Origin of the sequence: Pseudomonas sp. CCI1.1 (assembly GCF_034348165.1) — a bacterium.
GTDB classification, from domain to species: Bacteria; Pseudomonadota; Gammaproteobacteria; order Pseudomonadales; family Pseudomonadaceae; genus Aquipseudomonas; species Aquipseudomonas paracarnis.
This window is the reverse complement of record NZ_CP133780.1, coordinates 4,069,471-4,183,967: the sequence shown is the minus strand read 5'-3', so window position 1 is coordinate 4,183,967 and position 114,497 is coordinate 4,069,471. Positions and strand designations below refer to the sequence as shown.

General features: G+C 60.9%; 104 protein-coding genes (2 of these 104 only partly in view). 50 read left to right on the top strand and 54 right to left on the bottom strand.

The window, feature by feature from the left end; all coding sequences use genetic code 11:
• On the bottom strand, window positions 1-275 hold the start of the coding sequence (locus RHM69_RS18965; protein ID WP_234452099.1) for a cation:dicarboxylate symporter family transporter. 1,015 nt of this gene lie to the left of the window's left edge; only the first 275 of its 1,290 coding nucleotides appear in the window; it begins with the start codon at window positions 273-275; the stop codon falls past the left edge of the window.
• A 34-nt stretch (window positions 276-309) separates the two neighbouring features.
• Window positions 310-723 (bottom strand): VOC family protein, encoded by a 414-nt coding sequence (locus RHM69_RS18960; RefSeq protein WP_014720290.1) that lies wholly within the window; start codon window positions 721-723, stop codon window positions 310-312.
• A 92-nt stretch (window positions 724-815) separates the two neighbouring features.
• Between RHM69_RS18960 and RHM69_RS18955 the strand changes: the two genes are divergently transcribed.
• The gene (locus RHM69_RS18955) at window positions 816-1,691 is read left to right on the top strand and encodes a LysR substrate-binding domain-containing protein (protein WP_020301866.1); all 876 of its coding nucleotides are present in this window, start codon (window positions 816-818) and stop codon (window positions 1,689-1,691) included.
• Here the strand turns inward: RHM69_RS18955 and RHM69_RS18950 are convergent.
• Window positions 1,675-2,910 carry a cation:proton antiporter gene (locus RHM69_RS18950; RefSeq protein ID WP_014720288.1) on the bottom strand — a complete coding sequence of 412 codons (1,236 nt, stop codon included), beginning with the start codon at window positions 2,908-2,910 and terminating at the stop codon, window positions 1,675-1,677. The genes RHM69_RS18955 and RHM69_RS18950 overlap by 17 nt on opposite strands.
• Before the next feature lie 103 nt (window positions 2,911-3,013).
• On the opposite strand from RHM69_RS18950, the gene RHM69_RS18945 reads away from it, so the two are divergent.
• On the top strand, window positions 3,014-3,847 hold the full coding sequence (locus RHM69_RS18945; protein WP_019817441.1) for an EamA family transporter: 834 nt from the start codon (window positions 3,014-3,016) through the stop codon (window positions 3,845-3,847).
• Window positions 3,848-3,876: 29 nt separating this feature from the next.
• Window positions 3,877-4,263, top strand: coding sequence for an MAPEG family protein (locus tag RHM69_RS18940; RefSeq protein WP_014720286.1), 387 nt, complete (start codon window positions 3,877-3,879; stop codon window positions 4,261-4,263).
• A gap of 208 nt (window positions 4,264-4,471) precedes the next feature.
• On the opposite strand, the gene RHM69_RS18935 is transcribed toward RHM69_RS18940, so the two are convergent.
• Window positions 4,472-5,665 (bottom strand): murein transglycosylase A, encoded by a 1,194-nt coding sequence (locus RHM69_RS18935; protein ID WP_133633518.1) that lies wholly within the window; start codon window positions 5,663-5,665, stop codon window positions 4,472-4,474.
• A gap of 129 nt (window positions 5,666-5,794) precedes the next feature.
• On the opposite strand from RHM69_RS18935, the gene RHM69_RS18930 reads away from it, so the two are divergent.
• Entirely contained in the window at window positions 5,795-6,244 is a 450-nt protein-coding gene (locus RHM69_RS18930) for a c-type cytochrome (RefSeq protein WP_019817443.1), read from the top strand.
• A gap of 6 nt (window positions 6,245-6,250) precedes the next feature.
• Here the strand turns inward: RHM69_RS18930 and RHM69_RS18925 are convergent, their stop codons facing one another.
• The 5 genes from RHM69_RS18925 to RHM69_RS18905 all read right to left on the bottom strand — a co-directional run bounded on the left by RHM69_RS18925 (window position 6,251) and on the right by RHM69_RS18905 (window position 11,213).
• Window positions 6,251-6,646, bottom strand: a complete 396-nt coding sequence (locus RHM69_RS18925) for a DUF1090 domain-containing protein (protein ID WP_014720283.1) — start codon at window positions 6,644-6,646, stop codon at window positions 6,251-6,253.
• 38 nt (window positions 6,647-6,684) lie between these two features.
• Window positions 6,685-8,346 carry an NAD-dependent DNA ligase LigB gene (gene ligB, locus RHM69_RS18920; RefSeq protein WP_122300967.1) on the bottom strand — a complete coding sequence of 554 codons (1,662 nt, stop codon included), beginning with the start codon at window positions 8,344-8,346 and terminating at the stop codon, window positions 6,685-6,687.
• A gap of 98 nt (window positions 8,347-8,444) precedes the next feature.
• Window positions 8,445-8,795 carry a DUF1090 family protein gene (locus RHM69_RS18915; protein ID WP_014720281.1) on the bottom strand — a complete coding sequence of 117 codons (351 nt, stop codon included), beginning with the start codon at window positions 8,793-8,795 and terminating at the stop codon, window positions 8,445-8,447.
• 212 nt (window positions 8,796-9,007) lie between these two features.
• Window positions 9,008-10,198, bottom strand: a complete 1,191-nt coding sequence (gene metK / locus RHM69_RS18910) for a methionine adenosyltransferase (protein WP_003194964.1) — start codon at window positions 10,196-10,198, stop codon at window positions 9,008-9,010.
• A 19-nt stretch (window positions 10,199-10,217) separates the two neighbouring features.
• A complete protein-coding gene (locus tag RHM69_RS18905; protein ID WP_003194962.1) occupies window positions 10,218-11,213 on the bottom strand; it encodes an ArsR/SmtB family transcription factor in 996 nt (331 codons plus the stop codon).
• Window positions 11,214-11,473: 260 nt separating this feature from the next.
• Here RHM69_RS18905 and tkt point away from each other — a divergent pair, with 260 nt between their 5' ends.
• The 6 genes from tkt (at window position 11,474) to fba (ending at window position 17,688) form a co-directional block, all read left to right on the top strand.
• The gene (gene tkt, locus RHM69_RS18900) at window positions 11,474-13,471 is read left to right on the top strand and encodes a transketolase (protein WP_019817446.1); all 1,998 of its coding nucleotides are present in this window, start codon (window positions 11,474-11,476) and stop codon (window positions 13,469-13,471) included.
• Between the two features lie 138 nt (window positions 13,472-13,609).
• Window positions 13,610-14,665, top strand: a complete 1,056-nt coding sequence (epd, locus tag RHM69_RS18895) for an erythrose-4-phosphate dehydrogenase (RefSeq protein ID WP_003194958.1) — start codon at window positions 13,610-13,612, stop codon at window positions 14,663-14,665.
• A gap of 17 nt (window positions 14,666-14,682) precedes the next feature.
• Entirely contained in the window at window positions 14,683-15,846 is a 1,164-nt protein-coding gene (locus RHM69_RS18890) for a phosphoglycerate kinase (protein ID WP_191949070.1), read from the top strand.
• A 31-nt stretch (window positions 15,847-15,877) separates the two neighbouring features.
• Window positions 15,878-16,105: a hypothetical protein gene (locus tag RHM69_RS18885; protein WP_003194953.1), complete on the top strand. Its 228-nt coding sequence runs from the start codon at window positions 15,878-15,880 to the stop codon at window positions 16,103-16,105.
• A 61-nt stretch (window positions 16,106-16,166) separates the two neighbouring features.
• Window positions 16,167-16,499, top strand: a complete 333-nt coding sequence (locus RHM69_RS18880) for an MliC family protein (RefSeq protein ID WP_014720277.1) — start codon at window positions 16,167-16,169, stop codon at window positions 16,497-16,499.
• A 124-nt stretch (window positions 16,500-16,623) separates the two neighbouring features.
• Window positions 16,624-17,688 carry a class II fructose-bisphosphate aldolase gene (gene fba, locus RHM69_RS18875; RefSeq protein WP_003177554.1) on the top strand — a complete coding sequence of 355 codons (1,065 nt, stop codon included), beginning with the start codon at window positions 16,624-16,626 and terminating at the stop codon, window positions 17,686-17,688.
• A gap of 59 nt (window positions 17,689-17,747) precedes the next feature.
• Here fba and RHM69_RS18870 read toward each other — a convergent pair whose 3' ends face one another.
• Complete coding sequence (locus tag RHM69_RS18870) at window positions 17,748-18,041, bottom strand: fructose-bisphosphate aldolase (RefSeq protein ID WP_200600299.1); 294 nt, start codon at window positions 18,039-18,041, stop codon at window positions 17,748-17,750.
• 481 nt (window positions 18,042-18,522) lie between these two features.
• On the bottom strand, window positions 18,523-19,188 hold the full coding sequence (locus tag RHM69_RS18865) for a polysaccharide lyase family 7 protein (RefSeq protein ID WP_014720275.1): 666 nt from the start codon (window positions 19,186-19,188) through the stop codon (window positions 18,523-18,525).
• A gap of 312 nt (window positions 19,189-19,500) precedes the next feature.
• Here RHM69_RS18865 and RHM69_RS18860 point away from each other — a divergent pair, with 312 nt between their 5' ends.
• The 3 genes from RHM69_RS18860 to RHM69_RS18850 are packed head-to-tail and all read left to right on the top strand — an operon-like array spanning window position 19,501 to window position 22,463.
• Window positions 19,501-21,606 (top strand): putative bifunctional diguanylate cyclase/phosphodiesterase, encoded by a 2,106-nt coding sequence (locus RHM69_RS18860; RefSeq protein ID WP_014720274.1) that lies wholly within the window; start codon window positions 19,501-19,503, stop codon window positions 21,604-21,606.
• Window positions 21,607-21,648: 42 nt separating this feature from the next.
• Window positions 21,649-22,149: a M48 family metallopeptidase gene (locus RHM69_RS18855; RefSeq protein WP_014720273.1), complete on the top strand. Its 501-nt coding sequence runs from the start codon at window positions 21,649-21,651 to the stop codon at window positions 22,147-22,149.
• 17 nt (window positions 22,150-22,166) lie between these two features.
• Window positions 22,167-22,463 (top strand): winged helix-turn-helix domain-containing protein, encoded by a 297-nt coding sequence (locus RHM69_RS18850; protein ID WP_014720272.1) that lies wholly within the window; start codon window positions 22,167-22,169, stop codon window positions 22,461-22,463.
• Window positions 22,464-22,561: 98 nt separating this feature from the next.
• On the opposite strand, the gene RHM69_RS18845 is transcribed toward RHM69_RS18850, so the two are convergent.
• The gene (locus RHM69_RS18845) at window positions 22,562-23,014 is read right to left on the bottom strand and encodes a GNAT family N-acetyltransferase (RefSeq protein WP_014720271.1); all 453 of its coding nucleotides are present in this window, start codon (window positions 23,012-23,014) and stop codon (window positions 22,562-22,564) included.
• Between the two features lie 197 nt (window positions 23,015-23,211).
• Here RHM69_RS18845 and RHM69_RS18840 point away from each other — a divergent pair, with 197 nt between their 5' ends.
• Window positions 23,212-23,949 carry a substrate-binding periplasmic protein gene (locus RHM69_RS18840; protein ID WP_014720270.1) on the top strand — a complete coding sequence of 246 codons (738 nt, stop codon included), beginning with the start codon at window positions 23,212-23,214 and terminating at the stop codon, window positions 23,947-23,949.
• Window positions 23,950-24,055: 106 nt separating this feature from the next.
• On the opposite strand, the gene yccS is transcribed toward RHM69_RS18840, so the two are convergent.
• The 10 genes from yccS to betI all read right to left on the bottom strand — a co-directional run bounded on the left by yccS (window position 24,056) and on the right by betI (window position 38,609).
• A complete protein-coding gene (yccS, locus tag RHM69_RS18835; RefSeq protein ID WP_014720269.1) occupies window positions 24,056-26,239 on the bottom strand; it encodes a YccS family putative transporter in 2,184 nt (727 codons plus the stop codon).
• A gap of 137 nt (window positions 26,240-26,376) precedes the next feature.
• Window positions 26,377-27,555: an NAD(P)/FAD-dependent oxidoreductase gene (locus RHM69_RS18830; protein WP_200600301.1), complete on the bottom strand. Its 1,179-nt coding sequence runs from the start codon at window positions 27,553-27,555 to the stop codon at window positions 26,377-26,379.
• Between the two features lie 150 nt (window positions 27,556-27,705).
• The gene (dbpA, locus tag RHM69_RS18825) at window positions 27,706-29,043 is read right to left on the bottom strand and encodes an ATP-dependent RNA helicase DbpA (RefSeq protein WP_229999345.1); all 1,338 of its coding nucleotides are present in this window, start codon (window positions 29,041-29,043) and stop codon (window positions 27,706-27,708) included.
• Window positions 29,044-29,173: 130 nt separating this feature from the next.
• Complete coding sequence (mdtD, locus tag RHM69_RS18820) at window positions 29,174-30,601, bottom strand: multidrug transporter subunit MdtD (protein ID WP_014720266.1); 1,428 nt, start codon at window positions 30,599-30,601, stop codon at window positions 29,174-29,176.
• 36 nt (window positions 30,602-30,637) lie between these two features.
• A complete protein-coding gene (locus RHM69_RS18815) occupies window positions 30,638-31,528 on the bottom strand; it encodes an alpha/beta fold hydrolase (RefSeq protein WP_014720265.1) in 891 nt (296 codons plus the stop codon).
• Window positions 31,529-31,600: 72 nt separating this feature from the next.
• Window positions 31,601-32,917: a TldD/PmbA family protein gene (locus RHM69_RS18810; RefSeq protein ID WP_200600303.1), complete on the bottom strand. Its 1,317-nt coding sequence runs from the start codon at window positions 32,915-32,917 to the stop codon at window positions 31,601-31,603.
• Entirely contained in the window at window positions 32,917-34,359 is a 1,443-nt protein-coding gene (locus tag RHM69_RS18805) for a TldD/PmbA family protein (protein ID WP_200600305.1), read from the bottom strand. The genes RHM69_RS18810 and RHM69_RS18805 overlap by 1 nt, the downstream gene beginning before the upstream one ends.
• 215 nt (window positions 34,360-34,574) lie before the next feature.
• Window positions 34,575-36,278, bottom strand: a complete 1,704-nt coding sequence (gene betA, locus RHM69_RS18800; protein WP_014720262.1) for a choline dehydrogenase — start codon at window positions 36,276-36,278, stop codon at window positions 34,575-34,577.
• A gap of 154 nt (window positions 36,279-36,432) precedes the next feature.
• A complete protein-coding gene (betB, locus tag RHM69_RS18795) occupies window positions 36,433-37,905 on the bottom strand; it encodes a betaine-aldehyde dehydrogenase (protein ID WP_014720261.1) in 1,473 nt (490 codons plus the stop codon).
• 110 nt (window positions 37,906-38,015) lie between these two features.
• On the bottom strand, window positions 38,016-38,609 hold the full coding sequence (gene betI / locus RHM69_RS18790) for a transcriptional regulator BetI (protein ID WP_003194919.1): 594 nt from the start codon (window positions 38,607-38,609) through the stop codon (window positions 38,016-38,018).
• A 389-nt stretch (window positions 38,610-38,998) separates the two neighbouring features.
• Here betI and RHM69_RS18785 point away from each other — a divergent pair, with 389 nt between their 5' ends.
• Window positions 38,999-40,933, top strand: coding sequence for a BCCT family transporter (locus RHM69_RS18785; RefSeq protein ID WP_224796996.1), 1,935 nt, complete (start codon window positions 38,999-39,001; stop codon window positions 40,931-40,933).
• Between the two features lie 157 nt (window positions 40,934-41,090).
• Here RHM69_RS18785 and choV read toward each other — a convergent pair whose 3' ends face one another.
• The 3 genes from choV to RHM69_RS18770 form a co-directional block, all read right to left on the bottom strand.
• Window positions 41,091-42,269, bottom strand: coding sequence for a choline ABC transporter ATP-binding protein (gene choV, locus RHM69_RS18780; protein ID WP_014720259.1), 1,179 nt, complete (start codon window positions 42,267-42,269; stop codon window positions 41,091-41,093).
• Complete coding sequence (gene choW / locus RHM69_RS18775; protein WP_003194913.1) at window positions 42,266-43,111, bottom strand: choline ABC transporter permease subunit; 846 nt, start codon at window positions 43,109-43,111, stop codon at window positions 42,266-42,268. The genes choV and choW overlap by 4 nt, the downstream gene beginning before the upstream one ends.
• Before the next feature lie 69 nt (window positions 43,112-43,180).
• On the bottom strand, window positions 43,181-44,128 hold the full coding sequence (locus RHM69_RS18770) for a choline ABC transporter substrate-binding protein (RefSeq protein WP_200600307.1): 948 nt from the start codon (window positions 44,126-44,128) through the stop codon (window positions 43,181-43,183).
• Window positions 44,129-44,544: 416 nt separating this feature from the next.
• Here RHM69_RS18770 and RHM69_RS18765 point away from each other — a divergent pair, with 416 nt between their 5' ends.
• Together RHM69_RS18765 and RHM69_RS18760 are read left to right on the top strand one after the other, a co-directional pair.
• Window positions 44,545-45,921: an L-serine ammonia-lyase gene (locus RHM69_RS18765; protein WP_014720257.1), complete on the top strand. Its 1,377-nt coding sequence runs from the start codon at window positions 44,545-44,547 to the stop codon at window positions 45,919-45,921.
• A gap of 529 nt (window positions 45,922-46,450) precedes the next feature.
• Window positions 46,451-47,554 (top strand): GlxA family transcriptional regulator, encoded by a 1,104-nt coding sequence (locus RHM69_RS18760; protein WP_200600309.1) that lies wholly within the window; start codon window positions 46,451-46,453, stop codon window positions 47,552-47,554.
• Between the two features lie 87 nt (window positions 47,555-47,641).
• Here the strand turns inward: RHM69_RS18760 and RHM69_RS18755 are convergent, their stop codons facing one another.
• The 5 genes from RHM69_RS18755 to RHM69_RS18735 all read right to left on the bottom strand — a co-directional run bounded on the left by RHM69_RS18755 (window position 47,642) and on the right by RHM69_RS18735 (window position 51,756).
• Window positions 47,642-47,905: a hypothetical protein gene (locus tag RHM69_RS18755; protein WP_060766814.1), complete on the bottom strand. Its 264-nt coding sequence runs from the start codon at window positions 47,903-47,905 to the stop codon at window positions 47,642-47,644.
• 224 nt (window positions 47,906-48,129) lie between these two features.
• Complete coding sequence (locus RHM69_RS18750; RefSeq protein WP_014720255.1) at window positions 48,130-48,624, bottom strand: thioesterase family protein; 495 nt, start codon at window positions 48,622-48,624, stop codon at window positions 48,130-48,132.
• 102 nt (window positions 48,625-48,726) lie between these two features.
• Window positions 48,727-49,692 (bottom strand): L-carnitine dehydrogenase, encoded by a 966-nt coding sequence (locus RHM69_RS18745; protein ID WP_014720254.1) that lies wholly within the window; start codon window positions 49,690-49,692, stop codon window positions 48,727-48,729.
• A 143-nt stretch (window positions 49,693-49,835) separates the two neighbouring features.
• Entirely contained in the window at window positions 49,836-50,723 is an 888-nt protein-coding gene (locus RHM69_RS18740) for a 3-keto-5-aminohexanoate cleavage protein (RefSeq protein ID WP_020302136.1), read from the bottom strand.
• Between the two features lie 88 nt (window positions 50,724-50,811).
• Window positions 50,812-51,756 carry a choline ABC transporter substrate-binding protein gene (locus RHM69_RS18735; RefSeq protein WP_032902304.1) on the bottom strand — a complete coding sequence of 315 codons (945 nt, stop codon included), beginning with the start codon at window positions 51,754-51,756 and terminating at the stop codon, window positions 50,812-50,814.
• A gap of 195 nt (window positions 51,757-51,951) precedes the next feature.
• Here RHM69_RS18735 and RHM69_RS18730 point away from each other — a divergent pair, with 195 nt between their 5' ends.
• Together RHM69_RS18730 and RHM69_RS18725 are read left to right on the top strand one after the other, a co-directional pair.
• Entirely contained in the window at window positions 51,952-52,896 is a 945-nt protein-coding gene (locus RHM69_RS18730; RefSeq protein WP_032902306.1) for a GlxA family transcriptional regulator, read from the top strand.
• 68 nt (window positions 52,897-52,964) lie between these two features.
• Entirely contained in the window at window positions 52,965-54,143 is a 1,179-nt protein-coding gene (locus RHM69_RS18725; protein ID WP_038451791.1) for an AAA family ATPase, read from the top strand.
• A gap of 31 nt (window positions 54,144-54,174) precedes the next feature.
• Here the strand turns inward: RHM69_RS18725 and RHM69_RS18720 are convergent, their stop codons facing one another.
• A complete protein-coding gene (locus tag RHM69_RS18720) occupies window positions 54,175-54,591 on the bottom strand; it encodes a DUF3010 family protein (RefSeq protein WP_014720249.1) in 417 nt (138 codons plus the stop codon).
• Window positions 54,592-54,781: 190 nt separating this feature from the next.
• Between RHM69_RS18720 and RHM69_RS18715 the strand changes: the two genes are divergently transcribed.
• Window positions 54,782-55,744 carry a tyrosinase family protein gene (locus RHM69_RS18715; protein ID WP_032902308.1) on the top strand — a complete coding sequence of 321 codons (963 nt, stop codon included), beginning with the start codon at window positions 54,782-54,784 and terminating at the stop codon, window positions 55,742-55,744.
• A gap of 43 nt (window positions 55,745-55,787) precedes the next feature.
• Here RHM69_RS18715 and RHM69_RS18710 read toward each other — a convergent pair whose 3' ends face one another.
• The gene (locus RHM69_RS18710; RefSeq protein ID WP_014720247.1) at window positions 55,788-56,189 is read right to left on the bottom strand and encodes a lysozyme inhibitor LprI family protein; all 402 of its coding nucleotides are present in this window, start codon (window positions 56,187-56,189) and stop codon (window positions 55,788-55,790) included.
• A gap of 218 nt (window positions 56,190-56,407) precedes the next feature.
• Here RHM69_RS18710 and RHM69_RS18705 point away from each other — a divergent pair, with 218 nt between their 5' ends.
• From RHM69_RS18705 to RHM69_RS18680, 6 genes are all read left to right on the top strand, one after another.
• Entirely contained in the window at window positions 56,408-57,385 is a 978-nt protein-coding gene (locus RHM69_RS18705) for a dipeptidase (RefSeq protein ID WP_014720245.1), read from the top strand.
• Window positions 57,386-57,463: 78 nt separating this feature from the next.
• On the top strand, window positions 57,464-57,994 hold the full coding sequence (locus RHM69_RS18700) for a DUF5943 domain-containing protein (protein WP_008033249.1): 531 nt from the start codon (window positions 57,464-57,466) through the stop codon (window positions 57,992-57,994).
• Between the two features lie 15 nt (window positions 57,995-58,009).
• Window positions 58,010-60,070: a dimethylglycine demethylation protein DgcA gene (dgcA, locus tag RHM69_RS18695; protein ID WP_014720244.1), complete on the top strand. Its 2,061-nt coding sequence runs from the start codon at window positions 58,010-58,012 to the stop codon at window positions 60,068-60,070.
• Between the two features lie 137 nt (window positions 60,071-60,207).
• Window positions 60,208-62,151, top strand: a complete 1,944-nt coding sequence (gene dgcB, locus RHM69_RS18690) for a dimethylglycine demethylation protein DgcB (protein ID WP_019817451.1) — start codon at window positions 60,208-60,210, stop codon at window positions 62,149-62,151.
• The gene (locus RHM69_RS18685; protein WP_014720242.1) at window positions 62,151-63,371 is read left to right on the top strand and encodes an electron transfer flavoprotein subunit alpha/FixB family protein; all 1,221 of its coding nucleotides are present in this window, start codon (window positions 62,151-62,153) and stop codon (window positions 63,369-63,371) included. Before dgcB ends, RHM69_RS18685 begins: the two co-directional genes overlap by 1 nt.
• A gap of 10 nt (window positions 63,372-63,381) precedes the next feature.
• Window positions 63,382-64,152 (top strand): electron transfer flavoprotein subunit beta, encoded by a 771-nt coding sequence (locus RHM69_RS18680; protein ID WP_322255308.1) that lies wholly within the window; start codon window positions 63,382-63,384, stop codon window positions 64,150-64,152.
• A gap of 73 nt (window positions 64,153-64,225) precedes the next feature.
• Here the strand turns inward: RHM69_RS18680 and RHM69_RS18675 are convergent, their stop codons facing one another.
• From RHM69_RS18675 to gbcA, 3 genes are all read right to left on the bottom strand, one after another.
• Window positions 64,226-65,446: a lytic polysaccharide monooxygenase gene (locus RHM69_RS18675; RefSeq protein ID WP_038451788.1), complete on the bottom strand. Its 1,221-nt coding sequence runs from the start codon at window positions 65,444-65,446 to the stop codon at window positions 64,226-64,228.
• 51 nt (window positions 65,447-65,497) lie between these two features.
• The gene (locus RHM69_RS18670) at window positions 65,498-65,710 is read right to left on the bottom strand and encodes a prepilin-type N-terminal cleavage/methylation domain-containing protein (protein ID WP_014720239.1); all 213 of its coding nucleotides are present in this window, start codon (window positions 65,708-65,710) and stop codon (window positions 65,498-65,500) included.
• A gap of 854 nt (window positions 65,711-66,564) precedes the next feature.
• Window positions 66,565-67,860 (bottom strand): glycine-betaine demethylase subunit GbcA, encoded by a 1,296-nt coding sequence (gbcA, locus tag RHM69_RS18665; protein ID WP_014720238.1) that lies wholly within the window; start codon window positions 67,858-67,860, stop codon window positions 66,565-66,567.
• Between the two features lie 282 nt (window positions 67,861-68,142).
• Between gbcA and gbcB the strand changes: the two genes are divergently transcribed.
• On the top strand, window positions 68,143-69,243 hold the full coding sequence (gbcB, locus tag RHM69_RS18660; RefSeq protein ID WP_014720237.1) for a glycine-betaine demethylase subunit GbcB: 1,101 nt from the start codon (window positions 68,143-68,145) through the stop codon (window positions 69,241-69,243).
• A 216-nt stretch (window positions 69,244-69,459) separates the two neighbouring features.
• Here gbcB and RHM69_RS18655 read toward each other — a convergent pair whose 3' ends face one another.
• From RHM69_RS18655 to RHM69_RS18645, 3 genes are all read right to left on the bottom strand, one after another.
• On the bottom strand, window positions 69,460-69,993 hold the full coding sequence (locus RHM69_RS18655; protein WP_020302143.1) for an REP-associated tyrosine transposase: 534 nt from the start codon (window positions 69,991-69,993) through the stop codon (window positions 69,460-69,462).
• A gap of 131 nt (window positions 69,994-70,124) precedes the next feature.
• A complete protein-coding gene (locus RHM69_RS18650; RefSeq protein WP_014720236.1) occupies window positions 70,125-70,325 on the bottom strand; it encodes a hypothetical protein in 201 nt (66 codons plus the stop codon).
• A gap of 193 nt (window positions 70,326-70,518) precedes the next feature.
• Window positions 70,519-71,559 (bottom strand): threonine aldolase family protein, encoded by a 1,041-nt coding sequence (locus RHM69_RS18645; protein WP_014720235.1) that lies wholly within the window; start codon window positions 71,557-71,559, stop codon window positions 70,519-70,521.
• A 90-nt stretch (window positions 71,560-71,649) separates the two neighbouring features.
• Here RHM69_RS18645 and RHM69_RS18640 point away from each other — a divergent pair, with 90 nt between their 5' ends.
• The 9 genes from RHM69_RS18640 to ltrA all read left to right on the top strand — a co-directional run bounded on the left by RHM69_RS18640 (window position 71,650) and on the right by ltrA (window position 83,390).
• Window positions 71,650-72,378 (top strand): TraX family protein, encoded by a 729-nt coding sequence (locus RHM69_RS18640; RefSeq protein ID WP_014720234.1) that lies wholly within the window; start codon window positions 71,650-71,652, stop codon window positions 72,376-72,378.
• A 236-nt stretch (window positions 72,379-72,614) separates the two neighbouring features.
• A complete protein-coding gene (glyA, locus tag RHM69_RS18635; protein WP_020302144.1) occupies window positions 72,615-73,868 on the top strand; it encodes a serine hydroxymethyltransferase in 1,254 nt (417 codons plus the stop codon).
• 22 nt (window positions 73,869-73,890) lie between these two features.
• On the top strand, window positions 73,891-75,141 hold the full coding sequence (locus RHM69_RS18630; protein ID WP_003176546.1) for a sarcosine oxidase subunit beta: 1,251 nt from the start codon (window positions 73,891-73,893) through the stop codon (window positions 75,139-75,141).
• Between the two features lie 15 nt (window positions 75,142-75,156).
• The gene (locus RHM69_RS18625; protein WP_003194855.1) at window positions 75,157-75,459 is read left to right on the top strand and encodes a sarcosine oxidase subunit delta; all 303 of its coding nucleotides are present in this window, start codon (window positions 75,157-75,159) and stop codon (window positions 75,457-75,459) included.
• Window positions 75,456-78,473 carry a sarcosine oxidase subunit alpha gene (locus RHM69_RS18620; protein WP_019817431.1) on the top strand — a complete coding sequence of 1,006 codons (3,018 nt, stop codon included), beginning with the start codon at window positions 75,456-75,458 and terminating at the stop codon, window positions 78,471-78,473. Before RHM69_RS18625 ends, RHM69_RS18620 begins: the two co-directional genes overlap by 4 nt.
• Window positions 78,474-78,609: 136 nt before the next feature.
• A complete protein-coding gene (locus RHM69_RS18615) occupies window positions 78,610-79,242 on the top strand; it encodes a sarcosine oxidase subunit gamma (protein ID WP_003194852.1) in 633 nt (210 codons plus the stop codon).
• Window positions 79,243-79,252: 10 nt separating this feature from the next.
• Entirely contained in the window at window positions 79,253-80,110 is an 858-nt protein-coding gene (gene purU / locus RHM69_RS18610) for a formyltetrahydrofolate deformylase (protein WP_014720231.1), read from the top strand.
• A gap of 183 nt (window positions 80,111-80,293) precedes the next feature.
• Entirely contained in the window at window positions 80,294-81,493 is a 1,200-nt protein-coding gene (fdhA, locus tag RHM69_RS18605; protein WP_200600088.1) for a formaldehyde dehydrogenase, glutathione-independent, read from the top strand.
• Between the two features lie 475 nt (window positions 81,494-81,968).
• Window positions 81,969-83,390, top strand: coding sequence for a group II intron reverse transcriptase/maturase (gene ltrA, locus RHM69_RS18600; protein WP_011805433.1), 1,422 nt, complete (start codon window positions 81,969-81,971; stop codon window positions 83,388-83,390).
• A gap of 218 nt (window positions 83,391-83,608) precedes the next feature.
• On the opposite strand, the gene RHM69_RS18595 is transcribed toward ltrA, so the two are convergent.
• Window positions 83,609-84,067 carry an anti-sigma factor domain-containing protein gene (locus RHM69_RS18595; protein ID WP_019817428.1) on the bottom strand — a complete coding sequence of 153 codons (459 nt, stop codon included), beginning with the start codon at window positions 84,065-84,067 and terminating at the stop codon, window positions 83,609-83,611.
• A gap of 136 nt (window positions 84,068-84,203) precedes the next feature.
• Between RHM69_RS18595 and RHM69_RS18590 the strand changes: the two genes are divergently transcribed.
• A complete protein-coding gene (locus tag RHM69_RS18590) occupies window positions 84,204-84,776 on the top strand; it encodes a DUF2780 domain-containing protein (RefSeq protein ID WP_020302147.1) in 573 nt (190 codons plus the stop codon).
• Window positions 84,777-84,949: 173 nt separating this feature from the next.
• The gene (locus RHM69_RS18585; RefSeq protein ID WP_133633502.1) at window positions 84,950-85,228 is read left to right on the top strand and encodes a hypothetical protein; all 279 of its coding nucleotides are present in this window, start codon (window positions 84,950-84,952) and stop codon (window positions 85,226-85,228) included.
• Window positions 85,229-85,261: 33 nt separating this feature from the next.
• Here RHM69_RS18585 and RHM69_RS18580 read toward each other — a convergent pair whose 3' ends face one another.
• On the bottom strand, window positions 85,262-86,158 hold the full coding sequence (locus RHM69_RS18580) for an acyltransferase (protein ID WP_020302148.1): 897 nt from the start codon (window positions 86,156-86,158) through the stop codon (window positions 85,262-85,264).
• Window positions 86,159-86,350: 192 nt separating this feature from the next.
• Between RHM69_RS18580 and RHM69_RS18575 the strand changes: the two genes are divergently transcribed.
• The 5 genes from RHM69_RS18575 (at window position 86,351) to creD (ending at window position 91,416) form a co-directional block, all read left to right on the top strand.
• On the top strand, window positions 86,351-87,313 hold the full coding sequence (locus RHM69_RS18575; RefSeq protein ID WP_004577240.1) for an IS30-like element ISPpu17 family transposase: 963 nt from the start codon (window positions 86,351-86,353) through the stop codon (window positions 87,311-87,313).
• 85 nt (window positions 87,314-87,398) lie between these two features.
• Complete coding sequence (locus RHM69_RS18570; RefSeq protein WP_014720226.1) at window positions 87,399-87,899, top strand: ATP-dependent zinc protease; 501 nt, start codon at window positions 87,399-87,401, stop codon at window positions 87,897-87,899.
• 8 nt (window positions 87,900-87,907) lie between these two features.
• A complete protein-coding gene (gene creB, locus RHM69_RS18565) occupies window positions 87,908-88,576 on the top strand; it encodes a two-component system response regulator CreB (protein WP_019817425.1) in 669 nt (222 codons plus the stop codon).
• Window positions 88,576-90,015: a two-component system sensor histidine kinase CreC gene (creC, locus tag RHM69_RS18560; RefSeq protein WP_038451771.1), complete on the top strand. Its 1,440-nt coding sequence runs from the start codon at window positions 88,576-88,578 to the stop codon at window positions 90,013-90,015. The genes creB and creC overlap by 1 nt, the downstream gene beginning before the upstream one ends.
• A 51-nt stretch (window positions 90,016-90,066) precedes the next feature.
• Entirely contained in the window at window positions 90,067-91,416 is a 1,350-nt protein-coding gene (creD, locus tag RHM69_RS18555; protein ID WP_032902314.1) for a cell envelope integrity protein CreD, read from the top strand.
• Between the two features lie 207 nt (window positions 91,417-91,623).
• Here the strand turns inward: creD and RHM69_RS18550 are convergent, their stop codons facing one another.
• From RHM69_RS18550 to RHM69_RS18515, 8 genes are all read right to left on the bottom strand, one after another.
• Entirely contained in the window at window positions 91,624-92,253 is a 630-nt protein-coding gene (locus RHM69_RS18550) for a glutathione S-transferase (RefSeq protein ID WP_020302151.1), read from the bottom strand.
• Window positions 92,254-92,414: 161 nt separating this feature from the next.
• Entirely contained in the window at window positions 92,415-92,597 is a 183-nt protein-coding gene (locus tag RHM69_RS18545) for a hypothetical protein (protein WP_014720221.1), read from the bottom strand.
• A complete protein-coding gene (locus RHM69_RS18540; protein WP_032902316.1) occupies window positions 92,594-93,697 on the bottom strand; it encodes a PepSY-associated TM helix domain-containing protein in 1,104 nt (367 codons plus the stop codon). Before RHM69_RS18540 ends, RHM69_RS18545 begins: the two co-directional genes overlap by 4 nt.
• A gap of 62 nt (window positions 93,698-93,759) precedes the next feature.
• On the bottom strand, window positions 93,760-96,189 hold the full coding sequence (locus RHM69_RS18535) for a TonB-dependent siderophore receptor (protein WP_200600086.1): 2,430 nt from the start codon (window positions 96,187-96,189) through the stop codon (window positions 93,760-93,762).
• A 207-nt stretch (window positions 96,190-96,396) separates the two neighbouring features.
• Window positions 96,397-97,365 (bottom strand): FecR domain-containing protein, encoded by a 969-nt coding sequence (locus RHM69_RS18530; RefSeq protein WP_019817420.1) that lies wholly within the window; start codon window positions 97,363-97,365, stop codon window positions 96,397-96,399.
• Window positions 97,362-97,880 carry an RNA polymerase sigma factor gene (locus tag RHM69_RS18525; protein ID WP_019817419.1) on the bottom strand — a complete coding sequence of 173 codons (519 nt, stop codon included), beginning with the start codon at window positions 97,878-97,880 and terminating at the stop codon, window positions 97,362-97,364. The genes RHM69_RS18530 and RHM69_RS18525 overlap by 4 nt, the downstream gene beginning before the upstream one ends.
• 154 nt (window positions 97,881-98,034) lie before the next feature.
• A complete protein-coding gene (locus tag RHM69_RS18520; RefSeq protein ID WP_200600084.1) occupies window positions 98,035-98,742 on the bottom strand; it encodes a PolC-type DNA polymerase III in 708 nt (235 codons plus the stop codon).
• On the bottom strand, window positions 98,739-100,661 hold the full coding sequence (locus RHM69_RS18515) for a putative nucleotidyltransferase substrate binding domain-containing protein (protein ID WP_032902344.1): 1,923 nt from the start codon (window positions 100,659-100,661) through the stop codon (window positions 98,739-98,741). The genes RHM69_RS18520 and RHM69_RS18515 overlap by 4 nt, the downstream gene beginning before the upstream one ends.
• Before the next feature lie 246 nt (window positions 100,662-100,907).
• On the opposite strand from RHM69_RS18515, the gene RHM69_RS18510 reads away from it, so the two are divergent.
• Window positions 100,908-101,354 carry a response regulator gene (locus RHM69_RS18510; protein WP_019817416.1) on the top strand — a complete coding sequence of 149 codons (447 nt, stop codon included), beginning with the start codon at window positions 100,908-100,910 and terminating at the stop codon, window positions 101,352-101,354.
• Window positions 101,355-101,512: 158 nt separating this feature from the next.
• On the opposite strand, the gene RHM69_RS18505 is transcribed toward RHM69_RS18510, so the two are convergent.
• A complete protein-coding gene (locus RHM69_RS18505; RefSeq protein WP_019817415.1) occupies window positions 101,513-103,690 on the bottom strand; it encodes a malate synthase G in 2,178 nt (725 codons plus the stop codon).
• Window positions 103,691-104,010: 320 nt separating this feature from the next.
• On the opposite strand from RHM69_RS18505, the gene RHM69_RS18500 reads away from it, so the two are divergent.
• Window positions 104,011-104,523 (top strand): glycine cleavage system protein R, encoded by a 513-nt coding sequence (locus tag RHM69_RS18500; RefSeq protein ID WP_003194815.1) that lies wholly within the window; start codon window positions 104,011-104,013, stop codon window positions 104,521-104,523.
• Between the two features lie 222 nt (window positions 104,524-104,745).
• Here the strand turns inward: RHM69_RS18500 and rarD are convergent, their stop codons facing one another.
• The 5 genes from rarD to RHM69_RS18475 all read right to left on the bottom strand — a co-directional run bounded on the left by rarD (window position 104,746) and on the right by RHM69_RS18475 (window position 110,512).
• Window positions 104,746-105,630, bottom strand: a complete 885-nt coding sequence (rarD, locus tag RHM69_RS18495; RefSeq protein WP_020302157.1) for an EamA family transporter RarD — start codon at window positions 105,628-105,630, stop codon at window positions 104,746-104,748.
• A 207-nt stretch (window positions 105,631-105,837) separates the two neighbouring features.
• Window positions 105,838-106,812 carry a serine/threonine protein kinase gene (locus tag RHM69_RS18490; RefSeq protein WP_003194811.1) on the bottom strand — a complete coding sequence of 325 codons (975 nt, stop codon included), beginning with the start codon at window positions 106,810-106,812 and terminating at the stop codon, window positions 105,838-105,840.
• Window positions 106,813-106,973: 161 nt separating this feature from the next.
• Window positions 106,974-108,872: a PhoX family protein gene (locus RHM69_RS18485; protein WP_200600082.1), complete on the bottom strand. Its 1,899-nt coding sequence runs from the start codon at window positions 108,870-108,872 to the stop codon at window positions 106,974-106,976.
• A 79-nt stretch (window positions 108,873-108,951) separates the two neighbouring features.
• Window positions 108,952-109,716 carry a TOBE domain-containing protein gene (locus tag RHM69_RS18480; protein ID WP_069868804.1) on the bottom strand — a complete coding sequence of 255 codons (765 nt, stop codon included), beginning with the start codon at window positions 109,714-109,716 and terminating at the stop codon, window positions 108,952-108,954.
• Window positions 109,717-109,774: 58 nt separating this feature from the next.
• A complete protein-coding gene (locus RHM69_RS18475; RefSeq protein ID WP_069868802.1) occupies window positions 109,775-110,512 on the bottom strand; it encodes a ComF family protein in 738 nt (245 codons plus the stop codon).
• Between the two features lie 92 nt (window positions 110,513-110,604).
• Between RHM69_RS18475 and bioB the strand changes: the two genes are divergently transcribed.
• The 5 genes from bioB to bioD form a co-directional block, all read left to right on the top strand.
• Window positions 110,605-111,660 carry a biotin synthase BioB gene (gene bioB, locus RHM69_RS18470; protein WP_014720209.1) on the top strand — a complete coding sequence of 352 codons (1,056 nt, stop codon included), beginning with the start codon at window positions 110,605-110,607 and terminating at the stop codon, window positions 111,658-111,660.
• A gap of 65 nt (window positions 111,661-111,725) precedes the next feature.
• Window positions 111,726-112,907, top strand: a complete 1,182-nt coding sequence (gene bioF, locus RHM69_RS18465; RefSeq protein ID WP_200600080.1) for an 8-amino-7-oxononanoate synthase — start codon at window positions 111,726-111,728, stop codon at window positions 112,905-112,907.
• Window positions 112,900-113,631 (top strand): alpha/beta fold hydrolase, encoded by a 732-nt coding sequence (locus tag RHM69_RS18460; RefSeq protein WP_014720207.1) that lies wholly within the window; start codon window positions 112,900-112,902, stop codon window positions 113,629-113,631. Before bioF ends, RHM69_RS18460 begins: the two co-directional genes overlap by 8 nt.
• Window positions 113,624-114,436 carry a malonyl-ACP O-methyltransferase BioC gene (gene bioC, locus RHM69_RS18455; RefSeq protein WP_020302161.1) on the top strand — a complete coding sequence of 271 codons (813 nt, stop codon included), beginning with the start codon at window positions 113,624-113,626 and terminating at the stop codon, window positions 114,434-114,436. Before RHM69_RS18460 ends, bioC begins: the two co-directional genes overlap by 8 nt.
• Window positions 114,433-114,497: the 5' end (the start) of a dethiobiotin synthase gene (gene bioD, locus RHM69_RS18450; RefSeq protein WP_014720205.1), read on the top strand. 616 nt of this gene lie beyond the right edge of the window; the window shows 65 of its 681 coding nt (coding positions 1-65); the start codon lies at window positions 114,433-114,435; its stop codon lies beyond the right edge, outside the window. Before bioC ends, bioD begins: the two co-directional genes overlap by 4 nt.

Genomic DNA, 114,497 nt, shown 5'->3' with positions numbered 1-114,497 from the left:
ATGGTGAAGAAGTACACGAAGGTCTTCAGGCCGACGCGACCCAGGGCAGACGGGTTGCCCATGCCGGCGATGCCGACGGTCATGCAGGCAAATACCAGGGGAACGACGATCATCTTCATCAGCTTGATAAACAGGTCGCCAGCCGGTTGCAGCAGATTGTCGATGAACCAGGTTTTTTGCTCGGGGAATTGATTGAGCAGGAGGCCGACGATTATCCCGGCAGCCAGGCCGATCATGATGCGAGTGATAAGACTGGTGGGTTTTCTAGTGGTCATGGGGGTGTCCCTTATTGTTGTGATTGTCAGGGATTTACGGGGCGAACAACCCTTCGAAGTGCTTGAACCCTTTCACTTCGATGGGGTTACCGCTGGGGTCGAGAAAAAACATCGTGCGCTGCTCGCCAGGTTCGCCGGCAAAGCGGGTCACGGGTGGAATCTCGAAGCGCGTGCCCAGGCGGGTGAGGCGCTCGGCAAGCGTCAGCCACTCATCAAGTGGCAGCACCACCCCCAGGTGCGGCATCAGTACCTGGTGCTCACCGACCAGGCCGGTGCGTGTGGTTGGGAAGGGCGTACCGAGGTGCAGTGAAAGTTGATTGCCGAAAAAGTCGAAGTCGATCCAGGTCTCGCTGCACCGGCCCTCGGTGCAACCCAAAACATCTCGATAAAAAATGCGCGCCTCGTCTAAGTCATAAACATGGTATGCAGCGTGAAAGGGTCTGTTCATGGCTGGTTCTCCAGATGGGGAACTGTCAGGTTAAACAGGCGATGCCGCCAGGGTAAAACGGGTTTGCCTTGGTCTGAGCGAAAGGAAAACTTATGGATGTTCGATTCCTGAGGAGCCTGGTCGCTGTCATTGAAACCGGGTCGATAGCCGCCGCTGCGCGCCGTGAAAATCGTAGTGCTGCGGCGATCAGCCTGCGGGTCAAGGCGCTTGAGCGCACGCTGGGTTGTACGCTGCTCACGCGCACGGCACATGCCGCTTGGCCTTCGGATCAATGCTTGCTGCTCTTGCCCAGAATCCAGGCAGTTATTGAACAGGCGCGCCAGCTGCAGGAGCATCTGAGCCAGGACGAGTTATCGGGGGAAATTAAAATCGGGGCCATTTCCACGGCGCTGACCGGCGTCTTGCCGGGGGTGATCGAGCGTCTGACAATGTCAGCACCCAAGCTGAGGCTGAAGATCACACCCGGCGACTCCAGAAGCCTTTATGAGAAGTTACTCAACCAGGAGTTGGATGCGGCGATACTGGTACGGCCGCCGTTTCAACCGCCCAAAGCCTTGTCGATGGCCTTGCTGCGTGCCGAACCCTTGATTCTGGTTGCGCCCGCCCAGTGGGGTGCGCAGGCGCTGGCTGCCTTGTTACGTGAACGCCCATTCATCCGCTATGACGCACGCTCCTGGGGCGGTCAGATTGCCCAGCGCTTTCTGGATGAACAGTCCTTCGACCCAGAGGTGCTATGTGAGCTGGATGCGCTGGAAACTATCCTGATGCTGGTCGCCCAAGGGATGGGGGTTTCGCTGGTGCCGCAGTGGGCGGGCATGCCCTCCAACGGCATCAGTGTGTTACCGGCCGGCAACCCGCAGTGCTATGCGCGCGAGCTGGTAGTCATGTACGGCTCGACACCGCGCCGTCCACTGGCGATGCGGCACCTACTTGAAGTGTTGCGCGGCGCGGTTACTGCGGCCCAGTAACGCGGCTGACAACGCGACCGATCGTCAACCCCTGCAACAGGATCGAAGACAGCACCACGATATAGGTGATGCTCAGCAACAAGTCACGTTCAGGGCCCAGGGGCAGGGCCAGGGCCAATGCCACCGAGACGCCGCCGCGCAGGCCGCCCCAGGTGAGGATGCGGATAGTGCCGCGTGGTACCGAGCGCCAACGGCGCAGCAACAGGATCGCCGGGGCCACGGTCAGCAGGCGCGAGAGCAGGATCGCCACCGCCAGCAGGCTGGCCGCGAACACGTGCAGCCAGTTGAATGGCAATAGCAGCAGCTCCATGCCGATCAGTGCAAACAGCAGCGCGTTGAGCATGTCATCGAGCAATTCCCAGAAACCGTCCAGGTAGCGACGCGTCATGTCGTTCATCGCCAGCTTGCGTCCCAGGTTACCGATGATCAGCCCCGCGACCACCATGGCAATCGGTGCGGACACATGCAGCTCCGAAGCCATGGCCGAGCCGCCGATCACCAGGGCGAGGGTCAGCATGACTTCGATCTGGTGCTGTTCGATGCTCTTGATCATCAGGTACACGAGGTAGCCGATCAGCCCGCCAAACAGCACGCCGCCAATGGCTTCGTGGGCAAACAGCATGGCCGTGGCGCCCACGGTGGGTGTTTCACCCAACTGCGCGATGCCCAGCAGCACGGTAAACACCACCACGGCGGTGCCGTCATTGAACAGCGACTCGCCGACGATGGTGGTTTTCAGCGGTTTGGAGGCATTGGCGGTCCGCAGCACGCCGAGCACCGCAATGGGGTCGGTGGGGGAAATCAGCGCGCCGAACAGCAAGCAGTAAAGGAAGCTCACGTGCCAGCCAAACAGGGCGAAGATGTAGTACGCCAGACTGCCGATCACCACGGTGGCGATCAACACGCCAAAGGTTGCCAGCAGGCCGATGGGCCAGCGGTAGCTGCGCAAGTCGTTCAAGTTGACGTGCAAGGCGCCGGCGAACAGCAGGAACGACAGCATCCAGTTCATCAGCAAATCGCCGAAGTCGATCTGGCCGATCAGCTGTTGGACGCGTTCCTCTAAGCCTGGGTAGCCGAGCACGCTCAGGCCTTGCAGGATCAGCGAGAACAGCAGTGCGGTGACCATCACGCCGATGGTGGGCGGCAGGCCGATAAAACGGAAGTTCACATAAGTGAGCAGGGTGGTGAGGCAGATGAAAGCGGCGACAAGTTCAAGCATCCGGGGTCCTTGGAGCAGGGAAATATAGGCGCACGGGGTGCGTCGAATCGGGGTTTAGTATAAACAGGTGCTGTTACATGACGTATCAATTAAGGAGGTTCTGGTGGTAGCGACAGCCCTGGTGCTGGTAGCGGCGCTGTTGCATGCGACGTGGAACACCTTGATCAAGTTCAGTGGCGAGCGCCTTTTAGTCATCGCTTGCATGGACAGTGTGGCGCTGCTGTTCGTGGTATTGGCGGTGGGGTTCGTGTCTTTGCCGCCGCTGGAACTCTGGCCGTGGCTCGTTGCCTCGGCGCTGTTTGAATTGCTCTATCGCTATTTGTTGATCCAGGCCTATCGGGTGGGTGACTTGGGCCTGGTATATCCGTTGATGCGCGGTTTGTCGCCGCTGGTGGTGCTGGTGCTGACCCTGGTGTTTGCCGGCGAAGTGCTGAGTAACCAGCAAATCCTGGGGATTCTGCTGATCCCGTTCGGTATGGTGTGCCTGTTGTGGCAGGGCGGCGGCGGTGACCGGTTGCCCTGGTCGATGCTACCCGTGGTGTTGCTGATCGGCCTGTGCATTGGCTGTTACACCTTTTTGGACGGGCAGGCGTTGCGGCGCTGGTCGCACCCGCTGGATTACCTGGTGTGGTTGACGCTGATCAGCGCCTGGCCGTTTCCGCTGCTGGCGCTGGTGCGCAAGCGTGCAGCCTTCAGCCTGTTCTGGCGCACCCAGTGGCGGTTGGGGTTGAGCGTGGGGTTATGCGTGTTGTTGAGCTACGCTTTGGTACTTTGGGCCATGCAGTTGGGCTCGATTGCCGAAGCCGCCGCGCTGCGCGAAGTCAGTGTGATTCTGGTGGTGCTGTTCGGTATGCGTTACTTGAAAGAACCTTTTGGCCGTCCACGGCTCATAGCCTGTGGGTTGGTGTTGATTGGCATGTTGGTGATGAAACTCTAACCGTCGGATAAAACTAAAAGGAATCGGTGATGACAGTCGCTTTATGGTGTGTATTGATCGCAATCTTTCTGCCGTACATCTGCACCGGTGTGGCCAAGTTCAGTACAGGCAAGTTCGGGCCACGGGATAACCACGACCCGCGTGCCTTCCTCGAGAGCCTGGAAGGCGTCGCCAAGCGTGCTCATAGCGCGCAACTCAACAGTTTCGAAGTGACCCCGGCGTTTGCCGCCGCCGTCATCATTGCGCACCTGGCCGGCAACGCCGAACTGGTGACGATCAACGTGCTGGCAGTGCTGTTTATCACCAGCCGCCTGCTGTACATCATTTGCTACCTGGCGGACTGGGCGATCTTGCGTTCGCTGGTGTGGGCCGTGGGTATGGCGTTGATTGCGAGTTTCTTCTTCGTCTCGATCTGAGGGATGACGCCGTCGCTATGCGGGAGGGAGCAAGCCCTGCTGTTGATCAATTAAATGTGGGAGCTGGCTTGCCTGCGAAAGCGGTCGTGCCGTAACAGATGCACTGACTGACACACCGCCTTCGCGGGCAAGCCCGCTCCCACAGGGGATTTGCGATAACTGGCTGGGATCAGGGCAAGCCCCCACCCACATTGACTATCAGAGGTTGTCAGGTGCCGGCAGGCGCATCCGGCACCTGTGGCAACGCCGCGCCTTTGGGCCACAGCATCCAGATCTGCCCTTGCTGTTTCATGTTTCCCGCCAACTCGCCTGCGGCATTGCCTGTGCCCCAGAACAGATCTGCGCGCACTTCGCCGGTGATTGCGCCGCCGGTGTCCTGCGCGGCGACCGGGCGTGCCAGTGGCGTGCCGTCCGGCTTGGTGGTCGACAACCACAACAGGCTGCCCAGCGGAATCACCTTGCGATCCACCGCCACGCTGTAGCCGGCGGTCAATGGCACGTTCAGCGAACCGCGCGGGCCTTCGTTGCTGTCGGGGCGGGCGCTGAAGAATACGTAGCTGGGGTTGCTCGCCAACAGTTCTGGAATGCGCTGCGGGTGGGCCTTGGCCCAGGCGCTGATGGCGGCCATGGTCACGTCTTCTTTTTTCAGTTCGCCTTGTTCCACCAGCCAACGGCCTATGGGGCGGTACGGGTAGCCGTTCTGGTCGCCGTAACCCACACGCAGTTGGCGCCCACCGGCCAGTTGAATACGCCCCGAGCCCTGGATCTGCAGGAATTGCAGGTCCATCGGGTCGGTCAGCCAGGCGATCGGCTTGGCGGTGGAGCCTTGGCTGTTGAGGGTGCTGGCGTCGTCATACGGCTTGAGCACACGACCTTCCAGGCGCCCGCGCAGGCGCTTGCCCTTGAGTTCCGGGTAGATGCTGTCGAGGTTGACGATGATCAGGTCGTCCGGCACGCCGTATACCGGCACGTGGGCGGTGGCGGTCTTGGTCAGGCTGCCGGGGTAGACCGGCTCGTAATAACCTGTGATCAAGCCGTTTGGCGTGTTGTCCGCCGAACGCAGGCCGAAGACATCCAGGTGTTCCTTGAGAAAGCCACGAACCGCCACGGCATCGCCCGGAACGCTGGTCGCTGCCGCGCAGGTCGGGCCCCAGATCGGGTCGGCCTTGAGGCGCTGGCAGGCGCTGCGCCAGGATTCGAAGCCGGCGAGCAAGTCGCTGTCGGAAACGCTCGGCAAGGCTTCCCACGGTGCGCTCACGTACGTGGCAACGGCGTGAGGTTTGGTGGGTTCCTGGGCAGCTTCTTTGCCGGCGTCTTTACCGGCATCGCAGCCGGCCAGTAGCGCGAACATTGGCAGAGCCCACGCCAGGCGCCGGCCCCAGGGTTTGAAGGTGACATTCATGCAAGCAATTCCTGAAACGATTGCCCGTGCTTCACTGCATTCGGGCAACCCTTATTATTAATAGGGCTATTGGTCTTTGCGGGCGGTGCGAGGATACTGGCCGCCGTTTCCCGTGACCTTGAAGCCATGATGATGTTAAAAAAATTGACCGTTGTATTGCTGGCCTGCCTGGCAGTGTCTGCCTGTGGCGGTGTTGATCCCAATTCCCCCCTGGGCCAGCGCAAGGCGATCTTCAAGCAGATGCTCAAGACTGGTGAAGACCTGGGCGGGATGCTGCGCGGGCGTATCCCATTTGACGGCGCCAAGTTCGCCGAGGGTGCGGTCAAACTGGATGCGTTGTCCCATGAGCCGTGGAAGCATTTCCCGAGCGTGCGCGAAGAAGACCACACCAGTGCCAAAGATGATGTGTGGCAAAAACAGGCGCAGTTCCAACAATTGGCCCGCGATCTTGAGGCGGCCACCGGTGAATTGGTGATCGCCAGCCAAGTGCAGCCCTACAAGGCCAGCAGCCTGCAACCTGCGGTGCAAAAAGTTGAAGATGCCTGCAGCGCCTGCCATAAACAGTTCCGCGATCATTGACCGGTTTTACTGGTCAAGTTCTTCCACCGCGTCTTGCAGCTCTTTGCGCGAGTCGGCCAGCTTCTCCTTACGTTTGTTGATCTTGTCCGGGTCGCCTTTTTTCATAGCCTTGTCGAGGTCGGCCTGACGGCGGCTGACTTCGTGCTTGGCGTCGAGCACCTTGTTTTCACGTTCTTTCTTCAAGCCGGCATCGGTGCAGTGGGTAGTGACTTCGTCCAAGGCTTTTTCCAAACCGGCCTGCTGGGCGCGGTTACCGTGGGCCTTGGCCTGTTCGATCTGGCTGCTGATGGCCTGGCGCTTGGCGGCGCAGCCGGTGAGGGGTTGTACGTCTTCGGCGGCCAACAGCGGCGTGGCCATGAAGCTTGCGACGGTCAGCAAGGCAAAGGGGGCGAGAAATTTCATATAAAGCTCCAAGTTCGCAATCAGGTGGCCGGGGGTGTTCAAAACCCATCTATCCCGGCTACGCGTAATGTTTCAGCCAAGGCTTGTACCTGCGGGTCGCGAAAAAAAGCGCTGAGTTGCGCCGCGCGTCCCGGGCCAATGCCGTCTGAGGCCAGCCAGGCTTGGGGGTCTTTGGCGACCAGCGTCTGCCAGTTACCTTCCAGGTTGTTGCGCGCCGCTGGCGGTATGCCCAAGGCGCGGAGCCATTGTAAAAAAGGGCGTTGCCGGGCGCTTTGAATACTGTCGAGCACCCGCGCACGGGTCCGCTCGCCTAAGCCCTCAATGGTAGCAAGCTCGGCCGCATCCAGGGTCAACCAATCGAGAAAGCCTGCGATTAGACCGGCCTGAATCAATACGTTCCAGGTTTCACGGCCCATATGGGGTAAGGCCAGGCCGTGTTTGCCGCTCAGCCAGGTGAGGCGGGCGAGCAACTGATCTTCGCAGCCGGGGTCCAGTTGCCAGCAGCTCAAAGCGTGGAAGTCTTGAGGGTCGGGTACCTTCAGGTCCACGCGCGTCTCGTTGCGCAGGATCACCTCGTCCAGTCGCGGTATCACCTGGCCCGCCAGGCTGATCGACACATGATCGCCGGGGCGGATATCCAGGGCTTGCCAGCGTTTCAGGGAGCTGGCACTGACCCGGCTGATCTGCCGATCATCCAGCCGCACGGGTTCCAGTTCGAGGATTGGAGTAATGCGCCCGGTGCGCCCCACCCTGAACTGGACATTGCGTACCAGGGCCAGGGCCTTGATGGCAGGGTACTTCCAGGCAACCGACCAATACGGCGCACTGGCTTGCCAGCGCTCGGCGGGCGCTCGCGCAGCCTGGTGCAGCACCACGCCATCGCTGGCGAAAGGCAATGCCGCGTTGTACCAGTGCGTGCGCCAATGCGCAGCTTCGCTAATGGAAGCGACGGGTTGGCTGTACTGCTGGCTGTCGCTAAACCCCCAGCGCGCCAGGGTGGCCAGGCGTTCGGTGAAGTCCTTCGGGCCGTCGGGCCATGCCCAGACGAACAGGCCGATCCCTGCCGCCTCGGCGTCGCTCAATTGGCGACGGTTCATCAGGCCAGCCACTTTACTGCGTGCATTGAGCCCGCCCTTGAGCGCTTGCACATGGTGATTGAGGCGCCAATAGAGTTCGCCTTGCAGCACCACGTCAACGGCGTCGGGCAACTGTTGGACAATGCCGGGGATCTTGGCGGCGGAGGCTGACCAGTCGTGCCCCAGCAGGCCGTCGCCCCGACTGATGAGCTGGTGCAAGCGGCCCTGGCGATACACCAGGGTCACCGCGACGCCATCGACCTTGGGTTGGACCCATACATCCCGGCGTGTGCTAAGCCAGTCACTGACGGCAGGCTCGCCCGGCAGCTTTTGCAGACCGGTGTGCGCGACCGGGTGACGTAGGGTGCCGCGCGCACTGGCTAGCGGGTTATCAGCCTTGGGGGGCTGCTGGCGGGCGCATTCTTGCCAATGCGCGAGGCGCTTGCGGGCCTGGTCGTAGAGTTCATCGCTGATCAGGGATTGGCCCTGCCGATGGTAGCTGTCGTCCCACTGCTGGATTTGCCTGGACAGGGTTTCCAACTGCAAGTGAACGTTATCCGGACAGGCTTCGGCCCAGGCCCAGGCTGGCAGGGCGCTTATGAGAGCAGCCAGTAATACGTGCATCATGAGCATCCTTGCTCGAAAAGGGCGCCCAGCCTAAGTGATCCACGCGCCCACAAAAAAGCCCCGACCGAGCGGGGCTTTTTACCGGGTATTTCTGTTTACTTGAACAGGCCGCCCAAGGCCTTCACAGCGTCGTTGTTTTCAGCCTTGGCCTGCTGTTTTTGCTGCTTGGCGTCGACTTTTGCCTGGCTGTCGGCGAGTTTGTTGCAAGCTTTGTTGACCTGCTCCAGCGCAGCCTCATATGCCCGCACTTTCAACAGATCGTTCTTGGCATTGGCCGCGTCGATCTTGGCTTGCAGGTCTTTGGGTTGCTGCTGGCAGTCGCCGGCGTTGCCGCCACCGAGCTGGGCACTCAGGGCGCCGCTCAGCGCGTTCAGGTCAGCGGCCTGGGCCGACAGGGTGAACAGGCTGAGCAGAAGGGCGGCAGGGGCGAGCGTGGAAATGCGCATGAAAACCTCAATGTTCGATTGCCTGCGCGCTTATCCATCCCGGGCGGGCGCAGTGCAATATCCAAATAAGGTGAAGGGCCCGAGAGGGCGCGGATTCTAGTGGGCCATCATTTTGCCTGCAAGCCTTGGATCCAAAAAAGCCCGAAGAGGCCCTGCAGGCAACAAAAAGCCCCGCCAGGCAGACCTGGCGGGGCTCTATTTACCGCGAACGATTACAGGCCGGCGGCGGTACGCAGGTCGTTGGCGCGGTCGGTTTTTTCCCAGGTGAAGGTACTGAAGGTGTCATCACCCACAGTCTTCTGCGCCGGGGTGCGGCCGAAGTGGCCGTAGGCTGCGGTTTCCTGGTACATCGGGTGCAGCAGGTCGAGCATGGTGGTGATCGCGTAAGGGCGCAGGTCGAAGATCTCACGCACCAGTTTGACGATCTTGTCATCGCTGATCTTGCCGGTGCCGAAGGTGTTCAGCGAGATCGACGTAGGCTGGGCGACGCCAATGGCGTAGGAAACCTGGATTTCGCAGCGCTCGGCCAGGCCGGCAGCCACGATGTTCTTGGCCACATAACGACCGGCGTAAGCCGCAGAGCGGTCAACCTTGGACGGGTCCTTGCCGGAGAATGCACCACCGCCGTGACGGGCCATGCCGCCGTAGCTGTCGACGATGATCTTGCGGCCGGTCAGGCCGCAGTCGCCCACGGGGCCACCGATGATGAACTGGCCGGTCGGGTTGATGTGGAACTGGGTATCCTTGGTCAGCAGTTCGGCAGGCAGTACGTGCTTGACGATCAGTTCCATCACGCCTTCACGCAGGTCGGCGTAGGACACATCCGGGTTGTGCTGGGTCGACAGTACGACGGCGTCGATGCCCACCACTTTGCCGCCTTCGTAGCGGCAGGTCACCTGGGACTTGGCGTCCGGGCGCAGCCATGGCAGTACGCCGGATTTGCGCGCCTCGGCCTGGCGTTGTACCAGCTGGTGCGAGAAGGTGATCGGCGCGGGCATCAGTACGTCGGTTTCGTTGCTGGCGTAGCCGAACATCAGGCCCTGGTCGCCGGCGCCCTGGTCTTCAGGTTTGGCCCGGTCAACGCCCTGGTTGATGTCCGGGGACTGCTTGCCGATGATGTTCATCACGCCGCAGGTTGCGCCGTCAAAGCCGACGTCGGAGCTGTTGTAGCCAATGTCGGTGATCACGTCACGCACGATCTGCTCCAGGTCGACCCAGGCAGTGGTGGTAACTTCGCCGGCGATGATCGCCACGCCCGTTTTCACCAGCGTCTCGCACGCCACACGGGCGAACTTGTCTTCAGCGATGATAGCGTCCAGCACCGCATCAGAAATCTGGTCGGCGATTTTGTCCGGATGCCCTTCAGACACGGACTCGGAGGTGAAAAGGGAGTATTCGCTCATCTCGATGTTTTCCTGATATTTACCGATGGTGAGTGTCGCCAGCCGGTCGCTGAAAATGGCGGACCTGAATCTGGAAACCATTACGTAAACCTACATAGAGGCTTTCCCCGGGAACGAGTCCCGCAGCGGTGGCCCAACGGGCCAGATCGTCCTGTTCAAAACCCAGCCAGAGATCACCGCAGGCCTCCTTGGCCCAATTCTGGTTGTGGCTGCATAAATCCGTAACCAGCAGGCTACCGCCGGGGTGCAGCAACCCGGCCATTTGCTTGAGAGCTTCTGCCGGGGCGGCGAAATGGTGCAAGACCATGTTCAGCACCACGCAATCGGCTCGCAGGCCGGTGTCACTCAGGGCGTCGGCCAACTGCAGGCGCACATTGCCCAAGGCTTCGCGCTCACAGAGTTGGCGCGCCAGTTCAAGCATCGCCGGGCTGTTATCCAGCGCGGTGACCTGCTCGAAGCGACGCGCCAGTTCGGGCAGGAAACCGCCGTCGCCAGGGCCGACTTCCAAGGCCGTGGCCTCTTCACTGAAGCTCAGCTTGTCCAGCAGCGCCAGTACGCTTTCGCGGTACTGGGCCAAGCCGGCGATCAGATCCTGCTGGGCGCGAAACTTGTCGGCCACCCGTGAGAAAAAATCCTGGCTGGCGGCGGCGCGTTGTCCGTGCACCTGGCCGATGCGCGATTGCACATCGCCGGGCAGGCACAAGTTATCCACTTCGTCGAGCAGGGCAGCGTGCAATTTTCCGCCAAGCAGTTCGGTATGGGGCAGGGCACGCCGGTAGAAAATCGCATTGCCTTCGCGACGGGTAGCCACCAGGTCGGCCTGGGCCAGCACCTTCAAATGGTGGCTCATGCCGGACTGGCCGATGGCGAAGATCTGCGCCAGCTCCAGTACCCCGAAAGAATCGTTGGCCAGTGCGCGCAGTACGTTCAAGCGCAACGGATCGCCAGCGGCCTTGCACAAGGCAGCCAGTTCATCGCCGTCGTCAGGACGCAGGGAGGGCACGGGTAGGTTCATAAGGCCAGCAGTCTAGTGACGGGTGTAGATCCCCGCAAGGCCAATATCAAAAAGTTTTGATATTGATCGATAAGTGGCGGTTATAAGCCATCGCTATAACCTTTAGACGAACCGGTTAAAGGTTTCTGCAAGGGATTGATGCCCAAAGCACAGGAAAAACGCCCACAAGTAACTATCTTTCATTGCCCGCAGGCGGTGGCTGAGGGAAAATGCCGGTCCTTTTTTCCGTTTCTTTATAAGCAAACTCCAGGAGATCAGCGATGCCCAGCCGTCGTGAGCGTGCCAACGCCATTCGTGCCCTCAGCATGGATGCCGTGCAAAAAGCCAACAGCGGCCATCCCGGTGCCCCGATGGGCATGGCGGATATCGCCGAGGTACTTTGGCGTGACTACCTGAAACACAACCCGAGCAACCCGTCGTTCGCCGACCGTGACCGCTTCGTGCTGTCCAACGGCCACGGCTCGATGCTGATTTATTCGCTGCTGCACCTGACCGGCTACGACGTCACCATTGACGACCTCAAGAGCTTCCGCCAGCTGCACAGCCGTACCCCGGGCCACCCGGAGTTCGGCTACACCCCAGGCGTGGAAACCACCACCGGCCCCCTGGGCCAAGGCCTGGCCAATGCGGTTGGTTTCGCCCTGGCGGAAAAAGTCCTGGGCGCGCAGTTCAACCGCCCTGGCCACGACATCGTTGACCACCACACCTACGTGTTCCTGGGTGATGGCTGCATGATGGAAGGCATTTCCCACGAAGTCGCCTCCCTGGCCGGTACCCTGGGCCTGGGCAAGCTGATTGCCTTCTACGATGACAACGGCATCTCCATCGACGGCGAAGTCGAAGGCTGGTTCACTGACGACACGCCTAAGCGTTTCGAAGCCTACAACTGGCAGGTGATCCGCAATGTCGACGGCCACGATCCGGAAGAGATCAAGACCGCTATCGACACCGCTCGCAAGAGCGCGCAGCCAACCCTGATCTGCTGCAAGACCACCATCGGTTTCGGCTCGCCGAACAAGCAGGGTAAAGAAGACTGCCACGGCGCCCCGCTGGGTGACGCGGAAATCGCCCTGACCCGCGAAGCACTGAAGTGGAACCACGGCCCGTTCGAAATCCCGGCCGATATCTACGCCGAATGGGATGCCAAGGAAAAAGGCCTGGCGGCTGAATCCGAGTGGGACCAGCGTTTCGCTGCGTACTCCGCCGAATTCCCGGAATTGGCCAACGAGCTGGTGCGCCGCCTGGCCGGTGACCTGCCTGCCGACTTCTCGGAAAAGGCCTCGGCCTACATCGCTGAAGTCGCGGCCAAGGGCGAGACCATCGCCAGCCGTAAAGCCAGCCAGAACACCCTGAACGCCTTTGGCCCGTTGCTGCCTGAGTTCCTCGGCGGTTCGGCTGACCTGGCCGGTTCCAACTTGACCCTGTGGAAGGGGTGCAAGGGTGTCTCTGCCGAAGACGCCAGCGGCAACTACATGTACTACGGCGTGCGCGAGTTCGGCATGAGCGCCATCATGAACGGCGTGTCCCTGCACGGCGGCCTGGTGCCTTACGGCGCGACCTTCCTGATGTTCATGGAATACGCACGTAACGCCGTACGTATGGCGGCGCTGATGAAGAAGCGCGTGATCCACGTCTACACCCACGACTCCATCGGCCTGGGCGAAGACGGCCCGACGCACCAGCCGGTCGAGCAACTGACCAGCCTGCGCACTACGCCGAACCTCGATTGCTGGCGCCCAGCCGATGCGGTGGAATCCGCTGTGGCCTGGAAGCACGCCATCGAGCGCAAGGACGGCCCTTCGGCGCTGATCTTCTCGCGTCAGAACCTGCAACACCAGGTGCGTACCGACGCGCAGATCGCCGACATCAGCCGTGGCGGTTATGTGCTCAAGGACTGCATCGGCGAGCCGGAGCTGATCCTGATCTCCACCGGTTCCGAAGTGGGCCTGACCGTTCAGGCGTACGACAAGCTGACCGAGCAAGGCCGCAACGTGCGCGTTGTGTCCATGCCCTGCACCAGCGTGTTCGAAGCCCAGGACGCCGGTTACAAGCAATCGGTATTGCCGTTGCAGGTCAGTGCGCGTATCGCCATCGAAGCGGCTCACGCCGACTACTGGTACAAGTACGTGGGCCTGGAAGGCCGTGTGATCGGCATGACCACCTACGGTGAGTCGGCGCCGGCGCCAGCGTTGTTCGAAGAGTTCGGTTTCACCCTGGAAAACATCCTGGGTCAGGCTGAAGAGTTGCTGGAAGACTAAGTCAGTCTGCGTTGTCTGTACTGGCGCCATCGCGGGCAAGCCCGCTCCCACATTTGGATCGCGGTCCACTGTGGGAGCGGGCTTGCCCGCGATGGCGCCAGTACATTCATCACTGAACTAACCTTGATCGAGAACCCCATGCCCCAACCGCGTCCCTACAAAGTTGCACTCAACGGCTACGGCCGCATTGGTCGTTGCGTCTTGCGTGCTCTGTTCGAGCGAGGGGCGGCGGCCGGGTTTGAAATTGTCGCGATCAATGATCTGGCCGACATGGCCAGCATCGAATACCTGACACGCTTTGACTCCACCCACGGCCGTTTCCCTGGCGAAGTGCGGGTTGAAGGCGATTGTCTGCATATCAATGGCAACTGCGTGCAAGTGTTGCGCAGTGCCACCCCCGAAGGCATCGACTGGAAAGCACTGGGCGTCGACCTAGTGCTGGAATGCTCCGGTGTTTATCACACCCGTGCCGATGGCCAGCGTTTTCTCGACGCCGGCGCACCGCGTGTGCTGTTTTCCCAGCCGATGGCCAGCGAGGCGGATGTCGACGCCACCATCGTCTACGGCATCAACCAGGACTGCCTGACCGGCGATGAGCTGCTGGTGTCCAACGCGTCGTGTACCACCAACTGCAGCGTGCCGTTGCTGCGCCTGCTGGACCAGGCGATCGGCCTGGATTACGTGTCGATCACCACGATTCACTCGGCGATGAACGACCAGCCGGTCATCGACGCCTATCACCACGAAGACCTGCGGCGCACGCGTTCGGCGTTCCAGTCAGTGATTCCGGTGTCCACCGGCCTGGCGCGTGGCATCGAGCGACTGCTGCCGGAACTTGCCGGGCGAATCCAGGCCAAAGCCGTACGGGTGCCGACGGTGAATGTGTCTTGCCTGGATATCACCATGCAAACCGTCAGTGACACTGACGCGGCCGAAGTCAACCGGATCCTGCGCGACGCCGCCACCAGCGGCCCGCTCAAAGGTCTGTTGGCCTACACCGAGCTGCCCCACGCCAGTTGCGATTTCAACCATGACCCGCATTCGGCGATTGTCGATGCCAGCCAGACCCGCGTTTCCGGCCCCAGGCTTGTGAACATTCTGGCCTGGTTCGACAACGAATGGGGCTTTGCCAACCGCATGCTGGATGTTGCCGAACACTATCTGCACATCGCTTCTAAACAACCTCAACAGTAATTCAGGAACTGCGACCCATGACCGTGTTGAAGATGACCGACCTCGATCTGCAAGGTAAGCGCGTACTGATCCGCGAAGACCTCAACGTCCCCGTCAAGGACGGTGTTGTCACCAGCGATGCGCGAATCCTGGCCTCGCTGCCGACCATCAAGCTGGCCCTGGAAAAAGGCGCGGCCGTGATGGTCTGCTCCCACCTGGGTCGCCCGACCGAAGGTGAGTTCTCTGCCGAAAACAGCCTCAAGCCGGTCGCCGAGTACCTGAGCAAGGCCCTGGGCCGTGACGTGCCATTGGTCGCAGACTACCTGGGCGGCGTGGACGTGAAAGCCGGCGATATCGTGCTGTTCGAAAACGTGCGCTTCAACAAGGGCGAGAAAAAGAACAGCGACGAACTGGCCCAGCAATACGCCGCCCTGTGCGACGTGTTTGTGATGGACGCGTTCGGCACCGCCCACCGCGCCGAAGGTTCGACCCAAGGCGTGGCCAAGTTCGCCAAGGTCGCCGCGGCGGGCCCGTTGTTGGCTGCCGAGCTGGATGCGCTGGGCAAGGCCCTGGGCGCTCCGGCCCAACCGATGGCGGCCATTGTTGCCGGCTCCAAGGTGTCCACCAAGCTGGACGTGCTCAACAGCCTGAGCCAGATCTGCAACCAACTGATCGTCGGCGGCGGCATTGCCAACACCTTCCTGGCTGCTGCCGGCCACCCGGTGGGCAAGTCCCTGTACGAGCCAGACCTGCTCGACACCGCCCGCGCCATCGCTTTCAAGGTCAGCGTGCCGTTGCCGGTGGACGTGGTGGTTGCGAAGGAATTCGCGGAAAGCGCCGCGGCGACCGTCAAGCTCATCGCTGACGTGGCCGACGACGACATGATCCTGGACATCGGCCCGCAAACGGCAGCCAACTTCGCCGAGCTGCTCAAGGCATCCCAGACTATCCTGTGGAATGGCCCGGTGGGCGTATTCGAGTTCGACCAATTCGGCAACGGCACCAAAGTGCTGGCTAAAGCGATCGCTGAAAGCTCGGCGTTCTCCATCGCTGGCGGTGGCGATACCCTGGCGGCAATCGATAAATATGGTGTGGCTGATCAGATCTCCTACATTTCTACCGGTGGTGGCGCTTTCCTCGAGTTCGTCGAGGGCAAGGTGTTGCCAGCCGTGGAAGTGCTGGAAACCCGAGCCAAAGGTTAAGGCTCGCGTGATCAGGAAAAGGAGCGTTCCCATGATCAAGTCGTTGGCACTGGTGATCGCAGCGGGCCTGTTGGCCGGCTGCGGCAGCACACCCAGCGCGGCGCCCGAGGCGGATAATGCCAAGGCACCGTTGAGAAAAAGCTGTTACCAGGCTGACTGGCAAGCCGAGACCATGCCGGTGATCAACAAGCGCATCGGCAACGAACGGCTGGAGAAATACGACTCCGCGCCCAACGGTCAGGAACAGGGTTGCCCATGACGGGTCTGATCCACTAACCGACAGCAACGGCGGCCCATAGGCCTCCCTGCGAGGATTGGCAATGAAAGGCGTTTTCGCCCTGGCAGCTCTGGCCCTGTTGGCCGGCTGCAGCAGCATGAACCTGTTCAACAAGGCAGAGCCAGCCGACAAATGGACCACCTGGACCTGCGACAGCAAGGCCGAGGTCAACTGGCGCTTTGCCAACCAGGCCCGTTCCGAAGTGGATGTACGCCTCGGCGGTTCGGACCAGGTTTACCGTCTCAAGCAAGAGGTAGCCGCCTCCGGCGTGCTGTACAGCGACGGCCAGTTGGCGTTTCACACCAAAGGTGAGGAAGGCCTGGTGTACTGGGTGGCGACGGATGATTTGATTGGGCGCGGCTGCAAAGCCAACTGAACCCAACAGCAATAACGATTCAGCAGCACAAGGCTCAACCCCTTGATCTGCAATAACTTGAATAGCAGCCGCCGCTACGGCAGGCTTGCACGATTAACGACCCTCGACCGGGAGAGACAACACAATGGCACTTATCAGCATGCGTCAAATGCTGGACCACGCAGCCGAGTTCGGCTACGGCGTCCCAGCCTTTAACGTCAACAACCTTGAGCAGATGCGCGCCATCATGGAAGCCGCTGACAAGACCGACTCCCCAGTGATCGTCCAGGCTTCGGCCGGTGCGCGCAAATACGCTGGCGCCCCGTTCCTGCGTCACCTGATCCTCGCTGCCATCGAAGAATTCCCGCACATCCCGGTGTGCATGCACCAGGACCACGGCACCAGCCCTGACGTGTGCCAGCGCTCGATCCAACTGGGCTTCAGCTCGGTGATGATGGACGGCTCCCTCGGTGAGGACGGCAAGACCCCAACCGACTACGAGTACAACGTACGCGTGACCCAACAAACCGTGGCCATGGCCCACGCCTGCGGCGTTTCGGTTGAAGGCGAGCTAGGCTGCCTGGGTTCGCTTGAAACCGGCATGGCCGGCGAAGAAGACGGCATCGGCGCCGAAGGCGTGCTGGATCACAGCCAGATGCTGACCGACCCGGAAGAAGCGGCCGACTTCGTCAAGAAGACCCAGGTCGACGCCCTCGCCATCGCCATCGGCACCAGCCACGGCGCCTACAAGTTCACCAAGCCGCCTACCGGCGACGTGCTGGCCATCGACCGCATCAAGGAAATCCACAAGCGCATCCCTAATACCCACCTGGTGATGCACGGTTCTTCCTCGGTACCGCAAGAGTGGCTGGCGATCATCAACCAGTACGGCGGCGACATCAAAGAAACCTACGGCGTACCGGTTGAAGAAATCGTCGAAGGCATCAAGTACGGCGTGCGCAAGGTCAACATCGACACCGACCTGCGCCTGGCCTCCACCGGTGCGATGCGTCGCCTGATGGCCACCAACCCGAGCGAGTTCGACCCGCGTAAATTCTTCGGCGCCACTGTGACGGCGATGCGTGATGTGTGTATTGCACGTTATGAAGCGTTTGGTACGGCGGGTAATGCTTCGAAGATCAAGCCGATCTCGTTGGAAGCAATGTACCAGCGGTATTTGAAAGGTGAGTTGAACGCTAAGGTGAACTGAGCCTCAAGTGTTAATAAAAAGCCCGCAGCGATGCGGGCTTTTTTATGGACACCATTTAATCAACTTGCAGATGATGCGCCGAAACCACGGTGTTCAATGACTCGGAACACATCACTTACATCCTGCACCAGAATGCGTGCGGCATTGGCCACGTTGTTCAGGTCGCGCTCGGCAAAATCCGGCAGGCTGGAGCAAGCCATCAGGTTGAGGTGTTCCAGAGCGGCGTTGAGGCGTTCGCGCAGGCAGGCGTGGAGGTCGAGCAGTGGGGCTTCGCTGTCGATCAGCAGCACGGGGTAGTCGGTGGCGGTTTCGGTGCAGGGGCTGAAGCGGCGGGGTGGCAGTTGTTGGGTCATGGCAAATATTCCTCGTATCTGAAAAGGACTACCGCCATTCGCTGCGAAACGAAGTGGGTGGTAGCTGTGTGCAGGTTCGCAGACCGAGGATACGAGGAACCCGGCAGACCCGAAGGTCTCCCACACACAGCCACCATAAAACAGACGACGGGCGCCGAAGCGCTCATCGTTGTATTCATGATGCTTGGTTACACACGTATCGTTAGGGCTGCGAAACCCTATCGCCGATCAATGCCAGCGACGGGGCGAACTATAAGCGGCGATGTGGCTGGCCGCAACGGTGCTGTAGGACTCACACCGGACCTTGAAGCCGATGCACGGTCAATGTGGGAGCCGGGCTTGCCCGCGATGGCGGTGTGTCAGGCGCCTACGATAGTGGCTGATGTGCCGCCATCGCGGGCAAGCCCGGCTCCCACGGGGGCGGCGGTGTGTTTAAAGCTTTGGATTTATCTGGGAAAAATCCTGTGTCTCACGGGACGATTCACTCATGATCAATATCCAACTTCGCAAACGTCACCCGCGCGCCCTCATTGGTGTCGCCCGAATTGTCCTGCACATACACCCCCGCCTTGAAGTACAACGGCTTGTCACCCCAGGCCGCGCCTATGCGTTCATTCCACTCACTGTCGGCGGCATACACGCTCAGCAGCCCGGCTTTGTTGAGGTTGATCACGTAGGTGAAGCTCTTCTGCAGTGGCACATTGGAGGCGACGATGATCACCTGGCTTTCGGCTTCGTCCGGGCGCATGCGCACTTTGGCGACGATGTTGCCGGTCTGGGTTTTCTCCTTGAATTGGTACTCCAGCTTGATCAACGGTTTCTGGCTGTCGTAGGCGTGGATCTGGCCGATCACGATCTTGCCGGAGGAGGGCACTTGGTTGACGGTGAGGGTTGCGCGCAGGAAGTTGTCGGCTTCGGGGTAGGTCCAGTTACGCAGGCGGCCGTCGGCGTAGGTTTCACGCAATTCGCTGCGTGGGTAGATGGCGTTTTCGGTGCGCGAGCCCGTCACAGGCGTCCAGAACTGCACATCGCTGCCTTCGGCCTGGAAGTATTGATCGTTGAAGCCGCTCATCAGCCTTGGCGTTTCAATGGTCGTGGGTGGGGAGCCGACCGGGATGCTCAGGTTCCAGGTGGAAAGGTCGATCATGGTGTTGGCCTTTTTACAGAGGGTGTAGGCATTGGCCCAAAGGGCCTTCCAGGTTCTTTATAGGCGGTGCGGGTGAGATTGTTAAACAATTGCTGGCAATTTATTGGCGTCAGAGGAATGCCAAAAAGCCATGTTGCCCGTGAACCGCGGGCTACAGGGCCTTACCGTTAGTCGGCTTCCTGGTCTTTGGCACAATGAGGGCACCCACGTCACTTCTGCTTTTTTGGCCGCGCGGCTAGAGTGAGCCCTCAGTGTTTATCCGGCCTTGGTAGCAAAAGTGACCGGTGCAGCTCCCTAAGGAAGAGACGTAGCATGGATGGCGCTCCGCAACACGACGATGCAATTTCGGTTCTGTTGGTGGTCGATGACTACCCGGAAAACCTCGTCAGCATGCGTGCGCTGTTGCAGCGTGACGACTGGCGGGTGATCACTGCTGCGTCTGGCCTGGAAGCCTTGGAGTTACTGCTGGCCCATGACGTCGACTTGGTGCTGCTGGACGTGCGCATGCCGGGCATGGACGGCTTTGAGGTCGCGCGCCTGATGCGGGGCAGCCAGCGCACGCGCATGACGCCGATTATCTTTCTGACCGCCACCGCCCATTCGCCCGACGCGGTGCTTGAAGGCTACGCCAGTGGGGCGATCGACTATCTGTTCAAGCCCTTTGACCCGCACATCCTCAAGCCCAAGGTGCAGGCGTTGCTCGAGCACCAGCGCAATCGCCGTGCCTTGCAGCGCCTGAGCCATGACCTGGAGTTGGCCCGCGCTTTTAATGCCTCCGTGCTGGATAACGCCGCCGAGGGCATTTTAGTGGTGAGCGAAAACAGTGTGATCGAGTACGCCAACCCGGCCATTTCCCGGCTGTTGAATGCGACGATGGCTGAGTTGCAGGGCGAGAGTTTCCTCAGTTTCCTGCAAAAGCCCCATGTGCCAGCCTGGTTGGGCTTCCCCATGTACGAGGCGTATCGCCGGGGCGAGACGTGGCGCCAACACGACGCCATTTTGCGCACCGGTCGGGGCCAGCAGGTGCCGGTAGCGTTGTCCTGCGCGCCCTTGCCTGTGGAGCAGAAGGCGATGGTGGTGACGGTGCTGGACATGTCCGAAGTACGGCATCTGCACCAGCAACTGGAGTTCCAGGCCGTGACCGACCCGTTGACCGGGCTGCTGAACCGGCGCGGTTTCCATCAGGCGATGGAGAATACGTTGCTGCGCAGCGAACGGAGCGAGCAGGCGCTGGTATTGCTGTACCTGGACCTGGATGGCTTCAAGCGGGTCAACGATACGTTGGGCCATGACGCCGGGGATCGCGTGCTGCGTTGGGTTTCGGAGCAAATGCAGGCGTGCCTGCGTTCCTACGACATTCTGGGGCGCATGGGCGGGGATGAGTTCACCGCGTTGCTGGAGCTGGAGTTTCCCGAACAGGCGGCGAAGATCGCGGAAAAGCTCATCGAGCGGGTTTCTGTGTGCCAGCAGGTCGATGGGCTGGAGGTGATGCTTGGGGTCAGTATCGGCATCGCGACCTTCCCGGATTGCGGCTCGGACTTGAGCGGCCTGCTGCGGGCGGCGGATATTGCCATGTACGAAGCCAAGCGCGCTGGCCGTCAGCAGTATCGTTACTACGACCAGGAAATGAACGGCCGCGCCCGCTCGCGGTTGATGCTGGAAGACAGTGTGCGTACCGCCATTGCCAACAAGGACTTCACCTTGGTGTACCAGCCTCAGGTTTGCCTGGAAGACGGGCGTTTGCGCGGCGTCGAAGCGCTGTTGCGTTGGCAGCATCCCAGCGTCGGCGATGTGCCGCCGGGCCTGTTCTTGCCGCTGCTGGAAGAGGCGCGGTTGATCAACCAGTTGAGTGCCTGGATCTACCAGCAAGTCGCTGCCCAGCGCCAGGCCTGGCAAGCCACCTTCGACCCCGAACTGGTGTTGAGCGTGAGCCTGAGCAGCAGCCAGTTCAACATGCCCAACCTGGCCAACCAACTGCAGCAGATGCTGGAACGGCATGGGTTAGAGGGGCGGCAACTGGAGGTGGAAATCGGCGAGGACTGCTTGATGAGTAATCTTGCCGAGTCTACCAAGCAACTCCAGTTACTGCGCCGGATCGGGGTGCGGATTGCCCTGGACGACTTTGGCTGCGGCCAGTGCTCCCTGGCCCATTTGCGCGACCTGGCATTCGATACCCTCAAGCTTGACCCTCAATTAGTGGCGCGCCTGCCTGGCTCGGCGCGGGATGGGGCGATGGCGCGCAGCATCATCCAACTGTGTGAGCATTTTGGTGTGCTGGTGATCGCCGAAGGCGTGGAGACCCTTGAGCAAACACAGTGGCTAAAGGCCAATGGCTGCGCGTATATCCAGGGGCCGTGGGCGGCGCTGCCGTTGATGGCCGAAGACGTTGCCGGCTGGTCTTACCCTCGCGCGCTTTGAATTCGCTACACTGGCGCCCGTCCCAATTGCGTTGCAGAGCCCATGACCGCGTTGAAATACCTCCAGGCCTATCCCGCCGCGCTCCAGGAGCAAGTGCGCCAACTGATCGCCAAGGACCAGTTGGGGGCTTACCTGGAACAGCGCTACCCCGAACGCCATGGGGTGCAGAGCGACAAGGCCCTGTACGCCTATGCCCTGGCCTTGAAGCAGGAGCACCTGCGTAACGCGCCGTCTATCGACAAGGTGCTGTTCGACAACCGCCTGGACCTGACCCATCGTGCCTTGGGTTTGCACACCACGATTTCCCGGGTGCAGGGCGGTAATCTCAAATCCAAGAAAGAGATTCGCATCGCGTCGCTGTTCAAGGAGGCGGCCCCGGAGTTTCTGCGCATGATCGTGGTACACGAGTTGGCTCACTTCAAGGAGTCGGACCACAACAAGGCGTTCTATAAACTCTGCCAATACATGATGCCGGGCTACCATCAGGTGGAATTTGACCTGCGTGTGTACCTCACCTGGCGCGATTTGCAGGGCAAGCCCTAACCCCAAGGCGACTGACCATGGATGTGAGCAAGACCAAAAGCAGCTTCTACCGCCGCCTGTACGTGGCGTACTTGATCGACAGCCAACTGGCCAGCAGCGTCCCGGCGCTGACCGAGGCCACCGGCATGCCTCGGCGTACCGCCCAAGACACCATTGCGGCGTTGGCCGACCTGGATATTGTGTGTGAGTTCGAGCAGGAGGACGGTGCGCGTCACCATGCCGGGCGCTATCGGATTCGGGATTGGGGGGCGATTGATCGGGGGTGGATCGAGGCTAATCTGGCGTCGATCAAGCAGGTGTTGGGCTATCCCTGAAGGTCGGCTTTGGCAGGACTGACGCTATCGCGGGCAAGCCCGGCTCCCACAGTTGAATGCGTTCCAATGTGGGAGCTGGCTTGCCTGCGATGGCGCCCTCAGAGGCGCCGCATACCAATATGTGGAATATCGTCCTCCAGATATTCCTCACCCGCCACCACAAACCCATACCGCCCGTAATACCCCTGCAAGTGCGCCTGGGCCGAGAGAAAAATCGGCGTTTGCGGCCAGATATCCTCAATACGCTCAAGCGCCTCTTCCAGCATTTGATGCCCCAGCCCGGTGCCCCGTGCCGCTGGCGAAACGATTACGCGGCCAATCACCACATCGCCGCCCTGGGTCTCCGGGTCCAGCAGCCGCAGGTAAGCCACCAGCTCGTTATCATTCCAGGCCATCAGGTGGTGGGTGTCCCCCGCCAGGTCCTGCCCGTCGATGTCCTGATACGCGCATTTCTGCTCGACGACGAATACCTCGCTGCGCAAGCGCAGGACGGCATACAGCTGGTCCTTGCCCAAGTCGTCGTGATGTTTGCAAACCCAATCAACCGTCATGATGTGTGCTCTTATAAAGACGTGCCTGGATAGTAAGCGTGACGGGCGCCGCTGTCTAAATTTGACAAATGTGTGAATGGCGTCAATTTGCCATCATTCAGTGCGTGCGCCGTTGGCTTCTTTGTGTAATCTGCAATGCAAGCTTATTGATGAGCTACTGTTATCAGGCCACCGCCTGCCCGCCAAGGACTTTGAGCATGCCGCGATTGACTCGTGCCGTTGCTTTGATCGCAGTGCTGCTACTGGCCCAACCAGTGCTGGCACAGCGTCTGCGTCTGGTGGCGGATGGCTGGCCGCCATTCACCGATGCCACCTTGATCAATGGCGGCTTGGCCACGGATATCGTCAGCACGGCCCTGGCCCGTGCGGGGTACGCGAGTGATTTTGAACAGGTGCCTTGGGCTCGTGCGCTCAAGGGCGTGGGCGATGGGCGCTACGATGTGCTGATCAACGCCTGGTACGACGAGGCCCGCACGCAGTTTGGCCAATTTTCTGCTGAGTACCTGCTTAACCGTGTGCGCTTTCTCAAGCGCAGCGACGATGACATCGTTTATCAGAACCTGGCCCGACTGCACGACGAGACCATCGCCGTGGTACGCGGTTACGCTTACTCGGCTGCGTTCGATCAAGACACCCAGCTACAGAAAGTACCGGTGCACAACTTCGCCATGGCGGTGCGCATGCTCGCGGCGCGGCGTGTGCGGTTGACGCTGGAAGACGAATACGTAGCGCGCTATTACCTGGCTCGGGAGTCGCCGCGGGTGCGCAATGCCGTGGCGTTTGTGGGCAAGCCGTTGAGCGAGAACAGCCTGCATATTCTGGTCAGTTTGAAGAACCCCGAGCATGCGCAAATCGTTGCCAGCTTTGATCGGGAGATTGCCAGGATGAAGGCTGATGGCAGTTATGCGCGCTTGATGAAGGCGCATGGGATGTAGCGTGCTTGCGGGCCTCATCCCGGGCCAGCCCGGCTCCCACATTTTGCCCGCCTTCTTATATTGGAACTCGGTCAAATGTGGGAGCTGGCTTGCCTGCGATAGCGGTCTAAGCCGCGCCGGTCTCCTTGATCAGATGCGCCGCCAACGTACGCAACGGCCCCAACTGCCGGCAAATCAACGCCAACTGCGTCTGCACCAACCGCTGCGCCTCATCGATCTCATCGGGCATTTGCTCCAGCTCGGCCGCCAACCCTTCCTCGGCATCACTCTGGATCGCAATCGGCTGTTTATTGGCCAGGCCGGTGGCGATCTCATCGATGCTCGCCGCCAGGCTGTTGCCCGCGCCTTCGATCAAGTGCTCGCGTACGTCGGTCGGTAGCTGAGTATCGCGGTGTGCACCCAATCCGGATAAGTAGCTGAGCAAGGTGTGAGACAGCACCAGGAAGCGGAAGCCCACGTCGGCTTCCTTACGGAAGTGCCCCGGCTCCATCAGCATATTCGCCAGGGTGGTGGACAACGCGGCATCGGCGTTGTGGGCGTTGCGGCGGGCCAGGCGGTAAGCCAGGTCGTCACTCTTGCCGGCGGCGTATTGCTGCATGATCTGGCGCAGGTAGATGCTGTTGCAGGTCAGGGTATTGGCCAGCACTTTGTTCAAGCGTCGGCCTTGCCAGTCCGGCAGGAACAGGAACACCGCCAGGCCCGCGATCAGGCTGCCGAGCAAGGTATCGAACAGGCGCGGCAGGAACAGCCCGTAGCCATCGCCCACCTGGTTGAAGCAGAACAGCACCATCAGGGTGATCGCCGCCGTCGCCAGGGTGTAGCGGGTGGTGCGGTTGATAAAGAACACCAGGCCTGCGGCGATAGCGAACATCGACTGCACCACTGGGTTGGGGAACAGATCAAACAGCGCCCAGGCCACGGTGAGGCCGATGGCGGTGCCGATGATCCGCTGGCCGAGTTTGCGCCGGGTGGCGCCGTAGCTCGGTTGGCACACGAACAGGGTGGTGAGGATGATCCAGTAACCCTGAGACGCGTGAATGGCGTGCAGGGTGGCGTAGCCGACGGTCAACGCCAGGGACAGGCGCAGGGCGTGGCGAAACAGCAGCGAGGTGGGCGTCAGTTGGGTGCGCAGGCGCGTCCACATTTCCTTGAGGTTGCGCGGGGCGCGGTCCAGCAGGTTACTGTCGGTGGCGTCCGCCAGGGCATCGGGGTTGCTGGCGTCGCCCAGCAGGCGGTCGAGGGTGGACAGGTTGGCCGCCAGGGCGCGCAAGGAGCGCAGCAGGCCACGCCAGGCCGGGTTGCTCTGGATGCGCAGGTGCTCCAGGGACGCGTTGAGGTCGCCCAGGGCTTGGGCAAAGCTGTCGTCATAGATGAACGGTTGGCGCAGTTGGATCGACTCAGCCAGGGTCTGGCAGGCCTTGCCTTGCTGGCGCAGCAAGCGCTGGCAGCGAAACAGCACATCGCTATGGAAGAAGGCTTCAGTGAGGGCGTTGTAGGGGTAGTGGGAGGAACTGGCGCGCTCGTGGATGTCCTGGGCCAGGAAGTACAGTTTCAGGTAGCGGCTGACCTTCGAGCCCGGTCGGCCATTGCCGACGCGGTGCAGGATGATTTCCTTCGCGGCATTCAGTGCAGCCACTACTCGGCCATTTTGCTGGGCCAATTCCAGGCGTCGCGCTTCCACATCCAACTGCCGGATCGGTTCGAACAACGATGACTTGAGCTTGAGGTAACGCCCCAGCTCGCGGAACAACCGCGCCAGGCTCTGCTGCACCGGCTGGTTTGAAAACAGCGCCTGCCACAGCACGGACAGCACGCCGTACCAGGCGGCACCGGCGACCAGCAGCAGCGGCTCATGCCAGAAATCCGTGACGGCGCCGCCGCGCTGGTCCACGCCGATCATGGTGTAGACCGACAGAATCAAGGTGGCCGAGGCAATCGCGCCATAGCGTTCGCCCAGTGCGCCGAGCATGGTCAGGCCGAAACTGGCCACGGCCAGGGCGACGGCAAATATCCAGGGGTAGGGGAACAGCAGTTCTACCGACAGCGCGGCGATGCTGAAACACACCAGTGTCACCGCCAGCGCGTTGAGGCGGCCTTGCCAGCTGTCATCGGTCTCGGCCAGGGCGCTGGCGATAATCCCCAGGAACAGCGGGATCAGCAGCGTCATTTCATCCTGGTACCAACACAATGCCATGCTGCCGGTGAGGGCGATGAACACCCGTACGCTGTAGCTGAATTTATCCAGCGCCCACAGGCGCCGCATGGACTGCTTGAACGAGGTCGATGACATGAAGTCTGGAGTCTTCCGGGACGTTGTCGCTAAATTGAGCCAGTAATGACGCCACGGCAAGCGTGGCGATCACATCGGACGGCAAAATTTTCAGGATCACTGCAAAACCCCTGTGGGATTGCATTTCAAGATGAAGGTCAGGCGTATTGCGCGGCCGCGTAACCCGAGGCCCAGGCCCACTGGAAATTGAACCCGCCCAGGTGGCCGGTCACATCCAGCACTTCGCCGATAAAGTACAGACCGGGGCTTTTCAGCGATTCCATGGTCTTGGACGACACCTCCCGCGTATCCACCCCGCCCAATGTCACCTCGGCAGTGCGATAACCCTCGGTGCCGGCCGGTACCAGTTGCCAGCTCCCCAGCTTTTGCGCGATATCGGCCATTTCAGCGTGGGTGTACTGCTTCATCGGCTTGGATTCGAACCAGCTTTGGGCCAGCAGGTTGGCCATCTTCTTGGTGAAGATCTCGCCCAGCAGGGTTTTCAACTCGCTGTTGGGGTGTTCGGCCTGTTGCTGTTGCAGCCAGGCATGGGCGTCGTGGTCGGGCAGCAGGTTGATTTCCACCGTGTCGCCGGGGTGCCAATACGAGGAAATCTGCAAGATCGCCGGCCCGCTCAGGCCGCGATGGGTGAACAGGATGTTCTCGCGAAAACTCTGGCCGTTGCAGCTCACCAGGCAGTCGACCGAGGTGCCGGACAACTCGCCGCACAACTCCTTGATCTGGTCGGTGATGGTGAACGGCACGAGCCCGGCGCGGGTTGGCAGCAGTTCATGGCCGAATTGCCTGGCCACTTGGTAACCGAAACCGGTGGCGCCCAGCGTCGGGATCGACAAACCGCCTGTGGCGATCACCAGGGATTCACAGCGCAGTTCACCCAGGGTGGTTTGCAGTTGATAGCCGCTTTCGAGCTTGGCGATTGCCTCGATGGAGGTGTCCAGGTGTAGGCTCACGCCGGTCTGGATGCACTCGTCGAGCAGCATGCCGAGGATGTCGCTGGACTTGTTGTCGCAGAACAGCTGGCCGAGTTTCTTCTCGTGGTACGGCACGCCGTGCTTGGCCACCAGCCCGATAAAATCCCACTGTGTATAACGGGCCAGGGCCGATTTGCAGAAGTGCGCGTTGTGCGAGAGGAAGTTGGCCGGCTCGGTGTACATGTTGGTGAAGTTGCAGCGGCCGCCACCGGACATCAGGATTTTCTTGCCGGCCTTGTTGGCGTGGTCGATCAACATCACCTTGCGCCCACGCCCGGCGGCGGTCAGCGCGCACATCAAGCCTGCGGCGCCGGCGCCAATGATCACAACTTCGGTCGAGCGCACAGCCATGTCCTCACAAAACTATTGATTTGAAATGCCATCAACCCTGTGGGAGCTGGCTTGCCTGCGATAGCGGTAGTGGATTCACCGTCGCTATCGCAGGCAAGCCAGCTCCCACATTCATTCGGTTCCTGTAATGGGAACTCGGTGTTATTACAAAATGCGCACGCGCAGCGAACGGCCTTTGATCTTGCCGTCATTCAAACGCTGCAACGCCTGCTTGGCGATGCCGCGTTCCACGGCCACGAAGGCCTGGAAATCAAAGATAGCGATCTTGCCGACCTGGGCACCCGGAATGCCGGCTTCACCGGTCAATGCGCCGAGGATGTCGCCTGGGCGAACCTTGTCCTTACGCCCGGCAGCGATGCACAGGGTGCTCATCTGCGGCAACAGCGGGCCACCGCTTTGCGGCTTGAGGTTGTCCAGTTGGTCCCAGTTCAGCGGCGACTTCTGCAGTTGCTCGATGGCCTGGGCGCGGTGGGCTTCGGACGGCGCCACCAGGCTGATGGCGATGCCGGTCTCACCGGCACGGCCGGTACGGCCTACACGGTGGATGTGAATTTCCGAGTCGCGGGCCAGTTCGACGTTGATCACCATGTCCAGGGCGTCGATGTCCAGGCCTCGAGCGGCGACGTCGGTGGCCACCAGCACCGAGGTGCTGCGGTTGGCAAACATCGCCAGTACCTGGTCACGGTCGCGCTGTTCCAGGTCACCATGCAGGCCAACAGCGGAAATGCCCTTGGACGTCAGGTGGTCGACGGTTTCCTGCACTTGCTGCTTGGTAAAGCAGAACGCCACGCAGGAGGCCGGGCGGAAGTGCGCCAGCACCTTGGTCACGGCGTCCATGCGCTCTTCCGGGGAGATCTCGTAGAAGCGTTGTTCGATCTGGTCGTCGGAGTGGAACGCTTCGGCTTTCACTTGCTGAGGCGCACGCATGAACTTGGAGGCCAGTTGCTTGATGCTCACCGGGTAGGTGGCCGAGAACAGCAGGGTCTGGCGGCGCGGTGGGGTCTTGCTGATGATGTCTTCGATGGCGTCGTAGAAGCCCATGTCGAGCATGCGGTCGGCTTCGTCGAGAATCAGGGTGTTCAAGCCGTCCAGCACCAGAGAACCTTTACGCAGGTGCTGCTGGATGCGTCCCGGGGTGCCGACGATAACGTGGGCGCCATGCTCCAGGGAGGCGATCTGCGGGCCGAGGGACACGCCGCCGCACAGGGTCAGTACCTTGATGTTGTCTTCGGCACGGGCCAGGCGGCGGATTTCTTTGGCGACCTGGTCGGCCAGCTCACGGGTCGGGCACATCACCAGCGCCTGGCAACCGAAGTAGCGCGGGTTGATCGGGTTCAACAAGCCGATGCCGAAGGCGGCAGTCTTGCCGCTGCCGGTCTTGGCCTGGGCAATGAGGTCCAGCCCTTTGAGGATCACCGGCAAGCTTTGCGCCTGGATCTGCGTCATCTCGACGTAACCCAGCGAGTCGAGGTTAGCCAGCATGGCGGCGGACAGGGGCAAAGTATTAAAAGCGGTGGCGATGGTAGTCACGGGACTGGCTCTGCAAAACAAAATGTCGCGCAGTGTACCAGTCTCGTGGGATTTTCCTCGCAAGTTCTCGACGAGACGCCCGTTAGTGCTCGATATCGTGCTCGCGGCTGACCACCCGTTTGCCGTCTTTAGGCGACAGTTGCAGGAAGATCGCCGCCGCCAGCATCGCCATGATGCCCACGGTGAGGAAGGTCAGCTGGAACGCGCCGAGGACACTTTCCACACCGTCATTGCCGGCCTCGGCAGTAAACCCGCCAAGCAACGCGCCGGCACAGGCCACGCCGAGGCTGAGGGACAACTGCGCCACCACCGACAGCAAGCTGTTGCCGCTGCTGGCCTGGGCGTCGTCGAGGTCGATCAGGGTGACGGTGTTCATCGCGGTAAATTGCAGGGAGTTGATGGCCCCCAGTACCGCCAGCATGGCCAACAGCAGCGGGTAGGGCGTTTGTTCGCTGACCAGGCCCATGCTCGCCAGCATCAGGCCCAGGGCCAGGGTGTTGCCGGTCAGGACGATGCGGTAGCCGAGGCGCTCGATAAGCGGGCGTGCGATGGACTTGGCGAACATCGCCGCCGCCGCCAGCGGCAACATGCTCATCCCGGCTTCCGACGGCGAATAGCCCAGCGCCACTTGCAACAGCAGCGGCACCAGGAAGGGCAGTGCGCCGCTGCCCAGGCGCGCAAACAGATTGCCCAGGATCCCCACGGCAAAGGTGCGCGTCTTGAACAGCACCGGCGAGAACAGCGGGTTATCGATATGCCCGGCGCGCAGCCAGTACGCCGCCAGGCAGGCGAACCCGCCGAACAGCAGCAATATCACGCGCAGATGCGGCAGGTGCAGTTCGCCCAGGCCTTCCATGGCGATGGTGATCAACACCATCGCCGCGCCGAACAGCAGAAAGCCCAGGCCGTCGAAGCGCGTGCGCTCGCTGCCGCGCAGGTCGGGGATGAATTTCCACACGGCGTAGCAGCCGATCATGCCCACCGGCAGGTTGATCAGGAAGATCCAGTGCCAGGTCAGGTATTGCACCATCCAGCCGCCCATGGTCGGGCCAAGCAAGGGGCCGAGCAGGCCGGGAATGGTGATGAAGCCCATGATCCGCACCAGCTCGGAGCGCGGATAAGCGCGCAGTACCACCAGCCGCCCGACCGGCAGCATCAGCGCACCGCCCAGGCCCTGGATCACCCGTGCGCCCACCAGCATGCTCAAGCTACTGGACAGCGCACACAGCAGCGACCCGATGCTGAACAGCATGATCGCGCCAAAGAAAATCTTCTTGGTGCCAAAGCGGTCAGCGATCCAGCCCGACGCCGGAATCAGCAAGGCAACGGTGAGCATGTAGGCGATCACCACCCCTTGCATGCGCAGCGGGTTTTCCGCGAGGTCCTGCGCCATGGCCGGCAGCGCGGTGTTGAGAATCGTCCCGTCCAGCGACTGCATGAAGAAGGCAATCGCTACCACCCAGGGGAGCCAGCGGGCAGTCTTGGCATCGAGAGGGGCACGATTCGGCATGGGATCCCTTTTAATTAGCAGGCTATGTGTCGGCGATTATGCGCCATCCGTCGCGCCTTTTCCCACTGGCGGTTCGTCTATAGCTGACAATGTCACATGTTCGCCCACCAGGAAATCCAGCAACGCCCGATGCACTGCCAGCGCGGATTCGCGGGACTCCAGGTCGAGCAGATGGCCGGTGTGTTCGGCCACCGCAAAGCTGCTGCGGCCTACGTAGTGTTTGAACAGCTGGGCCTCGTCAGCCGGCGTGTATTCGTCCAGTGCGCCGTTGAGAAAGTGCACCGGTGTTTCAATCTGCTTGAGCGCCGGCAGGTAATTGCCATCACCCAAGGCCAACACTTGATGGATATGAAAGCGCGCCTGGCGGTACTCGGTGGTGGCCATGGTCGACAGGTGCCGATGGTTGTTGCGCTTGAGGCGCGGCGACAGGTATTTGCCAACCGTTTCGTTGAGCAGATGGCCGACCGCCGACTTGTCATCGGCCTCGATCAGCACACGCACACGCTCGACATACTCCAGCATCGCCTGGTTGAGGTTGGGCGCCAGCGCCATCACCACCGAGCTTTCGATGGAGGGCGGGTTATGCGCCAGGGTCAACAGCGTGGAGATGCCGCCCCAGGAGGCCGAGACTAGATGGTTGACCTCAAAGCGATCCACCAAGGCACGCAGGATTTGCACCTCGTCGTCCTTGGTGACCAGGTCGAGTTCGGTGTTGTGCTCGCGTGACAAGCCAGAGAAGGGCAAGTCGAACAGCAGCACATTGAAGTGCTCGGCCAGGCATTTGCTGGTACGGGCAAAGGAGCGCGTGGTGGATAACGCGCCATTGACCATCAGTACGGTTTTTCTATGTGGGTCGTTACCCAGTTGCTCCACGTGAACGTTGTATTGCTTGAACAGTTTTTCTATGACGAAACTTCCATGGTTCATCTCAAGACTCCAGCTTGCCCAGTCCAGGCAAGGTCATGCATCACGTGCAGGCACGTGGGCGGGTGGCAAGATTTATAAGGTCAGGGTCAAACGCTTGATCAAGGCTCCCGGCAATAGATTGGAGGCAGTATTACGCTGGCTGTAGGTACTGGGCGACAGCAGCAGTTCTCGATCAGTGGTCAACGCTTCAAGCTGTGAGCCAAGCAGGCTGTAAACACTGTCATCAAAGCGCATGGTGCTGACCGGTGCCTTGATTTCGCCATTCTCCACCCAGAAGGTCGCAAAGCGCGTCATGCCGGTCAGGCGCGCTGCCGGCAGGTCGGAGTAGTTCAGGTACCAGAGGTTGCTGATATACAGCCCTGTGCCCAACTGCTTGAGAATATCGGCCTGGGCCAGGTTGCCTGCGGCCATTTGCAAGGCGCTGGGCGACTCGTCGCTGCTGGCGCCGTTGGTGCTCAAGCCGTATTCGGCGGCGCTGCGAGAGTTGATCAACTGGCCCTCGGCCTTGCCTGCGTTGATCAGGGTGACATCCTTGCGCGGGTAGCCTTCAGTGGAAAACGCCTGGCTCAGGGAGCCGCTGATCTGCTCATCCACCGTCACCAGCGGGCTCAGTGACTGATCACCCGCGTACAGGCGTTGCAACGAACTGCCTTTGCTCGCGATGGCCTGGGCCGAAAAACCACCCCAGGTGATGATGCTGATGATTTCTTCCAGCGCTGCCGGCGCCAGGTAGGCGCGGTATTGGCCGGGTGCCAGGGTGTGGAGCGGGCGACCGAGAAACGCCAGTTGCTCACGGGCCTGTTGGAAACGGGCGGCGAATTCGACGCTGTTCCAGGTGTGCCCGGCGTAGCTGGCTTTTACCGCTTCGCCATTGGCGTGGAACAGGCTGAAGTCGAAATTGAAGCTGTTAGCCCGGTGCCAGCCGAACGCCCCCGATGAGCTGGCGAAACCGCGGCTGATCGGGCCGGCGGCGTAGAAGCCAACCAGGTCCACGCCATCGGCGGCCCGGCTGATATCGTCCAGCACTTGTGCCAGTTCCGGCAGCGGGCGCAGCTGTTCGTTATGGTTGTGCCAGGCGTCGGGGTTCAGCAGCAGGTACGGGTCAGGCGGCAACAGCGGCAAGGTTTCGCGCAGTTGTTGCAGGCCGTCGGCCAGGCGCTGGCGATCCAGCTGCGCCTCGCCCGACAGGGTGATGCCCAGGTCGGCGTGGCGCCCATCGTTGATCAGCTTGAGGTTCAGGCTGGCCTGCTGTACCTGCCCGGCCTGGCGTACCTGCGCGTGGTTGAAGCGCACGAACTCGGACGCCTCATCCGCGTAGCCGAGGTGAAAGTGTTCTTGATCGGTGACCGCCTGCTTGAGCCAGTCCACCAGTGCCTTGAAATGGTTCATCAGGCATCGCCCCCAAATACATCCACATTGCTGAATACACAGGCCGGCGACGCATGGCCGACACGGATCACCTGGTTGGGTTCGCCCTTGCCGCAGTTCGGCGTGCCCAAGACCTTGAAGGTGCTGGCGTCGCCCACCGCGCTGAGTTTGCGCCAGAACTGCGCGGAAATCGCCCGGTAGTTGGGGTTCTTCACCACGCCCTTGAGCTCGCCGTTTTCGATCAACTGGCCCCACTCGCAGCCGAACTGGAACTTGTTGCGCGCATCGTCGATGGACCACGAGCGGTTGGTCGACATCAGGATGCCGCTCTCAATGCCGCCCACCAATTGCGCGAGGCTTTTATCCCCAGGCTCGATATTCAGGTTGGCCATGCGGTCGATGGGTGCACGGTTCCAGCCGCAAGCGCGGCTGTTGGCGACGCCTGGCAGGTTGGCGCGAAATTGCGATAAGGCCCCGCCCAAGGGCTTGAGCAGCAGGCCTTCGCGAATCAGAAATTGCTTGCTGGCAGGCGTGCCGTCGTCGTCATGAGCGTAGCTGGCAAGCTGTTCGGGGATGTTCGGGTCGAAGGTGACGTTGAGCAGCGGCGAGCCATATTGCAGGTGGCCGAAATCGCTGGCTTTCACAAAACTGGTGCCGGCGTAATTGCGCTCGTCACCGAGGATGCGATCCAGCTCCAGCGGATGGCCGATGGACTCGTGGATCTGCAGGATCATCTGGTCGGGCATCAGCAGCAGGTCACGCGGGCCGTGGGGCGTATTCGGTGCGAGCAGCAATTGCAGGGCTTCGTCGGCCACCTTGCGGGCGGCGCCCACCAGGCCAAAACGCTGGATCACCCCGGCACTGCCTTGCTGGCCGAAGTTGGTACCGCCCAGGGTACGGGTCTGGCTGTCGTTGCCGTCGAAGGCGGTCACACTCAGGCCCGGAAAGACAAAGCGCTGGGCCTGACGCAATTGGGCGCCGGCGCTGTTGAGGTAGATCTGTTCAACCCGCGTGGTCCCCAGGCTGACTTCCCAGCTCACCAGGCGCTCATCCTTGGGCACGGCGGCGGACTCATCGCCGAGCAATTGGTAGCAGTCGCTCAGGGACGGGAAGGGCTGGTCGAGGTCGGGCGACAGGTAGTCGGCGACGTCGCTGGACACCGGTTGCTGGTGCAGGTCGAGCAGGGCGTGGGGCTTGATAAGCCGGGCTTGTTGTTCAGCGCGCTCAAGGGCGGCCTGCAGACCGGCAAGGGAAATATCGTTGGTCGCGGCGTAGGCTTCCACGCCGTTGAGACGCACGGTGAGCATGGCGCCTTCATCATGGCCCAGGTGAGGCGGCTCGGCGATGTTCTTGCGTACCGACAGGTACTGGCCGGATTCGCGCACGTAGCGCAGGGAGAAAAATTCGGCGGTGGTGCGCAGGGCACCGAAGTGTTTCTTGAGCGTGGCGTGGTGTTCGAACATGGGGCCTTCCTTGTGGGCGGCTCGGCGCGGGCAGGCGAACAGAGTAGGCCTGGGCGAGGAGCTGATCAAGGAAAGTGTCGGCGGGTAATTTTGCGGTGTCTGGTCGGGCCTCATCGCGGGCAAGCCCGGCTCCCACAGTTGACCGAGTTGTTCAGGCGAACTCGGTCAACTGTGGGAGCTGGCTTGCCTGCGATGCAGGCGCCGCGGTGCTGGAGTTACTGCGCCAACGGCCCCACTTCACGCAACGGCTTGCCACGCACCGGCGCATCGCCTGCCACGTAGTAATCCGCAGTGCTGCGCGGCAGTGGCTTGCGGCCACGGATCTTGTCGGCGATTTTCTCGGCGATCATGATCGTTGGCGCGTTCAGGTTGCCGGTGGTGATGATCGGCATGATCGAGGCATCGACCACCCGCAAGCCCTGCATACCATGTACGCGGCCTTCGCCATCGACTACGGCCATCTCGTCGGTGCCCATCTTGCACGAGCAGGACGGGTGGAACGCGGTCTCGGCGTGCTCGCGGATGAACTTGTCCAACTGCTCATCGGTTTGCACTTCGATACCCGGGCTGATTTCGCGGCCACGGTACGGGTCCAGTGCCGGCTGCTGCATGATTTCACGGGTCAGGCGGATGCCGTCGCGGAACTCCTGCCAGTCCTGCTCGGTGGCCATGTAGTTGAAGAGGATGCTCGGGTAGTCCCGTGGGTTCTTCGACTTCAGCTGGATACGGCCACGGCTTGGCGAACGCATGGAGCCCATGTGCGCCTGGAAACCGTGCTCTTTCACACCGTTGCTGCCGTTGTAGTTAATCGCCACCGGCAGGAAGTGGTACTGGATGTTCGGCCACTCGAACTCTTCGCGGGTACGAATGAAACCGCCCGCTTCGAACTGGTTGCTGGCGCCGATGCCGGTGCCGTTGAACAGCCATTCGGCACCAATTGCCGGCTGGTTGTACCAGAGCAGCGACGGGTACAGCGACACTGGCTGGGTGCACGCGTATTGCAGGTACAGCTCAAGGTGGTCCTGCAGGTTTTCACCCACGCCCGGCAGGTCGTGGACCACCGGGATATCGAGGCTTTCCAGCAGTTTGGCCGGGCCGACACCGGAGCGTTGCAGCAGTTGCGGCGAAGCGATTGCGCCGCTGCACACCAGCACTTCTTTGCGCGCACGGGCTTCAACACGCTCTTCGGCGGCGCCGATCAGGTAACGCACGCCCACTGCACGCTTGCCTTCGAACAGTACTTTGTCGGTGAGGGCATGGGTGACGATGGTCAGGGTCGAGCGCTTTTTAGCCGTGTCCAGGTAACCGCGTGCGGTGCTGGCGCGACGGCCGTTCGGCGTGACGGTACGGTCCATCGGGCCGAAGCCTTCTTGCTGGTAGCCGTTCAAATCTTCGGTACGTGGGTAACCGGCCTGTACGCCGGCTTCAACCATGGCGTGGAACAGCGGGTTGTTGCCCGCTTTCGGCGTGGTCACGCTGACCGGGCCGTCACCACCGTGCCAATCGTTGGGGCCGATGTCGCGGGTTTCGGCTTTGCGGAAATACGGCAGGCAGTCCAGGTAGGTCCAGTCTTCCAGGCCCGGCAGCTTCGACCAGTTGTCGTAGTCCATGGCGTTGCCGCGGATGTAGCACATGCCGTTGATCAGGGAAGAGCCACCCAGGCCCTTGCCGCGCCCGCATTCCATCCGGCGGCCGTCCATGTGTGGCTCTGGATCGGTTTCGTAGGCCCAGTTGTAGCGGCGGCCTTGCAGCGGGAAGGCCAGGGCGGCTGGCATCTGGGTGCGGAAGTCGAGGCGGTAGTCGGGGCCACCGGCTTCCAGCAGCAAAACGGTGACGCCTTCGTCTTCGGTCAGACGGGTCGCCAGGGTGTTACCGGCAGAGCCGGCACCCACAATGATGTAATCGTATTCTTGGGACATGAATGTACCCTCTTTGAAGTGTGGTCAGGTCTGGCGAGTGCTTAGCACTCGATCGCAGGCAAACCAGCTCCCACATTTGATCGGGTTCACACAGAACAAATGTGGGAGCCGGGCTTGCCCGCGATGGCCTCACGGGCAATACAAGGCTCGGGTGTTAGAACACCGAGGCGTAATCGCCCAATTCAACCTGTACCGATTTGATGCGGGTGAAGTTGTTCAGCGAGCTGATGCCGTTCTCACGGCCCACGCCCGACTGCTTGTAGCCGCCAACCGGCATCTTCGCGTCGGACTCGCCCCAGGCGTTGATCCAGCAGATACCGGCTTCCAGTTGATGAATCACGCGGTGGGCGCGGTTCAGGTCCTTGGTGACCAGGCCAGCGGCCAGGCCGAAGTCGGTGTCGTTGGCGCGGCGGATCACTTCTTCTTCGGTTTCGTAGGTGAGGATGCTCATCACCGGGCCGAAGATTTCTTCACGCACGATCACCATGTCATCGGTGCAGTCGGTGAACACGGTCGGAGCCACGAAGGCGCCTTTGGCGAAGTCACCCTCGGTCAGGCGGTCGCCGCCGCACAGCAGACGGGCGCCTTGCTCTTTGCCTTTGGCGATGTAGCCCAGCACGCTTTCCATGTGGGCGAAGCTGACCAGCGGGCCGAAGTTGGTGTTTTCGTCTTCCGGGTTGCCGATGCGAATACGCGCCACACGCTCAACGATCTTGGCTTCGAACGCGGCTTGCAGGTGCTTGGGCACGAACACGCGGGTGCCGTTGGTGCAGACCTGACCGGAGCTGTAGAAGTTGGCCATCATGGCGGTGTCGGCGGCGCGGTCGAGGTCGGCATCGTCGAAAATGATCAGCGGGGACTTGCCGCCCAGCTCCATGGTCACGTCCTTGAGCGAGGAACTCGACGCGCTGGCCATGACTTTCTTGCCGGTGTCGGTGCCGCCGGTGAAGGAGACTTTTTCGATGCGTGGGTGCTCGGTCAGCCAGGTGCCGACTTCACGGCCGCTGCCGGTCAGTACGTTGAACACGCCCGCTGGAACGCCAGCCTCGGTGTAGATCTCGGCCAGTTTCAGAGTGGTCAGCGAGGTGACTTCGCTTGGCTTGAAGATCATCGCGTTACCGGCGGCCAGGGCCGGTGCGGATTTCCACAGGGCGATCTGGATCGGGTAGTTCCACGCGCCAATACCGGCAACCACGCCCAGTGGCTCGCGGCGGGTGTAGACAAACGAGGTATCGCGCAGTGGGATCTGCTCACCTTCGATGGCAGGTACCAGGCCGGCGTAGTATTCCAGCACGTCAGCGCCAGTGACGATGTCGACGTACTTGGTTTCGGAGAAGGCTTTACCGGTGTCCAGGGTTTCCAGGGCAGCCAGTTCATCGTTGCGCTCGCGCAGGATGTCCACGGCACGACGCAGGATGCGCGAACGCTCCATGGCGGTCATGGCGGCCCAGATTTTCTGGCCTTTTTCAGCGCTGACCACGGCACGTTCAACGTCATCTTTGGTGGCGCGTTGCACTTGGGCGAGAACTTCACCGTTAGCCGGGTTGATGGCTTCGAAGGTGGCATCGCTGCCAGCGTCGCTGTAGCCGCCGTCAATGTAGAGTTTTTGCAGGTCGAAACGGGCCATAAAGTCCTCGCAAGTGCATAAGTGGTTGGCGTTACCCGCCGAACAGTGGGCCATGGGGGTGTGGCAACACTGAGCGGCGGACGTTCAGGGGTTGAGCGGTTATGTGTGCTCTAACTCACCTGCTTGGCCAATTGGAAATCCATGTATTCGTAAGCGATCCGTTGCGCCTGCTCCGTGTCGAAAGCGTCTCCCGACAGGGCGCCGCGCAACCACAAACCGTCGATCAGGGCCGCCAGGCCTCGGGCTGCTTTGCGTGCGTGCGGCAGCGGCAGCACTCGGCGGAACTGGCAGCACAGGTTGGAATACAGACGTTGATCGTTGATCCGCTGCAACCTGTGCAATGACGGGTGGTGCATGCTGGTGGCCCAGAAGGCCAGCCAGGTTTTCATTGCCGGGCCATTGACCTGGCTGGCGTCGAAGTTGCCTTCGATGATCACCTGAAGGTGCGCCCGTGGGCTGTCATCCTTCAAGGCACGCCTGCGTTCTTGCACGTTCTCGATCAGCGCATTCATCAGGTAGCGCATCGTCGCTGCGATCAGGCCGTTCTTGTCCTGAAAGTAGTGGCTGATGATGCCGTTCGAGACGCCGGCCAGACGGGCGATCAGCGCAATGCTGGCATCTCCCATCCCGACCCGATCGATGGCCGTCAACGTGGCTTCGATCAACTGCTGGCGGCGTATGGGTTGCATACCGACCTTGGGCATGTAGCACCTCTCCTTAGGCCTGCCGATGGGCGATCCACGTCCGTCGGCTTGAGGGCCAGTCTATTTTGTTTTGATTGAACGTTCAATCAACAAAGAATAAGATCTGCGACAAATGGTCGCTGCCTACAGATGTTTCCTACCTGCGAGCTGCAACCTTCGACACCTGCAAAAACCCTTGAAACAGGCCACTTCAGAGCCTGATCACCGCTTAGGCGGGCTCAAGAATTTTGGGGTGTCTTTATAACACCCGTCCGTCGACTGCCGAAAAATCGATGTCCCGGGATAACCGTTGCCTTGTGTTTCTCTCTCGCACTGCCTGGAGCATCTGCGCCATGAGTTCTGCCTCTCTTATAAAGACCCCACCGGAAAAGGTCCGGGTCAACGGTTGGGTGTTCTACACCTCCACCGCGCTGATTTTGTTGTTGACCGCCATTCTGATCGTCGCCCCGCAGGAGGCCGGGCGCCTGCTCGGTGTCGCACAGGCCTGGCTGTCGAAAAGCTTTGGCTGGTACTACATGGTGGTCATCGCCGCCTACCTGGTGTTTGTGGTCGGCCTGGCGTTTTCGTCCTATGGGAAACTTAAGCTGGGTGCGAAGGACGATACCCCAGACTTCAGCTATGGCGCCTGGGCCGGCATGTTGTTCTCGTCCGGTATCGGCATCTCGCTGTTGTATTTCGGTGCGTCCGAGCCGTTGGACCACTACTTCAACCCGCCCGAAGGCGCTGCCGCAAGCAATGGCGCGGCACGCCAGGCGCTGCAACTGACCTTCCTGCACTGGGGCCTGCACGGCTGGGCGATCTATGCGCTGGTCGGCCTGGCCGTGGCGTACTTTGCGTACCGTCACAACCAACCGCTGGCACTGCGTTCGGCGCTGTACCCGCTGGTGGGCGAGCGTTGGGTGAAGGGCGCGGCCGGCCACGCGGTAGACGGTTTCGGCATGTTCGTGACCCTGCTGGGCCTGGTGACCAACCTGGGGATCGGCTCGATGCAGGTGTCGTCGGGGCTGGAAAACCTGTTCGGCATGGAGCACAGCAATACCAACCTGCTGATCGTGATCATCGTGATGAGCACCGTGGCGACCATCGCCGCCGTGTCGGGTGTGGAAAACGGTATTCGCCGCCTGTCCAACCTCAACATCGTGCTGTTCAGCGGTTTGCTGATCTTCGTGCTGTTGTTCGGCCCTACCTTGCACCTGCTCAATGGCCTGGTGCAGAACACCGGTGATTACCTCAACGGTATCGTGCTGAAAACCTTCGACCTGTATGTGTACGAAGGCGACGGTGCCAAGACCGAACGCTGGATGGGTCTGTGGACTCTGTTCTACTGGGCCTGGTGGATTTCCTGGGCGCCATTTGTGGGCATGTTCATCGCGCGTATTTCCCGTGGTCGTACCGTGCGCGAGCTGGTGGCTGGCGTATTGCTGATCCCGCTGGGCTTTACCCTGGCGTGGCTGTCGATCTTCGGCAACTCGGCCCTGGACCTGGTGTTGAACCATGGGGCGGTGGAGTTGGGCAAGACGGCGCTGGAACAACCGTCCATGGCCATCTACCAACTGCTTGAGCATTACCCGGCGTCGAAAGTGGTGATCGGCGTGTCGATCTTCGTGGGCTTTGTGCTGTTCCTGACCCCGGCGGATTCCGGCGCGGTGATGATGGCCAACCTGTCCTGCAAGGGCGGCAACGTGGATGAAGATGCGCCGCACTGGTTGCGTATCTTCTGGTCGGCGGTGATCACCCTGGTGACCATCGGTCTGCTGTTTGCCGGTAACTTCGAAGCCATGCAAACCATGGTGGTGCTGGCGGGGCTGCCGTTCTCGGTGGTGCTGGTGTTCTTTATGTTCGGTTTGCACAAGGCCATGCGCCAGGACGTGGCCATCGAACAGGAGCAGGCGCAATTGGCTGAACGCGGGCGTCGTGGTTTCAGCGAGCGCTTGAGCGCCCTGGACCTGCAACCGAGCCAGGCCACCGTGCAGCGCTTTATGGACAAGCACGTAACGCCGGCGTTGGAAGAAGCCGCGAGTGCGTTGCGTGATCAGGGCCTGGAAGTGCAGACCCTGCTGGGCAAATCCAAACGCTGCATCGGCGTGCGGATCGAGATGGACGAGGGTAACCCGTTTGTCTACGAAGTGAGCCTGGATGGCTACTCGGCGGCGCCGGCTGACCTGCCTGAGGAAGAGCGCACCCGTTACTACCGTGCCGAGGTGTACCTGCACAACGGGCCGCAGGAGTATGACCTGATGGGCTTCACCCAGGAACAGATCACCCGGGATGTGCTCGATCAGTTTGAAAGCCATCGGCAGCTCCTTGGCCGGGTCTATAGCTGATAATTGAGCTGGCGGCGCCCTCACTGGCGCCGCTGTTGCAAGCATTGAATGCGGTCGAATGTGGGAGCTGGCTTGCCTGCGATAGCAAGGGTGAATCCAACATAGCTATCGCAGGCAAGCCAGCTCCCACATTGACCGCATTCCTTCAGTTGGGGCCTTAGCCCAAGTTCTTGCCTAAGAGGGCATGGTAGAGCTCACTGTCCCCCAGTATCCCCACCACCTTGTTGTTGTCGTGCAGCACCAGCTTGTTGCCTGTCTGGTAGCGAATCTGCAGTGCATCGCGCATACCGATGTTCGAGTCCACCAGCGTCGGTACGCGGCCCAAGCCTTCCACGGCCTGCCCTGGCGCCCAGTTTTGCAGGTTCATCGCCACGCCATTCTGGCGTGCGCCCTGGATGGTGTTGCCTTCGGCCAGGTCCAGCCAGGAGTCGCCACCCGGATCAAGACACACCGAACCGTTCACGCGCTTGCAGTTGTCCAGCGTGCGCATCAGGCTACGTCCGCACAGCACGTTCAGCGGGTTGGTATGCGCAACGAAGGTGCGCACATAGTCGTCTGCCGGGTTCAGTACGATTTCTTCCGGCACGCTGTACTGGATGATCTTGCCGTCTTTCATGATCGCGATACGGCTGCCCAGTTTCAGCGCTTCATCCAGGTCGTGGCTGACGAACACGATGGTCTTGCTCAACTTGCGTTGCAGTTCCAGCAGTTCATCTTGCAAGCCTTGGCGGATCAGCGGGTCGAGGGCCGAGAAGGGTTCGTCCATCAGCAGGATATCGGCGTCCATCGCCAGGGCGCGAGCCAGGCCGACGCGCTGCTGCATGCCGCCGGACAACTCGTCGGGCTTCTTGTTGCGCCATTGGCTCAGGCCCACCAGTTCGAGTTTCTCGTCCACCAGTGTGCGTCGTTCTTTCTCTGGCCGGCCCTGCATCTCCAGGCCGAAGCTGATGTTCTCGCGCACCGTCAACCAAGGCATCAGGGCGAACTTCTGAAACACCATGGCGATGCGTTTGGTGCGCATCATTTTCAGTTCGGCGGGGGTGCAGGAGGCGATGTCGATCTGACGCCCTTCATGCTCCACAAACAGCTGGCCACGGCTGACGGTATTGAGGCCGTTGATGCAGCGCAGCAAACTGGATTTGCCTGAGCCCGAGAGGCCCATCAGCACACAGATCTCGCCTTTCTCGATATCCAGGCTGGCGTTCTCGACGCCGACGATCTGCCCGGTCTTCTTCAGGATTTCGTTACGGCTCATGCCCTGGTCCAGCAGCTTGAGCGCTTCGCGTGGGTCTTTGGAAAAGATCACGTCGACTTTGTCGAATCGGATAATGCTCATGCATCACCCCCTACTTTAGCGTCGGGTTGTTTGCAGATACGGTCGAGCATGATGGCGAGCAACACAATGGCCAGGCCCGCTTCAAAGCCCAGGGCAATATCGGCGGTGTTGAGTGCGTTGACCACCGGCTTGCCGAGGCCGTCGGCGCCTACCAGGGCCGCGATCACCACCATCGACAACGACAGCATGATGCATTGGGTAATGCCTGCGGCGATGCTCGGCATGGCGTGGGGCAGTTCAATGCGCGAGAGCAACTGGCGGCGCGAGCAGCCAAAGGCCTTGCCGGCGTCCATCAATTCTTGCGGGACGTCGCGGATACCCAGGTAGGTCAGGCGGATCGGCGCGGCAATCGCGAACACCACCGTGGAAATCAACCCAGGCACCACACCCAGCCCGAAGAGGGTCAGGGTAGGGATGAGGTAGACGAAGGTCGGCACGGTCTGCATCAGATCGAGTACCGGCCGCATCATGGTGTAGAACATTGGTTTATGCGCGGCAACAATGCCCAGCGGCACACCGATGACCACGCAGACCAGGGTGGCGAACAGCACCTGTGCGAGGGTTTCCATGGTTTCCTGCCAGTACCCCAGGTTGAGGATCAGCAGGAAGGAGGCGATGACAAAAACAGTCAGTCCCCATTTACGTTGAATAAAGTGAGCCAGCAGCGCAATCAGACCGATCAATGCCAGTGGATTGAACCAGGTCAGCGCAAACGTCACGCCGTGGATCATCGTTTCCAGTGTCGATGCGATTGCGTCGAAGTAGTTGGCACCGTGTTGGGTCAACCAGTCGACGAAGGCAGCGATGTACTGGCCTAGTGGGATTTTCTGTTCAGTCAGCATGGTAGTGAATGTCCACATGCGAAGGGGAAAACATCCCAGGCCAGCGCACCGGCCTGGGGTCAGCGGGTGCTATTTGGCGAGGTAAGCTTTAACGGCATCGAGCCCTGGTTTGCCATCAACGGTGGTGACACCGGCGAGCCAGGTGTCGAGCACTTGCGGGTTCTTCTGCAACCAGGCCTTGGCGGCAGCGTTGGCCTTCATCTTGTCGTCCAGGACGTTCCCCATCAGGGTGCTTTCCATGTCGAGGGTGAACACCAGGTTTTTCAGCAACTGGCCGACGTTGCTGCATTCCTGGGTGTAGCCTTTGCGGGTGTTGGTGTAGATGGTGGCCTGGCCGTAATTGGGGCCGAACGAGTCGTCACCACCGGTCAGGTACTTCATCTTGAAGCGGGTGTTCATCGGGTGCGGTTCCCAGCCGAGGAACACGATGGCCTGGTTGCGCTTGGAAGCGCGTTCAACCTGGGAGAGCATGCCGGCTTCGCTGGATTCGACCACCTTGAAGCCGGCGGTTTTCAGGCCGAAGGCATCTTTGTCGATCAGTGTCTGGATGGTGCGGTTGCCATCGTTGCCCGGCTCGATGCCGTAGATCTTGCCGCCCAGCTCATCCTTGAATTTGGCGATGTCGGCGAAGTCTTTCAGGCCCTTCTCATACAGCGCTTCTGGGACCGCCAGGGTGTACTTGGCGTTCTCCAGGTTGGCGCGCACGGTTTCCACGGTGCCGGCATCACGGTACTGCTTGATGTCGTTTTCCATGGTCGGCATCCAGTTGCCGAGGAAAATGTCCATGTTCTTGCCGTCGGCCAGGGACTTGTAAGTCACAGGTACCGAAATCATCGTGGTGCGCGGCTTGTAGCCCAGGCCCTTGAGGATCTCGCTGGTGGTCGCGGTGGTGACGGTGATGTCGGTCCAGCCGACATCGGAGAAGTTGACGGTCTTGCACTGTTCCGGTTCTGCGGCGTATGCCACGACTGGCAGACTCAGCATGGCGGCCAACAACAACGAGGGTGAACCTTTCATGTGGGTAGACTCCTGTGTCTTTTCTGGCGGCATTCGCCGCGCTTTATAAGTGTTGCGGTTGGAGCGTGCGACAACAGCTCTGGCGCGGTGCCTTGCAAACGAGTCGAGACTGATCATGTACCAGTGAAAATCTGACGCCTACAGGGGGCGTCGTATCCAGTACAGGGAGGGTCGCATCCAGTACCGATGACGTCGCTTACAGGTTTTTCCTAAGGTAAAACTGCTGTTTTTACCCGTCTGCACCGCAAAAAACGGCCAAAACTGGCGTTCGCACGCGAGCGCCGCTGGTGAGCATGAGTGCGTCGGTGTGAGACGCCGTGATGACGAATAAAAGCTTGATGATGCCGCCATCTGGGCGATCTGAGCGTAGCACCTCGTTCAAGCCCGGCCCGTGCTTATCGAGGAGTTTCACGTTAATGGCTATCAGCGTTTTCGACCTGTTCAAGATCGGCATCGGGCCTTCGAGTTCGCACACCGTGGGGCCCATGCGCGCCGCGGCGTTGTTCGTTCAAGGGTTGCGTGAGCGTGGGTGGCTGGAACAGGTGCAGCGTGTCGAAGTGCAACTGTACGGCTCGCTGTCGGCCACCGGCATCGGCCACGGCAGCGACACCGCCACCATCATGGGCCTGATGGGCGAATGGCCAGACGCAATCGACCCCACGCAAATCGGCGCCCGCATTCACACCCTGCGCGAAACCGACACGCTGCTGCTGGACGGGCGTTTGCCGGTGCCCTTTGTGTGGGCGCGGGACATGCGCTTGCTCGACGAAAACCTGCCGTTCCATCCCAACGCCATGACCCTGGTGGTGTTTGGCGAAAACGGCGAGCTGCACCGCGACACCTATTACTCGGTGGGTGGCGGTTTCGTGGTGGATGAAGCCCAGGCCCAAAGCGGTGTGGCGGACATGGACCGTACCGAGCTGCCCTATGATTTTTCCAGTGCCGTGGAGCTATTGCAGCTGTGCAAGACCCACAACCTGCGCGTTGCCGAACTGATGCTGGCGAATGAAAAAACCTGGCGCAGCGAAGAAGAAATCCGCAGCGGCCTGATGAAACTCTGGCGCGCCATGCAAGATTGCGTGGAGCAGGGCCTCAAGCACGAAGGTATCCTGCCCGGCGGCTTGAACGTGCGCCGTCGCGCTGCCAAGTTACACCGCAGCTTGCAGGAGCTGAACAAGCCCAATGTGATCGGCTCGACCTTGAGCGCCATGGAATGGGTCAACCTGTTCGCCCTGGCGGTCAACGAAGAAAACGCCGCCGGTGGGCGCATGGTCACGGCGCCCACCAACGGCGCGGCGGGAATCATCCCGGCGGTGCTGCACTACTTTATGAAGTTCAGCGAAGAAGTCACCGAAGCCAACGTGGTCGACTACCTGCTGGGCGCGGCGGCGGTGGGCATCCTGTGTAAAAAGAACGCCTCGATTTCCGGTGCCGAAGTCGGTTGCCAGGGCGAGGTCGGTTCCGCGTGCGCCATGGCAGCAGCCGGGTTGGCTGAAATCCTCGGCGCCACGCCGGAGCAACTGTGCAACGCCGCCGAAATCGGCCTGGAACATAACCTCGGCCTGACCTGCGACCCGGTGGGCGGCCTGGTGCAAGTGCCGTGTATCGAGCGCAATGCAATTGCGGCGGTGAAGGCGATCAATGCGGCGCAAATGGCGTTGCGGGGCGATGGCCAGCACTTCATCTCGTTGGACCGGGTGATCCGCACCATGCGTGATACCGGGGCCGATATGCATGACAAGTACAAAGAGACATCACGAGGTGGGTTGGCGGTGAGTGCGGTTGAATGTTGAGTCAGTGACATGATCGTTCCCACGCTCCGCGTGGGAATGCAGCCCCGGACGCTCCGCGTCCCAGGGGTGACGCAGAGCGTCACAGGATGCATGCCCACGCAGAGCGTGGGAACGAGCTGAACAGAGGAGCACCATTGCTCACAAAGTGAACACCCTCAGCCAAAATCGCCACCTTTTAGCGCGTCGCAAATAGATAAGTAGCTTCCGAACGAATTCCTCCACGATCACACGCCTGATGTGCTTTGGGTGACAGACTTCTCCTACGCCCGCAAAGCGCCTTCCCACAAGTGCTACCGATCTGCTCACACCCCTTGAACCTCGCCCGTTATGCGTCATATCCCGCACTTCACGCGTGGGCTCATATAGACGCATAAACAGGTCGTTTTCAGGAGTTCTTGAATAGCCATTCAATTTTAGGCATGGCATTTGCTCTATCAATTTCAAAGCCTCGCCTTTCCAGGACGAGTGCAATAACAAGAGCCTCGCCTGAGGCCACCACCCGCTTTGTGTGATGTGAGGAGATACCGCGATGACGTCGACCAACTCCGGGGCCCAACCCCAGAACCGTGCGCCTCAATCCATCGGCTTTTTGCTGCTGGACAATTTCACGCTGATTTCCCTGGCGTCAGCCGTGGAGCCACTGCGCATGGCCAACCAGCTGTCCGGCCGCGAGCTGTATCGCTGGACAACCCTGAGTGTCGACGGCAACCAGGTGTGGGCCAGTGATGGCCTGCAAATCACACCCGATGCCTCCATGCACAAAGCCCACGTCCTGGACACGGTCATCGTGTGCGGCGGCGTCGGTATCCAGCGCACCGTCACCCGTGAACATGTGTCGTGGCTGCAAAGCCAGGCACGCCAGTCTCGTCGCCTTGGCGCGGTGTGCACCGGCAGCTGGGCCCTGGCCTGCGCCGGCTTGCTCGATGGCTTTGATTGCAGCGTGCACTGGGAATGCCTGGCGTCGATGCAGGAAGCCTTCCCGCGGGTGGCCATGAGCACGCGTCTGTTCACCCTCGATCGCAACCGCTTCACCAGCTCCGGTGGCACCGCGCCCCTGGACATGATGTTGCACCTGATCAGCCGCGACCACGGCCGTGAATTGTCGGCCGCCATCTCCGAGATGTTCGTGTACGAACGCATCCGCAACGAACAGGATCACCAGCGTGTGCCGCTCAAGCACATGCTTGGCACCAACCAGCCGAAGCTGCAGGAAATCGTCGCGCTGATGGAAGCCAACCTCGAAGAGCCGATCGACCTGGACGAACTGGCGGTGTATGTCGCCGTGTCGCGCCGGCAGTTGGAGCGGCTGTTCCAGAAATACCTGCACTGCTCGCCGTCGCGTTATTACCTCAAGCTGCGCCTGATTCGTGCACGGCAACTGCTCAAGCAGACCCCCATGTCGATCATCGAAGTCGCGTCGGTGTGCGGGTTTGTGTCCACGCCGCACTTTTCCAAGTGCTACCGCGAATACTTCGGCATTCCGCCACGGGATGAACGCGTAGGCTCCAACACCACCCAGCAAGTGGCGATGATGCCGATTCCGCCGGCACTGGTGTTGTCACCGTTGTCGGGGCCGATGTCGGCGTTGAGCCAGGCGCGCAATGAGTCGACCTTTGCCAGTGTAAGGCTCTAGGCCGAGCCGTCTGCATCGCAGGCAAGCCAGTTCCCACCTTGGAATGCGTTCCCCTGTGGCAGCTGGCTTGCCTGCGATAGCGGTATTTCAGGCGCCAGAGCTTTGTTTGAACTGCATCAGCGCCGGCAGCAACTGCTTGTCGATCGCCTGCCTCACCGCTGGCAAAATCGTCGCGCTGCCGCTGTACATCTGTTCCACCATGCCCTTGAGCGCCTTGGCCCGCGCTTCGCTCAACCCGCGCACCGCACATTCGCAAGCCTGCTCGGCGGTAGCGCCGCTGGACACGTCAAAACCCAGTGAGCGCAGTTGGCTCAGCAGGTCATCCTGGTCAATCAAATCCGCGTGCATCATGACGGTCATCCTGGTGTAGAGAGCGGGAATTGACTTGGATTCTGGTAGGCCCCAGGACTGGCGGCAAGGGCAGAATCCACCGATGGCTCGGATGGCTATGAACAGGTCGTTTTCGAGGTGCTTGACCCGGCCCGTAACGGGCACACTGAACCCAGGCACGCAGCTTGAAGGTTTGGTCACCCTCGAAATGCACGGCTCACACAAAGCACTCTGCCCCGATCCCGTCACGGCTGGATCGGGGCTTTTTTTTGCGCGGGCAGCCCGATCACCCGGCCGAGCAGGGCTGGCCGGGGTAGATCGGCGTGTGCCTGGCTGAGAGCGATGAGTTTTTCCAGGGTCGCGCCGGCAAACGGCGCCGACTGCGGCCCGGCCAGATCGACATGCAGCAGCATTTGTTCGTTACCCGCCAACTCGCGCTCTTCGCCCACAAGGTGCAGGCTGTGATAGAGGTGCAGGCGCTTGGCGTCGTGGGCGATCAGTTGGGTATGCACCTCAACCTCGGCGCCGAGCTTTACCTCATGCAGATAGTTCAGGTGCAACTCCAGGGTGAACAGCGAGTGGCCGCTGGCTTCGCGGTTTTCGCTGTCCAGCCCCAGGGTGTCCATCAGCGCATCGGTGGCGTAGCTGAAGATCAGCAGGTAGAACGCGTCACGCAGATGGCCGTTGTAGTCAACCCAGTCGGGCAGGATTTTGGTGGTGTAGGTGGTCAGTGCGGGCATGGCATTAATCCAATTTGGTATGCGGTCAAATGTGGGAGCTGGCTTGCCTGCGATAGCAAGGGTGAGGCCACCGCCATCGCAGGCAAGCCAGCTCCCACAGGGTTATTCGGCGAAGCTCATGCCGTGCTTGGCCTTGGTTGTTTTTACGGCTTCCAGCACCGCCAGCAGGCAGTCATCACGATAGCGCTCCAGCGCCGAGATGCTGCGGTTACCCAACTGCTCAGCGGTGCCATCGACCACATCATCAATCAGCTTTTCAGTCAATTCAGGCGCCGGTAGATAAGTCCACGGCAACTGCAACGCCGGGCCGAACTGGGCCATGAAGTGGCGCATGCCAGCATCGCCGCCCGCCAGCGTGTAAGTGAGGAAGGTGCCCATGAACGACCAGCGCAACCCGGCACCAAAACGAATGGCATCGTCGATTTCGCCGGTGGTCGCCACCCCGTCATTGACCAGGTGCAGCGCCTCTCGCCACAGCGCTTCCAGCAGGCGGTCAGCAATAAACCCAGGCACTTCCTTGCGTACATGCAGCGGGCGCATGCCGAGGGATTCATACACGCTGATTGCTGCCTGGATCGCCTCTGGCGCGGTGTTTTTACCGCCCACTACCTCTACCAACGGCAACAGGTAGACCGGGTTAAAGGGGTGGCCGACCACGCAGCGTTCCGGGTGGGTAGAGCCCTCATAGAACTCGCTGGGCAACAGCCCAGAGGTGCTCGAACCAATCAAGGCATTCGGCTTGGCCGCGGCGCTGATCTGGCTGTGCAATTGCAGCTTCAACTCCAGGCGTTCGGGAGCGCTTTCCTGGATGAAGTCGGCGTCTTTTACGCAGTCTTCGATGGTAGCGACAAAGCGCAGGCGGTCCTGGGAGGCGCCGGGCGCCAGGCCCTGTTGTTCAAGGGCGCCCCAGGCGTTGGCGACGCGTTTACGCAAGGCCGCCTCGGCACCGGGGGCGGGGTCCCAGGCCACTACATCCAGGCCATGGGCAAGAGCACGGGATACCCAGCCGCTGCCGATGACACCGCTGCCCAACGCAGCAAAGGTTTTGATTTCGGTGATAAAGCGCATGGCATATTCCTAAAGTGTTCGATGGGCCTTTGTGGGAGCCGGGCTTGCCCGCGATGGCGGCATTGCAGGCTACAAAGATGTGGCAGATTTACTGGCCTCATCGCGGGCAAGCCCGGCTCCCACAGGGTTGTGTGGTGTCTGTGTTAGCCGCGTTGGGTCAGGCCCATCTTGATGCGGCCTTCGGCTGGGGTCAGGACCCTTGCGCCCAACCGGCTGAGAATTTCACTGGCGCGTTCCACCAGTTGGCCATTGGTGGCGAGCACGCCCTTGTCCAGCCACAGGTTATCCTCCAGGCCCACCCGTACGTTGCCCCCCAACAGCACCGCTTGCGCGGCCATTGGCATTTGCATGCGACCAATCCCGAACCCTGCCCACACCGCGTCGGCGGGCAGGTTGTCGACCATGGCTTTCATGGTGGTGGTGTCGGCCGGTGCGCCCCAGGGAATGCCCAGGCACAGTTGGAACAGCGGGTTATCCAGCAGTCCTTCCTTGATCATCTGCTTGGCGAACCACAGGTGGCCGGTATCGAAAATTTCCAGCTCAGCCTTTACGCCCAATTCCTGGATACGTCTGGCGCCAGCCCGCAGTTGCGCCGGGGTGGACACGTAAATGGTGTCGCCATCGCCGAAGTTCAGCGTGCCGCAGTCCAGGGTGCAGATTTCCGGCAGCAGTTCTTCAACATGGGCCAGGCGGGTCAGCGGGCCCACCAGGTCGGTATTGGGCCCGAACTCCATGGGATTCTCGCCGCCACCGATCTCCAGGTCGCCACCCATGCCGGCGGTGAGGTTGACGATGATGTCGATGTCGGCCTCGCGGATGCGCTCCATCACTTCGCGGTACAGCGCGACGTCGCGACTGAACTTGCCGGTCTCGGGGTCGCGTACGTGGCAATGCACGACCGTGGCGCCGGCCTTGGCGGCCTCCACGGCAGCGGCTGCGATTTGTTTGGGTGTGACCGGCACGTGGGGGCTTCTGGCGGTCGTGTCGCCAGCACCGGTGAGTGCGCAGGTGATGATGACGTCGTGGTTCATGAGGCGGTTCCTTACAGGCGGGTGATTTCAAGGCGCAGGGCGCCGTGTCGCGGCCTGGAGCGGCTGCGACACGGTGGTCCAAATAGGGTTATTTGCGGGTCAGTTGCAGGTTGGCAGCAGCCGGCTTGCCGTCGAAGGTGGTCACACCCTCCAGCCAGCGCGCCTGGTCTTGTGGGTGATCCTTGAGCCACTGCTTGGCGGACTCGATGGCGTCCTTGTGATCCAGCAGCGGTTGCATCATGCGGCTCTCGTCGGCGGCGGTGAACGTCAGGTTGGTCAGCAACTTATGCACGTTGGGGCACTGCTCGGCGTAGGCCGGCGCGGTCACGGTCCATACGGTGGCCATGCCTTCGTTCGGGCCCAGGGCATCTTCGCTGCCGGTGAGGTAAGTCATCGCCACATTGACGTTCATCGGGTGCGGCGCCCAACCAAAGAACACCACGGCTTCCTTGCGGCGCACGGCACGGTCCACGGCCGCCAACATGCCGGCTTCGCTGGACTCCACCAACTGGAACTTGCCCAGGCCGAACTGGTTCTTGGCGATCATCGCCTTGATCTGCGTATTGGCGCCCGAGCCCGGCTCGATGCCATAAATCTTGCCGCCCAGCTCTTTCTCGAACTTGGCGATGTCGGCAAAGGTTTTCAGGCCCTTGTCCGCCAGGTAGGTGGGTACTGCCAGGGTGGCGCGGGCGTCTTGCAGGCTGGGTTTTTCGAGGACCTTGACTTGCTTGGCGTCGACGAACGGTGTGATGGTCTGGGTCATCAGCGGGTTCCAGTAGCCAAGGAACAGGTCCAGGCGCTGATCACGTATACCGGCAAAGATGATTTGCTGGGACGCGCTGGTTTGTTTGGTTTTGTAGCCCAGGCCGTCGAGCAGTACTTGAGCCATGGCGCTGGTGGCGATGACGTCAGTCCAGTTCACCACGCCCATGCGCACGTTCTGGCAAGAAGCGGCGTCCGCTGCCATGACGGTGTTACTCAAGATGGCGCTGGCGCTGAGTGCGAGTGCGCAGCGGCTGATCAGTCGGTTCATGGGTGGAGCCCTCGGCAGGTCGTTATTGTGGGTGCCGGCGTCTTTGTGCGCCGTGGGATCACGTTACGCAGCTTGGCGCCCCGCAAAGCGCACGGCGGCGACCCGCTCTTGCACTGCAGCGACCTGTGCTCTTGAATGGCCGGTTGAACTGGCGTATCACAGTGACCACGCTGCCCGTCCGACGAGAGCGCCACCATGTTCCAGGATGTCTATTTCTTGCTGATGCCGGGGTTCTCGGCCCTCGGTTTTATCTCCGCGCTGGAACCGTTGCGCGTGGCCAATCGCTTTCGCGGCGAGCTGTACCGCTGGCACATCTTGAGTGCCGATGGCGGCGCGGTACTGGCGAGCAACGGCATGTCGGTCAACGCCGACGCCGCGCTTGAACCATTGAAAAAAGGCGCGACTTTACTGGTGGTGGCTGGCTTCGAACCCCTGCAGTTCGCCACGCCCGCCCTGGAGCATTGGCTGCGCCGCCTCGACCATGAGAGTGTGACTCTTGGTGCCATCGACACCGGCGCCTGCGTGTTGGCCGAAGCGGGCCTGCTTGACGGCCACCGCCTGACCTTGCACTGGGAAGCCATCGACGCCTTCAAGGAAGCCTATCCGCACCTGAGCGTGACCCAGGAACTGTTCGAAATCGACCGGCGCCGCATCACCTGCGCCGGCGGGACCGCGTCCATCGACTTGATGCTCGATCTCATCGCCCAGGCCCACGGCCCGGAGCTGGCGATCCAGGTTTCCGAGCAATTCGTACTTGGCCGCATCCGCCCCCGCAAGGACCACCAGCGCATGCAGATCGCCACGCGCTACGGCATCAATAACAAGAAACTGGTGCAGGTGATCGGCGAAATGGAACAGCACACCGAACCGCCCCTGAGCACCTTGGCCCTGGCCGAAACGATCAAGGTCACCCGACGCCAACTGGAGCGGCTGTTTCGCCTGCACCTGAATGACACCCCCAGTAATTTCTACCTGGGCCTGCGCCTGGAAAAAGCCCGAAAACTGCTGCGCCAGAGCGACATGAGCGTGCTGGAAGTGAGTATTGCGTGCGGGTTTGAGTCACCGTCGTATTTCACCAGGAGCTATCGCGCAAGGTTTGCCAAATGCCCGCGGGAGGATCGGCGACGGGAGGTGGTTTGACGGACAATTATAGTCAATTATACTCTTGGCTATAATTTATAGTCATTTCCATAATTGAGTATAAAACCATGTCCAAGCACAGCGGCTTTGTGTTTCGCCGCCCCACCCTGGCAAGCAGTATTGCCGATGGCCTGGTGGGGGCCGGTATTCAGGATTTCACCTCCGGCCTGTTTCTCGCGGCGCCCCGACGCACGGGCAAAAGCACTTTTTTGCGCGAAGACCTGATTCCGGAATGTCAGCTGCGGGGCTGGCTGGCGGTGTATGTCGACCTGTGGGCCGACAAGGAAAAAGACCCCGCCGAGCTGATCGCGAGTGCCATTGCGGGGGCATTGGTGCCGTTTGAAAAGGGTATTCGCAAACTGGCAAAAAACATTGGCATCGAGAAACTAAGCTTTCTGCGTACGCTTTCCTGGGACTTTACCAAGCCACAATTGCCTGTCGGTGCGACGCTGACCCAAGCGTTGGAATTGCTCCATAGGGCTGCAGAAAAACCCGTTGTACTGGTGATTGACGAAGCACAGCACGCATTAACCACCGAGTCAGGTATCAATGCGATGTTCGCGTTGAAGGCTGCCCGGGATCAGCTCAACCAAGGCCGTGACGAGGAGGGCAGCGGTTTGCGCCTGGTGTTTACCGGATCCAATCGCGACAAACTCGCCCATTTGGTATTGGGTAAAAGCCAGCCATTCTTCGGTTCCAGCATCACGCCGTTTCCGCTGCTGGGCAAAGCGTTCACCCAGGCCTACACCGTGCACCTCAACGCGCACCTAGCCCAGAACAACCAATTCAACGCGGCTGATATTGATGAGGCGTTTGAGCGGGTAGGTCGGCGTCCCGAGATGTTGCGCACGATCATCGGTGAAGTCGCATTGGAGTTGGGCGAGGCGAGCAATCTTGGCCAACTGCTGCACAGTCGCGCAGAACTGCTGCGCGCGGGTGTATGGACCGAGTTCGAAAGCGCCTGGAACGCCCTGACCATCCCGCAGCGCGCCGTGCTGGAGGTGATGGTGGAGCGTTCTCAAAACAACGAACCCTTCGCGCCATTCACCGATAGCACCCTCACGGCGGTCAGCAAGGCGCTGGAAAAGATGGGTAGCGACGTGGTGCCGGGTACCCAGACCATCCAAGCCTGCATCGATGCCCTGCGCGACAAGGAACTGGTGTGGAAGTCGAGCCGAGGCGGCTATGCCCTGGAGGACAACACCTTCGGTGATTGGCTGCAACACAAGAGCCTTACACCGCGCTAAAAGGCCGGCTTCTAAAGAGAGCGGAGGTGGTTTATTTCTTTACCAGGGCCGAGCATGCCGCCTTGTAGGCTTCATGCTGATACTTGTTAAGCGTCGCTGGCAGATCAAAGGTGTGCTTTTTGTTCTGCGCATTGATGGTCTGCGGCGACAACAGCGTCACCTCCACCCCCTCCAGCAGTTGAAGCACCCCTTCAATCTTGAACGTCGTTGGGCCACCGGCGAATTCACCTTTTTTGCTGCGCTTCTTGATGGCGATGCGAGTGATGGCGTTGTCCTGCACAAACGCTTTCACCTGAGCGGCGAAGGCTTTGACGTTGGCCGCTTCATCGTCATCGTCGAGGGCGATTTTCTTGGTCGCCAGGGCGACGTGGGTCAGCGCCTGGTTGTCCAGGGCGGCGAGGGCGATGATGGCTTCGCTGCCTTTGATTTCGATGCCGCAAATAATCATGGCGTTGCCTTGAGCAGGAAAAGAGGGCACGGATGGTAACAGGCTCGGTTCGTTCGAGAGGAGCTGACCATCCGTCGGAGATAGTGCTGATACTGTCAGATCTGACAGTAGATCTTGATGGGTTCCCCAACTAGATTCGCAGCAGGGGCCGGCACGCGGTCCCATGTTTTTGCGACGAGGGGGGCGGGCAATGAATATTCGCAAGGAAATTCGAAAACTGAGCGGGCCTGAACGGCTAGCGTTTACCAATACGCTGTTGGCCCTTAAGGGTAATGGCGGATACGACAAGTATGTGCATTGGCATCACGCAGTGATGGTACCTACCGTTCACCCTGATGAACCCCAAGATCCCGACTATCGTAATGGCGCCCACTTGGGGCCGGCTTTTTTACCCTGGCATCGTGAAATGTTGTTGCAGTTGGAAGCCGACCTTCAGGCCATCACGCCCGGTATCACGCTGCCTTACTGGGATTGGACATTGGACGCGGCAGACCCGACGAATTCGCCGGTGTGGGAGCAAAGCCTGCTGGGGGGGGACGGTGACGCTGCCGATGAATTCAGGGTGCAGGATGGACCCTTCGCGTACCGATACGGCAATTGGCCGGTGCCTGCCTATCCGGAAGATGGGCTGCCGGGGGCGGGGTTAAAGCGCCAGTTCTCACGTTTGGTCAACTCGCTGCCGACGGCCGCGGACTTGCAGATGGCAATGAATGAAGAGCTGTATGACGAGCCGAACTACACGTCGAGTCCGTTCAATAGAGGCTTTAGAAACCGACTCGAAGGCTGGATCACTCAGAAGGGCGACCCGCAAGTCACCACCCCTGGTTCTCAATTGCACAACCGCGTCCATTTATGGATTGGCGGCAACATGCTGGCGATGACCTCGCCCGAAGATCCAGTATTTTTTCTGCATCATTGTTTCATCGACAAAATCTGGGCCGACTGGCAGGCGCAAATGATGCTGGATAAGCCCGCACTGGCGCCTCATTACTGCCCGATGCAGGATGGCCCCACCGGGCATAATTACGATGATGTGATCAAACCCTGGACTCGTCGTATCCGTGAGGTGATGGATATCACCGCGCTGGGGTATGCCTACGAGCCAGCCTCACCCTTGACCAAAAGGCCGTTCAAGTCACCTTTCATGGCTTGAGCGTGGCGCAGCCCTTTGCGCGGCCTGGTCGCGTGAAGGGTGTTTACTCCTGCCCAATCGACTCCAAAAACTCCGACCGCTCATCACTCATCCGCGCCAGGCAGTCGTTGTGCGCAATCGCATAGGCCTTGGTGCCGGTGACTGCCGGGAAGGTGTCCACCGCACAATCGGCATCCCGCAGTTTTTCCCACTTTTGCTGCGCGTCCTTCAGACGGGCGGTAATGTCCGCCAGTTTGGTCTTGTCGCTGCCGTAGGTCGAACCCATGCGCTCCAGCAACCCCTGATAGTTATCCTTGAGCAATTGCTCGGCGGTGGTTTTGTTATAGGTGGCGCATTCCAGGGTTTGCTGGTCGTTCTCGATGCCGTCGCACGGCGTGCTGTCGGTGTCTTCGGCCGCGTGGGCGGTGGTTGCGATGAGTGCCAAAGCCAGGAAAATCGATTTCATTGCGCCGTCTCATATCACGTGATGCGCAATTCTGGCTCAAGCGTCAGACAAAGAACAGCCGCCAGTCAGGCATGTCTGCATAGCCTTTGTCGTGGATTGACGCTTTCGGCAATTCCCCTGTCGTTTTTGCACCCGGCTCCGTCGGTGCCTGGGCATATGCTGGCCCCAAAGCGCCGGCAGACGATTCGGCGCATGAATCGCCAATAAGGGGACGCCTGATGAGCCCAGCCGAGTTGCACGCCGACAGCATCGTTATCGACGGTCTGATTATTGCCAAGTGGAACCGCGACCTGTTCGAAGACATGCGCAAAGGTGGCCTCACCGCCGCCAACTGCACGGTGTCGGTGTGGGAAGGCTTCCAGGCCACGATCAATAACATCGTTGCCAGCCAGACCCTGATCCGTGAGAACAGCGACCTGGTGATCCCGGTGAAAACCACCGCTGACATCCGCCGCGCCAAGGAGCAGGGCAAGACTGGCATCATCTTCGGTTTCCAGAATGCCCATGCCTTTGAGGACCAGCTCGGCTATGTCGAGATCTTCAAGCAGCTCGGCGTTGGCGTGGTGCAGATGTGCTACAACACCCAGAATCTGGTGGGCACCGGTTGCTATGAGCGCGATGGCGGCCTGTCGGGTTTCGGTCGTGAGATTGTCGGCGAGATGAACCGCGTCGGCATCATGTGCGACCTGTCCCACGTGGGCTCCAAGACCAGCGAAGAGGTCATCCTCGAATCGAAAAAGCCAGTGTGCTACTCGCACTGCCTGCCGTCCGGGCTTAAAGAGCACCCGCGCAACAAGTCCGATGAAGAGCTGAAGTTCATCGCCGACCATGGCGGTTTTGTCGGCGTGACCATGTTTGCGCCGTTCCTGGCCAAGGGCATCGACTCGACCATCGACGACTACGCCGAAGCCATCGAATACACCATGAATATCGTCGGTGAAGACGCCATCGGCATCGGCACCGACTTCACCCAGGGCCATGGCCAGGATTTCTTCGAAATGCTCACCCATGACAAGGGCTACGCCCGCCGCCTGACCAGCTTCGGCAAGATCATCAACCCGCTGGGCATCCGCACCGTGGGTGAGTTCCCCAACCTCACCGAGACCCTGCTCAAGCGCGGCCACAGCGAGCGCGTGGTGCGCAAGATCATGGGCGAGAACTGGGTCAACGTGCTCAAGGACGTCTGGGGCGAATAAGCCACTGCTCGCTTAATCCTTCACCCGCCGCCATCCGCGTGGCGGGCATCAAAACGAATTTTCTGGAGTTAAGTTTCCATGGCCAAGATCGCCCCGCAATTGCCAATTGAAGTCGACAGCGAAACCGGTGTCTGGACCTCCGACGCCCTGCCGATGCTGTACGTGCCGCGTCATTTCTTCGTCAACAACCACATGGGTATCGAAGAAGTGCTGGGCGCTGATGCCTACGCCGAGATCCTTTACAAGGCCGGCTACAAGTCCGCCTGGCACTGGTGTGAAAAAGAAGCTGAATGCCACGGCCTGGAAGGCGTCGCGGTGTTCGAGCACTACATGAAGCGCCTGTCGCAACGCGGCTGGGGCCTGTTCAAGATCCAGGACATCGACCTGGATAAAGGCACCGCTAGCGTCAAGCTGGAACACTCGGCGTTCGTCTACGTGTACGGCAAGGTCGGCCGCAAGGTGGACTACATGTTCACCGGCTGGTTTGCCGGCGCCATGGACCAGATCCTTCAAGCGCGTGGCAGCAAGATTCGCACTGTCGCCGAACAAGTCTACGGAGGCTCCGAAGAGGGCCACGATGATGGTTTGTTCACCGTCAAACCGTTGTAAGCCGAGGACCGTGCCATGGCTTTCGAAGCAATGTTCCAGCCGATCCAGATCGGCAAACTGACCATCCGCAACCGGGTGCTCAGCACTGCGCATGCCGAGGTGTATGCCACCGACGGCGGCATGACCACCGACCGCTATGTGAAGTACTACGAAGAGAAAGCCAAGGGCGGTATTGGCCTGGCGATCTGCGGTGGCTCCTCCGTGGTGGCCATCGACAGCCCGCAGGAATGGTGGGCGTCGGTGAACCTGTCCACCGACCGCATCATCCCGCACTTCCAGAATCTGGCCGATGCCATGCACAAGCATGGCGCCAAGATCATGATCCAGATTACCCACATGGGCCGGCGCTCGCGTTGGGACGGCTTCAACTGGCCGACCCTGATGTCGCCGTCCGGCGTGCGTGAGCCGGTGCACCGTGCCACCTGCAAAACCATCGAGCCGGAAGAAATCTGGCGTGTGATTGGCAACTACGCCCAGGCTGCGCGTCGGGCCAAGGCCGGTGGCCTGGACGGGGTGGAGTTGTCGGCTGTGCACCAGCACATGATCGACCAGTTCTGGAGCCCGCGGGTCAACAAGCGTACCGACGAGTGGGGCGGCAGCTTCGAGGGCCGCATGAAGTTCGGCCTGGAAGTGTTGAAGGCCGTGCGTGCCGAAGTGGGGGATGACTTCTGCGTGGGCATGCGCCTGTGCGGCGACGAGTTCCACCCGGACGGCTTGTCCCACGAGGACATGAAGCAAATCGCCAAGTATTACGACGACACCGGCATGCTCGATTTCATCGGCGTGGTGGGCTCGGGTTGCGACACCCACAACACCCTGGCCAACGTCATCCCGAACATGAGCTACCCGCCGGAACCGTTCCTGCACCTGGCGGCCGGCATCAAGGAAGTGGTCAAGGTTCCGGTGCTGCACGCGCAGAACATCAAGGACCCGAACCAGGCCACGCGTATTCTGGAGGGCGGCTATGTGGACATGGTCGGCATGACCCGTGCGCACATCGCCGACCCGCACCTGATCGCCAAGATCAAGATGGGCCAGATCGACCAGATCAAGCAGTGCGTGGGCGCCAACTACTGCATCGACCGCCAGTACCAGGGCCTGGATGTGCTGTGCATCCAGAACGCTGCGACCTCCCGTGAATACATGGGCGTGCCGCACATCATCGAGAAGTCCACCGGGCCCAAGCGCAAGGTGGTTGTGGTGGGGGCCGGCCCGGCCGGGATGGAAGCCGCGCGCGTGGCGGCTGAACGTGGCCACGACGTGACGCTGTTCGAGAAAAAGGAGTTTATCGGCGGGCAAATCACCACGGCATCGAAAGCGCCGCAACGTGACCAGATCGCCGGAATCACTCGTTGGTATCAACTGGAGCTGGCGCGTTTGAAAGTCGACCTGCGCCTGGGTGTTGCAGCCGATGCCGAGACCATCCTGGACGTGCGTCCGGACGTGGTGGTGCTGGCGGTGGGCGGGCACCCGTTCATCGAGCAGAACGAACACTGGGGCGCCGCCGAAGGCTTGGTAGTGAGCAGTTGGGACGTGCTCGACGGCAAGGTTGCGCCGGGCAAGAACGTGCTGGTGTACGACACCATCTGTGAATTCACCGGGATGTCGGTGGCCGACTTCCTGGCCGACAAAGGCAGCCAGGTGGAGATCGTCACCGACGACATCAAGCCAGGCGTGGCAATCGGCGGTACGTCGTTCCCCACGTACTACCGCAGCATGTACCCCAAGGAAGTGATCATGACCGGCGACATGATGCTGGAAAAGGTCTACCGCGAGGGCGACAAGCTGGTGGCCGTGCTGGAAAACGAATACACCGGCGCCAAAGAGGAGCGGGTGGTGGACCAGGTGGTGGTGGAGAACGGCGTGCGTCCGGACGAGGCCATTTACTACGGGCTCAAGGAAGGTTCGCGCAACAAGGGCCAGATCGACGTTGAAGCGCTGTTTGCGATCAAGCCGCAGCCATGCCTGAGCGAGGCGGGCGAGGGGTACTTGCTGTTCCGCATTGGTGACTGTGTGGCCCAGCGCAATACCCACGCCGCCATCTATGACGCCCTGCGCTTGTGCAAGGATTTCTGACGCACCTGATCGTTCCCACGCTCTGCGTGGGAATGCCGCCCTGGACGCTCCGCGTCTGCTTTTAAGGTCGTGACGCAGAGCGTCACAGGATGCATGCCCACGCAGAGCGTGGGAACGATCTTAGTGGGAGCTTCACCATGCTGAATACCCTTCTTCCCATCCTGCTTTTTGCCGCCCTGGGCCTCGCCGTCCTCGGCGCCTTGCGCCGGGTGAACATGTGGCGCCGTGGCCGCTCGTCCAAAGTCGACCTGCTGGGCGGCCTTTTGGCCATGCCCAAGCGCTACATGGTCGACCTGCACCACGTGGTCGCCCGTGACAAATACATCGCCAACACCCACGTAGCCACGGCGCTCGGCTTTGTGCTGTCGGCGCTGCTGGCGATCCTGGTGCACGGCTTCGGCCTGCAGAGCCGCATTCTTGGCTATGCGCTGCTGCTGGCATCGACATTGATGTTTGTCGGCGCGATCTTCATGTACCTGCGCCGCCGCAATCCGCCTGCCCGCTTGTCCAAAGGCCCGTGGATGCGCCTGCCGAAAAGCCTGATGGCGTTCTCGGTGAGCTTCTTCCTGGTGACCTTGCCGGTGGCCGGGATTCTGCCCGCCGATTTCGGCGGCTGGCTGCTCGCGGCTTTGCTGAGCGTGGGCGTGCTGTGGGGCGTGTCCGAAATGTTCTTCGGCATGACTTGGGGCGGGCCGATGAAACACGCCTTCGCCGGTGCCCTGCATCTGGCCTGGCACCGTCGCGCCGAGCGCTTTGGCGGTGGCCGCTCCACCGGTCTGAAGCCGCTGGACCTCAGTGATAAAACCGCACCGCTGGGCGTGGAAAAACCCAAGGACTTCACCTGGAACCAACTGCTCGGCTTCGACGCCTGCGTGCAGTGCGGCAAGTGCGAAGCGGCGTGCCCGGCGTTTGCCGCCGGCCAGCCATTGAACCCGAAAAAACTCATCCAGGACATGGTGGTCGGCCTGGCCGGTGGCACCGATGCCAAGTTCGCCGGCAGCCCGTACCCCGGCAAACCAGTGGGCGAACACGGCGGCAACCCGCACCAGCCGATCGTCAACGGCCTGGTGGACGCCGAGACCCTGTGGTCGTGCACCACCTGCCGCGCCTGCGTGGAAGAGTGCCCGATGATGATCGAGCACGTGGACGCCATCGTCGACATGCGCCGTCATCTCACCCTGGAAAAAGGCGCTACGCCGAACAAGGGCGCCGAAGTCCTGGAAAACCTGATCGCTACCGACAACCCCGGCGGTTTCGCACCCGGTGGTCGTCTGAACTGGGCGGCAGACCTGAACTTGCCGTTGCTCAGCGACAAAGGCAGTTGCGATGTGCTGTTCTGGGTCGGCGATGGCGCCTTCGACATGCGTAACCAACGTACCCTGCGCGCCTTCGTCAAAGTGCTCAAGGCCGCCAAGGTCGACTTCGCCGTGCTTGGCCTGGAAGAACGCGACAGCGGTGACGTGGCGCGGCGCCTGGGCGATGAAGCGACATTCCAGCTGCTGGCCACGCGCAATATTCAGACCCTGGCCAAGTACAGCTTCAAGCGCATCGTCACCTGCGACCCGCACAGTTTCCATGTGCTGAAAAACGAATACGGTGCCTTCAACGGCAACTACCGGGTGCAGCACCACAGCACCTTCATGGCCGAGCTGATTGGCGAGGGCGCGCTGAACCTGGGCCAGCACAAAGGCAACAGCGTGACCTACCACGACCCCTGCTACCTGGGCCGCTACAACGGTGAATACGAGGCGCCGCGCCAAGTGCTGCGGGCGTTGGGTATCGAGGTCAAGGAAATGCAACGCTCGGGCTTCCGTTCACGCTGTTGCGGTGGCGGTGGCGGCGCGCCGATCACAGATATCCCCGGCAAGCAACGTATCCCCGATATGCGCATGGACGACATCCGCGAGACCGGTGCCGAACTGGTGGCCGTGGGTTGCCCGCAATGCACCGCGATGCTTGAAGGCGTGGTCGAACCGCGCCCGTTGATCAAAGACATCGCCGAACTGGTAGCCGACGCGTTGCTTGAAGACGCCGCGCCGGCCAAAGTCCCCCTCAAGCGTGAACCTGCGGAGGTGCACTGATGAGCGATATTATCCGCCGCGACCCCCGGGCCGAATGGATCGCCCGTAACCGCCTGCACCCGTTGCACGCGGCGATGCAGCCGGTGCAACACAGCTGGATGGGGCCCAACGGTATCATTCGCAAAAACGTGCATGGTGTCGGTTTTATCGGGCCCAACGGCATCAAGCGCATCGACCGCAGCGGTGCCCAGCAGGGCGGCGCGGCCAAGCGCAGCGCGGCAGTGCAAGTGCAATTGCCGCTGCATCAGGTGCCGACCCCGGCGTTCTATATCAACGTGGTGCCGGACATGGTTGGTGGCCGTCTGAGCAGCCACGACCGTGACCTGCTTGGCCTGGCGCGCCAGTTGGCTGGCAGTGACGGCGCGGTATTGGCGGTGGTATTCGGTGAACACAAGGAAAGCGCCTTTGCCACGGCCGGCGTCGACCGTCTGCTGGTGCTGGAAGGGCATGAGTTCGAGGGTTATGCACCGGAGCAACGGGTGCAGGGCCTGCGCGCTGTGGATAACCAATTCAGCCCGCGCCACTGGTTGCTGCCAGATAGCCGCAGCGGTGGTGGCGAACTGGGGCGACGCTTTGCCGCCAGCCTCAAGGAACGCCCGGCGACGCGGGTGTGGCAGATCAAGGGCGAGGAGTGCATCGGCCGTGCCGGTGCCGGCCAGGAAGACCTGGCGCGACCGTTGCCCCGTCTGATCCTCGCCGCCGCCGAATGTGCCGATCCGGTCAGCGAAACCCGCCACGAAGTCTTGCCCGTGGAGTTATCCACAGGCCTGGCGCGCAGTTTGCCGCGTATCGAAGATCTCGGCGCGGTGGCGGTCGACCCGGCAGCGATTCCGATGGCCGAGGCAGAGTTCATTTTCTCCGGTGGCAACGGCGTAAAGGACTGGGCGCTATTCCACCAGACCGCCGCGGCCCTGGGCGCCACCGAAGGCGCCTCGCGGGTGGCAGTGGACGATGGCTTCATGGCGCGCGATCGCCAGGTCGGCGCCAGCGGCACCTGGGTCACTGCGCGGGTGTACGTGGCCGTCGGGATTTCCGGGGCGATCCAGCACCTGCAAGGCATCGGTGCCTGCGACAAGGTGGTGGCGATCAACCTCGACCCAGGGTGCGACATGATCAAGCGTGCCGACCTGTCGGTGATCGGCGAAAGCGCCGCGATACTGCACGCCTTGATCGCGGCGGTCGAGACCTACCGCAACGGCGCCAAGCGCGATGCAGCCTGAGGATATGACCATGACCAACACTGTATTCAGCCTGGTGTCCATCGGCGCTCACCCCACCTCCGGGCGTCCACGCCGTGCCGAGCAGGACGCGCGCGCGGTAGAGTTGGGGCTGCAACTGGCTGGGGATAAGTTGCAGGTGCTGCACGCGGGTGATGTCAGCGAGCCGACCCTGCGCAGCTACCTGGGCAGGGGCCTGCCGCAACTGCAGGTACTCGAACAGCCGGCGGGCGCCGATGCGTTGCCGGTGCTCAGCGAGTATCTGCGCGACGCGGGCGCCCAAGTGGTACTGACCGGAAGCCAGGCAGAAACCGGCGAAGGTTCGGGGATGCTGCCGTTCCTGTTGGCCGAACAACTGGGCTGGCCGCTGATTGTGGGGCTGGCGCAGGTGGAGTCCATCGACGCCGGCGTAGCCCTGATGCTGCAGGCGCTGCCTCGCGGCCAGCGGCGGCGCTTGAAGGTGCGCCTGCCGTTTCTTGCCACTGTGGATAACGCCGCGCCCAAACCACGCCAGAGCGCCTACGGCCCGGCGCAACGGGGTGAGTTGGCAGCCCATGACGTCGAGATTGAACAGGATGAGTTATTCACAGACGCACTGCTGCAACCGGCCAAACCGCGGCCCAAGCGCCTCAAGGTGATCAAGGCCAAGAGCGGCGCCGATCGTATGAAAGCTGCCACAGCCAAGGCCAGTGGGGGTGGGGGGCAGGTGCTCAAGGGCGTCAGCGCCGAAGAGGGCGCGCAGGCGATTCTCAAGTTGCTGATAGAGGAAGGCGTGGTTCGCTAAGCTCTTCTGAAAAGATAGCGAGGCAAACGCTGTATACACCACAGCGTTTGTCTCGCAACAGACATTTTACTTCTCAGTCTTTCTTATCCCACGCATCGTTCCATTGGCTGCCTACACCAGGTTCGTAATAGCTGGGTGATTGCGAGCACCAGCCGCTATTTGGGTAGGGTTTGCACACATAATTGGCGCCCTTGTTAGATACAACGTCACGTGGCTTGTAAGGGGGGCTCTTGTTCGGCACGTACGCGGGGTATTCCCCACCGCCCGCTTCGACTATCGCCATGGCCTTGGAGTAACCCTTGACCTGTACGAATACCGAATTGACCTGCGGATCAGCCGTGTTGAACACAATGTCATTGCCGTCTTTTTCCCCTACTTTGGCGATGCTTGAAGGGATTTGATTGGCCAGTTGCGGGCCCCATATCTTCGCGTCCAGATTGTTTGCGTCAATGGGCAGGGTAATGTCTACGACCTCTTTCGCTTGTGGCGTGTTGTCCAGAATACGGAAGTGAACGGCGTTTCCTGGGGTGAGGTCTTTCATGACGGCATCGATGAATTGCCCCAGATCAAACCACCGCTCGGGAACGCCTGCCCCGATAATATTGATATCACTGCAGTTGTAGAATCCTTCCCCGGCCGGGTCAATTCGTTGCCATTGCACGAAGAGGGTCGCGTTGCCGAATTGTTCTGCAGGGATAGGCACTGGAAATCTGAAGTACCCCGAAGACGAAATGGCAGGCGGCCTGGTGCCCCAGTCGGTTTGAGCGACTGTCAGTTGCTCGGTATGGATAAGGACCAAATCATTCCAGGTCAGCGGTGCTGTGGTCGGATCAAAGCCAGGTTTTGTCAGGAATACCTTTGCAAAACTGGGGACGTGAGGGGCCGTACCGATGATGCGAACGTTCATTTTACCGTCGTGAGGCGTGACGTCCGTCCGGTACCAATCATTTGACACCAAGTTAAGGCCGTCTTTCTTCTTGTCACCTGCTGAACATAGCTGCCCATCTGGAACTGCTTTTTTAACGATTTCCGGGTCGTTATACCCCGGGGCAGCAATTAAATGGGCAACTTCATTCCATTGCTGGCCTGGATACTGTCCGCTTGTTTTGGCTAACGCCGCGCATCCTGGATCGCTGGGGTTTCCCGACCAGAAATCTGGAAGCGCTTTGCAATGAACCTGGCGTGATACCGGCTCATCGACGGCACCGTGTGCCATGACCAACAGGGGGGCCAGAAGCACCGCTGCCAGCAGCCACTTGATGAGAACGTTCGTATGTTGCTGTAAATTATTCATGCTCTAGTCCACCTTCAATTCAGACAAACAAGTTCCGAACTGCTGGAACGCTCAGTGTGTTGTTAGCGTTTTGTAAGCATCGATGGCATAGCGAATGTCTCGCAGCGAACGCTGCAAGTCGAGTTCCCGAATGTGTTGACCCATCAGCGCCGTCAGCGGATAAGCCACTGTCGAAAGCGTGGCCAGTGAGGCCAGCGTCAGTAGTAATTCAATCAGCGTAAAACCTTTGGCGCGGTGATGGCTGGGATTGCCCTGCCACGTCACCGGTCTATCTCCTCTTTTGCGCCAAGGACTTCTGTACTCACCTGGGCCAATGGATATAACTGCAAGAAAGAGTGTAGATGAAGTTTAAATTTGAGCGTTTCCGCACAAGGAACGGACAAGCGGGCAATTACCCACAATCGCTGTGCACGTGCCTGTGGATAAGGTGTTTGTGTTTGTCCGCAGGGCACGTATTTAAAGGTCTGTGCGCTATTGGCTGAAAAATGATCAGGCTAAGTGGCGGTTTTCTCTAGGGTTTTGGTGTGGATAAAGCTAAGCGGATTTTATAACTTGCCCCCAAAGTCTGTTGGCGGATCTGTGGATAAGATGTTCGCTATCCGTTGTAGGCCAGGTAATACGAGGCCTACAGAGGGTTGGTTAAAAAATCACCAAAACACTGTATTTAACCCTTAAAACGTCTCATGACCCGCGGAAATAGCGACTTTAGGTGGTTTTCCACAGCCCAGACAAAGTTGCCCCCAAAGTCTGTTGGCGCATCTGTGGATAAGGTGTTCGCTTACCGCTGCAAGCCACGCCAAACAAGGCTCTTGGAGGTTTGATCAATAAATGATCAGCTTGAGCTGAAACCCGGAAGTTTGAATAAGTCACGGATTTTCTTGATTTAATTTTCGTCCACGACGCAATTGCCCACAATTGCTGTGGGTGGCTTTGTGGATAAGTTGTTGGGTAAAGGCTGGAGGGCAGGGTGGTAAAGGGCTGTATCAGAGCTGATCGAATTTTGAACAGCTAATCTGTTCAAATGTGGGAGCTGGCTTGCCTGCGATAGCGGTCTATCAGCCAATACAGACTTTGACAGACACCATGCCATCGCGGGCAAGCCCGCTCCCAAACAAGCGTTATTCGTGAGCAGCTACGCCTTTGAGATAAGGCGCCGGCGCCGCACCCAGGTTGCTCAGCATGCGCTCGCTGTACCAATCCACAAAATTCACCACGCCAAATTCATAGGTCTTGGAGTACGGGCCGGGTTGGTAAGCGGTGGAGTTGATCCCGCGCTGGTTCTCTTCGGCCAGGCGGCGGTCCTGGTCGTTGGTGGCGTCCCACACTTGGCGCATGCGTTCCACGTCGTAGTCCACGCCTTCCACGGCGTCCTTGTGCACGATCCACTTGGTGGTAACCATGGTTTCCTGGGCGCTGATGGGCCACACGGTGAACACAATGATGTGGTCGCCCATGCAGTGGTTCCAGGAGTGCGGCAGGTGCAGGATGCGCATCGAGCCCAGGTCCGGGTTCTTGATGCGGCCCATGAGCTTGGCACAACCTTGTTTGCCATCCAGGGTCATCGACACGGTGCCCTTGAGTAGCGGCATGCGCACAATCCGGTTACGCAGGCCGAAGCTGGCGTGGGCGTAAGGGATCTTCTCGGCATCCCAGGCGGCGGCGGAGGCGGCTACGTGGTCCTTGAACGCCTGGTCGGCACGTGGGTCGGTGACGTCGTCCCATTCCAGCAGGGTTTTGAGCAGCTCCGGGTGCGACGCGTTGCAGTGGTAGCACTCGCGGTTGTTTTCCAGCACCAGCTTCCAGTTGGCTTTTTCGAACAAGGTGGTCTGGATCGCCACCTTGGTGTTCTCCATGTCGTAGGGCTCCATGTAATGGCTGAGCGTCGACAGGAAGTCATCGATGGCCGGCGGGTTTTCGGCCAGGCTGATAAAGATATAGCCGCCAGCGGTCTTCACGTTCACCGGCTTCAAACCGTACTGCTTCATGTCGAAATCGGCGCCCATCTCGGTGCCGGCGAACAGCAGGCGGCCGTCCAGCTCGTAGGTCCACTGGTGGTAGTGGCAAACCAGCTTGGCGACCTTGCCCTTTTCGCTGGTGCACAAGCGCGAACCACGGTGGCGGCACACGTTGTGAAACGCATGCACCACGCCATCGGCACCCCGGATCACGATGATTGGGTTCTTGCCCACTTGCAGGGTCAGGTAGTTGCCCTTGGTAGGAATTTCGCAGGTCATGCCGGCGATCAACCACTCTTTCTGGAAGATCTCCTGCATGTCGATATCGAACAGCCGCTCATCAGAGTAGAACGGCTGCGGCAGCGAAAAAGTGCGCTCGCGCTCTTGCAGCATTTGCGCGGTGGCCTTGCGTGCGGGTTCCAGCGGATCGCCCAAGCTTAAGGTTGCGGTGACGTCCATCGTGTGTGTCCTCATGGCCATTCTGTGTGGCCGGCGAATAGTGGCTACGGTTGGTGCTGTGCAAGGCGTAAAGAACGCGTCTTTGTTGGGAGCGAGTGTGGGCCCGGCGTAACGTCGAACCTTATCCATGGGCGACATGGCCCAATCTGATCCCGACGCGCAAGCCCCTGTCTTTGGGGGCTGGTCGCCGTAAGTATGTGAATGTCGCAGATAGGTAAATGGGTGGTTCTCGCGTTACGCAGAATCGCCACCATAAGGCCGACGTCGGCGGTGGAGAACAACATGTCCAATAATTTCCTGAATCCGGTAACCACCCAGACCTGGGCCAATGGTCGGCACATCGTCCGCTGCGTCAAAGTCATCCAGGAAACCTGGGATGTGCGCACCTTCTGTTTTATGGCCGATCAGCCGATCCTGTTCTTTTTCAAGCCGGGGCAATTCGTCACCCTGGAGCTGGAAATCGAAGGCCAGCCGATCATGCGTTCGTACACCATTTCCAGCTCACCGTCGGTGCCTTACAGCTTCTCGGTGACCATCAAGCGCGTACCGGGCGGCCGGGTTTCCAATTGGCTGCACGACACTTTGCACGAAGGCCAGGAGTTGGCGGTGCACGGCCCGGTCGGGCTGTTCAATGCCATCGACTTCCCAAGCCCGAAAGTGCTGTACCTCAGCGGCGGCGTTGGGATCACGCCGGTCATGTCCATGGCGCGCTGGTTTTACGACACCAACGCGAACGTCGACATGACGTTTATCCACAGCGCCCGCTCGCCCAAGGACATCATCTATCACCGCGAGCTGGAGCACATGGCGTCGCGGATCGACAACTTCAGCCTGCACCTGATTTGCGAAAAACACGGCCTGGGCGAACCCTGGGCCGGGTATCGCGGCTATCTGAACCACAAGATGCTGGAGCTGATGGTGCCGGACTTCCTGGAGCGCGAAGTGTTCTGCTGCGGCCCTACGCCGTACATGAACGCGGTGAAGCGTTTGCTGGAAGTTGCCGGTTTCGACATGACCCGTTATCACGAGGAATCGTTTGGCGCGACGCCGCCCGAAGCCCGTGCCGATGCGGTGGAGCAGGCCGAGCAAGCGGCGGATGCGCCGGAGATCGACCTGGCAGACCTGCATCAAGTGGAATTTATCGCGTCCGGCAAAAGCATTCGCGTGGCACCGGGGGAAACGGTGCATGCCGCAGCGGCCAAGCTCGGCCTGCTGATCCCCAAGGCCTGCGGCATGGGCATCTGCGGTACGTGCAAGGTGATGAAACTGGGCGGCGAAGTGGAGATGGAGCACAACGGCGGGATTACCGAAGAAGACGAGGCTGAAGGCTACATCCTGTCGTGCTGCAGTGTGCCGAAGGGTGATGTACGCATCGAATTCTGATCTGCTCGTTCCCACGCTCTGCGTGGTAACGCCGGCCAGGACGCTCCGCGTCCGGCCGCATTGAGGGTGTGACGCGGAGCGTCACGGGCTGCATTCCCACGCGGAGCGCGGGAGCGATCTTCCCGGCAGCAGGCACATGCTCGTTCCCACGCTCTGCGTGGTAACGCCACCTGGGACGCTCCGCGTCCCGTCGTAAGGGAAGGGGCACGCGGATCTTCAGAGCCAAGGTTGGATGTCGATCAGGCCTGGCATACCTGCATAGTTGCGCGCGCTGGAGTAACGCCAGTGTTCAGCCAGGTCCACATAGCCCCGCTTTATGGGGTTGTGATGGATGTAATCAAGCTTCTGGCGCATGACTGCCTCGCTGTAAACCAACTCCGCATGTGAACCTTCCTGCCACAGTTGATAAACACGATCTGTCTTGTGTGCACGCTTGCAGAAACGCAGGCGCTGCAATACCCGCTCCGCGCCTTTGCTTTGCAGGTCGTCAATGATGGTTCGGGCGGTGAAGGATTTGAATTGGCTGACGCACTTTCCCAGATCTGGCGCTTGAGCAATAAAGTGCAAGTGATTTTCCAGGATGACGTAACCAAACAAGTTTAAAGCGTGGTTGCTTTGTTGATATCGCCAGCAATCCAGAAGATGGTCCACCAGGTAGTTGCAGGTGAAGAGGGGGAGCCATTCCATGACAGTGCAGGTGAGGAAGTGGGGTTTTTCGGGTTCGGTGATGACATAGCGGCTTCTGCCCACGTGTTCATCCTTGATTTCGGGTGGACGCGGAGCGTCCGAGGAGGCATTCCCACGCGGAGCGCGGGAACGATCATGATTCAGCGTCGCGTCGCAGGCCATGAATCTGCGACGCGGCGCTTAGGCGTTAACAGTTATTGGGCATAGATATGAACAACGAAGTGCTGGCCTGAGTTTGTCAATTCGTAGGCTTTGTCGTAGATGGTCAACGTCCTTGAGGGCTCCTGAATGGTGTCCCCGATCTTGGCGTGTTTCCTGAACTCGTCCCAGTCTATGACCGTGGTGCTAGTGCCGCCGCCGCTTTGCAGTGTGTTGCCATTACTTTGATATTCCATGATAAAACTCTCCATTGATGTGCCTTTGCGGCCGATTATTCGGCTGGCGATGAAACCCGAAAGGCGGCAGTTATCGCTGCGTTTTCCTTGCGGGTAACAAGAGGCTAGACAATGAAAGCGAGCTACGTAGCGGTCGGAAATATCAAAAAACAGTCTCGGCAATCGGCCAGTACCAACTGGCCGAATTCGTACGTTAAGCGTTCATTACTTCCCGAATATCGGCAGCCAATTCCCTCACACGCTCTTCCTCGGTATCCCACGCACACATGAAGCGCGCACCGCCTTTGCCGATGAAGGTGTAGAAGCGCCAGCCCTTGGCGGTCAGCGCTGCAATCGCGGGTTCCGAGAGTTGCAGGAACACGCCGTTGGCCTGTACCGGGAACATCAATTCCACGCCGGGAATATCCGACACCAGGCTGCTGAGCAATTGCGCGCAATGGTTGGCGTGGCGTGCATGCTTGAGCCACGCGTCATTTTCCAGCAGGCCCACCCATGGCGCAGAAAGGAAGCGCATTTTCGACGCCAGCTGACCGGCCTGTTTGCAGCGGTAGTCAAAGTCTTCAGCCAGTTTGTGATTGAAGAACAGGATGGCTTCACCTACCGCCATGCCGTTTTTGGTACCACCAAAGCACAGCACGTCGACGCCGGCTTTCCAGGTCAGGTCGGCCGGTGAGCAGCCCAGGAATGCACAGGCATTGGCGAAGCGTGCGCCGTCCATGTGCAGGTTCAGTCCCAGTTCCTTGCAGGTGGCGCTGATGGCGCGGATTTCTTCCGGGGTGTACACGCTGCCGACTTCGGTGGCCTGGGTCAGGGTCACGACGCGCGGCTTGGGATAATGGATATCCTGGCGCTTGAGGGCGATTTCGCGGATCGACTCCGGGGTCAGCTTGCCGTTCTCGGTACGGGCAACCAGCAGTTTGGAGCCGTTGGAGAAAAACTCCGGCGCGCCGCATTCGTCGGTTTCGACGTGGGCGGTTTCCGAGCAAATCACGCTATGGTAGCTCTGGCACAACGAGGACAGCGCCAGGGAGTTGGCAGCCGTACCGTTGAAGGCGAAGAACACCTCGCAGTCGGTCTCGAACAGATTGCGGAAACCGTCGGCGGCGCGGTGGGTCCATTCATCATCGCCGTAGGCGCGTTGATGGCCCTGGTTGGCTTGTTCCATGGCGGCCCAGGCTTCCGGGCAGATGCCGGAATAGTTGTCGCTGGCAAATTGTTGGCTCTTGTCGGTCATGGCCCGTTCCTGTGGTCGATGTTGGTGCGCACTTTACCCAAGATTGCCGGGGGCACGCACGCACTGTAAATGCAAAGTCGTTGGGGAATTATGCACGGTACTCACACCTTGCCTGTCGGACCTGTCCGAGATGGCGCTTTGGATCTGCTCAAGTGGCTGGCGCTGTTGAGTATGGTGCTCGATCATCTGCGCTATGTGGGGCTGAGCCTGGATGGGCTATACGTGCCGGGGCGTCTGGCGTTTCCATGGTTTTGCCTGGCGATTGCGGCCAATGTGCATCGTGTCCGTTACGTCCCAGTGACCGGCCATTGGCGCTACCTGGGTTGGTTGCTGTTGTTCAGCGTGATCAGCGAAGTGCCATATCGGCTATTTATCGAGGACGCCGATACGTTGAACGTGCTGCCGACTTTGGTGTTAGGTTTGCTGGTTGCCCGAGGTTGGCAGCAAAAGGCGCTTTTTGATCGAGGATTAGCGCTGTTAGCGCTCAGTATCGCGGGGGCGTTTGCGACACATTTGATGTTCGGTTTTTTCGGTGTGTTGCTGCCCGTGGCGATGTTGCTGGTGTTCAGTCGCCCTTGGTATTTCAGTGTGCTTCCAGGCTTGGTTTGTGTTGCCGCCAACCAATGGCAGATTTTGCTGAATAGCGGCACACCGGTGGCGCTGTTGGGGTTGGCAACATGCCTGATTGCGCCATGGGTGGGTTTGGTCTTGTTGCGACATGCCAAAAATGTCTCGCCACCAGCGATGCGGCGTTGGGCCTATGCCTTATATCCACTGCATTTCTTGCTGCTGCTACTCATCCGCCAGATCATCGCCTAACCCCTGTGGGAGCTGGCTTGCCTGCGATGCACACACCTTGGTCTGCCAGTTGCACCGCAGCGATGCCATCGCAGGCAAGCCAGCTCGCACACAAGCGTTTGCACATTCTTCAGTCCATGTCGTAAACGCACCTTTGCGTGGCGTGCGCAGGCATTTGGCCCGCACGCGCCAGCCCTACCATCGCATCAAAGGGCCCTGCGAGGGCCTCAACAATACGAAAGGCTGGGAGAGACGCGATGTTCAGCAAACAAGACCAGATCCAGGGATATGACGACGCACTGCTGGCGGCGATGAATGCCGAGGAGCAGCGCCAGGAAGATCATATCGAGCTGATCGCGTCGGAGAACTACACCAGCAAGCGCGTGATGGAAGCTCAAGGCAGTGGCCTTACCAACAAATACGCCGAAGGCTACCCGGGCAAGCGCTACTACGGCGGCTGCGAACATGTGGACAAGGTCGAAGCCCTGGCCATCGAACGCGCCAAGCAGCTGTTCGGCGCCGATTACGCCAACGTGCAACCGCACTCCGGTTCCTCCGCCAACAGCGCCGTGTACCTGGCGCTGATCAATGCCGGCGACACCATCCTGGGCATGAGCCTGGCCCACGGCGGTCACCTGACCCACGGCGCCAAAGTGTCGTCCTCGGGCAAGCTGTACAACGCGGTGCAATACGGCATCAATACCGACACGGGCCTGATCGACTACGACGAAGTCGAGCGCCTGGCGGTCGAGCACAAGCCGAAGATGGTCGTGGCAGGGTTCTCGGCCTACTCCAAGACCCTGGATTTCCCACGCTTTCGTCAGATCGCCGACAAGGTTGGCGCGCTGCTGTTCGTCGACATGGCCCACGTCGCCGGCCTGGTTGCCGCTGGCCTGTACCCGAACCCGCTGCCTTACGCCGACGTGGTCACCACCACCACCCACAAAACCCTGCGCGGTCCACGGGGCGGCCTGATCCTGGCCAAGGCCAACGAAGAAATCGAAAAGAAACTCAACGCTGCGGTATTCCCCGGCGCCCAGGGCGGCCCGCTGATGCACGTGATCGCCGGCAAGGCCGTGTGCTTCAAGGAAGCGCTCGAGCCCGGCTTCAAGGCGTACCAGCAGCAAGTGATCGATAACGCTCAGGCCATGGCCGAAGTGTTCATCAAGCGTGGCTACGATGTGGTCTCCGGCGGCACCGACAACCACCTGTTCCTGGTCAGCCTGATCCGCCAAGGCCTCACCGGCAAAGAGGCGGATGCCGCTCTGGGTCGCGCCCACATCACCGTCAACAAAAATGCGGTGCCCAATGACCCGCAGTCGCCGTTCGTGACCTCGGGCCTGCGCATCGGTACCCCGGCGGTGACCACCCGTGGTTTCAAGGTGTCGCAGTGCGTCGAACTGGCCGGCTGGATCTGCGACATCCTCGACAACCTCGGCGACGCCGACGTCGAGGCCAACGTGGCCAAGCACGTGTCTGCCCTGTGCGCTGATTTCCCGGTTTATCGCTGAGCGCGGTTTTGGAGTAATGACTATGCAACGCTACTCAGGCTTCGGCCTCTTCAAGCACTCCCTCAGCCATCACGAAAACTGGCAGAAGATGTGGCGCACGCCGACCCCGAAAAAGGTCTACGACGTAGTGATCGTCGGCGGCGGCGGGCATGGTCTGGCGACCGCCTACTACCTGGCCAAGGAACACGGCATCACCAACGTGGCGGTGGTCGAGAAAGGCTGGCTGGGCGGCGGTAACACCGCGCGCAACACCACCATCGTGCGTTCCAACTACCTGTGGGACGAGTCGGCGCACCTGTACGAACACGCCATGAAACTCTGGGAAGGTTTGTCCCAGGACCTGAACTACAACGTGATGTTCTCCCAGCGTGGCGTGTACAACCTGTGCCACACCCTGCAGGACATCCGTGATTCCGAACGCCGCGTGAGTGCCAACCGCCTCAACGGTGTGGACGGCGAGCTGCTGAATGCCCAGCAAGTGGCCGACGAGATTCCGTACCTGGATTGCTCGAAGAACACCCGCTACCCGGTGCTCGGCGCCACCGTGCAACGTCGCGGCGGCGTGGCCCGTCACGATGCCGTGGCCTGGGGCTTTGCCCGTGCTGCCGATGCCTTGGGCGTGGACCTGATCCAGCAGACCGAAGTGATCGGGTTCCGCAAGGAAAACGGCGTGTGCATCGGCGTGGAAACCAACAAGGGCTTTATCGGCGCCAAGCGTGTCGGTGTGGTGACTGCCGGTAATTCCGGGCACATGGCTTCGCTGGCGGGCTTCCGCCTGCCGATCGAATCCCACCCGCTGCAAGCCCTGGTGTCGGAGCCGATCAAGCCGATTATCGACAGCGTGATCATGTCCAACGCCGTGCACGGTTACATCAGCCAATCCGACAAGGGCGACCTGGTGATCGGCGCCGGTATCGACGGCTACAACGGTTACGGCCAGCGCGGTTCGTACCCGGTGATCGAGCACACCATCCAGGCCATCGTCGAGATGTTCCCGGTGCTGTCACGGGTGCGCATGAACCGCCAGTGGGGCGGCATCGTCGACACCACGCCGGATGCCTGCCCGATCATCTCCAAGACCCCGGTACCGAACATGTTCTTCAACTGCGGTTGGGGTACGGGCGGCTTCAAGGCCACCCCAGGCTCAGGCAACGTGTTTGCCGCCAGCCTGGCCAAGGGTGAAATGCACCCACTGGCCGCACCTTTTTCCATCGACCGTTTCCACAACGGTGCGTTGATCGACGAACACGGCGCTGCGGCCGTCGCCCACTAACAGGAGAAATTCCCTATGTTGCATATCTTCTGTCCTCACTGTGGCGAACTGCGCTCCGAAGAGGAATTCCACGCGTCCGGCCAAGCGCATATCCCGCGCCCGCTGGACCCGAATGCCTGCACCGACGAGCAGTGGGGCGACTACATGTTCTTCCGCGATAACCCGCGTGGGCTGCACCACGAACTGTGGATCCATGCCGCCGGTTGCCGTCAGTATTTCAACGCCACCCGCGACACTGTGACCTACGAAATTCTTGAAACCTACAAGATCGGTGAGAAGCCTCAGTTCACCGCCAAGGCCTCTGGAGAGAAGGTATGAGCCAGATCAATCGCCTGTCCAACGGTGGCCGCATCGACCGTAATAAAGTCCTGACGTTTACGTTCAACGGTCAGAGCTACAAGGGCTTTGAAGGCGACACCCTGGCTGCCGCCCTGCTGGCCAACGGTGTCGACATCATTGGCCGCAGCTTCAAGTATTCGCGCCCACGGGGCATCTTTGCCGCCGGCGCCGAAGAGCCGAACGCGGTGCTGCAGATCGGCGCCACCGAAGCCACTCAGATCCCCAACGTGCGCGCCACCCAACAGGCGCTGTACCAGGGCTTGGTCGCCACCAGCACCAACGGCTGGCCGAGCGTGAACAACGACATGATGGGGATTCTCGGCAAGGTCGGCGGTAAGCTGATGCCGCCGGGTTTCTACTACAAAACGTTCATGTACCCGCAATCGTTCTGGATGACCTACGAGAAGTACATCCGCAAGGCGGCGGGCCTTGGTCGCTCGCCCACCGAGAACGACCCGGACACCTACGACAACTTCAACCGTCATTGCGACGTGCTGGTCGTGGGCGCAGGCCCTGCGGGCCTTGCGGCTGCGCTGGCCGCTGCGCGCAGCGGTGCTCGGGTGATCATCGCCGACGAGCAGGAAGAGTTCGGTGGTTCGCTGCTCGATTCCCGCGAAAGCCTCGACGGCAAGCCCGCCACTGAATGGGTTGCCGGCGTCATTGCCGAATTGAAAGCCCTGCCGGACGTGGTGCTGCTGCCCCGCGCCACCGTCAACGGTTACCACGACCATAACTTCCTGACCATTCACGAGCGTCTCACCGACCATCTCGGTGACCGTGCGCCGATTGGCGTGGTGCGTCAGCGTATTCACCGCGTACGCGCCAAGCGTGTGGTGCTGGCCACCGGTGCGTGCGAGCGTCCGCTGGTGTACGGCAACAACGATGTGCCGGGCAATATGCTCGCGGGTGCGGTGTCTACCTACGTGCGTCGCTACGGCGTGGCACCGGGTAAAAAGCTGCTGCTGTCGACCAACAACGATCATGCCTACCGCGTTGCGCTGGATTGGTTCGATGCGGGCCTCACCGTTGTCGCGGTGGCCGATGCGCGCCACAACCCACGCGGGGCTCTGGTTGAAGAAGCTCGCGCCAAAGGCATTCGCATCCTCACCGGCAGCGCCGTGATCGAGGCCCGTGGCAGTAAGCACGTGACCGGTGCCCGTGTGGCAGCCATCGACGTCAAGGCGCACAAAGTCACCAGCCCCGGCGAGTGGCTGGACTGCGACCTGGTCGCCAGCTCCGGCGGTTACAGCCCGGTGGTGCACCTGGCCTCGCACCTGGGCGGCAAACCGACCTGGCGTGAAGATATCCTCGGGTTTGTACCCGGCGAAGCACCGCAAAAACGCGTGTGCGTGGGCGGCATCAACGGTGTCTACGGCCTTGGCGATTCCCTCGCCGATGGCTTTGAAGGCGGCGTGCGTGCAGCCAGCGAAGCCGGTTTTGCCCCGGTTGAAGGCACGCTGCCAAAAGCCTTGAGCCGTCTGGAAGAACCGACCCTGGCGCTGTTCCAGGTGCCCCACGAAAAAGCCACTGCACGGGCGCCGAAGCAATTTGTCGACCTTCAGAATGACGTCACCGCGGCCGCCATCGAACTCGCGACCCGCGAAGGTTTCGAGTCGGTGGAACACGTCAAACGCTACACCGCGCTGGGCTTCGGCACCGACCAGGGCAAGCTGGGTAACGTCAACGGCCTGGCCATCGCGGCCCGTTCGTTGAACGTGACTATCCCGCAGATGGGCACCACCATGTTCCGTCCCAACTACACGCCGGTGACGTTCGGCGCCGTAGCGGGCCGTCACTGTGGGCATATCTTCGAGCCGGTACGCTACACCGCCCTGCAGGCCTGGCACGTGAAGAACGGCGCCGAGTTTGAGGACGTCGGCCAGTGGAAACGCCCATGGTATTTCCCACGCAACGGTGAAGACCTGCACGCCGCGGTGAAGCGCGAATGCCTGGCGGTGCGTGACAGCGTCGGCCTGCTGGACGCGTCCACCCTCGGCAAGATTGACATTCAGGGCCCGGATGCCCGCGAGTTCCTCAACCGTATCTACACCAACGCCTGGACCAAGCTCGACGTGGGCAAGGCGCGCTACGGCCTGATGTGCAAGGAAGACGGCATGGTCTTCGACGACGGCGTCACTGCCTGTCTGGCCGACAACCACTTCCTGATGACCACCACCACCGGCGGCGCCGCCCGCGTGCTGCAGTGGCTGGAAATCTACCAGCAGACCGAATGGCCGGACCTCAAGGTGTACTTCACCTCGGTCACCGACCATTGGGCAACCATGACCCTGTCGGGCCCCAACAGCCGCAAGCTGCTCAGTGAAGTCACCGACATCGACCTGGACAAGGACGGCTTCCCGTTCATGACCTGGAAGGAAGGCCTTGTGGGTGGCGTGCCGGCACGGGTGTTCCGTATCTCGTTTACCGGTGAGTTGTCGTATGAGGTCAACGTGCAGGCCGACTACGCCATGGGCGTGCTGGAAAAAATCGTCGAGGCCGGCAAACAGTACAACCTGACCCCGTACGGCACCGAGACCATGCACGTACTGCGCGCCGAGAAGGGCTTCATCATCGTCGGGCAAGACACCGACGGCTCGATGACCCCGGACGACCTGAACATGGGCTGGTGCGTTGGCCGGACCAAGCCGTTCTCGTGGATCGGCTGGCGCGGGATGAACCGTGAAGACTGCGTGCGTGAAGAGCGCAAGCAGTTGGTGGGGCTCAAGCCGATCGACCCGAACGTGTGGCTGCCGGAAGGCGCGCAGTTGGTGTTCGATCCGAAGCAGACGATTCCGATGAAGATGGTGGGTCACGTTACCTCAAGTTATGCGCATAACTCCCTGGGCTATTCGTTTGCCATGGGTGTGGTGAAGGGCGGCTTGAAGCGCATCGGTGAGCGAGTGTTCTCGCCGCAAGCGGATGGCAGCGTGATCGAAGCCGAGATTGTGTCTTCGGTGTTCTTTGACCCCAAAGGTGATCGGCAGAACGTCTGACACCTGATCGTTCCCACGCTCTGCGTGGGAATGCATTCCGGGGCGCTCTGCGCCCCAAGGGCGGACGCAGAGCGTCCATGGCGGCATTCCCACGCAGAGCGTGGGAACGATCAACAGAATTCAGAACAGGTGCTTTATGACAGCAGCCAATGTTTACCAACAACGCCCCACCACCGGCGCCAAGGCCGAGTCGTCGCTGCACCATGCCGACCTCGCCAGCCTGGTCGGCAAGGGCCGCAAGAATGCCGGCGTGACCGTGCGTGAAAAGAAACTCCTCGGCCACCTGACTATCCGTGGCGATGGCCACGACGCCGCCTTCGCCGCTGGCGTACACAAGGCCGTCGGCATTGAACTGCCCGGCCCGCTGAGTGTGGTCTTCAAAGGTGAAACCAGCCTTCAGTGGCTCGGCCCGGACGAGTGGCTGTTGATCGTGCCGAGCGGTGAAGAATTCGCCGCCGAACAGAACCTGCGTGCCGCCCTGGGCGACCTGCATATCCAGATCGTCAACGTCAGCGGCGGCCAGCAGATTCTTGAACTGAGCGGCCCTAACGTGCGCGATGTGCTGATGAAGTCCACCAGCTACGACGTACACCCCAACAACTTCCCGGTTGGCAAAGCCGTGGGTACGGTGTTCGCCAAGTCGCAACTGGTGATCCGTCATACGGCTGAAGACACCTGGGAACTGCTGATCCGCCGCAGCTTCTCGGATTACTGGTGGTTGTGGTTGCAGGATGCCTCGGCCGAATTCGGTTTGAGCGTTCAAGCCTGAGGAATCGCCCATGAGCCGCGCACCCGATACATGGATTTTGACCGCCGACTGCCCCAGCGTGCTCGGCACGGTGGACGCGGTCACCCGCTACCTGTTCGAGCAGGGCTGCTACGTCACCGAGCACCATTCGTTCGATGACCGCCTTTCTGGCCGGTTTTTCATTCGTGTGGAGTTCCGCCAGCCCGACGGTTTCGACGAGCAAGCCTTTCGCGCAGGTCTGGCGACCCGTGGTGAAGCGTTTGGCATGATCTTCGAACTGACGGCGCCGAACTACCGGCCCAAAGTGGTGATCATGGTCTCCAAGGCCGATCACTGCCTGAACGACCTGCTGTACCGCCAGCGCATCGGCCAATTGTCGATGGACGTGGTCGCGGTGGTGTCCAACCACCCTGATCTCAAACCGTTGGCCGACTGGCACCAGATTCCCTACTACCATTTCCCACTGGACCCCAACGATAAACCGTCCCAGGAACGTCAGGTGTGGCAGGTGATTGAAGACACCGGCGCCGAATTGGTCATCCTTGCGCGCTACATGCAAGTGCTGTCACCAGAGCTGTGCCGCAAGCTGGACGGCAAGGCCATCAACATTCACCACTCGTTGCTGCCGGGCTTCAAGGGCGCCAAGCCCTATCACCAGGCGTACAACAAGGGCGTCAAACTGGTGGGCGCAACGGCGCATTACATCAACAACGATCTGGATGAAGGGCCGATCATCGCCCAAGGCGTGGAGGTGGTGGATCACAGCCACTATCCCGAAGATTTGATTGCCAAGGGGCGGGATATCGAAGGGCTCACATTGGCGCGAGCGGTGGGGTATCACATCGAGCGGCGGGTGTTCCTGAATGCCAATCGCACCGTCGTTCTTTAGATCGCTGTCGCAGGCAAGCCAGCTCCCACATTCCTGGATGTGTGAACCCGATCCACGGTGGGAGCTGGCTTGCCTGCGATGAGGCCCTTACAAGCAACACAAGAAACAGCATCTGTACCCGAGCACTTAACGCGCTGCCCCAAGGGCAACGCAGTTCCATAAAAACAACAGCGAGGTGAAAGCATGTCTGGTAATCGTGGTGTCGTGTATCTCGGCAACGGCAAGGTCGAAGTACAGAAAATCGACTATCCCAAAATGCAGGACCCGCGCGGCAGGAAGATTGAGCACGGCGTCATCCTGCGCGTGGTCTCCACCAACATCTGCGGCTCCGACCAACACATGGTGCGCGGCCGCACCACGGCCCAGACCGGCCTGGTGCTGGGGCATGAAATCACCGGTGAAGTGGTCGAGAAGGGCAGCGACGTAGAGAACCTGAAAATCGGTGACCTGGTCTCCGTGCCGTTCAACGTTGCTTGCGGGCGCTGCCGCTCGTGCAAGGAACAACACACCGGCGTGTGCCTGACCGTCAACCCGGCCCGTGCCGGTGGTGCCTATGGCTACGTCGACATGGGCGACTGGACCGGTGGCCAGGCCGAGTACGTGCTGGTGCCGTACGCCGACTTCAACCTGCTGAAACTGCCGGATCGCGACAAGGCCATGGAGAAAATCCGTGACCTGACCTGCCTCTCCGACATCCTGCCCACCGGCTACCACGGCGCTGTTACTGCCGGCGTCGGCCCAGGCAGCACTGTCTATATCGCCGGTGCCGGCCCGGTGGGTCTGGCGGCTGCCGCCTCCGCTCGCTTGCTGGGTGCAGCGGTGGTGATCATCGGCGACGTCAACTCGATCCGTCTGGCCCACGCCAAGGCCCAGGGTTTTGAAGTGGTCGACCTGTCCACTGACACCCCGCTGCACGAACAGATCGCCGCGTTGCTCGGCGAGCCGGAGGTGGACTGCGCCGTGGACTGCGTGGGCTTTGAAGCACGCGGCCACGGCCACGACGGCGTCAAGGCCGAAGCCCCTGCCACGGTGCTCAACTCGCTGATGGGCGTGGTGCGCGTGGCGGGCAAGATCGGTATCCCAGGTCTGTACGTGACTGAAGATCCAGGTGCGGTCGATGCCGCTGCGAAAATGGGCAGCCTGAGCATCCGCTTTGGTCTGGGCTGGGCCAAATCCCACAGCTTCCATACCGGGCAGACGCCCGTGATGAAGTACAACCGTCAACTGATGCAGGCGATCATGTGGGACCGTATCAACATCGCCGAAATCGTCGGTGTGCAGGTGATCAGCCTGGATGATGCGCCACGCGGGTATGGCGAGTTCGATGCGGGTGTGCCGAAGAAGTTTGTGATTGATCCGCACAAGTTGTTCAGCGCTGCATAAGCATTGGCCAAATGAAAAGGGCGACCCATGGGTCGCCCTTATTCGTTGGTGCGCCAGGCATGGCGCGTTGCGCGCAAGCGCAACCAGCTTGGCTGTGGTGGCCACGCTGGTGACTGGGAGGTGAAAGTCCTCTACACACCCGGCAAGGGGAAGTGTTAGCCAGAGGCAAGGGTGTCGCGGGTGACTGCGAATCTGAAGGAAGCCCGAGGCAAAATGCTGGCCTGACGAACAGGAAGCGGATAGAGGCGGCGCAGCGGGGTAAGAAGGCCAAAATCTTCAAAGCCCAATACTTGCACGGAACGCTGTGACGTAGATCCGACAGGCATAAGCAGGAAGGTCGCGCGAATTACCCTGGGAGATCTGCACGTTTGCCAGTGTGCTACCGAGCGTCGAGAGGCGATGGGATGAGCGTGCAGAAGTCAGCCGAAGCCGTAGTAAGTGGCGAATAACCGCGCCACCAAGGGCCGAACAGGTTATGCCGCCAGTAGGCGTCAGAGTCTCGTTGAATACCGAAATGCAGAAATTTCTCCAAGAGAAGACTGTGACTCCGAGTCCCGGACAGAATCCGAGGATGACGGCTGACAGCGCAAAGGTATCGACGGCATCTGTGACGTGGACGAACGCGGAGCCGGACACGCTGATGGCGCGGGTGCTTGCACCGGCCAACCTCAGACGTGCGTATCAGCGCGTGGTCAGCAACAAGGGCGCGCCGGGTGCCGATGGCATGACGGTCGACGACTTGGCGGACTACGTGAATCAGTATTGGCCGATCCTCCAGAGGAGGTTGCTGGCCGGCGAATACCACCCGCAAGGTGTACGCGCCGTCGACATCCCCAAACCCAAAGGCGGCACCCGACAACTGGGCATTCCCTGCGTCGTGGATCGCCTGATCCAACAGGCACTGCTGCAACAGCTCACGCCGATCTTCGACCCGCTGTTTTCGGATTACAGCTACGGCTTCCGTCCGGGCAGAAGCGCCCACCAAGCCATCGAGACAGCCCGCGCCCATGTGGCGGCAGGGCATCGCTGGTGCGTGGAACTCGATCTTGAGAAATTCTTTGACCGGGTCAACCACGATCTCCTGATGGCGTACGTGGCGCGCCAAATCGTAGATAAACGCGTGCTCAGACTGATCCGGCGGTACCTCCAAGCCGGTGAGATGTCGGGTGGGATCGCCAGCCGACGGCAGGAAGGGACGCCGCAAGGCGGCCCGCTCTCGCCGTTGCTGTCGAACATCCTGCTCAACGAACTCGACCGCGAGCTGGAACGGCGGGGTCATCGCTTCGTGCGTTATGCCGACGATGCGAACATCTATGTGCGCAGCCCTCGTGCTGGCGAACGAGTGATGGCCAGTGTTGAGCGCTTCCTGAATCAGCGCCTGAAACTAACGCTGAATCGGGATAAGAGCCGAGTAGCCGGGTCTTGGATGTGTGATTACTTGGGTTACGGGATGAGCTGGCATCAGCAACCGAGACTGAGAGTGGCGACGATGAGCCTGGGTCGCTTGCGCGACCGGCTCAGAGAGCTGCTACGTAAAGCGCGGGGCCACAAGGTGGCGACTGTCATCGAGCGGATAAACCCCGTGCTGCGCGGATGGGCGGGCTACTTCAAGCTGAGCCAGAGCAGACGGCCACTTGAGGAATTGGACGGCTGGGTGCGTCACAAGCTTCGCTGTATCGTCTGGCGTCAATGGAAGCGGCCCTCTACGAGGGCGCGCAACTTGATACGCTTGGGACTTAATGCGGCGCGGGCGTGGAAATCGGCAGTCAATGGCCGAGGCCCATGGTGGAACTCGGGAGCGCCCCATATGAATCAGGCGTTGCCGAAGAAGCTGTGGGACCGCCTCGGGCTGGTCTCGATACTGGATACGATAAACCGACTTAACCGTATAACCTGAACCGCCGTATACGGAACCGTACGTACGGTGGTGTGAGAGGACGGCGGATGTGAATCCGCCTCCTACTCGATCCTGGAGCCAATTTTCAACGCACTGATGAGCCAATGTGGGAGCGGACTTGCCCGCGATAGCGGCTAATCAGTCGACATCTATGTCGCTGACCCACCGCCATCGCGGGCAAGCCCGCTCCCACAGTTTGAAACGAGTGTGCGGCCCGATCAGCGAGTGGCCAATGCACCCTGGTAGACGGTCGGGCCTGTTGGCTGCTTGCTCACCGAACCACCCTTGGTTTCCGAGCTCACCATCAATTCCACCGGCTTGCTGATGGTTTCCTGTTGGCGTGGGTTCAGGCCGATGATGCCTTTGCCATCCTCCGGCAACAGTCCAAGGGACACCGGTGTGCCGTCTTTGGGAATCGCCCAGAGTTCAAGGCTCTGGTCCGGTGCTGGTGCCGTGGAGGCAATCGGTTCTACTTCCAGGTAGTCCTTGTGGGCCATGATCTGTGCGGCCGGCTGTTGGGTCGTGGTCACCAATGTCGCCGCGGATTTGACGCTGTCCTGGGTGTAGAGCGCGCCGCCGATACCGGCAACCACCACCACGCAGGCGCCGATGAACAGGCGAGGGCGGCTCCAGAACGCAGGCTTGTGCTCAATCACTGGGGGTTGGATCGCAGTCATAAGTCTCTTCTCGACAAATTCTATAGTCAGTTCATGGACCCGCTTATCCTCGATGGGTTCCTGAGGGGCTCCGGAACAACCGACGGGTTACCCAGTCCAACGCCTGCTTTTACCCCTATACCCAGAGGTTGTTTCGATGAAGATTTCACGCGGTTTTGCCCTGTCCTGCCTGTTGACCGTGGCCGCTGGCCCGGTGTTCGCAGCAGGTTTCAGCCTTGGCGATGCAGCCAACGCCATTTCCGGCATGCAGGGTGGCAACAACAAGGCCGCTGCCGCCGCGCCTACGTCGGAGACGGCCGACCTGCTGACGGCCTTGACCTCGCAACTGAACATCACCCCCGAGCAAGCGGTGGGCGGCACGGGCGCCATGCTGGGCCTGGCCAAGAACAAACTCAGCGGCAACGACTTCTCGCAGTTGAGCAGCACTGTGCCGGGTCTCGACAAGTTGTCAGGTAATAACGCATTGGGCAGCCTCGGTGCCCTGAGCGGGATGCTCGGCCAAACCGGCGGCAGCAAGACCAGCGGCCTGGACGGCCTATTGGGCAATGTGAAAAGCACCAATGACTTGAACACCGCCTTCAGCGCCTTGGGCATGGACAGCGGCATGATCGGCCAGTTTGCCCCGGTAATCCTGAAATACCTCGGCGGCGAGGGCGCCAGCAGCTCCGTATTGGGCAAATTGGCTCAAGCCTGGGGAACCGGTAGCTAGTTACCTGCGCAAAGGTCGTTTTTATAACGAGCAAGACTGAAATGTCATACCGGTAAATATCACAAGGTTGTAGGGAACCGTAAGAAGCAAGACACCACAATAAAGGTACCTTCCAAGGTCTCGTTTACGACGACCTTGGAAGGTTTCATTAATGACCTATGAGTGGTGGCGTTTTGAATATCAACGGGACACAAACTCCAGACATCAAAAACTATTTCAGTCCGCCTCCTCTTTCACGCAGTGGCGCTGATGATCAAGCGTTGCGCTCGCGCCTGGAAGAGATGGGGATTCACTCTGACAGCTACACAGCATCGGCGAGTCGCTTCAAAAAAAATGTCGAAGATCTGTCGCCTGGGCTTCGTTCTATTGTGCTGGGTGGAATTGATAATGCTTGGTCAGCGACAGCTCTGTTCAACGGCCTTGCCCGAAAGCACGCTTTCCGCTGTCTATAGTCAGGTTTCGTAGCATCTTGCGGGGCCAGGCGGTCATCGTTGCTCCCCACTGTTTTCCAGCAGTTCGTGAATTCGACGGTCCTTTTCCCTCCAGAGCTGGTTGACCCAGTTCTGGAGGGTCTGGCGAAACGCCGGATCGTTCTCGTAATCCCCTTGCCACAACGCCGGGTCCAGCTCGCGGGTGCGGATATCCACGATCACCTTCGGCACCGCGCCGCTGATCAGGTCCCAGAACCCTGGAATCTTTTGTTGTGGGTAGGCCACGGTCACGTCGAGTACCGCGTCCAGCTGTTCACCCATTGCTGCCAGCACAAACGCCACGCCGCCTGCCTTGGGCTTGAGTAGTCGAGTAAAGGGTGAACTTTGCTGCGCACGCTTGGCCTCGCTGAACCGCGTGCCTTCCAGGTAATTGACCACCGTCACCGGCTGACGCTTGAACAGCTCGCAGGCCTCTTTGGTGATTTTCAGATCCTGCCCCGCCAGCTCCGGGTGCTTGGCCAGGAATGCCTTGGTGTAGCGCTTCATGAAGGGGTAATCCAGCGCCCACCAGGCCAGGCCGAGGAAGGGCACCCAGATCAGTTCTTTTTTCAGGAAGAACTTGAAGAACGGCGTGCGCCGGTTCAGCGCCTGGATCAGCGCCGGGATATCCACCCAGGATTGATGGTTGCTGATGACGAGGTAGGAGGTGTCCCTGCGCAGGTCCTCACCGCCGCGAATATCCCATTGGGTTGGAATGCACAGCGAGAAGATCAGCTTGTCGATCTCGGCCCAGGTCTCGGCGATCCACATCACCGCCCAGGACGCATAGTCACGCGAGCGGCCCGGCGCCACCAGCTTGAGCAAGGCGAAGACCATCAAGGGGCCGATCAGGATCAGCGTGTTGAGTAACAGCAGCAGTGTAACCAGACAGCCGGTGAGCAGGCGGCGCATAAGCAACTCTTGGAATTCTGTGGGCGGGCCATGATAAGCAAGGTGAGTCTAGAGGCCAAATCGCAAAATGCCGCACGAATGTTTCACACTGTGCGCCCTGAATTCATAGAATAAGCGCAACGCTTGAAACGAGAGGCAGAGAGCCAGCCACCGGTAGAATCCAGGCTCTCACACCGAAGGATTCAAGCGCAGATGACTACGCATTACCGGCAGCTGACTCAGGGACAACGTTACCAGATTGAGGCTGGCTTGAGCGCCGCAGAGAGCCAGGCGAGCATTGCAAAGCGGGTCGGCGTGCATCCCTCGACGATCAGTCGCGAGGTTCGCCGCAACAGCACCCAGAATATCTACAAGGCTGTTTCTGCGGCCCATGAAAGTGATGCTCGTCGAGCGGGTGCGCGCAAGTTTTGCAAGCCGGCGACATGGCTCAGCCATCATCTCCCGGTGTGGCTCAAGCATGGCATGAGTCCGGAGCAGATCGCCCAGCGGTTGAAGCAGGAGCAGCCAAGCCGGGCGGTCAGCCATGAGTGGATTTATCGGTTCATTGCCGCCGAACAGCGCGCCGGTGGTGAGCTTTATACCTATCTGCGACATCGCCGAAAGCGCTACCGGAAACGCTATGGAAGCCACGATCGGCGCGGGCAGCTGCGTAATCGCGTGTCAATCAGTGAACGCCCAGCCGAGGTCGAAAGCCGCGAGCGCCTGGGGGACTGGGAGGGCGATACGGTACATGGACTGGGCGGTAACCTGGTGACCCTGGTTGATCGCAAAAGCGGCTATCTGAGCGCCTATCCGGTCAAGCGCAGAACGCGCCGGCAGGTAACGCGGGCGATCAATCTGATGCTTCAGGGCCATGCCGCTCACACGCTGACGCTGGATAACGGAAGGGAGTTTGCCGGGCATGAACGCATCGCGCTACGGAGCCAGTGCCAGGTCTTTTTTGCAGACCCCTATTCATCCTGGCAACGTGGCACCAATGAAAACACCAACGGTCTGCTCCGCCAGTATTTCCCCAAGGGCAGCGACTTCAGCAAGCTGACCGTCGAAGCCGTCAATCGGACAGTAGCGAGGATCAATCTACGCCCGCGCAAGCGCTTGGGCTGGAAGACGCCGTACGAAGTGCATACAGGGGTGAGCGTTGCACTTATGTGTTGAATTCAGGCGCGATATGCTCGCTCAGCCAACTAAGTGCCGTGTTTGCGGTCTAGACTCCGCCCACTTCTTTCGAGGAAATCCTGCCGTGAAATTGCTCCTTGCCGCGTTCGCCCTGGTTGCTGTGCCTGTCATGGCCGCCGAACCGACCCTCTACGGTCGCTACGAATACATCCAGTTGCCGGAGATCGGCCAGACGTTCAAGGCCAAGATGGACACCGGCGCGCTGACCGCCTCGCTGTCGGCGCGCGACATCGAAACCTTTCAGCGCGACGGCGATGACTGGGTGCGCTTCCGCCTCGGCGGTGAAGACGCGGGTAACAAGGTCTATGAGCACAAGGTGTCGCGCATCAGCAAGATCAAGAGCCGCGCCGACGAAGATGATGACAAGGACGAAGCCAGTGTGGCCAAGCGCCCGGTGATCGATCTGGAGATGTGCCTGGGCGACGTCAAGCGCACCGTCGAGGTCAACCTCACCGACCGCAGCAGCTTCAACTACCCGCTGCTGATCGGCGCCAAGGCCTTGCGTGAATTTGGCGCTGCGGTAAACCCGGCACGTCGCTACACTGCCGACAAACCGGACTGCTGATCGAACCCATGCCGCACATCCTGATTGTCGAAGACGAAGCGGCGATAGCCGACACGCTGATCTTTGCCCTGCAAGGCGAGGGCTTCACCACCACTTGGCTGACGCTCGGCCAGGCGGCGCTGGAGCATCAGCGCCAGACCCCGGCTGACCTGATCATTCTCGACATCGGCCTGCCGGACATCACCGGCTTTGAAACCTGCAAGCAATTGCGCCGCTTCAGTGAAGTGCCGGTGATGTTCCTCAGCGCACGGGATGCCGAGATCGACCGGGTGGTGGGGCTGGAGATCGGTGCCGACGATTATGTGGTCAAGCCTTTCAGCCCGCGGGAAGTGGCGGCGCGGGTCAGGGCGATTCTCAAGCGGGTCGGCCCGGGTGTGGCGCCAACCCTGTTCCAAGTGGATCTGGAACGCATGCAGATTCTCTATCGCGGCCAACCCTTGAGCCTCACGCGGCATGAGTTCCGCCTGCTGCAAAGTCTGCTGGACCAACCCGAGCGCGTGTTCAGCCGCGAACAACTGCTGGATGCGGTGGGCGTACCCTTTGATGCCGGTTATGAGCGCAATATCGATAGCCATATCAAGAGCCTGCGCAGCAAGCTCAGGAGTGTGGCGGCGGATGCCGAGCCGATCCAGACCCATCGCGGCCTCGGCTACAGCTACAGCCCGAGCCACAGCTGATGCGCCTTGGGCTGCGGATTTTCCTGGTGTATGCGCTGTTTATCGGCCTGACCGGCTACTTCGTGCTCAACACTGTGATGAAGGAAATCCGCCCCGGCGTGCGCCAGTCCACCGAAGAAACATTGGTGGACACCGCCAACCTGCTGGCTGAAATCCTGCGTGCAGACGTTAAAAACGGCACCCTCGGCCAGAGCCATTGGCCCGAATTGCTCAAGGCTTATGGCAGTCGCCAGCCAGGAGCGACGATCTGGGGCCTGCCGAAAAACCAGGTCAACCATCGCATCTACGTGACCGACGCCACAGGCAGGGTATTGCTCGACTCCAGCGGTGAAGCAGTCGGCCAGGACTATTCGAAATGGAACGACGTGTACCTGACCCTGCGCGGCGAATACGGTGCGCGCTCCACCCGCAGCGACGCAGACGACCCCACCTCATCGGTGATGCACGTGGGGGCGCCGATTCGTGACAACGGGCAGATCATCGGCGTGGTCACCGTAGCCAAGCCCAACAGCTCGTTGCAACCTTACGTGGATCGCACCGAGCGGCGCCTGTTGTGGTACGGCGCCGGGCTGGTCACCCTCGGGCTGCTGCTGGGCGCGCTATTGTCGTGGTGGCTGACGGCGGCCCTCAGACGCCTTACCGCCTATGCCGAAGCCGTGAGCGAGGGCCGCCGCGCCGAGTTGCCGCATTATCGCGGCGGCGAGCTCAAGCAGTTATCCACCGCCGTGGAGCACATGCGCACGCAGCTGGAAGGCAAGGCTTACGTAGAGCGCTACGTGCATACGCTGACCCATGAATTGAAGAGCCCGCTGGCGGCGATTCGAGGTGCGGCGGAGCTGTTGCAGGGCGACATGAGCCGTGAGCAGCAGCAGCGGTTTGTCGGCAATATCGACAGCGAAAGTGCGCGCCTGCAACAGCTGATCGAGCGCCTGTTGAACCTGGCCCAGGTGGAACAGCGCCAAGGTCTGGAAGAGCAGTCGAGCATTTCTTTGGCAGCCCTGGTTGAGGATGTGTTGAAGGCTCAATGTGCGCGGGTCGAAGGCGCCGGCTTGCACGTCGAGCAGGCCATCGCTCCCGATGTGCGGGTATTTGGCGAACCTTTCCTGCTGCGCCAGGCCCTGGGCAACCTGCTCGACAACGCTCTGGATTTCACCCCACCCGGCGGCACGCTGAGGTTCAGCGCGCTGGTGCGGCATCACGAGGTGCAGGTCAGCCTGTTCAACCAGGCGCAGGCGATTCCCGACTACGCCTTGCCGCGCCTGAGCGAGCGTTTCTACTCGCTGCCGCGCCCGGCCAGCGGGCGCAAAAGTACGGGCCTGGGGCTCAACTTTGTCGAGGAGGTGATGAAGCTGCACGGCGGCTCGTTGCAGATCGGCAACGTACCGGGCGGCGTGCAAGCGGTACTGCATCTCCACACAGTCTCCACATTGCCCACATAAATTCCCCATACCGACTGGGCAGACTCTCCCCATCAAAACAGGGAGAGACCCATGAACCGCAACCTGCTTTTCAAATTGGGCGCGATTGCGCTGCTGATCCTGCTGTTGCTGATTCCATTGTTGATGATCAACGGCATCATCAGCGACCGTCAGCAACTGCGCGACGGCGTACTGATGGACATTGCCCGCAGCTCAAGCTTTGCCCAGCGCCTCACCGGGCCGGTGATGGTGGTGCCGTTTCGCAAGACGGTGCGCGAGTGGAAGCTCAATGAGAAGCTCAACAAGCGCTACGAAGAAACCCGTGAAGAACGCGGCCGTCTGTATTTCCTGCCGGACCGTTTTGAGCTCGACGGCAAAGTGCAAACCGAACTGCGTGCGCGGGGCATTTACCAGGCGCGGCTGTTCCATGCCGACAACCGTATCAGCGGGCGTTTCGAGTTGCCGGCGCAGTTGGGGATCACCGAAGACTTTGCCGACTACCGCTTTGAACCAGCGTTTCTGGCGGTGGGGATCAGCGATATTCGTGGTATTGAAAACGCGTTGAAGCTGGAACTGGGCGATCAGCGCCTGGAGTTCTCGCCGGGTTCGCAAGTGGACTGGCTGGGTGAGGGCGTGCATGTGACGTTGCCTGCGCAAGACGGCAAGAAAGCGGCCGTGCTGGACTTCGCCTTCGACCTGCGCCTGCAAGGCACCGAACAACTGCAAGTGGTGCCCGTGGGCAAGACCAGCCAGGTATCACTGGCGTCCAACTGGCCGCACCCGAGTTTTATCGGCAACTTCCTGCCGGCTCAGCGTGAAGTTACCGACCAAGGCTTCAGCGCCAACTGGCAGACGTCCTTCTTCTCCACCAACCTGGAACAAGCCCTGCAGAACTGCCTGGACGGGCAAGGCTGTGAAGATTTCAGCAACCGCAGCTTTGGTGTGAACTTCATCGACCCGGTAGACCAGTACCTCAAGAGCGACCGGGCGATCAAATATGCGTTGTTGTTTATCGCGCTGACCTTCGCTGGTTTCTTTCTGTTCGAAGTGCTCAAGAGTCTGGCGGTGCACCCGATTCAGTACGCCTTGGTGGGCGTGGCGCTGGCGTTCTTCTATCTGTTGCTGTTGTCGTTGTCCGAGCATCTGGGCTTTGCCCTGGCCTATCTGATATCGGCCAGCGCCTGTGTGGTGTTGATCGGCTTCTACGTGTGCCATGTGCTGCGCAGCGTCGCCCACGGCCTGGGGTTTTCGGCAGGGTTGGCGGCGTTGTATGGCTTGCTGTACGGCTTGCTCAGTGCCGAGGATTACGCACTGTTGATGGGCTCGCTGCTGCTGTTTGGCCTGCTGGGTACGGTGATGGTGCTGACGCGCAAACTGGATTGGTATGGGGTGGGCAAGCGTAAGGTGGGGGAAGTGCAATGATCGGGCTGCGCGAAGATCAGCAGATGAAAGCGAGGATGGTCAACTTCCTCAATCACACCGCCTCTCACTGTAGGAGCGAGCTTGTGGTGGCGAGCAAGCTTGCTTGCGCTGGGGTGCGAAGCGCCCCTGATAAAGCCGGCTCCAGCTGCGCTGTCGAGCGGGAGCAAGCTCCCTCGCCACAACAAGCTCGCTCCTGCAGGGGGCTGGTCAAACCGGGGGTTGGGTCTGCTGCATCGAAGCCCGCTGGCTGACTTCGGCGTACCAGGCGGCGAGCTTGGGAGTGTCCGAGCGCCACTGAATATCCGGGTGGCGAAAGTCGATATAGCCCAGGGCACAGGCCACGCTGATGGCGGCGACGTCGAAGTGGCTGGCCAGTTCGGCAATGGCGTCCCGCTCCAGCTCGGCGAGGGCGCGGCGGATCTTGTTGCGCTGTTCATCCAGCCAGGGAGCCCAGTGTTTTTCTGGCGGGCGCATGGCGGTCTCGTAACGTACCAGCACGGCGGCATCCATGATGCCGTCAGCCATCGAGGCCAGGGTCAGGCGCCGCCAGCGGGCCGAGCCGTCGCGGGGGATCAGCGGGTTGCCGACATGCTGGTGGTCGAGGTAATCGAGAATCACCCGGCTGTCGTGCAATACCGAGCCGTCGGCCAGGCGCAGGGCCGGGATCTTGCCCACGGGGTTGCCTTGCAGCACTTCGGCATCCGGGTTGACCGGAGTGGGCAGGCACGCGTGCAGGGCCACACGATCCTGCTGGCCGGTCTCGATCAGCAGCACGCGCACTTTACGCACGAAGGGCGAAGCGGGGTTGTGGAACAAGGTCATGCTGGGGGCGGACATGGGCATTCCTCGAGGTGAAGTGTGGCTAGCCTAGAGGGTTGTGCGGTGCCTGGCGAGGGGCCGCGTTGTTTTTGCGGGCCTCATCGCAGGCAAGCCAGCTCCCACATTGGACTGTGTTCACAGGTCAAAATGTGGGAGCCGGCCTGCCTGCGATAGCGACCTCAGGCGCGCCGCTTAACCAACCCCCATACCCCCATCATTGCCGGTATCCCGAGCCCGATCCAACTCAACGAATCCCACCACCCATCGCCCAGCAACGCCGCAAACAACCCGGCAGCACTGAGCAGGCCGATCCCCAGCGGTATGGCAAAGACCTTCCAGACATTCGACTGCCGCGGCTTCATACCTTGGCCGCCTTGCGCCGTACGATCCATAAGTAAATGCCGCTCACCAGCACGATGATGGTCAACACATCCAGCACCGCCCACAGGACCTTCATTGGCATGCCGCCGTAATCACCGAAATGCAGGGGTTGGGACATGCCCATGGCGTCCATGTACCAAGGCCGTTCGGCGATGGCGGTGACGGCCAGGGTGCTGGCGTCGATCAGGACCGGGGTCAGCAAATGGGAGGTCAGGTGGGTGCTGCCCTTCATGAACACGGCGTAGTGATGTTCGCTGGAAAAACGCGTGCCGGGGAAGGCGATAAAGTCTGGCTCCATACCCGGAGCGGCCTTGGCGGCAATGCTCAACAACTCGGTGGCGGGCGCGCGTTGGGTCAGCGGCGGGGCGTTCTTGTAAGGTTCGATCATGGCGCTGAGGCTGTCCTGGCGCCAGGCGGCGATGATCAGGTCGGCGCAGGCGCTGATCACGCCGGTTACCCCCACCACCAACGCCCAGGTCAAAGTGACCACGCCGATCAGGTTGTGCAGGTCGAGCCAGCGCAGGCGAGTGGACTTGTCCTGGCGCACCGTGGCGAACTTCAAGCGACGCATGAACGGCAGGTACAACACCGTGCCCGAGATAATCGCCAGCACAAACAGAAGGCCCATGAACGCCAGCAACAACTTGCCCGGCAACCCGGCAAACATATCCACATGCAGGCGCAGCAGGAACAGGGTCAGCCCGCCATTGGCTGCGGGGGTTTCCACGGCTTGGCCAGTGCGGGCGTCGAGCATGAAGGTGTGCGACGAATTCGGCTCGGTACCGGCTGTGGCGGCCATGATCGCGATCACACCGTTCTTGTCGTCTTCGTCCCAGGCAAGGTACTGCATGGCGTCGCCGGGGCGATGGGCCTGGGCTTTAGCCACAAGCTGCTCAAGGTTGAGCCGGGGCGTATCGGCAGGCATCTGCGCCAGTTCGGGTTCATTGCCCAGCAGGTGGTCGATCTCGTGGTGAAACACCAACGGCAGGCCGGTGAGGGCGAGCAGCAGCAGGAATACGGTGCAGATCAGGCTGGTCCAGGTGTGGATGAAGGACCAGCGGCGGATGGTTTTGCTTTTCATTGTCTAGCCTTCAGATGCACCAAAGCCGCCCTGTTGGGCGGCCTGGTGGTTAGCTCAGCTGATTACCACTGGTAGGTGGCGCTGGCGACTACGCTGCGTTGGTCGCCGAAGTAGCAATAGGAGCCATCGCAGGTGGAAATGTAGTCTTTGTTAAACAGGTTGGTCGCGTTCACTTTCACCGACGCGCCCTTGAGGCTGTTGTCCAGGCGGCCGAGGTCGTAGTGCACCGCGCCGTCGAAGACGGTGTAGGCGTTGGCCTTGCCGGCCCAGGTATTGGCCTGGTCGCCGTAGGTGTTGCCGGTGTAGCGGGCGCCGAAGCCGATACCGAAACCGTCGAGGGCGCCGGTGTGCCAGGTGTAGTCGGTCCACAAGGATGCTTGCTGGGTAGGCATCAGTTGCAGGCGGTTGCCTTTGAATTCGCCTTTTTGCACTTCGGATTTGGCCAACGTGTAGGCGGCGATCACTTTGAGGTTTTCGGTCACGTCAGATACGGCTTCCAGCTCCAGGCCTTTGACTTTCACTTCGCCGGTCTGGTCGGTGACAGACACACCACCGGACTGGAAGCTGCTGACCAGAACGTTTTTCTGGGCCAGGTCATACAGCGCGGCACTGAGTAGCGTGTTCGAACCCGGCGGTTGGTACTTGATCCCCAATTCCCACTGCTTGCCTTCGGTGGGTTTATAGGATTCTGTAGGAGAGGCGCTGGCGTTGCTCGCTGGCTGGAAAGATTCGGCGTAGGAGATATACGGTACGAAGCCCGAGTCGAACACATAGCTCAGTGCCGCGTTACCGCTGAAATTCTTGCTGCGGTCAGTATTGGTCGCGTCGTTTTTGTTGAGGTACGTAGTGCCCTGGTGCACCCAGTCTTCACGGCCCCCCAGGGTCAGGCGCCAGTTATCAAGAGCCATCTGGTCCTGAACGTAGAGACCGGTCTGGATGGTTTTCTGGTTGTAGTCGTAGAAAGCGCTGGAACGGGCGGGGCGTTCAACTGGCGTGGTGTTGACCGGGTTGAAGATGTTGACGCGTCCGGCCTGCCCGTAAATCGACAAGTACGAGGTATCGGTACGCTGGTGGTCAAGCCCGAGTAGAAGGGTGTGGGTGACGTCGCCGGTGGAGAAGTCGGCCTGAAAGTTGTTATCTACCGCCAATTGTCCGATGTTCTCGTCCACATTGGTCGAAGAACGGTCCATATTGCCTTCGGCGTCGACCGGTGCCCAGCCAAAGGCGCCCACGGTCAATTGTTGGAACGACAATTCTGATTTGGTGTAACGCAGATTCTGTTTGAACTGCCAGGTATCGTTGAAGCGGTGCTCGAATGCGTAGCCGAGTGCGTAATAGGTACGGTCGTAGAACTCGTAGTCCGGATCGCCCAGGTTCTTATGATGCGAAACGTCACCCAGTGGCGATTTGATCTTGGTGCCGACTATCGGCAGGAACTGGCTGGTCGCCCCGGTATCGTCACGGGTGAACTGTGACAGCAAGGTCAGCTTGGTATCGGTGTCGATATTCCAGGTCAAGCTCGGTGCGATGTTGTACCGCTTGTTGTCGATGTGATCGACCTGGGTACCGGCATCGCGCACCACGCCGCCAACGCTGTAGAGAAACTGGCCCTCATCATCGATCTTGCCAGTGCTTTCGAAATTGATCTGGCGATAGTTGTCACTGCCGTATTGCATCTGGATGGCGTGGCTCGATTCAGCGCTGGGGCGGCGGCTGACCATATCCAGCAGGCCGCCCGGAGGGGTCTGGCCATAGACTGACGAGGCCGGACCGCGCAGCAGGGCGAGGCGGTCGAGGTTCCAGGTTTCGGCTTTTGGGTTGGCGTACACGCCACGGGGCAGTGGCAGGCCATCGAGGAATTGCGTCGGCTCGAAGCCGCGTACGCGCATCCAGTCGTAACGGGTGTCGCTGCCGTAGCTGGCAGACACAATACCGGGCATGTATTTGACCGCATCGTCGAGGTTCTGCACGTTACGGTCCTGCATTTGCTCGCGGGTGGCTACCGAGATCGAGCGTGGTGCCTCGACCAGCGCAGTATCGGTTTTGGTGCCGGCGGCGGTGCGCTTTGCTACATATCCTTCCACCGGCCCCCAAGCGCTTTCATAGCTGCCTTGGCCGTTGATGTTGGTGGTCGGCAAGGCAACGACGCCCTCCGGGACCGGCATCAGGGTGTAAGTGCCCGCACTGCTCTGCTCCAACTGCAACCCCGTCCCCCGCAAGGCTTCCCGCAACGCGCCCTGCGCATCGAACTGGCCTTTGACCGGTGCCGAGGTCTTGCCGGCGGCGAGTGCGGGGTTGAGGGTCAGCGCCAGGCCGGCCTGGCTGGCGATCTGGTTCAGGGTGGTGGCCAGGGGCGCAGCGGGCAGGTTATAGGCGCGCACGCTGGAGGCTTGTTCGGCGGCGATCAGCGGGGTGCTGGCGAGCGGGGCGCTGAGGGCGATCGCCATGGCTAACAGGCTGGGGCGCAACAAGGTGTCTAGCGTGCGGGACATAAGGGCGGCTCCTGAATGGAAATATTTCTCAATTGCCTAGGTGCCGAGCGAGAATCGAAAAGTGATAGGGATGAGTGAAAATATTTTTCGCAGGTGTGCTTGAGGGCCTCATCGCAGGCAAGCCAGCTCCCACAGTTGAAGGTGTTCGCAATTCGAAATGTGGGAGCTGGCTTGCCTGCGATAGCAATCGCCCAGGCGCTGCAGGACCTAAGGCTTACCCTTGACGGTCACCCACCACGTCGTGTGCTGCTCGATCTGCACCGGCAAAGTCGGCAACAGCGCATTTAATGCCAACGTGGTGTCATGCAGCGGGAAACTGCCGGTGATGCGCAGGTCGGCCACGTTGTTATCCACCCCCAGGTAGCCGGTGCGATAGCGCGCCAACTCCTCGATCACATCCCCCAGCCGAGCGTTGTCCACTACCAGCATGCCGCGCGTCCAGGCATCGGTGGCCGGGGTGACGGCCAGCAACGGGCCAAGGCCGTCGCTGCGCATCAGCACCTGCTGGCCCGCCTTGAACACCTGTTCGTGGTGCAACGCCTCGGGCTGGGCGGCCACGGCTGACTGCAACACACTCAGGCGCGTAGCGTCGTCTTCGCGCTTGACGATAAACCGAGTACCCAGCGCCCGCAGGCTGCCGTCGCGGGTTTGCACGTAGAAAGGGCGTGAATCGTCGTGGCCGGTTTCGACGAGAATTTCGCCTGCCTGCAACACGATCAAGCGGCGTGTTTCGTCGAAGCGCACATCAATGGCGCTGTGGGTGTTGAGGTTGATCCGCGTGCCGTCCGCCAGCTTCAGCGTGCGCTGTTCACCGGTGGCGGTGCGCTGGTCGGCCAGCCAATAGTGAATAGGCACGTAACGCTCACCGGCAAACAGCGCCAGGCCGCACACCAGCACGATACTGGCCAAGCCCCGGCCCAGTTTGCGCACGCGCTGGCGAATGCCGTGGCGCGACTGCAGCAGCGCCGCCCGAGCCGGGCCCGAGGCCACACTGAAACGCTGGTCGAGCATGCCCAACTGGCGCCAGGCGCGGGCGTGTTCCTCATCACTGGCCAGCCACTTGCTGAACTCTTCCTGTTCCACCGCGCTGCCGTCGCCCGAGTCGAGGGACAGCTGCCAGGCAATCGCGGCATCCAGCACGCGCGACGACACCGGTTTGGAGCCGATCGCGGTCACGACGGCTCGCCATACAGTGCGATGTAGCACTGGCGAATGCCCTGGGCCAGGTATTGGCGCACGCGGGGCACCGACACGCCCAGGCGCTGGGCGATTTCGGCATGGCCCAGGCCGTCGAGGCGGTTATAGAGGAACGCGGCGCGGGCCTTGCTCGACAGTTTGCCGAGCAGGCGGTCGATGGCCTTGAGGTCTTCGAGGATCAGTTGCTGGGCTTCCGGCGAAGGCTGTTCGCTTTCCGGGATCAGCATCAATTCGGTGAGGTAGGCCTGTTCCAGGGCCGCACGTCGGAAATAGTCGAACAGCAAACCCTTGGCGATGGCCACCAGGAACGCCCGCGGTTCGCGGGGCTCGCGCAACTCGTCACGGCCCAGCAGGCGCATGAAGGTGTCCTGGCTCAGGTCTTCGGCGCGGCTTGGGCACCCCACGTTGCGTCGCAGCCAAGCCAACAGCCAGCCACGGTGGTCGCGATATAACGCACCAACAAGCTCACTGCGTGGGGTCTGGACCGACGACAAGGCATCACCGAATAAACAAGAGGTTTAAACTAACGAGAATTATTCGCGATTGTGTCAGAGGCGTAGGGTGGGCGCAATTGGCGTCTGTCGGGTGATCGTTCCCACGCTCGGCGTGGGAATGCATCCCGCGATGCTCCGCGTCGGGCGCGAAGCGTTAAAGGGAAGGGGACTGTTTGCGTCGTTTCCATTGGGCCAAACGCTCATTCAGCGCCTGGGGCGTATCGATCTGTTGCTGCCGCGCCCGGCTGAACAGGATCAACATCAGCTCCGCCGTCGCCAGTGCATCGGCGCTGGCATGGTGGCGTTCGCCAGCCTGTAGCCTGAAGTGGTTGAGCCAATCATCCAGCCCGGCCTTGCGGATATGCGCCTCAGGGCACAACAGCGGAGCCAGGTCTGCCACATCCAGGAATGGATGGGCCAGGCGATACCCCAGGCTGTCCTTGAGCGCCCGGCACAGCATGTGTTGATCAAACGGCGCATGAAAAGCCAGCAGAGGGCTGTCGCCCACGAACGCCATGAAATCCAGCAACGCCTCGGCCGGGTCGCTGCCGGCGGCAATTGCACTGGGCCCCAGCCCGTGGATCAGCACACTGGGGCTGAGCTTGGTGTCGGTGCGCTGCAGGGTGCGTTCGAACAGTTGGGAGAAATCCACCGCACCGTCTTCGATGACCACGGCGCCGATGGACAGCACCTGGTCGCGGTGAAGGTTCAGGCCGCTGGTTTCCAGGTCCACCACTACCCAGCGCTGGCTGCGCAATGGGCCGTTGCCCAGTTCGGCGGGCTTGGGTAACTGCTCCAGGCGCTGCTGTTGCGCGGGGTTGAGCCCGGGCTTTTTGGCGCGCAGCCAGCCAAACAAACTCACAGCTGATACCGCAAGCTCAGGCTGCTTTGCAGGCGTTGGGCCTGGCGCAGGGACTCACGCAGGATGCGCCGGTCCAGGTGGTTGAGGCTGTCGGGGTCGACGCGGTTGGAATAGGGCAAGTTCTCGCGGGTCTGCAATTGGTGCTGCTGCATGCGGGTCTGCTGGATAAAGTGGTAGGCCTCTTCATAGGCGGCGCCATCCAGGGGTTCGATCACGGCCTTGTCCACCAACTGGCGCAGGCGTTCCAGGGTGTTGTTGGCGTGGATGCCATTGGCCAGGGCCAACAGGCGCGCGCCATCTACAAAAGGCGTAAGGCCCTGCACCTTGAGGTCGAGGGTGGCCTTTTCGCCATTTTTGCGGGTCAGCACGAACTCGCGAAAACGCCCTACCGGCGGGCGTCGTAGTAGCGCGTTTTCGGCCAGCATGCGTTGGAACAAGCGGTTATCCGCCACCTGATCGAGAATGCCCTGGCGCAGTTGCTCGCAACCGCGCTCTTCGCCCCACACCACGCGCAAGTCAAAATAGATGCTTGAGCCCAGCAGGTTTTCCGGCGTCGCCTCACGAATGAACGCGCCGAAGCGCCGCGCCCACTCCACGCGGGACAAGCACAGCTCGGGGTTGCCGGCCATGATATTGCCCTTGCACAGGCTGAAGCCGCACAGCGCCAGGCTTTGGTTGATGTGCTGCGCCAGCGGTAGCAAGCGCTCACGCCTTTCGGCGGCTTCGACGGCGTCCTTGGCCTCGAACAGGATGCCGTTGTCCTGGTCGGTGTACAGCGTTTGTTCGCGGCGGCCTTCGCTGCCAAAACACAGCCAACTGAAGGGCACGCCGGGGTCGCCTTTTTCCGCGAGGGTCAGCTCGATCACCCGGCACACGGTGTGGTCGTTGAGCAGCGTAATGATATGGGTGATCTGGGTGGATGAGGCGCCATGGGCGAGCATGCGCTCTACCAACTGGCCGATTTCACCGCGAATCGCCACCAGGTTTTCCACCCGGGGCGCGTTGCGGATGGTGCGGGCCAGGTGCACCAGGTCCACACGCTGCAAGGAAAACAAGTCACGCTCGGAGACCACGCCACACAGGCGCTGGTCTTGCACCAGACACACATGGGCGATATGCCGTTCGGTCATGGCGATGGCCGCGTCGAACGCGCTGTGCTCCGGGCTCAAGTAAAACGGCGCCTGGGTCATGTGCCCGGCAATGCTCTGGCTGAAGTCGCTGGTGCCATCGGCGACCACCTGGCGCAGATCGCGCAGGGTGAAGATGCCCAGGGGCGCTTTGTGTTCGTTGACGATCACAATGCTGCCGACTTGCTGTTCGTGCATCAAGGTCACCGCTTCGCGCAACGCTGTGTGCGGGCTGCAGGTGACCGGGTGGCGCATGGCCAATTCACCCAGGCGGGTATTCAAGGAATATTGGGTGCCGAGGGTTTCCACGGCTTTTTGCTGTACCTGCTGGTTGACCTGGTCGAGCAGGCTGCTGACCCCGCGCAAGGCGAAATCACGAAACGGGCTGGACAGCGCGAACAGCTTGATAAAGGCCGGTTTGTTCAATTGCAGGCAGAAGGTGTCTTCAGCGGCTTTGTGTTCTGTACGGGTCGCGCGCTCACCCAGCAAGGCGGCGAGGGGGAAGCATTCGCCGGTGGCGATTTCAAAGGTGGTGTCTGCCGAGTCTGGCCGCTCACCCACGACCCGCCCCTGCTTGACGATATAAAAGTGCTCGACCGGGCCGCCCGACGGTTTGAGGATGCTGTCGCCGGGGCCGTAGAAACGCAGTTGGCACTGTTCCACCAGGAAAGCCAGGTGCGCCTGTTCCATCTGGTTGAACGGCGGGAAGCGTTGCAGGAATTGCAGGGTGCCGTGGATGTTCTGCAACACAGCGGTTTTACCCGCCTGTGCGAATGCATCAGCTTTACTCATAACAGTGACCGCAGTGTTTTTGTCGTTATCGTGCTGCATGGTCGACTCCTGCGCAGTGGGTGCCCATTGGACGTAAGTCTAGGTCGAGGAATACCGCGCAAAACTAGGGAAAAACCTTACATGACAATCGTCCAAAACCCGTAGAAAGCCCACTAGGCAAACTTTCCGACGAAGTGCACATTGTTCGCCCTTCCGCAGATGTCTGACGAGTGTGCTGGGAGATTGATGAGAACTGCTGAGAAACGTATGTCCGACCACGATATTTTGAGTGATGCCGAGCGCGAGGCGCTGAGCGCCGTGATGCTGGAGCCCGATTTACCCCCCCAACGCGTTTTGATCGTGGACGACGACAAGGACGCGCGTGAATTGCTGGCGGAAATCCTTGGGCTCGATGGTATTCGCTGCATGACTGCCGAAAGTGGCGAGGCTGCGTGGGATTTGTTGAAGACGAGCAGTTCCATCGGTTTGCTGATCACCGACCTGCGCATGGCGCCCAGCAATGGCCTGGAATTGATCCGCCAGGTGCGTGAGTCCACCCGTGCGGCGTTGCCGATCATCATCATGTCTGGAGACGCGGAAGCGCCGGATGTGATTGATGCGATGCATTTGAGCGTGGTGGATTTCTTGCTCAAGCCGATTGATAGCGTGAAGTTGGCGAAGTTGGTAAAGCGGGAGTTGGGGATGGTGCCCTGAGTGTGGGGTGACTGGCCTGGCCTCTTCGCGGGCAAGCCCGGCTCCCACATTTGAAATGCATCCCCCTGTGGGAGCTGGCTTGCCTGCGATTCAGGCAACGCGGTCTAACTGACACACCTGATAAAAAAGCCCCGATCTTTCGATCAGGGCTTTTTCCATTACAGGCCGTTCTTGGCCTTGAACTCCCGACGCCTGCGATGCAACACCGGCTCGGTATAGCCATTGGGCTGCTTGGTCCCTTCAATCACCAACTCCACCGCTGCCTGGAACGCGATGTTGCTGTCGAAGTCCGGAGCCAGTGGGCGGTACAACGCATCCCCGGCATTTTGACGGTCCACCACCGGCGCCATGCGCTTGAGGCTGTCCATCACTTGAGCTTCGTTGACGATGCCGTGGCGCAGCCAGTTGGCGATGTGCTGGCTGGAAATGCGCAGGGTGGCGCGGTCTTCCATCAGGCCGACATCGTTGATGTCCGGCACCTTGGAGCAGCCCACACCCTGGTCGATCCAACGCACCACATAGCCGAGGATGCCCTGGGCGTTGTTGTCCAGTTCGTTGCGGATCTCTTCTTCGGACCAATCGGTGTTGCTGGCCAGAGGAATGGTGAGGATATCGTCCACCGAAGCGCGCTCGCGCTTGGCCAGTTCGGCCTGGCGGGCAAACACATCAACCTTGTGGTAGTGCAACGCATGCAGGGCCGCAGCGGTCGGCGACGGTACCCAGGCGGTGTTGGCACCGGCCAACGGATGGGCGATTTTCTGCTCAAGCATCAAAGCCATCAGGTCGGGCATGGCCCACATGCCTTTACCGATCTGTGCACGACCTTGCAGGCCGGTGCTCAGGCCGATATCGACGTTCCAGTTCTCATAGGCGCCGATCCATTTTTCCGCCTTCATGGCCGCCTTGCGCACCATCGCGCCGGCTTCCATGGAGGTGTGGATTTCATCGCCGGTACGGTCGAGGAAACCGGTGTTGATAAACACCACACGCTCGCTGGCCGCCTTGATGCAGGCCTTGAGGTTGACCGTGGTGCGGCGCTCCTCGTCCATGATCCCGACCTTGAGGGTATTGCGCGCCAGGTTCAGCACTTCTTCGATGCGACCGAACAGTTCGTTGGTGAACGCGGCTTCTTCCGGGCCGTGCATCTTCGGTTTCACGATGTACACAGAACCGGTACGGCTGTTCTTGCGGGTGTTGTTGCCGTTGAGGCTGTGGATCGCCGCCAGGCTGGTGATCAGGCCGTCGAGGATGCCTTCGGGTACTTCGTTGCCGTCTTTATCGAGGATCGCGTCGATGGTCATCAAGTGGCCAACGTTGCGCACGAACAACAGCGAACGGCCGTGCAGGGTCACGTCGCTGCCATCCACGCCGGTGTAGACGCGGTCAGGGTTCATGGTGCGGGTGAAGGTCTGGCCGCCCTTGGCCACTTCTTCGGCCAGGTCGCCCTTCATCAGGCCGAGCCAGTTGCGGTAGATCACCACTTTGTCATCGGCGTCGACGGCGGCCACAGAGTCTTCGCAGTCCATGATGGTGGTCAGCGCGGCTTCCATCAGCACGTCTTTGACGCCTGCGGCGTCCGTTTGGCCGACTGGGGTGCTGGCGTCGATCTGGATTTCGAAGTGCAGGCCATTGTGCTTGAGCAGGATCGCAATCGGCTCGGCCGCAGGGCCCTGGAAACCGATCAACTGGGCATCGTCACGCAGGCCGCTGTTGCTGCCGCCTTTGAGGCTGACGATCAGCTTGCCATCGACGATTTTGTAGCCGGTGGAATCGACATGGCTGCCGGCGCTGAGCGGTGCGGCCTCGTCGAGGAAAGCGCGGGCGAAGGCAATGACCTTGTCGCCACGCACTTTGTTATAGCCCTTGCCCTTCTCGGCGCCGTTGGCTTCGCTGATGGCGTCGGTGCCATAGAGCGCGTCGTACAGCGAGCCCCAGCGCGCATTCGAGGCATTGAGGGCGAAGCGGGCGTTCATCACCGGCACGACCAGCTGTGGGCCGGCCATGCGTGCGATCTCATCATCGACGTTTTGGGTCGAGGCCTCAAAGTCTGCGGCTTCTGGCAACAGGTAGCCGATGTCTTGCAGGAAGGCTTTGTAGGCCACCGGGTCATGGGCCTGGCCGGCGTGGGTCTGGTGCCAGGTATCGATCCGCGCCTGGAAGTCGTCGCGTTTGGCGAGTAGGGCTTTGTTCTTCGGGGCCAGGTCATGGATGACCTTGTCGGCACCGGCCCAGAACTGGTCGGCAGTGATGCCGGTACCGGGAATGGCTTCGTTGTTCACGAAGTCGAACAGGACTTTGGCGACCTGCAGGCCACCGACTTGAACGTGTTCAGTCATTGCTTGCCTCACTCTGCGGAGCTTATGCGCTTTATCAGATTTTCATTATGTAGTGCACGGTTGGGCATACTACATGATGACTTGCGGTTGTGAAAATTAGACTAAATACGTCGTTTAGCGACCCACTTTGGTCGTACGGTCACAGCGGAGAACCAGATGTTCTCAAAAAACTATTGGATTGTTCCAGATAAATATAAAAATGGTACACGATTTGTCTGGGGGAGCTGGCTTGCCTGCGATGGACGTTGACGATCACGCGTCCCTTCTGGATAAACGCGGCATGTCTATAATCGAGGATCAACCAACCGAGGGACTGCGCCATGGACCATCTTGTACTCACTATTATCGCCGCCGACAAACCCGGCCTGGTTGAACGCATCGCGCAGAACATTGCCAGTCATGGTGGTAACTGGCTGGAAAGCCGCATGGCGCACATGGCCGGGCAGTTTGCCGGGATCCTGCGGGTGAGCGTGCCGAGCGAGCAGCGCCAGGCATTGGTGGGGGCATTGGAGGATTTATCCACCCATGGCATTCGCGTGTTGGTGGGTGAGGGCAGCAGCGGCCAGGCATCGGCGTCCAAGCCGATCCTGATGACCCTGGTGGGCAATGACCGCTCGGGCATCGTGCGTGAGATCACCGCGCTGCTGAGCCAGCAGGGCGTCAACCTGGAACGCCTGAGCACCGATGTGCGCCCGGCGCCCATGAGCGGTGATCCGCTGTTCAACGCCGAGGCGTTGTTGCAAGTGCCGGCCACGCTATCGCTGGAAACCCTGCAAGAGGCTTTGGAAACCTTGGCCGATGACTTGATGGTGGAGTTGCGTCAGGAGGAATAACGATCCGCAAGGTTATGCAGGGAAATCTTGCATGGGCCTGTGGATAACCTGTAGAGACCCGACGCCAGGCCACGTCCGCCGGCCTTCTGCGCAAGTTGAGCAAAAAACGAGCAGTTTCAAGGGCTTGTGCACAAATGGCGGGGATCAGGTTGTGGATAACCTTGGGGTCGAACGCTACAAGCCACGAAAGCCGTGGCTTGTAGAGGTTTGTACGTTATTTGATCAGCGTTTACGCACGGTCAGCCAGGCATCCAGGCTGTACACCACCAACCCGGCCCAGATAAAGGCGAAGGCGATCAGCGTGCTCGGCGCCAGGTGTTCACCGAACAACAGCACGGCTTCGAGCAACACCAGCGTCGGCGCCACATACTGCAAAAAGCCCAGGGCGGTGTAGGGCAAATGCCGTGCAGCGGCGTTGAAGCACACTAGGGGAATCAGCGTCACCGGGCCTGCGGCCACCAGCCACCAGGCCTCTGAGGTGCTCCAGAACGCCAGTTGCGCGCTGTGGGCGGTCGGGTTGAACAACAACCAGGCGACGGCAATGGGTACCAGCATCCAGGTTTCCACCACCAGCCCTGGCAGCGCCTTGACCGGCGCCTGCTTGCGGATCAAACCGTAGAAGCCGAACGTCAGCGCCAGCGCCAGCGACACCCACGGCAGGCTACCGACTTGCCACACCTGCTGCGCCACACCTATCGCTGCCAACCCCACCGCTACCCATTGCAAACGGCGCAAGCGCTCGCCGAGGATCAGCATGCCCAGCAGCACATTCACCAGCGGGTTGATGTAGTAACCCAGGCTCGCTTCAAGCATGCGCCCGGTGTTCACCGACCACACATAGGTCAGCCAGTTAGCGGCGATCAACGAACCGCTGAGGGCCAGGATCGCCAGGCGCTTGGGGTTGTCGCGCAGTTCGCGAAACCAGCCGGGATGTTTCCACACCATCAGCAACAGCCCACCGAACAGGGCCGACCACAACACGCGGTGCACGATGATCTCGGCGGCGGGCACGCTGGCGATGGCTTTGAAGTAGAGCGGGAACAGACCCCAGATGACATAGGCGCTCAGGCCCAGGATGTACCCCTTGCGGGGGTTGGCGGCTTGCATTGCAGAATCCTTGCTCAGGCAGCTAACAAAGCGCAATTGTAAGGATATTTGTCAGACAACGCTCGTTCCCACGCTCTGCGTGGTAACGCCGCCTTGGACGCTCTGCGTCTGCTCTTAAATCGTGACGCGGAGCGTCACAGGATGCGCGCCCACGCAGAGCGTGGGGGCGAGCATGGACAGCCAGCTCCCACAGGAGGCAGGGCCAGGTCAGAAGAGCTTCAGCGGTTCTTCATTGAGCGCCGACAGTTGCTCGCGCAACGCCAGCACCTGGTCACCCCAATACCGTTCGCTGCCAAACCACGGAAAGCTATGGGGAAACGCCGGGTCGTCCCAGCGTCGTGCGAGCCAGGCACTGTAGTGCATCAAGCGCAGGGCGCGCAGCGGCTCGATCAGCGCCAGTTCGCGCGGGTCGAAGTCGTGGAATTCCTGATAGCCGTCCATCAGCTCCGAGAGCTGGCCGAGGCATTCCTGGCGGTCACCAGCCAGCATCATCCACAGGTCTTGCACCGCTGGGCCCATGCGGCAGTCATCCAGGTCGACGATATGGAACATCTCGTCGCGGCACATCATGTTGCCGGGGTGGCAGTCACCGTGCATACGGATGTTCTTGTGCGGCGTGGCCTTGTAAACCTCTTCCACACGCTTGAGCAAGTCGCGGGCCACGGACTCGTAGGCCGGCAACAGGCTTTTGGGAATGAAGTTGCCTTCAAGCAAGGTGGTGAGGGAGTCGTGACCGAAATTCTTCACCCCCAGGGCTTCGCGGTGTTCGAACGGGCGGGTGGAGCCCACCGCGTGCAAACGCCCCAGCAGTTGCCCGAGCCGGTAAAGCTGATCGAGGTTGCCTGGCTCCGGCGCCCGGCCGCCACGGCGGGGGAACAGGGTGAAGCGGAAACCTGCATGTTCGAACAGGCTCTCGCCGTTGTGGACCAAGGGGGCGACCACCGGTACATCGCACTCGGCCAGTTCGAAGGTGAAGCGGTGTTCTTCGAGGATCGCCTCGTTGGTCCAGCGCTGGGGGCGATAGAACTTGGCGATCAGCGGTTCGGCGTCTTCGATGCCCACTTGGTACACGCGGTTTTCGTAGCTGTTGAGCGCCAGAACCCGCGCGTCGCTGAGGAAACCGATGCTTTCGACGGCGTCGAGCACCAGGTCTGGGGTGAGTGTTTCAAACGGGTGGGCCATGCGAACTCCTGCGCGCAGCAGGGCGCCGCGTCCGGCCGGGTATGGTAACAGCATAGATAGCCGGTGGCTGTGCGGACGCCTTCGCAGGCAAGCCAGCGCCCACACTGGCATGTATTTACACATCGAAATGTGGGTGCTGGCTTGCCTGCGATAGCGGTCTATCAGGCGCCTACGATCCCGCCATCATCCCGCCGAATCGCCATCACCGAAGACCGGGGTTTGCCATTGGGCAGGTGTTCCGGCCAGGTCGAACCACCGGTTTCCCCTGGGTGCTGAATGCCCACGAACAAGGTTTTCTGGTCCGGCGAAAAGCTGATCCCCGTCACTTCACACGCCACCGGCCCCACCATGAAGCGACGGATTTCACCCGTGCTCGGGTCGGCGCACAGCATCTGGTTATTGCCCATGCCCGCAAAGTCGCCGGCGTTGCTGTAGTCGCCATCGGTCAGGATCCACAGGCGCCCGGCTTTGTCGAAGCCCAGGCCGTCGGGGCTGTTGAACATGTTTTGCGGGTTGATGTTGGACGAGCCGCCCTTGGGGTTGCCGGCATGTACGCCGGGGTTGCCGGCCACCACGAACAGGTCCCAGGTGAAGTCCGTGGCACCGTGGTTATCGGCTTCGGCTTTCCAGCGCAGGATCTGGCCGTAGACGTTTTTCTCCCGTGGGTTGGGGCCGCCCACCGGCTGGCCCTCTTCGCCGCGCTTGGCGTTGTTGGTCAGGGTGCAATAGACCTGGCCATCGGTAGGGCTGACCACGATCCATTCCGGGCGGTCCATGCGTGTGGCTTTCACCACGCTGGCGGCCAGGCGCGCATGAATCAGCACCTCGGCCTGGTTAGCGAAACCGCTGCTGGCGTCAATGCCGTTTTTGCCATGGGTGAGTTCGACCCACTGGCCTTTGCCCTTGGGATGGTCGGCGTTGCCGTCGCCCGCGTCGAAGATCGCCACGTACAAGGTGCCGTGGTCGAGCAGGTCTTTGTTGGCCTTCGGGTTGTTGTGGTTGATCTGATCGCGGCTGATGAACTTGTAGATGAATTCACCGCGTTCATCGTCGCCCATGTACACCACGGCGCGGCCGTCACGGGTTTCGGCGAGGGCCGCGTTCTCGTGCTTGAAGCGGCCCAAGGCCGTGCGTTTTACCGGGGTGGATTGCGGATCGAACGGGTCGATTTCCACCACCCAACCATGGCGATTGAGTTCGTTGGGGTTCTTGGCCATATCAAAGCGCGGGTCGTGCTGATGCCAGTTGATGTCCTTGCTGGCGGCCACCACGCCGTAGCGCTTCTGCCCTGCGTCGAAGGTTTGCTGCGGGTTGCTGCTGCCGAAGCAGTCGGTGAAGTTTTCTTCGCAGGTCAGGTAGGTGCCCCACGGCGTCTTGCCGTTGGCGCAGTTCTGGAACGTGCCGAGGACTTTTTTGCCGCTCTTGTCGGCGGTGGTTTTCAGCCAGTCATGGCCGGCGGCAGGGCCACTCAAACGGATCGGCGAATTGCCGTGGATGCGCCGGTTGTAGCGTGAATCCTGGACGAATTGCCAGGTGTCGCCCTTGCGGCGTACTTCGATCACCGACACGCCTTCGCTGGCCAGGGCCTTGCGCACGTCTTCGGCCGATTGTGGCGCGCCGCCGTGGGCGTAGAGGTAGCGATAGTTGGTGTATTCGTTGTTGATCGCCATCAGCGCGCGGTTGTCGTCACCGGGGAATGGAAACAGGCTCATGCCGTCGTTGTTGTCGCCGAACTGTTGTTCCTGAGCCTTGGCGGTGCCATGGCCGGACGGGTCGAAAGCCGGGGCGTTCTTGTGCAGGGGCTGGCCCCAACTGATCAACACCGAAGCACTGTAGCCCGGTGGCAGGGTGATGGTGTCGCTGGTGGCGGCGGCGATGCTGGTGAACCCCAGCAGCGGGCTGGCGGAAGCGGCATTCACGGCCAGGGCGCTGCGGCTCAGCAGGTTACCGCCGAGGAACATCGCAGCGCCGCACAGGGCGCCTGCGCCGATAAAGCGACGGCGGGTCAGGCCCACCATCTGTTCAAGGTCGGTGGCTTGGTTTTCTTCTAATAGGCTCATCACAGGCTCCTTAAGGTTTTTGCAAACACCTTAAGCAGCGCTTGTGACCGAATTGTTGCAGCTTGAAGACGCGCGCCCGTTACACCGGGGTGCCAAGCAATACATGGCTGGGTGCAAACTGCACGCGGATCGGCTGGCCTTGCGCTGCATCAATGGCCTTGAGCGCGACGGGCGGCGCCAGCGCGCACAACACTTGGCCGTTGGGCAGGGCAATACGCACCTCGCTGGGGCCGTCTTCGGCGGCGAGAATGGTCTCGATCCTGCCTTCCAGGCAATTGTGTCCAAGTGTTTCAGCTTGCCCGTCCACCAGTAATTCAAGCCACCCGGCCTTGATCAGGGCCACTACTTCCACGCCGGTCTGCAGTTCCAGGCGCAGGGTGCTGTCGTGGGTGATCTGTGCGTCGAGGTGCAGGCCGCCGGCCAATTGCAGGCGGATCATGTCGTTGTGGCCATGGCTCTCTATGGTACTGACCTGGCCGTGCAATTGGTTGCGCGCGCTGGTGCGCAGCATCAAGCGGCCCAGCAGGTTGAAGTCGCTGGCCGCTTCGTCCGAGCCAAGGATCTCGGCCTGAAGCAGTTGCAGGCGCTGATAAAGGCGCAGGACCCGTTCCCCTTCCTGCGTCAGTTTGGCGCCGCCACCGCCCTTGCCACCGACGCTGCGTTGCACCAGCGGTTTTTGCGCCAGGTTGTTCAGCTCATCAATGGCGTCCCAGGCGGCCTTGTAACTCAACCCGGCACTCTTGGCCGCACGGGTGATGGAGCCCTGCTCGGCGATATGCCCCAGCAAGGCAATACGCTGGGGGCGGCGGATGATGTGTTGGCTGAGAGGGCTGGGCACAGACATGGCAGATACGCTTGGGTGAGATGCGCCGACGTTGCCGCGCTGGCGCAGGGGAGTCAAGTCAGCTGCCGGGTTTGGGCGTACGGGCCAGGCAATACACGTCCACCTGGCGCGCGCCGGCGTTTATCAACAAGCGCGCCAGGCTGTGGGCGGTGGCGCCGGTGGTGAGGACGTCGTCTACCAGCGCCAGATGTTGCCCGGCAACCTGAATGCCGGGGGCCAGTGCGAAGGCGTTGAGCAGGTTGCGTTTGCGGGTCTTGGCATCGAGGTCTTGCTGCGCCACGGTTTCATGGGGGCGCAACAGCGCATGCTCATCAAAGGGAATGTCGAGGGCGTGACTGAGCCAGCGGGCCAGCATCAACGCTTGATTAAAGCCGCGTTCGCGCAGGCGTTTGCGCGCCATGGGCACCGGTAGCAGGCAGTCGGGGCGCTCCAGTTCGGCGTTATCGAAGCGATGCTGCAAGTGCTGCCCCAGCAGACGCGCCAGCAAGTGCCCCAGCGGCCAACGCGCCTGATGCTTGAAGCGGCTGATCAGGGTGTCCACGGGAAAACTGTAGGTCCATGGCGCGACCACCTGATGAAAGGCCGGAGGCTGTTTTTGGCACTGGCCGCAGATCAACCCATCCATGGGCAAGGGCAGTGCGCAGCGCTCGCATTGTTCCATCAGCCATGGCAATTCTGTTTCGCAGGCGTTGCACACGGCCTCGGCCGAGTCGGTGCACTCATCGCAAATCAAACAGGTCTGTATGCTTTTTAACCAGATGTAAACTTGGTGTTTGTGCTCAGGTTGACAGTGCATGAATCTTCCTTAAATATGCCGAGCATCCGTGTCGTGCCTGTGGATATTGCCCTTCCCACAGCGCTTGCCAAAGCATAATCAAGGAATCGCCCATGAGCGCCAGCACCTCTGCCACCCTGCGTCACGATTGGTCTTTAGCTGAAGTCAAAGCCCTGTTCGTGCAGCCCTTCAACGACCTGTTGTTCCAGGCGCAGACCGTGCACCGCGCGCATTTCGACGCCAACCGCGTGCAGGTCTCGACCCTGCTGTCGATCAAGACCGGCGCCTGCCCGGAAGATTGCAAATATTGTCCGCAGTCGGGCCACTACAACACTGGCCTGGAAAAAGAGAAGTTGATGGAGGTGCAGAAGGTCCTCGAGGAGGCCGCTCGTGCCAAGGCCATCGGTTCGACGCGTTTCTGCATGGGTGCGGCATGGAAACATCCGTCGGCCAAAGACATGCCCTACGTGCTGGAAATGGTCAAAGGCGTGAAGGCCATGGGCCTGGAAACCTGCATGACCCTCGGACGCCTCGACCAGGACCAGACCGAAGCGCTGGCCCAGGCCGGCCTTGACTACTACAACCACAACCTCGACACCTCGCCGGAGTTCTACGGCTCGATCATCACCACCCGCACCTACAGCGAGCGCCTGCAAACCCTGGCCTATGTGCGTGATTCGGGGATGAAGATCTGCTCGGGCGGTATCCTCGGCATGGGCGAGTCCCTCGACGACCGTGCCAACTTGCTGATCCAACTGGCCAACCTGCCGGAGCATCCGGAATCGGTGCCGATCAACATGCTGGTGAAGGTAGCGGGTACGCCGTTGGAAAACGCCGATGACATCGACCCCTTCGATTTCATCCGCATGCTGGCGGTGGCGCGCATCCTGATGCCGCAGTCCCATGTGCGCCTGTCGGCCGGCCGCGAAGCCATGAACGAGCAGATGCAGGCCCTGGCGTTTTTTGCCGGCGCCAACTCGATCTTCTACGGCGACAAACTGCTGACCACCGCTAACCCCCAGGCTGACAAGGACATGCAACTGTTCGCACGCCTGGGCATCCTGCCCGAAGCCCGTGAAGAGCATGCCGATGAAGTGCACCAGGCGGCGATCGAGCAGGCGTTGGTGGAGCAAAAGAGCAGCGAGCAGTTCTACAACGCTGTGGTGTAACCACCTTTGGAATGCATTCCAGCTCCTCCAGTGGATTGAGTTGAACCTGTTAAATCGAGGCCAGCATGTCTTTCGATCTCGCCGCGCGCCTCGCTGTTCGCCGTGCCGACCATCTTTACCGCCAGCGCCCCTTGCTGCAGAGCCCCCAAGGCCCGCATGTGGTGGTGGACGGGCAACCGTTGTTGGCCTTCTGCAATAACGATTACCTGGGCCTTGCCAATCACCCGCAAGTGATCGAAGCCTGGCGCGCCGGTGCGTCCCGCTGGGGCGTGGGCGGTGGCGCTTCGCATTTGGTGGTGGGCCACGCCACCCCGCACCATGAGCTGGAAGAAGCTCTGGCTGACTTGACCGGTCGCCCGCGTGCCTTGCTGTTCACCACCGGCTACATGGTCAACCTCGGCGCGGTCACGGCGCTGGTGGGGCAGGGCGATACGGTATTGGAAGACCGGCTTAACCACGCGTCCTTGCTGGATGCTGGTTTGCTGTCCGGTGCGCGTTTCAACCGCTACCTGCATAACGACGCAGGCAGCCTGGCCAAGCGCCTGGAGAAAGCCACCGGCAATACCTTGGTGGTCACCGACGGTGTGTTCAGCATGGACGGCGACCTTGCCGACCTGCCCGCGCTGGCCCGTGAAACCCGGGCCAAAGGGGCCTGGCTGATGGTGGATGACGCCCATGGCTTCGGCCCGCTGGGCGCCAACGGCGGCGGCATCGTCGAGCATTTCGGCTTGAGCCAGGACGACGTGCCCGTGCTGGTTGGCACCTTGGGCAAAGCGTTCGGCACCGCCGGGGCCTTCGTGGCCGGCAGTGAGGACTTGATCGAGAGCCTGATCCAATTCGCCCGCCCGTATATCTACACCACCAGCCAACCACCGGCACTGGCCTGCGCCACCCTCAAAAGCCTGGAACTGCTGCGCAGCGAACATTGGCGACGCGAGCACCTCAACGCGTTGATCCGCCAGTTCCGTCATGGCGCCGAGCAGATCGGCCTGGGCTTGATGGACAGCTTTACGCCGATCCAACCGATCCTGATTGGAGACAGCGCCCGGGCACTGCGCCTGTCGCAGATGCTGCGCGAGCGTGGCCTGATGGTGACTGCCATTCGCCCACCGACCGTGCCCGCCGGCAGTGCCCGTCTACGGGTGACATTGACGGCGGCCCACAGCGAGGCGCAGGTGCAGCTATTGTTAGATGGGTTGCAAGCGTGTTTTCGCTTATTAGACGCCTCGGAGCCCGGCCATGCGTAATCGACTGATATTGCTGCCGGGCTGGGGACTGGGTGTGTCCCCGCTAGAACCGTTGGCCGCTGCGCTGCACGGCCTGAACGAGCATTTACAGGTACAGATCGAACCCTTGCCGGCGCTGCAAGCCAGCGAACTCGGTGAGTGGCTCGATGAACTCGATGCGACGCTGCCGGACAATGCCTGGCTCGGGGGCTGGTCGCTGGGCGGCATGCTCGCGTCCGAGTTGGCGGCGCGCCGTGGCGAGCGGTGCTGCGGCTTGCTGACCCTGGCGAGCAACCCGTGTTTCGTCGCCCATGACGGCTGGCCCCATGGGATGCCTGCTGAAACCTTCGATGCATTTCTGGCCGGCTGCCACGCCGACTCCCAGGTCACGCTCAAGCGTTTTGGCCTGTTGTGCGCCAAGGGTGCCGAAGACCCGCGCGGCTTGTCGCGGTTGTTGGTCAGCGGTGCGCCGAATACCTCCCCCAGCGTCTTGATGCCCGGCCTGGAGCTGCTGGCCCAACTGGATACGCGGGCGGCCTTGCAGGCTTTTCGCGGGCCGCAGTTGCACCTGTTTGCCGGCCTGGACGGGTTGGTGCCTGCCGAAGCCGCCAGTGATCTGCTGGCCTTGCTCCCCGATGTAGAAATCGGCCTGATTGAACAGGCCGGTCACGCGTTTCTTCTGGAAGACCCTCACGGAGTGGCCGGGGCTATCCAGGCTTTTTTGCATGAGTGTGTCGATGACTGACCTATCCCACCCGCCCTTGCCTGGGGGCTTGCCGGACAAGCGCCAGGTCGCAGCCTCGTTCTCCCGTGCGGCGGCCAGTTACGACAGCGTGGCCGAGTTGCAGCGTGCGGTCGGGCATGAACTGCTCAGCCGCTTGCCGCACGGCCTGGTGCCCCAGCGTTGGCTGGACATGGGCTGTGGCACGGGTTACTTCAGCCGCGTATTGGGCAAGCGTTTGCCCGGCAGCCAAGGTGTGGCGTTGGACATTGCCGAGGGCATGCTCAACCACGCGCGTCCGCTGGGCGGCGCCGCGCACTTTATAGCCGGTGATGCAGAACGCTTGCCGCTTGCAGCTGACAGCGTTGAGCTGCTCTTCTCCAGCCTCGCGGTACAGTGGTGTGCCCATTTTGATGCGGTGCTCAGCGAAGCCCGGCGCGTGCTGCGACCAGGTGGCGTGCTGGCCTTTGCCAGCCTGTGCGTAGGCACCCTGGATGAGTTGCGCGAGAGTTGGCGGGCGGCGGATGGCCTGGTCCACGTCAATCGCTTCCGCACCTTCGAGGCTTATCAGCAACTGTGTGCGGCCAGTGGTTTGCGCGTGATCAGCCTGGAGCGAAAGCCCCATGTGTTGCATTACCCGGATGTGCGCAGCCTGACCCATGAACTCAAGGCACTGGGCGCCCATAACCTCAACCCAGGCCGCCCGGGAGGGTTGACGGGCCGTGCGCGGATTGTCGCGCTGGTAGAGGCCTACGAGCAGTTCCGCCAGGCCCAGGGCCTGCCCGCCACGTACCAGGTGGTGTATGCCGTACTGGAGAAACCGTTATGAGCGCCGCTTACTTCATCACCGGTACAGACACCGATGTTGGCAAGACCACCATCGCCGCCGG

Bases quoted from the DNA above. Each gene is read 5' to 3' on its own strand.
- dgcB (WP_019817451.1), top strand. From the start codon at position 60,208: ATGCTGAATACCCTTCTTCCCATCCTGCTTTTTGCCGCCCTGGGCCTC.
- metK (WP_003194964.1), bottom strand. From the start codon at position 10,198: ATGAGCGAATACTCCCTTTTCACCTCCGAGTCCGTGTCTGAAGGGCAT.
- betB (WP_014720261.1), bottom strand. From the start codon at position 37,905: ATGGCCCGTTTCGACCTGCAAAAACTCTACATTGACGGCGGCTACAGC.
- RHM69_RS18505 (WP_019817415.1), bottom strand. From the start codon at position 103,690: ATGACTGAACACGTTCAAGTCGGTGGCCTGCAGGTCGCCAAAGTCCTG.
- RHM69_RS18620 (WP_019817431.1), top strand. From the start codon at position 75,456: ATGAGCCAGATCAATCGCCTGTCCAACGGTGGCCGCATCGACCGTAAT.
- RHM69_RS18930 (WP_019817443.1), top strand. From the start codon at position 5,795: ATGATGTTAAAAAAATTGACCGTTGTATTGCTGGCCTGCCTGGCAGTG.
- RHM69_RS18760 (WP_200600309.1), top strand. From the start codon at position 46,451: ATGACGTCGACCAACTCCGGGGCCCAACCCCAGAACCGTGCGCCTCAA.
- RHM69_RS18590 (WP_020302147.1), top strand. From the start codon at position 84,204: ATGAAGATTTCACGCGGTTTTGCCCTGTCCTGCCTGTTGACCGTGGCC.
- RHM69_RS18625 (WP_003194855.1), top strand. From the start codon at position 75,157: ATGTTGCATATCTTCTGTCCTCACTGTGGCGAACTGCGCTCCGAAGAG.
- RHM69_RS18710 (WP_014720247.1), bottom strand. From the start codon at position 56,189: ATGAAATCGATTTTCCTGGCTTTGGCACTCATCGCAACCACCGCCCAC.
- RHM69_RS18805 (WP_200600305.1), bottom strand. From the start codon at position 34,359: ATGTTCGAACACCACGCCACGCTCAAGAAACACTTCGGTGCCCTGCGC.
- RHM69_RS18615 (WP_003194852.1), top strand. From the start codon at position 78,610: ATGACAGCAGCCAATGTTTACCAACAACGCCCCACCACCGGCGCCAAG.
- RHM69_RS18700 (WP_008033249.1), top strand. From the start codon at position 57,464: ATGGCCAAGATCGCCCCGCAATTGCCAATTGAAGTCGACAGCGAAACC.
- RHM69_RS18860 (WP_014720274.1), top strand. From the start codon at position 19,501: ATGGATGGCGCTCCGCAACACGACGATGCAATTTCGGTTCTGTTGGTG.
- choV (WP_014720259.1), bottom strand. From the start codon at position 42,269: ATGAGCATTATCCGATTCGACAAAGTCGACGTGATCTTTTCCAAAGAC.
- creD (WP_032902314.1), top strand. From the start codon at position 90,067: ATGAACCGCAACCTGCTTTTCAAATTGGGCGCGATTGCGCTGCTGATC.
- betI (WP_003194919.1), bottom strand. From the start codon at position 38,609: ATGCCCAAGGTCGGTATGCAACCCATACGCCGCCAGCAGTTGATCGAA.
- RHM69_RS18870 (WP_200600299.1), bottom strand. From the start codon at position 18,041: ATGACCCAACAACTGCCACCCCGCCGCTTCAGCCCCTGCACCGAAACC.
- rarD (WP_020302157.1), bottom strand. From the start codon at position 105,630: ATGCAAGCCGCCAACCCCCGCAAGGGGTACATCCTGGGCCTGAGCGCC.
- RHM69_RS18840 (WP_014720270.1), top strand. From the start codon at position 23,212: ATGCCGCGATTGACTCGTGCCGTTGCTTTGATCGCAGTGCTGCTACTG.
- RHM69_RS18630 (WP_003176546.1), top strand. From the start codon at position 73,891: ATGCAACGCTACTCAGGCTTCGGCCTCTTCAAGCACTCCCTCAGCCAT.
- mdtD (WP_014720266.1), bottom strand. From the start codon at position 30,601: ATGCCGAATCGTGCCCCTCTCGATGCCAAGACTGCCCGCTGGCTCCCC.
- RHM69_RS18730 (WP_032902306.1), top strand. From the start codon at position 51,952: ATGTTCCAGGATGTCTATTTCTTGCTGATGCCGGGGTTCTCGGCCCTC.
- gbcA (WP_014720238.1), bottom strand. From the start codon at position 67,860: ATGGACGTCACCGCAACCTTAAGCTTGGGCGATCCGCTGGAACCCGCA.
- RHM69_RS18755 (WP_060766814.1), bottom strand. From the start codon at position 47,905: ATGATGCACGCGGATTTGATTGACCAGGATGACCTGCTGAGCCAACTG.
- bioF (WP_200600080.1), top strand. From the start codon at position 111,726: ATGTCTTTCGATCTCGCCGCGCGCCTCGCTGTTCGCCGTGCCGACCAT.
- purU (WP_014720231.1), top strand. From the start codon at position 79,253: ATGAGCCGCGCACCCGATACATGGATTTTGACCGCCGACTGCCCCAGC.
- RHM69_RS18540 (WP_032902316.1), bottom strand. From the start codon at position 93,697: ATGAAAAGCAAAACCATCCGCCGCTGGTCCTTCATCCACACCTGGACC.
- RHM69_RS18650 (WP_014720236.1), bottom strand. From the start codon at position 70,325: ATGGAATATCAAAGTAATGGCAACACACTGCAAAGCGGCGGCGGCACT.
- RHM69_RS18515 (WP_032902344.1), bottom strand. From the start codon at position 100,661: ATGAGTAAAGCTGATGCATTCGCACAGGCGGGTAAAACCGCTGTGTTG.
- RHM69_RS18940 (WP_014720286.1), top strand. From the start codon at position 3,877: ATGACAGTCGCTTTATGGTGTGTATTGATCGCAATCTTTCTGCCGTAC.
- RHM69_RS18705 (WP_014720245.1), top strand. From the start codon at position 56,408: ATGAGCCCAGCCGAGTTGCACGCCGACAGCATCGTTATCGACGGTCTG.
- RHM69_RS18770 (WP_200600307.1), bottom strand. From the start codon at position 44,128: ATGAAAGGTTCACCCTCGTTGTTGTTGGCCGCCATGCTGAGTCTGCCA.
- RHM69_RS18915 (WP_014720281.1), bottom strand. From the start codon at position 8,795: ATGCGCATTTCCACGCTCGCCCCTGCCGCCCTTCTGCTCAGCCTGTTC.
- RHM69_RS18955 (WP_020301866.1), top strand. From the start codon at position 816: ATGGATGTTCGATTCCTGAGGAGCCTGGTCGCTGTCATTGAAACCGGG.
- RHM69_RS18510 (WP_019817416.1), top strand. From the start codon at position 100,908: ATGTCCGACCACGATATTTTGAGTGATGCCGAGCGCGAGGCGCTGAGC.
- RHM69_RS18960 (WP_014720290.1), bottom strand. From the start codon at position 723: ATGAACAGACCCTTTCACGCTGCATACCATGTTTATGACTTAGACGAG.
- RHM69_RS18595 (WP_019817428.1), bottom strand. From the start codon at position 84,067: ATGACTGCGATCCAACCCCCAGTGATTGAGCACAAGCCTGCGTTCTGG.
- RHM69_RS18500 (WP_003194815.1), top strand. From the start codon at position 104,011: ATGGACCATCTTGTACTCACTATTATCGCCGCCGACAAACCCGGCCTG.
- bioC (WP_020302161.1), top strand. From the start codon at position 113,624: ATGACTGACCTATCCCACCCGCCCTTGCCTGGGGGCTTGCCGGACAAG.
- yccS (WP_014720269.1), bottom strand. From the start codon at position 26,239: ATGTCATCGACCTCGTTCAAGCAGTCCATGCGGCGCCTGTGGGCGCTG.
- RHM69_RS18890 (WP_191949070.1), top strand. From the start codon at position 14,683: ATGACCGTGTTGAAGATGACCGACCTCGATCTGCAAGGTAAGCGCGTA.
- RHM69_RS18735 (WP_032902304.1), bottom strand. From the start codon at position 51,756: ATGAACCGACTGATCAGCCGCTGCGCACTCGCACTCAGCGCCAGCGCC.
- RHM69_RS18640 (WP_014720234.1), top strand. From the start codon at position 71,650: ATGCACGGTACTCACACCTTGCCTGTCGGACCTGTCCGAGATGGCGCT.
- RHM69_RS18715 (WP_032902308.1), top strand. From the start codon at position 54,782: ATGAATATTCGCAAGGAAATTCGAAAACTGAGCGGGCCTGAACGGCTA.
- bioB (WP_014720209.1), top strand. From the start codon at position 110,605: ATGAGCGCCAGCACCTCTGCCACCCTGCGTCACGATTGGTCTTTAGCT.
- RHM69_RS18685 (WP_014720242.1), top strand. From the start codon at position 62,151: ATGAGCGATATTATCCGCCGCGACCCCCGGGCCGAATGGATCGCCCGT.
- RHM69_RS18880 (WP_014720277.1), top strand. From the start codon at position 16,167: ATGAAAGGCGTTTTCGCCCTGGCAGCTCTGGCCCTGTTGGCCGGCTGC.
- RHM69_RS18645 (WP_014720235.1), bottom strand. From the start codon at position 71,559: ATGACCGACAAGAGCCAACAATTTGCCAGCGACAACTATTCCGGCATC.
- RHM69_RS18545 (WP_014720221.1), bottom strand. From the start codon at position 92,597: ATGAAGCCGCGGCAGTCGAATGTCTGGAAGGTCTTTGCCATACCGCTG.
- creC (WP_038451771.1), top strand. From the start codon at position 88,576: ATGCGCCTTGGGCTGCGGATTTTCCTGGTGTATGCGCTGTTTATCGGC.
- RHM69_RS18475 (WP_069868802.1), bottom strand. From the start codon at position 110,512: ATGCACTGTCAACCTGAGCACAAACACCAAGTTTACATCTGGTTAAAA.
- RHM69_RS18725 (WP_038451791.1), top strand. From the start codon at position 52,965: ATGTCCAAGCACAGCGGCTTTGTGTTTCGCCGCCCCACCCTGGCAAGC.
- RHM69_RS18855 (WP_014720273.1), top strand. From the start codon at position 21,649: ATGACCGCGTTGAAATACCTCCAGGCCTATCCCGCCGCGCTCCAGGAG.
- RHM69_RS18575 (WP_004577240.1), top strand. From the start codon at position 86,351: ATGACTACGCATTACCGGCAGCTGACTCAGGGACAACGTTACCAGATT.
- RHM69_RS18580 (WP_020302148.1), bottom strand. From the start codon at position 86,158: ATGCGCCGCCTGCTCACCGGCTGTCTGGTTACACTGCTGCTGTTACTC.
- RHM69_RS18490 (WP_003194811.1), bottom strand. From the start codon at position 106,812: ATGGCCCACCCGTTTGAAACACTCACCCCAGACCTGGTGCTCGACGCC.
- RHM69_RS18460 (WP_014720207.1), top strand. From the start codon at position 112,900: ATGCGTAATCGACTGATATTGCTGCCGGGCTGGGGACTGGGTGTGTCC.
- fba (WP_003177554.1), top strand. From the start codon at position 16,624: ATGGCACTTATCAGCATGCGTCAAATGCTGGACCACGCAGCCGAGTTC.
- ltrA (WP_011805433.1), top strand. From the start codon at position 81,969: ATGCCGCCAGTAGGCGTCAGAGTCTCGTTGAATACCGAAATGCAGAAA.
- RHM69_RS18745 (WP_014720254.1), bottom strand. From the start codon at position 49,692: ATGCGCTTTATCACCGAAATCAAAACCTTTGCTGCGTTGGGCAGCGGT.
- RHM69_RS18925 (WP_014720283.1), bottom strand. From the start codon at position 6,646: ATGAAATTTCTCGCCCCCTTTGCCTTGCTGACCGTCGCAAGCTTCATG.
- RHM69_RS18865 (WP_014720275.1), bottom strand. From the start codon at position 19,188: ATGATCGACCTTTCCACCTGGAACCTGAGCATCCCGGTCGGCTCCCCA.
- RHM69_RS18885 (WP_003194953.1), top strand. From the start codon at position 15,878: ATGATCAAGTCGTTGGCACTGGTGATCGCAGCGGGCCTGTTGGCCGGC.
- fdhA (WP_200600088.1), top strand. From the start codon at position 80,294: ATGTCTGGTAATCGTGGTGTCGTGTATCTCGGCAACGGCAAGGTCGAA.
- RHM69_RS18810 (WP_200600303.1), bottom strand. From the start codon at position 32,917: ATGAACCATTTCAAGGCACTGGTGGACTGGCTCAAGCAGGCGGTCACC.
- RHM69_RS18535 (WP_200600086.1), bottom strand. From the start codon at position 96,189: ATGTCCCGCACGCTAGACACCTTGTTGCGCCCCAGCCTGTTAGCCATG.
- RHM69_RS18950 (WP_014720288.1), bottom strand. From the start codon at position 2,910: ATGCTTGAACTTGTCGCCGCTTTCATCTGCCTCACCACCCTGCTCACT.
- gbcB (WP_014720237.1), top strand. From the start codon at position 68,143: ATGTCCAATAATTTCCTGAATCCGGTAACCACCCAGACCTGGGCCAAT.
- RHM69_RS18680 (WP_322255308.1), top strand. From the start codon at position 63,382: ATGACCAACACTGTATTCAGCCTGGTGTCCATCGGCGCTCACCCCACC.
- epd (WP_003194958.1), top strand. From the start codon at position 13,610: ATGCCCCAACCGCGTCCCTACAAAGTTGCACTCAACGGCTACGGCCGC.
- betA (WP_014720262.1), bottom strand. From the start codon at position 36,278: ATGTCCCAAGAATACGATTACATCATTGTGGGTGCCGGCTCTGCCGGT.
- choW (WP_003194913.1), bottom strand. From the start codon at position 43,111: ATGCTGACTGAACAGAAAATCCCACTAGGCCAGTACATCGCTGCCTTC.
- RHM69_RS18740 (WP_020302136.1), bottom strand. From the start codon at position 50,723: ATGAACCACGACGTCATCATCACCTGCGCACTCACCGGTGCTGGCGAC.
- RHM69_RS18675 (WP_038451788.1), bottom strand. From the start codon at position 65,446: ATGAATAATTTACAGCAACATACGAACGTTCTCATCAAGTGGCTGCTG.
- RHM69_RS18550 (WP_020302151.1), bottom strand. From the start codon at position 92,253: ATGTCCGCCCCCAGCATGACCTTGTTCCACAACCCCGCTTCGCCCTTC.
- RHM69_RS18720 (WP_014720249.1), bottom strand. From the start codon at position 54,591: ATGATTATTTGCGGCATCGAAATCAAAGGCAGCGAAGCCATCATCGCC.
- RHM69_RS18480 (WP_069868804.1), bottom strand. From the start codon at position 109,716: ATGTCTGTGCCCAGCCCTCTCAGCCAACACATCATCCGCCGCCCCCAG.
- tkt (WP_019817446.1), top strand. From the start codon at position 11,474: ATGCCCAGCCGTCGTGAGCGTGCCAACGCCATTCGTGCCCTCAGCATG.
- RHM69_RS18765 (WP_014720257.1), top strand. From the start codon at position 44,545: ATGGCTATCAGCGTTTTCGACCTGTTCAAGATCGGCATCGGGCCTTCG.
- RHM69_RS18850 (WP_014720272.1), top strand. From the start codon at position 22,167: ATGGATGTGAGCAAGACCAAAAGCAGCTTCTACCGCCGCCTGTACGTG.
- dbpA (WP_229999345.1), bottom strand. From the start codon at position 29,043: ATGCTGGCTAACCTCGACTCGCTGGGTTACGTCGAGATGACGCAGATC.
- creB (WP_019817425.1), top strand. From the start codon at position 87,908: ATGCCGCACATCCTGATTGTCGAAGACGAAGCGGCGATAGCCGACACG.
- RHM69_RS18935 (WP_133633518.1), bottom strand. From the start codon at position 5,665: ATGAATGTCACCTTCAAACCCTGGGGCCGGCGCCTGGCGTGGGCTCTG.
- RHM69_RS18905 (WP_003194962.1), bottom strand. From the start codon at position 11,213: ATGAACCTACCCGTGCCCTCCCTGCGTCCTGACGACGGCGATGAACTG.
- RHM69_RS18485 (WP_200600082.1), bottom strand. From the start codon at position 108,872: ATGAGCCTATTAGAAGAAAACCAAGCCACCGACCTTGAACAGATGGTG.
- RHM69_RS18815 (WP_014720265.1), bottom strand. From the start codon at position 31,528: ATGAACCATGGAAGTTTCGTCATAGAAAAACTGTTCAAGCAATACAAC.
- dgcA (WP_014720244.1), top strand. From the start codon at position 58,010: ATGGCTTTCGAAGCAATGTTCCAGCCGATCCAGATCGGCAAACTGACC.
- RHM69_RS18845 (WP_014720271.1), bottom strand. From the start codon at position 23,014: ATGACGGTTGATTGGGTTTGCAAACATCACGACGACTTGGGCAAGGAC.
- ligB (WP_122300967.1), bottom strand. From the start codon at position 8,346: ATGCACGTATTACTGGCTGCTCTCATAAGCGCCCTGCCAGCCTGGGCC.
- RHM69_RS18750 (WP_014720255.1), bottom strand. From the start codon at position 48,624: ATGCCCGCACTGACCACCTACACCACCAAAATCCTGCCCGACTGGGTT.
- glyA (WP_020302144.1), top strand. From the start codon at position 72,615: ATGTTCAGCAAACAAGACCAGATCCAGGGATATGACGACGCACTGCTG.